At 64.3% G+C, this 115,107-nt stretch carries 102 protein-coding genes, 1 tRNA gene and 2 pseudogenes (1 of these 105 only partly in view); 60 read left to right on the forward strand and 45 right to left on the reverse strand.

Annotated elements, in window-relative coordinates; genetic code table 11:
* Positions 1-393, reverse strand: a 393-nt coding sequence (locus tag KFO72_RS42465; protein ID WP_412101769.1) for a hypothetical protein, incomplete at its 3' end; no start/stop codon positions are given.
* 37 nt (positions 394-430) lie between these two features.
* Between KFO72_RS42465 and KFO72_RS09685 the strand changes: the two genes are divergently transcribed.
* The 11 genes from KFO72_RS09685 (at position 431) to KFO72_RS09735 (ending at position 9,014) form a co-directional block, all read left to right on the forward strand.
* Positions 431-1,159, forward strand: a complete 729-nt coding sequence (locus KFO72_RS09685) for a YebC/PmpR family DNA-binding transcriptional regulator (RefSeq protein WP_036003723.1) — start codon at positions 431-433, stop codon at positions 1,157-1,159.
* 274 nt (positions 1,160-1,433) lie between these two features.
* The gene (purD, locus tag KFO72_RS09690) at positions 1,434-2,717 is read left to right on the forward strand and encodes a phosphoribosylamine--glycine ligase (RefSeq protein ID WP_054930016.1); all 1,284 of its coding nucleotides are present in this window, start codon (positions 1,434-1,436) and stop codon (positions 2,715-2,717) included.
* A 279-nt stretch (positions 2,718-2,996) separates the two neighbouring features.
* A complete protein-coding gene (gene hemF / locus KFO72_RS09695) occupies positions 2,997-3,929 on the forward strand; it encodes an oxygen-dependent coproporphyrinogen oxidase (protein ID WP_054930015.1) in 933 nt (310 codons plus the stop codon).
* A 51-nt stretch (positions 3,930-3,980) separates the two neighbouring features.
* Positions 3,981-4,721, forward strand: a complete 741-nt coding sequence (locus tag KFO72_RS09700; RefSeq protein ID WP_082670328.1) for a nicotinate-nucleotide adenylyltransferase — start codon at positions 3,981-3,983, stop codon at positions 4,719-4,721.
* 2 nt (positions 4,722-4,723) lie between these two features.
* Positions 4,724-5,182, forward strand: coding sequence for a ribosome silencing factor (rsfS, locus tag KFO72_RS09705; RefSeq protein ID WP_054930013.1), 459 nt, complete (start codon positions 4,724-4,726; stop codon positions 5,180-5,182).
* Between the two features lie 70 nt (positions 5,183-5,252).
* Complete coding sequence (gene rlmH, locus KFO72_RS09710; RefSeq protein ID WP_007583432.1) at positions 5,253-5,723, forward strand: 23S rRNA (pseudouridine(1915)-N(3))-methyltransferase RlmH; 471 nt, start codon at positions 5,253-5,255, stop codon at positions 5,721-5,723.
* Between the two features lie 160 nt (positions 5,724-5,883).
* Positions 5,884-6,510, forward strand: coding sequence for a Maf family protein (locus KFO72_RS09715; protein ID WP_036003708.1), 627 nt, complete (start codon positions 5,884-5,886; stop codon positions 6,508-6,510).
* A gap of 9 nt (positions 6,511-6,519) precedes the next feature.
* On the forward strand, positions 6,520-7,989 hold the full coding sequence (gene rng / locus KFO72_RS09720; RefSeq protein ID WP_054930010.1) for a ribonuclease G: 1,470 nt from the start codon (positions 6,520-6,522) through the stop codon (positions 7,987-7,989).
* A 75-nt stretch (positions 7,990-8,064) separates the two neighbouring features.
* Positions 8,065-8,253: a hypothetical protein gene (locus KFO72_RS09725; RefSeq protein WP_225031964.1), complete on the forward strand. Its 189-nt coding sequence runs from the start codon at positions 8,065-8,067 to the stop codon at positions 8,251-8,253.
* A gap of 163 nt (positions 8,254-8,416) precedes the next feature.
* On the forward strand, positions 8,417-8,587 hold the full coding sequence (locus tag KFO72_RS09730) for a hypothetical protein (protein ID WP_167352343.1): 171 nt from the start codon (positions 8,417-8,419) through the stop codon (positions 8,585-8,587).
* A 130-nt stretch (positions 8,588-8,717) separates the two neighbouring features.
* Complete coding sequence (locus KFO72_RS09735; RefSeq protein ID WP_054930008.1) at positions 8,718-9,014, forward strand: hypothetical protein; 297 nt, start codon at positions 8,718-8,720, stop codon at positions 9,012-9,014.
* A 17-nt stretch (positions 9,015-9,031) separates the two neighbouring features.
* Here the strand turns inward: KFO72_RS09735 and KFO72_RS09740 are convergent, their stop codons facing one another.
* From KFO72_RS09740 to msbA, 3 genes are all read right to left on the reverse strand, one after another.
* Complete coding sequence (locus tag KFO72_RS09740; protein ID WP_054930007.1) at positions 9,032-10,306, reverse strand: O-antigen ligase family protein; 1,275 nt, start codon at positions 10,304-10,306, stop codon at positions 9,032-9,034.
* A gap of 262 nt (positions 10,307-10,568) precedes the next feature.
* Complete coding sequence (locus tag KFO72_RS09745; RefSeq protein ID WP_224100311.1) at positions 10,569-11,543, reverse strand: glycosyltransferase family 4 protein; 975 nt, start codon at positions 11,541-11,543, stop codon at positions 10,569-10,571.
* Between the two features lie 108 nt (positions 11,544-11,651).
* Complete coding sequence (msbA, locus tag KFO72_RS09750; protein WP_060600155.1) at positions 11,652-13,445, reverse strand: lipid A export permease/ATP-binding protein MsbA; 1,794 nt, start codon at positions 13,443-13,445, stop codon at positions 11,652-11,654.
* A gap of 319 nt (positions 13,446-13,764) precedes the next feature.
* Here msbA and KFO72_RS09755 point away from each other — a divergent pair, with 319 nt between their 5' ends.
* Complete coding sequence (locus KFO72_RS09755; protein ID WP_054930005.1) at positions 13,765-14,532, forward strand: glycosyltransferase family 2 protein; 768 nt, start codon at positions 13,765-13,767, stop codon at positions 14,530-14,532.
* 69 nt (positions 14,533-14,601) lie between these two features.
* On the opposite strand, the gene dnaE is transcribed toward KFO72_RS09755, so the two are convergent.
* Complete coding sequence (gene dnaE / locus KFO72_RS09760) at positions 14,602-18,171, reverse strand: DNA polymerase III subunit alpha (protein ID WP_225031965.1); 3,570 nt, start codon at positions 18,169-18,171, stop codon at positions 14,602-14,604.
* 284 nt (positions 18,172-18,455) lie between these two features.
* Here dnaE and KFO72_RS09765 point away from each other — a divergent pair, with 284 nt between their 5' ends.
* Positions 18,456-19,331 (forward strand): sulfurtransferase, encoded by an 876-nt coding sequence (locus KFO72_RS09765; RefSeq protein WP_225031966.1) that lies wholly within the window; start codon positions 18,456-18,458, stop codon positions 19,329-19,331.
* Between the two features lie 83 nt (positions 19,332-19,414).
* Positions 19,415-20,308, forward strand: a complete 894-nt coding sequence (gluQRS, locus tag KFO72_RS09770) for a tRNA glutamyl-Q(34) synthetase GluQRS (protein ID WP_225031967.1) — start codon at positions 19,415-19,417, stop codon at positions 20,306-20,308.
* 104 nt (positions 20,309-20,412) lie between these two features.
* Here the strand turns inward: gluQRS and KFO72_RS09775 are convergent, their stop codons facing one another.
* The 6 genes and pseudogenes from KFO72_RS09775 to purT form a co-directional block, all read right to left on the reverse strand.
* Positions 20,413-21,870 carry a DEAD/DEAH box helicase gene (locus tag KFO72_RS09775; protein ID WP_060600149.1) on the reverse strand — a complete coding sequence of 486 codons (1,458 nt, stop codon included), beginning with the start codon at positions 21,868-21,870 and terminating at the stop codon, positions 20,413-20,415.
* 449 nt (positions 21,871-22,319) lie between these two features.
* Positions 22,320-23,756 carry an aldehyde dehydrogenase family protein gene (locus tag KFO72_RS09780; protein WP_054930038.1) on the reverse strand — a complete coding sequence of 479 codons (1,437 nt, stop codon included), beginning with the start codon at positions 23,754-23,756 and terminating at the stop codon, positions 22,320-22,322.
* 101 nt (positions 23,757-23,857) lie between these two features.
* Positions 23,858-25,510, reverse strand: coding sequence for an acetolactate synthase large subunit (locus KFO72_RS09785; protein ID WP_054930001.1), 1,653 nt, complete (start codon positions 25,508-25,510; stop codon positions 23,858-23,860).
* Between the two features lie 249 nt (positions 25,511-25,759).
* A pseudogene (locus tag KFO72_RS09790) lies at positions 25,760-26,133 on the reverse strand (MliC family protein).
* Positions 26,134-26,195: 62 nt separating this feature from the next.
* Positions 26,196-26,360: a DUF6726 family protein gene (locus KFO72_RS09795; protein ID WP_318248436.1), complete on the reverse strand. Its 165-nt coding sequence runs from the start codon at positions 26,358-26,360 to the stop codon at positions 26,196-26,198.
* 112 nt (positions 26,361-26,472) lie between these two features.
* The gene (gene purT / locus KFO72_RS09800; RefSeq protein ID WP_054929999.1) at positions 26,473-27,687 is read right to left on the reverse strand and encodes a formate-dependent phosphoribosylglycinamide formyltransferase; all 1,215 of its coding nucleotides are present in this window, start codon (positions 27,685-27,687) and stop codon (positions 26,473-26,475) included.
* A gap of 369 nt (positions 27,688-28,056) precedes the next feature.
* Between purT and KFO72_RS09805 the strand changes: the two genes are divergently transcribed.
* Entirely contained in the window at positions 28,057-28,665 is a 609-nt protein-coding gene (locus KFO72_RS09805) for an META domain-containing protein (protein WP_225031968.1), read from the forward strand.
* A gap of 135 nt (positions 28,666-28,800) precedes the next feature.
* Positions 28,801-32,865: a DNA translocase FtsK gene (locus tag KFO72_RS42260; RefSeq protein WP_318248435.1), complete on the forward strand. Its 4,065-nt coding sequence runs from the start codon at positions 28,801-28,803 to the stop codon at positions 32,863-32,865.
* 86 nt (positions 32,866-32,951) lie between these two features.
* Here the strand turns inward: KFO72_RS42260 and KFO72_RS09815 are convergent, their stop codons facing one another.
* Positions 32,952-34,109 (reverse strand): lactonase family protein, encoded by a 1,158-nt coding sequence (locus KFO72_RS09815; protein ID WP_412101770.1) that lies wholly within the window; start codon positions 34,107-34,109, stop codon positions 32,952-32,954.
* Positions 34,110-34,483: 374 nt separating this feature from the next.
* Between KFO72_RS09815 and KFO72_RS09820 the strand changes: the two genes are divergently transcribed.
* Positions 34,484-34,639: a DUF3096 domain-containing protein gene (locus tag KFO72_RS09820; RefSeq protein ID WP_007583393.1), complete on the forward strand. Its 156-nt coding sequence runs from the start codon at positions 34,484-34,486 to the stop codon at positions 34,637-34,639.
* Positions 34,640-34,833: 194 nt separating this feature from the next.
* Here the strand turns inward: KFO72_RS09820 and KFO72_RS09825 are convergent, their stop codons facing one another.
* The gene (locus tag KFO72_RS09825) at positions 34,834-35,079 is read right to left on the reverse strand and encodes a hypothetical protein (protein WP_036003661.1); all 246 of its coding nucleotides are present in this window, start codon (positions 35,077-35,079) and stop codon (positions 34,834-34,836) included.
* Positions 35,080-35,322: 243 nt separating this feature from the next.
* Between KFO72_RS09825 and KFO72_RS09830 the strand changes: the two are divergent.
* Both KFO72_RS09830 and KFO72_RS09835 read left to right on the forward strand, forming a co-directional pair.
* Positions 35,323-37,363: pseudogene (locus KFO72_RS09830) on the forward strand (glycoside hydrolase family 15 protein); the annotation flags it as partial.
* Positions 37,364-37,655: 292 nt separating this feature from the next.
* Entirely contained in the window at positions 37,656-38,939 is a 1,284-nt protein-coding gene (locus KFO72_RS09835; RefSeq protein ID WP_054929995.1) for a polyhydroxyalkanoate depolymerase, read from the forward strand.
* Positions 38,940-39,060: 121 nt separating this feature from the next.
* Here the strand turns inward: KFO72_RS09835 and KFO72_RS09840 are convergent, their stop codons facing one another.
* Positions 39,061-39,693, reverse strand: coding sequence for a TetR family transcriptional regulator (locus KFO72_RS09840; RefSeq protein WP_007583389.1), 633 nt, complete (start codon positions 39,691-39,693; stop codon positions 39,061-39,063).
* Between the two features lie 345 nt (positions 39,694-40,038).
* Between KFO72_RS09840 and rsxB the strand changes: the two genes are divergently transcribed.
* The 3 genes from rsxB (at position 40,039) to KFO72_RS09855 (ending at position 42,130) form a co-directional block, all read left to right on the forward strand.
* Entirely contained in the window at positions 40,039-40,917 is an 879-nt protein-coding gene (gene rsxB, locus KFO72_RS09845) for an electron transport complex subunit RsxB (RefSeq protein WP_176056949.1), read from the forward strand.
* Positions 40,918-40,926: 9 nt separating this feature from the next.
* Positions 40,927-41,571, forward strand: coding sequence for an endonuclease III (gene nth / locus KFO72_RS09850; protein ID WP_054929993.1), 645 nt, complete (start codon positions 40,927-40,929; stop codon positions 41,569-41,571).
* Positions 41,572-41,695: 124 nt separating this feature from the next.
* Positions 41,696-42,130, forward strand: coding sequence for a DUF1841 family protein (locus KFO72_RS09855; RefSeq protein WP_036003650.1), 435 nt, complete (start codon positions 41,696-41,698; stop codon positions 42,128-42,130).
* Positions 42,131-42,233: 103 nt separating this feature from the next.
* Here the strand turns inward: KFO72_RS09855 and KFO72_RS09860 are convergent, their stop codons facing one another.
* Positions 42,234-42,617: a c-type cytochrome gene (locus KFO72_RS09860; RefSeq protein ID WP_036003647.1), complete on the reverse strand. Its 384-nt coding sequence runs from the start codon at positions 42,615-42,617 to the stop codon at positions 42,234-42,236.
* A 111-nt stretch (positions 42,618-42,728) separates the two neighbouring features.
* A complete protein-coding gene (locus KFO72_RS09865) occupies positions 42,729-43,109 on the reverse strand; it encodes a c-type cytochrome (RefSeq protein ID WP_007583383.1) in 381 nt (126 codons plus the stop codon).
* 374 nt (positions 43,110-43,483) lie between these two features.
* Between KFO72_RS09865 and KFO72_RS09870 the strand changes: the two genes are divergently transcribed.
* From KFO72_RS09870 to KFO72_RS09890, 5 genes are all read left to right on the forward strand, one after another.
* On the forward strand, positions 43,484-44,326 hold the full coding sequence (locus KFO72_RS09870) for an AAA family ATPase (RefSeq protein WP_225031971.1): 843 nt from the start codon (positions 43,484-43,486) through the stop codon (positions 44,324-44,326).
* Between the two features lie 41 nt (positions 44,327-44,367).
* Positions 44,368-45,543 carry a vWA domain-containing protein gene (locus KFO72_RS09875; protein ID WP_060600138.1) on the forward strand — a complete coding sequence of 392 codons (1,176 nt, stop codon included), beginning with the start codon at positions 44,368-44,370 and terminating at the stop codon, positions 45,541-45,543.
* Positions 45,544-45,663: 120 nt separating this feature from the next.
* A complete protein-coding gene (locus KFO72_RS09880; RefSeq protein ID WP_054929990.1) occupies positions 45,664-46,875 on the forward strand; it encodes a benzoate/H(+) symporter BenE family transporter in 1,212 nt (403 codons plus the stop codon).
* Positions 46,876-47,156: 281 nt separating this feature from the next.
* Entirely contained in the window at positions 47,157-48,110 is a 954-nt protein-coding gene (tal, locus tag KFO72_RS09885) for a transaldolase (protein WP_225031972.1), read from the forward strand.
* A gap of 292 nt (positions 48,111-48,402) precedes the next feature.
* On the forward strand, positions 48,403-48,837 hold the full coding sequence (locus KFO72_RS09890; protein ID WP_060600134.1) for a VOC family protein: 435 nt from the start codon (positions 48,403-48,405) through the stop codon (positions 48,835-48,837).
* Between the two features lie 4 nt (positions 48,838-48,841).
* Here KFO72_RS09890 and KFO72_RS09895 read toward each other — a convergent pair whose 3' ends face one another.
* From KFO72_RS09895 to KFO72_RS09920, 6 genes are all read right to left on the reverse strand, one after another.
* Positions 48,842-50,044 (reverse strand): FUSC family protein, encoded by a 1,203-nt coding sequence (locus KFO72_RS09895; protein WP_225031973.1) that lies wholly within the window; start codon positions 50,042-50,044, stop codon positions 48,842-48,844.
* Between the two features lie 178 nt (positions 50,045-50,222).
* The gene (mctP, locus tag KFO72_RS09900; protein ID WP_054930035.1) at positions 50,223-51,773 is read right to left on the reverse strand and encodes a monocarboxylate uptake permease MctP; all 1,551 of its coding nucleotides are present in this window, start codon (positions 51,771-51,773) and stop codon (positions 50,223-50,225) included.
* Positions 51,773-51,997, reverse strand: coding sequence for a DUF3311 domain-containing protein (locus KFO72_RS09905; RefSeq protein ID WP_054929986.1), 225 nt, complete (start codon positions 51,995-51,997; stop codon positions 51,773-51,775). Before KFO72_RS09905 ends, mctP begins: the two co-directional genes overlap by 1 nt.
* Positions 51,998-52,321: 324 nt before the next feature.
* Positions 52,322-53,239: a spermidine synthase gene (locus KFO72_RS09910; protein ID WP_225031974.1), complete on the reverse strand. Its 918-nt coding sequence runs from the start codon at positions 53,237-53,239 to the stop codon at positions 52,322-52,324.
* Complete coding sequence (locus tag KFO72_RS09915) at positions 53,236-53,709, reverse strand: DNA-deoxyinosine glycosylase (protein ID WP_054929984.1); 474 nt, start codon at positions 53,707-53,709, stop codon at positions 53,236-53,238. Before KFO72_RS09915 ends, KFO72_RS09910 begins: the two co-directional genes overlap by 4 nt.
* Entirely contained in the window at positions 53,709-54,386 is a 678-nt protein-coding gene (locus tag KFO72_RS09920; RefSeq protein WP_225031975.1) for a chorismate--pyruvate lyase family protein, read from the reverse strand. Before KFO72_RS09920 ends, KFO72_RS09915 begins: the two co-directional genes overlap by 1 nt.
* A 196-nt stretch (positions 54,387-54,582) precedes the next feature.
* Here KFO72_RS09920 and KFO72_RS09925 point away from each other — a divergent pair, with 196 nt between their 5' ends.
* Entirely contained in the window at positions 54,583-54,849 is a 267-nt protein-coding gene (locus KFO72_RS09925) for a hypothetical protein (protein WP_054929983.1), read from the forward strand.
* Between the two features lie 91 nt (positions 54,850-54,940).
* Here the strand turns inward: KFO72_RS09925 and htpG are convergent, their stop codons facing one another.
* The gene (htpG, locus tag KFO72_RS09930; protein ID WP_225031976.1) at positions 54,941-56,833 is read right to left on the reverse strand and encodes a molecular chaperone HtpG; all 1,893 of its coding nucleotides are present in this window, start codon (positions 56,831-56,833) and stop codon (positions 54,941-54,943) included.
* A gap of 158 nt (positions 56,834-56,991) precedes the next feature.
* Positions 56,992-58,452, reverse strand: a complete 1,461-nt coding sequence (locus tag KFO72_RS09935) for a PLP-dependent aminotransferase family protein (RefSeq protein ID WP_176053727.1) — start codon at positions 58,450-58,452, stop codon at positions 56,992-56,994.
* Between the two features lie 390 nt (positions 58,453-58,842).
* Here KFO72_RS09935 and KFO72_RS09940 point away from each other — a divergent pair, with 390 nt between their 5' ends.
* The 7 genes from KFO72_RS09940 to KFO72_RS09970 all read left to right on the forward strand — a co-directional run bounded on the left by KFO72_RS09940 (position 58,843) and on the right by KFO72_RS09970 (position 67,731).
* Entirely contained in the window at positions 58,843-59,523 is a 681-nt protein-coding gene (locus KFO72_RS09940; RefSeq protein ID WP_224100832.1) for a VOC family protein, read from the forward strand.
* A gap of 25 nt (positions 59,524-59,548) precedes the next feature.
* Positions 59,549-60,454, forward strand: a complete 906-nt coding sequence (locus KFO72_RS09945) for a DMT family transporter (RefSeq protein WP_054929980.1) — start codon at positions 59,549-59,551, stop codon at positions 60,452-60,454.
* 64 nt (positions 60,455-60,518) lie between these two features.
* Positions 60,519-61,715: a PLP-dependent aminotransferase family protein gene (locus KFO72_RS09950; RefSeq protein WP_054929979.1), complete on the forward strand. Its 1,197-nt coding sequence runs from the start codon at positions 60,519-60,521 to the stop codon at positions 61,713-61,715.
* A gap of 121 nt (positions 61,716-61,836) precedes the next feature.
* The gene (locus tag KFO72_RS09955; RefSeq protein ID WP_054929978.1) at positions 61,837-62,301 is read left to right on the forward strand and encodes a RidA family protein; all 465 of its coding nucleotides are present in this window, start codon (positions 61,837-61,839) and stop codon (positions 62,299-62,301) included.
* A 222-nt stretch (positions 62,302-62,523) separates the two neighbouring features.
* A complete protein-coding gene (locus KFO72_RS09960) occupies positions 62,524-63,414 on the forward strand; it encodes a PhzF family phenazine biosynthesis protein (RefSeq protein WP_060600124.1) in 891 nt (296 codons plus the stop codon).
* 528 nt (positions 63,415-63,942) lie between these two features.
* Positions 63,943-66,309 (forward strand): EAL domain-containing protein, encoded by a 2,367-nt coding sequence (locus KFO72_RS09965; RefSeq protein WP_054929976.1) that lies wholly within the window; start codon positions 63,943-63,945, stop codon positions 66,307-66,309.
* Positions 66,310-66,495: 186 nt separating this feature from the next.
* Positions 66,496-67,731 (forward strand): chromate transporter, encoded by a 1,236-nt coding sequence (locus tag KFO72_RS09970; RefSeq protein WP_374727067.1) that lies wholly within the window; start codon positions 66,496-66,498, stop codon positions 67,729-67,731.
* Between the two features lie 204 nt (positions 67,732-67,935).
* On the opposite strand, the gene KFO72_RS09975 is transcribed toward KFO72_RS09970, so the two are convergent.
* The 5 genes from KFO72_RS09975 to KFO72_RS09995 all read right to left on the reverse strand — a co-directional run bounded on the left by KFO72_RS09975 (position 67,936) and on the right by KFO72_RS09995 (position 75,836).
* On the reverse strand, positions 67,936-68,394 hold the full coding sequence (locus tag KFO72_RS09975; RefSeq protein WP_054929974.1) for a CopD family protein: 459 nt from the start codon (positions 68,392-68,394) through the stop codon (positions 67,936-67,938).
* A gap of 190 nt (positions 68,395-68,584) precedes the next feature.
* A complete protein-coding gene (parC, locus tag KFO72_RS09980) occupies positions 68,585-70,906 on the reverse strand; it encodes a DNA topoisomerase IV subunit A (RefSeq protein ID WP_054929973.1) in 2,322 nt (773 codons plus the stop codon).
* An 85-nt stretch (positions 70,907-70,991) separates the two neighbouring features.
* Positions 70,992-72,977, reverse strand: coding sequence for a DNA topoisomerase IV subunit B (locus tag KFO72_RS09985; protein WP_054929972.1), 1,986 nt, complete (start codon positions 72,975-72,977; stop codon positions 70,992-70,994).
* A gap of 309 nt (positions 72,978-73,286) precedes the next feature.
* A complete protein-coding gene (locus KFO72_RS09990; protein WP_062915591.1) occupies positions 73,287-75,212 on the reverse strand; it encodes an ATP-binding cassette domain-containing protein in 1,926 nt (641 codons plus the stop codon).
* 222 nt (positions 75,213-75,434) lie between these two features.
* Entirely contained in the window at positions 75,435-75,836 is a 402-nt protein-coding gene (locus KFO72_RS09995) for a DUF4399 domain-containing protein (protein ID WP_054929970.1), read from the reverse strand.
* A 271-nt stretch (positions 75,837-76,107) separates the two neighbouring features.
* Between KFO72_RS09995 and KFO72_RS10000 the strand changes: the two genes are divergently transcribed.
* Positions 76,108-76,290 carry a rubredoxin gene (locus KFO72_RS10000; RefSeq protein WP_007587908.1) on the forward strand — a complete coding sequence of 61 codons (183 nt, stop codon included), beginning with the start codon at positions 76,108-76,110 and terminating at the stop codon, positions 76,288-76,290.
* Positions 76,291-76,386: 96 nt separating this feature from the next.
* Here KFO72_RS10000 and KFO72_RS10005 read toward each other — a convergent pair whose 3' ends face one another.
* Entirely contained in the window at positions 76,387-77,127 is a 741-nt protein-coding gene (locus KFO72_RS10005; protein ID WP_225031985.1) for a class I SAM-dependent DNA methyltransferase, read from the reverse strand.
* Positions 77,128-77,244: 117 nt separating this feature from the next.
* Here KFO72_RS10005 and KFO72_RS10010 point away from each other — a divergent pair.
* Positions 77,245-77,319 (forward strand) — tRNA-Arg (locus tag KFO72_RS10010).
* Between the two features lie 116 nt (positions 77,320-77,435).
* Here KFO72_RS10010 and KFO72_RS42040 read toward each other — a convergent pair.
* Entirely contained in the window at positions 77,436-77,561 is a 126-nt protein-coding gene (locus tag KFO72_RS42040) for a hypothetical protein (protein WP_257722139.1), read from the reverse strand.
* 231 nt (positions 77,562-77,792) lie between these two features.
* Between KFO72_RS42040 and KFO72_RS10015 the strand changes: the two genes are divergently transcribed.
* The 7 genes from KFO72_RS10015 to KFO72_RS10045 all read left to right on the forward strand — a co-directional run bounded on the left by KFO72_RS10015 (position 77,793) and on the right by KFO72_RS10045 (position 83,837).
* Complete coding sequence (locus tag KFO72_RS10015) at positions 77,793-78,062, forward strand: hypothetical protein (RefSeq protein ID WP_054929968.1); 270 nt, start codon at positions 77,793-77,795, stop codon at positions 78,060-78,062.
* 434 nt (positions 78,063-78,496) lie between these two features.
* Positions 78,497-78,820, forward strand: coding sequence for a hypothetical protein (locus KFO72_RS10020; RefSeq protein ID WP_225031977.1), 324 nt, complete (start codon positions 78,497-78,499; stop codon positions 78,818-78,820).
* A 298-nt stretch (positions 78,821-79,118) separates the two neighbouring features.
* A complete protein-coding gene (gene dcm / locus KFO72_RS10025) occupies positions 79,119-80,399 on the forward strand; it encodes a DNA (cytosine-5-)-methyltransferase (protein ID WP_225031978.1) in 1,281 nt (426 codons plus the stop codon).
* Positions 80,399-80,845, forward strand: coding sequence for a very short patch repair endonuclease (locus KFO72_RS10030; RefSeq protein ID WP_036003565.1), 447 nt, complete (start codon positions 80,399-80,401; stop codon positions 80,843-80,845). The genes dcm and KFO72_RS10030 overlap by 1 nt, the downstream gene beginning before the upstream one ends.
* 182 nt (positions 80,846-81,027) lie before the next feature.
* Positions 81,028-81,537, forward strand: coding sequence for a YbhB/YbcL family Raf kinase inhibitor-like protein (locus tag KFO72_RS10035; RefSeq protein ID WP_054930032.1), 510 nt, complete (start codon positions 81,028-81,030; stop codon positions 81,535-81,537).
* Positions 81,538-81,692: 155 nt separating this feature from the next.
* Complete coding sequence (locus tag KFO72_RS10040) at positions 81,693-83,117, forward strand: MFS transporter (RefSeq protein WP_225031979.1); 1,425 nt, start codon at positions 81,693-81,695, stop codon at positions 83,115-83,117.
* Between the two features lie 132 nt (positions 83,118-83,249).
* On the forward strand, positions 83,250-83,837 hold the full coding sequence (locus tag KFO72_RS10045) for a glycine zipper domain-containing protein (protein ID WP_062915595.1): 588 nt from the start codon (positions 83,250-83,252) through the stop codon (positions 83,835-83,837).
* A gap of 118 nt (positions 83,838-83,955) precedes the next feature.
* On the opposite strand, the gene otsA is transcribed toward KFO72_RS10045, so the two are convergent.
* From otsA to KFO72_RS10075, 6 genes are all read right to left on the reverse strand, one after another.
* Positions 83,956-85,377, reverse strand: a complete 1,422-nt coding sequence (otsA, locus tag KFO72_RS10050; RefSeq protein WP_036003556.1) for an alpha,alpha-trehalose-phosphate synthase (UDP-forming) — start codon at positions 85,375-85,377, stop codon at positions 83,956-83,958.
* A 201-nt stretch (positions 85,378-85,578) separates the two neighbouring features.
* Positions 85,579-85,791: a hypothetical protein gene (locus KFO72_RS10055; RefSeq protein WP_036003553.1), complete on the reverse strand. Its 213-nt coding sequence runs from the start codon at positions 85,789-85,791 to the stop codon at positions 85,579-85,581.
* 169 nt (positions 85,792-85,960) lie between these two features.
* The gene (locus KFO72_RS10060; RefSeq protein WP_225031980.1) at positions 85,961-86,182 is read right to left on the reverse strand and encodes a hypothetical protein; all 222 of its coding nucleotides are present in this window, start codon (positions 86,180-86,182) and stop codon (positions 85,961-85,963) included.
* 137 nt (positions 86,183-86,319) lie between these two features.
* Positions 86,320-87,726, reverse strand: coding sequence for a sigma-54-dependent transcriptional regulator (locus KFO72_RS10065; protein ID WP_054929963.1), 1,407 nt, complete (start codon positions 87,724-87,726; stop codon positions 86,320-86,322).
* Positions 87,727-88,041: 315 nt separating this feature from the next.
* Entirely contained in the window at positions 88,042-88,293 is a 252-nt protein-coding gene (locus tag KFO72_RS10070) for a hypothetical protein (protein ID WP_054930030.1), read from the reverse strand.
* A 69-nt stretch (positions 88,294-88,362) separates the two neighbouring features.
* A complete protein-coding gene (locus tag KFO72_RS10075; RefSeq protein WP_054929962.1) occupies positions 88,363-88,680 on the reverse strand; it encodes a DUF883 family protein in 318 nt (105 codons plus the stop codon).
* A gap of 429 nt (positions 88,681-89,109) precedes the next feature.
* Here KFO72_RS10075 and KFO72_RS10080 point away from each other — a divergent pair, with 429 nt between their 5' ends.
* The 3 genes from KFO72_RS10080 to KFO72_RS10090 all read left to right on the forward strand — a co-directional run bounded on the left by KFO72_RS10080 (position 89,110) and on the right by KFO72_RS10090 (position 91,673).
* Positions 89,110-90,165, forward strand: coding sequence for a sigma-54 interaction domain-containing protein (locus KFO72_RS10080; RefSeq protein WP_054929961.1), 1,056 nt, complete (start codon positions 89,110-89,112; stop codon positions 90,163-90,165).
* A gap of 417 nt (positions 90,166-90,582) precedes the next feature.
* Positions 90,583-91,122, forward strand: a complete 540-nt coding sequence (locus tag KFO72_RS10085; RefSeq protein ID WP_374727070.1) for a hypothetical protein — start codon at positions 90,583-90,585, stop codon at positions 91,120-91,122.
* Positions 91,119-91,673, forward strand: a complete 555-nt coding sequence (locus KFO72_RS10090) for a hypothetical protein (protein WP_225031981.1) — start codon at positions 91,119-91,121, stop codon at positions 91,671-91,673. Before KFO72_RS10085 ends, KFO72_RS10090 begins: the two co-directional genes overlap by 4 nt.
* A gap of 93 nt (positions 91,674-91,766) precedes the next feature.
* Here the strand turns inward: KFO72_RS10090 and KFO72_RS10095 are convergent, their stop codons facing one another.
* Positions 91,767-93,110, reverse strand: coding sequence for an AAA-associated domain-containing protein (locus KFO72_RS10095; RefSeq protein ID WP_054929959.1), 1,344 nt, complete (start codon positions 93,108-93,110; stop codon positions 91,767-91,769).
* Positions 93,111-93,132: 22 nt separating this feature from the next.
* The gene (locus KFO72_RS10100; RefSeq protein WP_054929958.1) at positions 93,133-94,887 is read right to left on the reverse strand and encodes an ABC transporter permease; all 1,755 of its coding nucleotides are present in this window, start codon (positions 94,885-94,887) and stop codon (positions 93,133-93,135) included.
* A 718-nt stretch (positions 94,888-95,605) separates the two neighbouring features.
* Here KFO72_RS10100 and KFO72_RS10105 point away from each other — a divergent pair.
* On the forward strand, positions 95,606-97,285 hold the full coding sequence (locus KFO72_RS10105) for a sensor domain-containing diguanylate cyclase (RefSeq protein WP_054930028.1): 1,680 nt from the start codon (positions 95,606-95,608) through the stop codon (positions 97,283-97,285).
* 190 nt (positions 97,286-97,475) lie between these two features.
* Entirely contained in the window at positions 97,476-97,742 is a 267-nt protein-coding gene (locus KFO72_RS10110) for a hypothetical protein (protein WP_054929957.1), read from the forward strand.
* Positions 97,743-97,847: 105 nt separating this feature from the next.
* On the opposite strand, the gene KFO72_RS10115 is transcribed toward KFO72_RS10110, so the two are convergent.
* Together KFO72_RS10115 and KFO72_RS10120 are read right to left on the reverse strand one after the other, a co-directional pair.
* Positions 97,848-99,176, reverse strand: a complete 1,329-nt coding sequence (locus KFO72_RS10115; protein ID WP_054930027.1) for an ATP-binding protein — start codon at positions 99,174-99,176, stop codon at positions 97,848-97,850.
* Positions 99,160-99,885 carry a response regulator gene (locus tag KFO72_RS10120; RefSeq protein WP_007587938.1) on the reverse strand — a complete coding sequence of 242 codons (726 nt, stop codon included), beginning with the start codon at positions 99,883-99,885 and terminating at the stop codon, positions 99,160-99,162. Before KFO72_RS10120 ends, KFO72_RS10115 begins: the two co-directional genes overlap by 17 nt.
* A 223-nt stretch (positions 99,886-100,108) precedes the next feature.
* On the opposite strand from KFO72_RS10120, the gene KFO72_RS10125 reads away from it, so the two are divergent.
* Complete coding sequence (locus KFO72_RS10125; protein WP_060600027.1) at positions 100,109-100,657, forward strand: periplasmic heavy metal sensor; 549 nt, start codon at positions 100,109-100,111, stop codon at positions 100,655-100,657.
* A gap of 128 nt (positions 100,658-100,785) precedes the next feature.
* Here KFO72_RS10125 and KFO72_RS10130 read toward each other — a convergent pair whose 3' ends face one another.
* Complete coding sequence (locus KFO72_RS10130) at positions 100,786-101,493, reverse strand: pirin family protein (protein WP_225031982.1); 708 nt, start codon at positions 101,491-101,493, stop codon at positions 100,786-100,788.
* Between the two features lie 533 nt (positions 101,494-102,026).
* Here KFO72_RS10130 and KFO72_RS10135 point away from each other — a divergent pair.
* The 5 genes from KFO72_RS10135 (at position 102,027) to KFO72_RS10155 (ending at position 107,005) form a co-directional block, all read left to right on the forward strand.
* Entirely contained in the window at positions 102,027-102,803 is a 777-nt protein-coding gene (locus KFO72_RS10135; protein WP_060600025.1) for an ABC transporter substrate-binding protein, read from the forward strand.
* A 298-nt stretch (positions 102,804-103,101) separates the two neighbouring features.
* Positions 103,102-103,791 (forward strand): ABC transporter permease, encoded by a 690-nt coding sequence (locus tag KFO72_RS10140; protein WP_054929953.1) that lies wholly within the window; start codon positions 103,102-103,104, stop codon positions 103,789-103,791.
* On the forward strand, positions 103,788-104,501 hold the full coding sequence (locus KFO72_RS10145) for an ABC transporter permease (protein ID WP_054929952.1): 714 nt from the start codon (positions 103,788-103,790) through the stop codon (positions 104,499-104,501). Before KFO72_RS10140 ends, KFO72_RS10145 begins: the two co-directional genes overlap by 4 nt.
* Before the next feature lie 30 nt (positions 104,502-104,531).
* Positions 104,532-105,317, forward strand: coding sequence for an ABC transporter ATP-binding protein (locus KFO72_RS10150; protein WP_054929951.1), 786 nt, complete (start codon positions 104,532-104,534; stop codon positions 105,315-105,317).
* 578 nt (positions 105,318-105,895) lie between these two features.
* Positions 105,896-107,005: a porin gene (locus KFO72_RS10155; RefSeq protein ID WP_054930025.1), complete on the forward strand. Its 1,110-nt coding sequence runs from the start codon at positions 105,896-105,898 to the stop codon at positions 107,003-107,005.
* Between the two features lie 257 nt (positions 107,006-107,262).
* Here the strand turns inward: KFO72_RS10155 and glnK are convergent, their stop codons facing one another.
* Both glnK and KFO72_RS10165 read right to left on the reverse strand, forming a co-directional pair.
* Positions 107,263-107,601 carry a P-II family nitrogen regulator gene (glnK, locus tag KFO72_RS10160; RefSeq protein ID WP_007587958.1) on the reverse strand — a complete coding sequence of 113 codons (339 nt, stop codon included), beginning with the start codon at positions 107,599-107,601 and terminating at the stop codon, positions 107,263-107,265.
* A gap of 132 nt (positions 107,602-107,733) precedes the next feature.
* Positions 107,734-109,791, reverse strand: coding sequence for an NAD(+) synthase (locus KFO72_RS10165; protein ID WP_054929950.1), 2,058 nt, complete (start codon positions 109,789-109,791; stop codon positions 107,734-107,736).
* Between the two features lie 312 nt (positions 109,792-110,103).
* Between KFO72_RS10165 and KFO72_RS10170 the strand changes: the two genes are divergently transcribed.
* From KFO72_RS10170 to KFO72_RS10180, 3 genes are all read left to right on the forward strand, one after another.
* Positions 110,104-111,276, forward strand: coding sequence for a GNAT family N-acetyltransferase (locus KFO72_RS10170; RefSeq protein WP_060600021.1), 1,173 nt, complete (start codon positions 110,104-110,106; stop codon positions 111,274-111,276).
* 19 nt (positions 111,277-111,295) lie between these two features.
* The gene (locus KFO72_RS10175) at positions 111,296-111,649 is read left to right on the forward strand and encodes a GIY-YIG nuclease family protein (protein ID WP_225031983.1); all 354 of its coding nucleotides are present in this window, start codon (positions 111,296-111,298) and stop codon (positions 111,647-111,649) included.
* Positions 111,650-111,813: 164 nt separating this feature from the next.
* Positions 111,814-112,140, forward strand: coding sequence for an H-NS family nucleoid-associated regulatory protein (locus KFO72_RS10180; protein WP_054929898.1), 327 nt, complete (start codon positions 111,814-111,816; stop codon positions 112,138-112,140).
* Positions 112,141-112,264: 124 nt separating this feature from the next.
* Here the strand turns inward: KFO72_RS10180 and ppa are convergent, their stop codons facing one another.
* The gene (gene ppa, locus KFO72_RS10185) at positions 112,265-112,792 is read right to left on the reverse strand and encodes an inorganic diphosphatase (RefSeq protein WP_054929897.1); all 528 of its coding nucleotides are present in this window, start codon (positions 112,790-112,792) and stop codon (positions 112,265-112,267) included.
* 309 nt (positions 112,793-113,101) lie between these two features.
* Here ppa and KFO72_RS10190 point away from each other — a divergent pair, with 309 nt between their 5' ends.
* A complete protein-coding gene (locus KFO72_RS10190; RefSeq protein ID WP_054929896.1) occupies positions 113,102-114,541 on the forward strand; it encodes an aldehyde dehydrogenase family protein in 1,440 nt (479 codons plus the stop codon).
* A 57-nt stretch (positions 114,542-114,598) separates the two neighbouring features.
* Positions 114,599-115,107: the 5' portion of an SDR family oxidoreductase gene (locus KFO72_RS10195; protein ID WP_062915602.1), read on the forward strand. 250 nt of this gene lie beyond the right edge of the window; the window shows 509 of its 759 coding nt (coding positions 1-509); the start codon lies at positions 114,599-114,601; its stop codon lies beyond the right edge, outside the window.

Genomic DNA, 115,107 nt, shown 5'->3' on the forward strand with positions numbered 1-115,107 from the left:
GCGGCGGCAAAGAAAAGTAGGTGCCGCCCCGCACAGGGGCGACGCATGAAGCACGCTAACAATTCGCGGATGCCAGCGAAAGCAAAAGCAAACCCCGGATGCCAGCGCAAACCAAAACCAAAACCAAAACCAAAAAACCAAACCCGAACCCCATGGCCCCTGCGGCCACCCCCGCCCATGATAAAATCTCGGTCTGCCCACCGAACGGGCAGCACACCCACCACCGGCATTGCGATGGCCGATTCCGTCGATCTTTCGACGCTTGCACAGCGTCATTCCCGACGCGCCGCCGAACAGGCGCGCAAGCCACAGCATTCCAGGGTGCGACCAGACTGACATCGGGGCGCGAGCGCACATCCGCCACGCCCGACAAACGCAACGACAATTGCACAATGCGTGCGCCCCGCTGGCGCGCGCGACGGAGAAAGGTATGGCGGGTCATTCGAAATGGGCCAACATCAAGCATAAGAAAGCAGCGGCCGATGCCAAGAAAGGCAAGGTCTGGACGCGGCTCATCAAGGAAATCCAGGTCGCGGCCCGCATGGGCGGCGGCGATATCGACTCGAACCCGCGCCTGCGGCTCGCCGTCGACAAGGCGTACGACGCCAACATGCCGAAGGACAACATCAACCGCGCGATCCAGCGCGGCGTCGGCGGCGTAGATGGCGCGAACTACGAGGAAATCCGCTACGAAGGCTACGGCATCGGCGGCGCGGCCATCATCGTCGACACGATGACCGACAACCGCACCCGCACCGTCGCGGAAGTGCGCCACGCGTTCTCGAAGTTCGGCGGCAACATGGGCACGGACGGCTCGGTGTCGTTCATGTTCGATCACGTCGGCCAGTTCCTGTTCGCGCCCGGGACGCCGGAAGACAAGCTGATGGAAGCCGCCCTCGAAGCGGGCGCCGACGACGTCGTCACGAACGAAGACGGCAGCATCGAAGTAGTCTGCCCGCCGAACGACTTCCCGAAGGTCAAGTCCGCGCTCGAAGCCGCCGGCTTCAAGGCGGAAGTCGCGGAAGTGACGATGAAGCCGCAAACGGAAGTCGAATTCACGGGCGACGACGCCGTCAAGATGCAAAAGCTGCTCGACGCGCTGGAAAATCTGGACGACGTGCAAGAGGTCTACACGAACGCGGCCATCGCCGACGAGTGAGGCGGCAAGTGAGCGCGCCGCCCCGATCAGGGTTCCCATCCCGGTTCCCTTCAAAGACGGGGCAGTCGCTGCGCTCCTTCCTGCGCTCGCCGCACGGCCGTTCGGGCATTCACACGGGCGCGTCGTTCGCGGCGTATTTCTCTGCTTTTCCCGCCACATGGCCCGGCTTTGTGGCCTGTCTCACAGGCAACGCGTTCGCGTTGTGCGAAGGTAGATATCCACGGCTCGCGCCGCTGCGCGGGCCGTTCACGGTTTTTAGCATTCGGGGAATCACATGAAGTTACTCGTCGTCGGTTCCGGCGGTCGCGAGCATGCGCTCGCATGGAAGCTCGCGCAGTCGCCACGCGTGCAGCTCGTCTATGTCGCGCCTGGCAACGGCGGCACCGCGCAGGACGACCGTCTGCTCAATATCGGCATCACCGATCCGAACGCGCTCGCCGACTTCGTCGAGAAAGAGCAGATCGCGTTCACGCTGGTCGGGCCGGAGCAGCCGCTCGCGGCGGGCATCGTCAACATCTTCCGCGCGCGTGGCCTGAAAATTTTCGGCCCGACGAAGGAAGCGGCGCAGCTCGAAAGCTCGAAGGACTTCGCGAAGGCGTTCATGAAGCGCCACGCTATCCCGACAGCGGAATACGAAACCTTTTCGGACGTGGCTGCCGCGCACGCCTACATCGACGCCAAGGGCGCACCCATCGTCATCAAGGCCGACGGCCTTGCGGCCGGCAAGGGCGTGGTCGTCGCGCAAACGCTCGAAGAAGCGCATCACGCCGTCGACATGATGTTATCGGACAACAAGCTCGGCGATGCCGGCGCGCGCGTCGTGATCGAAGAGTTCCTGGCGGGCGAGGAAGCGAGCTTCATCGTGATGGTGGACGGCATGAACGTGCTGCCGCTGGCGTCGAGCCAGGACCACAAGCGGCTGCTGGACGGCGATCAGGGCCCGAACACGGGCGGCATGGGCGCCTACTCGCCCGCGCCCATCGTCACGCCGCAACTGCACGCACGCGTGATGCGCGAAATCATCCTGCCGACCGTGCGCGGCATGGAGAAGGAAGGCATCCGCTTCACCGGCTTCCTGTACGCCGGCCTGATGATCGACGCGCAAGGCAACCCGAAAACGCTCGAATTCAACTGCCGGATGGGCGACCCGGAAACGCAGCCGATCATGGCGCGCCTGAAGGGCGACTTCTCGAAGGTCGTCGAGCAGGCAATCGCGGGCACGCTGGATACGGTGGAACTGGAATGGGACCGTCGCACGGCGCTCGGCGTCGTGCTCGCCGCGCACAATTATCCGGACGCGCCGCGCAAGGGCGACTTCATCAGCGGCATTCCCGTCGAAACGGCAGACGCGGTGACGTTCCATGCGGGCACGGCGCTGGTGGACGGCAAGCTGACGACGACGGGCGGACGCGTGCTGTGCGTGGTCGGGCTGGCTGACTCGGTGCGCAGCGCGCAGTCGGTTGCGTACGAGGCGATTAACCATATTTCGTTCGACGGCATGCAGTATCGCCGCGACATCGGTTATCGGGCGGCCAACCGCAAGCACGGCCAGAGCTGACGCTTTCCGCGCGAAAGCGCTTTCCGGCGCGGCGTTCGGGCCCCCGTCCCGAACACACGACACGGCCCTTCGGGGCCAGTTGGCCGCGCCGGCGCTACACTTGGATTTGCCGGCAGAGATGCGCGGTTGCGGGCAGCGGAGCGCGCCCGGCCGCTCGCGGACGGCGGCAGCCGCGCAGACGCAAGCCGCCCACTCCCCCGCCGACATCGCAGCACGCCTTATCTGTCCCATCGAGACCCGACCGCGCCAGTGTTCCATACCTGCCGCGCCCCACACACCATGACCGATTCGATTCACGACGCCCACGATACCCAGACGGTCCGCAGCTGGATGCAAGGCCTGCAGACGCGGATCGCCGACGCGCTCGGCGCATTCGACGGCACGCCGCTCGCCACCGACAGCTGGCAGCGCGCGCCCGGTGAAAAGCTGCGTGGCGGCGGCTGCACGCGCATTCTGGAAGACGGCCAGTTCTTCGAGCGCGCGGGCATCGGCTTCTCGGATGTGCAAGGCGACGCGCTGCCCGGCTCGGCCAGCGCGCTGCGTCCACAACTGGCGGGGCGCGGATTCGAGGCGATGGGCGTGTCGCTGGTGCTGCACCCGCGCAACCCGTACTGCCCGACGGTCCACATGAACGTGCGGCTGCTCGTCGCGACGAAAGCAGGCGAAGCGCCCGTGTTCTGGTTCGGCGGCGGCATGGATCTGACGCCCTACTATGGCTTCGAAGAAGACGCGCAGCATTTTCACCGCGTCTGCCGCGATGCGCTGCAACCATACGGCGACGATCTGTACCCGCGCTTCAAGCGCTGGTGCGACGACTATTTTTTCCTGAAGCACCGCAACGAGCCGCGCGGCATCGGCGGGATTTTCTTCGACGACTACGCGGAGCCTGGCTTCGACCAGTCGTTCGCGATGGTCAAGAGCGTCGGCGACGCGTTTCTTGACGCCTATCTGCCCATCGTCGAAAAACGCCGCAACATGCCGTACGGCGAGGCCCAGCGCGACTTCCAGGCCTACCGGCGCGGCCGGTACGTCGAGTTCAACCTCGTCTTCGACCGTGGCACACTGTTCGGGCTGCAAAGCGGCGGCCGCACGGAATCGATCCTGATGTCGATGCCGCCTGTCGTAAACTGGCGCTACAACTGGCAGCCCGAACCGGGCACGCCGGAGGCGCGCCTGACCAGCGACTTTCTCGTTCCGCGCGAGTGGGTCTGACGCGACCCGTCGCGCGCTACCCGCTTTTACTGACAGGCAAAGGAACCGCAACTGAATCCGACCGCTCAATCCGTCGCACCTCAACGGGCATTGCGCCGACGCATCGGCATACTCGGCGGCACGTTCGACCCGATCCACGACGGCCACCTCGCGCTCGCGCGACGTTTCGCCGAGGCGCTCGATCTGACCGAACTCGTGCTGATGCCGGCTGGCCAGCCGTGGCAGAAGGCGGATGTATCGGCGGCCGAAGACCGGCTCGCCATGACGCGCGCGGCCGCTGCATCGTTGACGCTGCCGGGCGTGACCGTCAGCGTCGCCACGGATGAAATCGAGCACGACGGCCCCACTTATACGGTCGAAACGCTGCGGCGCTGGCGCGAGCGCGAAGGCGCGGACGCGTCGATCTCGCTTCTGATCGGCGCCGACCAGCTCGTGCGGCTCGACACGTGGCGCGACTGGCAGCGTCTGTTCGACTATGCGCATATCGCCGCCGCGACACGCCCGGGCTTCGACGTGACGGCCGTGCCGGCTCCCGTCGCGGCAGCCATCGCGCAGCGCGCGGCGCAAGCCGGCACGCTGCGGGCGACACCCGCCGGGCATTTGCTGATCGACACGTCGCTTGCGTTGGACGTGTCGGCCACCGACATCCGCGCGCATCTGCGCGCGTGGTTCGAAAACGATGCGGACGCCTCTGCAAGCGGCGCTGCCGTGCAAGTGCAGTCCGCACCAGATCATGTCCCCACTGCTGTGTGGGACTATATTGTTCAACATCATCTGTACCAACATCGGTAACCATGGATATACGCAAGCTGCAACGCGCGATCGTCGACGGACTCGAAGACGTCAAGGCGCAAGACATCAGGGTGTTCAACACCAGCCACCTCACCGAACTGTTCGACCGCGTGATCGTCGCGAGCGGCACGTCGAACCGCCAGACCAAGGCGCTTGCGTCCAGCGTGCGCGAAAAGGTCAAGGAAGCGGGCGGCGACATCATCAGCACCGAGGGCGAAGACATCGGCGAGTGGGTGCTGGTGGACTGCGGCGATGCCGTCGTGCACATCCTTCAGCCGGCCCTGCGCCAGTACTACAACCTCGAAGAGATCTGGGGCGACAAGCCGGTGCGCGTGAAGCTGTCGACGCCGAACCCGTTCGGCGGCGCCCGTCCGTCAGAGCCGTTCGACGACGAGGACGAAGAGGAAGATGCACCCGTCGCGCGTCCCGCGCGCAAGGCACCTGCCCGCCGCCGCTCGTGAGCGTGCCGCTGTCCATCAAGGGATTCGCGCTTGCCGCTGCGGGCGGTGCCGACCAGGCGCGAGGCTGACGATGAAACTGCATATCGTCGCGGTTGGCCACAAGATGCCCGACTGGATCGCCACGGGCTTCGACGAGTACGCGAAGCGCATGCCGCCCGAGCTGCGCATCGAATTGCGCGAACTCAAGCCGGAGCAGCGTTCGTCTGGCCGCTCGGCCGAAAGCGTGATGGCCGCAGAGCGCCAGAAAATCGAAGCCGCGTTGCCGAAGAACGCGCGCATCGTCGCGCTCGATGAACGCGGCAAGGACTGGACCACGATGCAGCTCGCCAACGCCCTGCCCTCGTGGCAACAGGATGGGCGCGATGTCGCGTTTCTGATCGGCGGTGCAGACGGGCTCGACCCCGAACTGAAGGCGCGCGCGGACATGCTGCTGCGTCTGTCGAGCCTGACGCTGCCGCACGCGATGGTCCGTGTGCTGCTTGCCGAACAACTGTATCGCGCGTGGACCATCACGCAGAATCATCCGTATCATCGGGCCTGAACTCCGGGTCTGAACACACCTTCATCTTCCCGCTGTCCCTCGCCCTGCACAACCTGGCCGAATGGCCAGGTTGAACCGTCTGCGTCATCTGTTACGCTCAACGCTTTCGTTGGCTTGCGCCTTTGCCGAGCCGCGTCTCCCGTTTCTTTAAAGCCGATCCATGTCCAATCAGTCCGCTGTCTTTCCGTTCGTCTATCTCGCGTCGCAAAGCCCGCGCCGCCAGGAGTTGCTCACGCAATTGGGCGTGCGTTTCGAACTGCTGCTGCCGCGCCCCGACGAAGACGCGGAAGCGCTCGAAGCCGAGTTGCCCGGCGAGCGCGCGCACGACTACGTGATGCGCGTGTGCGTCGCGAAGGCGCATGCGGCGCGCGCGCGGCTGGTCGCGGGCGGCCACGCGAATGCGCCCATCCTCGTTGCCGACACAACCGTCACGATCGACGACGCGATTCTCGGCAAGCCGATCGATGCCGACGACGCCGTCGCCATGCTCACTCGGCTCGCGGGCCGCGATCATGAAGTGCTGACATCCGTGGCCGTCGTCGATGCAGACGGCGAACTGCTCGCGCCCGCGCTATCGGTATCGCGCGTGCGCTTTGCTGCAGTGCAAAGCGATGCGCTGCGCCGTTACGCAGCAAGCGGCGAGCCGCTCGGCAAGGCGGGCGCATATGGCATTCAGGGGCGCGCGGCGGAGTTTATCGAGCATATCGACGGGTCCTATTCAGGTATCATGGGTTTGCCATTGTTTGAAACCGCTGCCCTTCTACGTGCGGCGCGCATCGACTTCTAAAACAACACCATGAACGAAGAAATCCTGATTAACGTTACGCCACAGGAGACGCGCGTAGCGTTGGTCCAGCAGGGCGCAGTGCAGGAGCTTCACGTCGAGCGCACGCTGTCACGCGGGCGCGTCGGCAATGTCTATCTCGGCAAGGTGGTGCGGGTGCTGCCGGGCATGCAGTCCGCGTTTATCGATATCGGTCTGGAACGCGCCGCGTTTCTACATGTTGCCGATATCTGGCATCCGCGGCTCGCGGGCGACACGCAACAGCAGGTGCCGCATCAGCCCATCGAGAAGATCGTCTTCGAAGGGCAAACGCTGATGGTCCAGGTCGTCAAGGACCCGATCGGCACGAAAGGCGCGCGGCTGTCCACGCAGGTGAGCATCGCCGGGCGCACGCTCGTCTATCTGCCGCAGGAACCGCATATCGGCATTTCGCAAAAGATCGAAAGCGAAGCCGAGCGCGAAGCTGTGCGTGCGCGTCTGACATCGGTGTTGCCCGTCGACGAGAAAGGCGGCTACATCGTACGCACCATCGCCGAAGACTCGTCGAGCGAAGAGCTTGCCGCTGACGTCGCCTATCTGCGCAAGACATGGGCAACGATACTCTCGCAAGGGCAGCGCATGCCGCCCACGAGCCTGCTCTATCAGGACCTGAATCTCGCGCAGCGCGTGCTGCGCGACTTCGTCAATGACGAGACCACGCGCATTCAGGTGGATTCGCGCGAGACGTATCAGATGCTCGCGGAGTTCGCGGCCGAGTTCACGCCTGCGGTGTCGTCGAAGCTCCATCACTACACGGGCGAGCGTCCGCTCTTCGATCTGTACAACATCGAGACGGAAATCCAGCGCGCGTTGTCGAGGCGTGTCGATCTGAAGTCGGGCGGCTATCTGGTGATCGACCAGACGGAAGCGATGACGACCATAGATGTCAACACGGGCGGCTACGTCGGCGCGCGCAATTTCGACGACACGATCTTCAAGACCAATCTCGAAGCGGCGCATACCATCGCGCGTCAGTTGCGGCTGCGCAATCTGGGCGGCGTGATCATCATCGACTTCATCGATATGGAAAACGTCGAGCATCGCGATCAGGTGCTCAACGAACTCAAGAAGGCACTTTCACGCGACCGCACCCGCGTGACGGTGAACGGGTTCTCGCAGCTCGGGCTCGTCGAGATGACGCGAAAGCGTACGCGTGAGTCGCTTGCGCATGTATTGTGCGAGCCTTGCCCTGTTTGCCAGGGCAAGGGGCAGGTGAAGACGGCGCGTACCGTGTGCTATGACGTGCTGCGGGAAATTCTGCGTGAGTCCCGCCAGTTCAATCCGCGCGAGTTTCGCGTGGTCGCGTCGCAGCAGGTGATCGATCTGTTTCTCGAAGAAGAATCCCAGCATCTGGCCATGCTGATTGATTTCATCGGCAAGCCGGTTTCATTGCAGGTCGAGTCGAATCTGAGTCAGGAGCAGTACGACATCGTGCTGATGTGATTCGCCACCTCTTCCGCGCACCTCTGATGGCACGCCGATTGCTGTCAGAGGATCACACCGCACGCGGGAGGCGACATGCGCTCCGAACAATACGAATACAACGACGACCAGACAGCTCTACCTAACCCTTGCTACGACGGGCTTTACCGCCCGGCGTCTCACGAGAAAAGCACGTTACCGAAGCGCTCGGCGGGGGGCCTGCTGACCTTCGGCCTTGCGTGGCTTTTCGGGCTCGAAGCGCTGCTTTCCGACGACGAAAACTGACTCATCAATGCATCCCGCATCGCGAAGCGATACGAAATTTCAATCACTTCCGAGTAGAGGTTACAGAGATTGATCGGGCGTGACGTCGGGCCATCCGCCGTCCGCCCTGTTCCGGCAAATCAGCTAGACTTTCGATATGCAGTTGCAATAGACGGAGGCAGCCATGGCTGAATCAATGGTTGGCATCGTGGTCGGCATCGTCGTGCTGGCGGTCATAGCGACGCTGCTGTCGCATCAATTGCGGCGCGAGCATCACCTTCATCACATCCGCGACGCAATGTCGGGCCGTTACGACGGGCATCGATGGTGGGAGCGCCTGCGCCACCGGCACTGAATCCCGGCACTGAATCCCTTTTCACCTCGTCTCGAATCGCGCCGCGCGCCGCGGCGCACGACACACGGCAAGCGTCGACGTCGCCCATCATCGTCAGGCCGCCGACGGCGCCGTCCGCACGGAGGCAATCATGCCCGACGAAGCCGCAACCCTGAACTGGCAAAAAGTCGACTATGAAGGCTTCGAGATTCACGTCGCGCCGTCACTGAAAGACGGCAGCGAACGCTACACGTACATCGGCTACGTGTGCCATCCTGGCGCCGACCCGAAAGCGCCCGGCCACACGGTGACATTTCACGCGGATGGAGAAGAATCGTTTAAGACACTCGACGACGCGACCTATGAAGCCGTGCACGTCGGCAAGAGCATTATTGAAGGCACGCATCCGGATCTGTCGGTGCTGTCGCTGGTGACGAGCGGCGTCTGAGCCGGGTCGAATCAGTCTTACCTGCCGAGGCGCTCTTCCGTCTGCGAAGGCGTGCCTCGACGACAACTCAAGAAAATGCCGATGAGGAAGATAAACAGATTCCCTTCGGTAAAGTTGAGCAACAGCGAGTTCGCAAAGCAGCCGATCGTAAAAGCGAATAGATAAGCGAACACGATCGTGCGCGCCGGCTCGCGCAATTCGATCGCGGTCCGACCGATCTGCACGAGCAGAAACACGAATAGCGCAATGCCGACCGCGCCCAACTGAACGCCCATCAGCAGAAATTCATTGTGCGGATTGCCTGCCGTGGCCGCGGCGGCACCCGTGTTGTTGCGCGCGTATGCGTCGAACTCGTCCTGCACCGTGCCCACGCCGTGGCCGATGATCGGGCGCTCAGCCAGTAATTCAAGGCTGCGCCGGTAGAACACGATGCGTACGCCCATCGACGTGTTCTTGTTGGACGTTTCGTATGCGCTGATTTCGTCGTTCGTTTCCGCGAGCCGCGAACCGTGCGAATGCAGCGCCGCGTACACGAGACTGCCCGCAATGGCCACCAGCACGGCGCCGCTCCCCCACCGGACCCACGGCTTCACGCCGCGTAGCGAGGTGAAGTACGTCACGACGTAAATCAGGATGAAAAGAATCGCGATGATCTGGCCCGTGCGCCCCTGCATCATCAGCAGCACGTTGACGATGGCCAGCAGCGCGACGACGTAGAGCGCCACCTTCGCGGCCCGCGCGCGCGACTGCTTCGCGAAGCTCAGCGCCAGGTAAAACAGCAGCGCCATCATGATGCCCGCGGCGATATGGTCCTTGAAGACCCACGCCCTGCGGATCGGATCGGTATTCGAGTGCCACGAGCCAATGGACGTCCAGCCGAAGTAATTCGAGCATGACAGCAGCAGCAAAAGCGTCAGCGCGCTAAAAAGCGCCCACTTCGCGACCGTCGTCCACGCGGTCGTGCGGCAATCGCGGAACGTCAGGATCAGCAGCGGCAAATAGATCAGCTTGCGGTACTTCATCAGGAAGTCCAGCGCGTGCACGCGGTCCGCCGTCGTCCATGCAAGGCTCAGCGTCAGCGCGGCAGCGAGCAGCAGCGCCGCGACGCACACACGGTCGGTGAACAGCGAGCGCCAGTTGCGCCACACTTCGGGCGACAGCAGCGCGCACACCGCAAACAGTGTCGCCGCGATATTGACGCCGGCCGTCGACAACGGCACGGCAAACAGCGCGATGAGCGCGAAACTTCGCGCAAGGATCAGGGGATACGAATCTCTTGTAGCGTGTTGCATGTATGCTTCAACTCTCATTGACGAAATGCGCTCGCGTAGCCTCGGACCAAGGGCTCGCTGCGTCGATGGCCCGGTTTCTTCAGCCGGTGCCTTTAGTTGATCTTGTTGATCCTGCTGATCCTGCCTGTTTCTACCTGTTCTACCCGCTTCTGCCTGCGTCCGTGCCCCGTCGACGGGTCACGCCATCGCCATCATCTCATGGCCGCCATGCGATTTGGTTTCACGCCCGCGCGCCACGCAAGCGGCCGTAAGGCGCGGAAGGTCATCGCGTGGCGCCGCGCAGATAGAACGCGCTGCGGGCATCGAGCGCCGCTGGGGAATACAGTTCCTCGACGGTCCGGCGCGCGGCAGCACCGATCTTCGCGCGCAACGCCGGCTGCGCAACGAGTTCGGCAAGTATCGCCAGCGCTTCTTCGGATGTATCGAACAGATACCCGTTCTCGCCATGCCGCACAACATCGGCGTAGCCGCCGTGCCGGTGGCACACGACGGGCAAACCGCACGCCATCGCCTCGAGCACCACACGGCCGAACGTCTCGACGTGCTCGCCCGTGCGGTAGTAGAAGATATCGAGCTCGTGCAGAAAGTCCGGCGCGGCCATCGCGCCCTCGGGCAACAGACGGATCGCGTCGTCTTGCGGCAATGCCGCCGCCAGCGTCGTCGCGCCTTGCAGCAGCAGCTTGCAGCCGCGCTCAGCAAGGGTCCTGTACACGGCGATGTCGTCGGGATGATGCTTGTCAGCCGTATCTCGGCTCAGACGGCCGATTACCGGTTGCGCGCGAGTGTCACGCACGCGTGGCGCAAAGCGGCCGATATCGATCGGCGACGGCTGGATCTCGCCCTTCACGCCCAACAGCCGGGACTGAAACGCGGAAATCAGCACGAATTCGGTCGCGGGCCAGCGCAACAGCGGCGGCGGCGTCGACGTCAGCGCGAGCAGCTTCGGATGAAACGTATTGAACACGTACACGAGCCGCTCGGGGCGGGCCGCGAAATACGGCCACGCCCGGTTGCGCCAATGGGCACCGACGAACACATACGTGCCGCCGCGCGGCACGCTGCCCTTGAGCGGCGCGAGCCGGCGGATCGGAAAGGCCGCCGACAGTTCCTCGGACGTCCGCGACGACGTGCTCCAGAGCTGCACGTCGCCCCTGCCGTGCAGCAGCTCGTACAGGCGCAGTGCCTCCTGCTCGCTGCCGCCGTTCGGATTGTGAAAGCCGTTGAAGATGTGAATCATGCCAACTGTCTGAGTGGTCGCCGGCTGCATCGCACGCATCGCAGCGGCGGGCGCGCCCGCGTGCGGCACAGGGCCGCGCGGGCGTTCTATCGTGAGGTCACACGGTCGTCACGCCGCATGCTGCTGGAACTGGATGCGATGCAGATGCGCGTACAGTCCGTTCTGCGCGAGCAGTTCGCGATGGCTGCCTCGCTCGACGATGCGTCCCGCGTCGAGCACGAGGATGCGGTCCGCGCGCTCGATGGTCGACAGCCGGTGCGCGATCACGAGCGTCGTGCGGCCCTTCATCAGCGTTTCGAGCGCGGCCTGCACGTGGCGCTCGGATTCGGAATCGAGCGCAGACGTGGCTTCGTCGAGAATCAGGATGGGCGCGTCCTTGTACACCGCGCGTGCGATCGCGAGACGCTGGCGCTGGCCGCCCGACAGCATCATGCCGTTGTCGCCGATCAGCGTCTCGATGCCGTTCGGCATCGCCGCCACCGTGTCCCACAGATTGGCCGCATGCAAGGCCGCCTTCACGCGTTCGGCGTCGGCCGTCTGCCCGTAGGCGACGTTGTTCGCGATCGTATCGTTGAACAGCACGACGTCCTGGCTCACCATCGCGATCTGGCTGCGCAATTCATGAATGTCGTACTCCGGCAACGCGACGCCGTCGACCAGCACCTGCCCGCCGCTCGGATCGAAGAAGCGCGGCAGCAGGTTCACGAGCGTCGTCTTGCCGCTGCCCGATGGGCCGGCCAGCGCGACCATTTCACCGGGCGCGACCTTGAACGACACGCTATCGAGCGTCTGCCGCTGCATCGGTCCGCTCGCGCCGTACCTGAACGACACGTCGCGGAATTCGACCTCGCCCGTCGAACGCTCTAGTTTGCGCCCGCCGCCCGGCGGCTCCGACGGCTCGTCGATCAGTCCGAAGATCAGTTCGGCCGCCGTCATCCCGCGTTGCAACGGCTGATTCACGTCCATCAGATGCTTGAGCGGGGAGATGATCAGCAACATCGACGTGACGAACGCGACAAAGCCACCGACTGTAGTCTGGTCGTGCGACGACTGCACGACGGCAATCGTGATCACGACCGCGAGCGCGATCGATGCCAGAAACTGCGTCAGCGGCTGCGCGAGGCCGCCCGATACCGTCATGCGCATCGAATAGCCGCGCAGCTGCTTGCTCATTTCCGTGAAACGGTCGATCTCGTACCGCTCGCCGTTGTGCACCTTGACGACCTTGTAGCCGCCTACCGTCTCCTCGACGATATAGGACAACTCGTTGGTCAGCGTCTGATGCTCGCGGTTCAGGCGACGCAGCCGGCGGTTGATCTTGCCGACCAGCCAGCCGATGCCCGGCAGCAGCACCGCGACGATCAGCGTCAGGCGCCAGTTCAGGTAGAACAGGTAACCGAGCAGGAACACGACCGTCAGCGAATCGCGCACGAGCGTCACCATCACGCCGATCAGCACGTTCAGGATCTGGTTGACCTCGAAGACGATTGCGTTGATGACCGTGCTGGCCGTCTCGCGCTGAAAGAACGAAACACTGCTGTGTATCATCCGGTTGAACATGGTCAGCCGCAGATCCAGCAGGATGCGGTTCGACACGTAGGACAGCAGATAGCCCGACGCGTACTGCGTGACGCCGCGCAACAGCGCGAGGCCGATGATGGCGAGCGGCACGAACCATTTCGCGCTGTCGCTGCTGTGCGCGCCGAAGCCGTGGTCGAGCAGCGGCTTGAGCAGTGCGGGAATCCCCGCCTCGGTGGCGGCGACGACGCCCATCGTGAGGATGGCGGCGACAACGGTCCAGATGAGCGGCTTCACATACGGCCACAGCCGGCGCAGGACGACGACAGTCGACGTTGCTTCACGGGAGCCGATGGGCTTGCTTAACGTTGGCTTGGCGCTCAAGACTTCCTCTGAGAATGCGGGCGCGCTTCACGGCACCCGTAGGCCGCCCCTGGGGCGGATTGCGAATGCGACATTGTAAACCGTTCGGCATGCCATCCCGACGCGGCTAAATGATTGGAAATCCACGCGTTTGCAGATTTTCACGGCGCGGTGCGGGCGAAACGGGCTGAGGCGCCCGTTCGCCACGGGCCGGCGCCAGGCGCGGGCCGCCATCCCGCTGTGCGCCGCTGTGTATATACTTGCGCAACTTTCGTTGGGCGACGGTACCCCGGCAGCAGGCGGGGCGGACCGTGCGCCGTCTCTCCCGGCATCCATTCGCATGACACAACCCACACTCGGCGTCGCGCTCATCACGAAGAACGCCGCGCTCCGCCTCGACGAATGCCTGCGCGCCGTCGCATTCGCCGACGAGATCGTCGTCGTCGACAGCGGCAGCACCGACCGCACCGTCGAGATCGCCCGCGCACACGGCGCGCGCGTGCTGACACACACCGACTGGCCCGGCTTCGGCCCGCAGAAGAACCGCGCGCTGGATGCGCTCGGCACGGCCTGGGTGCTGTCGATCGACGCCGACGAGATCGTCACGCCGGAACTGGCCGTGTCGATTGCCGGCGTGCTCGCCGCGCCCGCCGCCGATGTCTATGCAGTCGACCGCCTGTCCGCCTTCTGCGGACATTGGGTGCGCCACGGCGGCTGGTATCCCGACTGGATTCCGCGCCTCTTCAAACGCGGCGCCGCGCGCTTCTCCGACGACCTCGTGCACGAGCGGCTCGTGTTCGATTCGCCCGCAAAGCGGCTGGAAGGCAAGCTGATGCACCACTCGTACGAAGACTTCGAGGCGGTGCTGCGCAAGCTCGACGCGTATTCGACGGCGGGCGCGCAACAGCGGCATGCGGCAGGTCAACGCGGCAGCTTCGGCAAGGCCGTCGCACGAGGCGCCTGGGCGTTCGTGCGAACCTATTTCTTGCGGCGTGGATTTCTCGACGGCCGGGCGGGTTTCATGATCGCGATGTTCAATGCGGAAACCGTGTATTACCGGTTTCTGAAGCTTGCGCAACTCGGCCGCGAGGGCGCTTCCGGTCGTTGAGCGCGGACGGTCCGGTTAATCGGATTCGATTCATCGACAACCATCAACACCCGCCGCCCGGCACCGGCATCAATACACGATCTCGATCGCGCTGCCCGAAAACTCGCTGCGCAATGCGGCGAGCAGTTCGTCCGTCGGCCTTACGCGCCATGCATCGCCAAGCCGCACTTCGCCTTCCGCGTTGTCGCTGCGATAGACGATCTGCACGGCAAGGCCGTTCGGCATCGGCGCGGATTGCCGCTGCCCGCGCCCGCCCGAATCGCCGTTGCCGCCGAAGCCGCCACGCCCGCCGCCTCGCGCAGCGGCCGGCGGCGCAGCGACTTCCGCGTCTTCCGGCTTCGCGCGATAGGCTTCGAGCACGGAGCGCAGCACGAGCGCATTCGCGTTGCCGTTCATCTGCACCTTCACTGCTTGCGCGTAACGCGTGCGAGCGCGGCCGAGGTCCATCGGCGTATCGACGGTAAAGCGGATGCCGCCCGTGAACGCGTCATTGCGCGCCTGGCCTTGGACGACGAGCAGTTCGTCTTCCTTGAACAACTGCTTGTGCGCCTCGAATTGCTCGTTGAAGACGGTCACTTCGCACTGGCCCGTGCCGTCGTCGAGCAGTGCAATCAGCATCTTGCCGCGCTGGGTCATCTGCGTACGCAGCGACACGATCACGCCCGCCACCAGCTTGTCACGCCCTTCCTTCAATTCGCCGATCTTCTGACGCACGAAGCGGCGCACTTCGTCCTTGTAGGCATCGAACAGATGGCCCGACAGGTAGAAGCCGAGCGCCGTCTTCTCTTCCTGCAAGCGGCGCTTTTCCGGCCACGCGGGTTCGTCGATCAGTTCATGGCCCTGCGACGGTGCGTCGCCCATATCGAACAGGCCCGCCTGCATCGCGTTGGCGCTCGCCTGATCCGCGGCTTCCATGGCGAGCGACACCGACGCGATCAGTTGGGCGCGGTTCTCGTGCAAGGAATCGAACGCGCCTGCGCGAATCAGCGCTTCGATCGTGCGGCGATTGACGATGCGGCGATCGATCCGGTTGCAGAAATCGAACAGATCGACGAACAAGCCTTCCTCGCGCGCGCGCAGGATTTCTTCAATCGCGTTCTGGCCGCTGCCCTTGATCGCGCCGAGACCGTAGCGGATCGTGCGCGAACGCTTGCCGTCGGCTTCCGCGACAGGCTCGAAGCGGTACGCGGACATGTTGATGTCCGGCGGCAGCACGGCCATCTTGTTCGCGATGCAGTCTTCGAACAGGATCTTGACCTTGTCCGTGTCGTCCATCGCGAGCGACATATTGGCCGCCATGAATTCGGCGGGATGATGCGCCTTGAGCCACGCGGTGTGGTACGCGAGCAGCGCATACGCAGCCGCGTGCGACTTGTTGAAGCCGTAGCCCGCGAACTTCTCCATCAGGTCGAAGGTCTCGTCGGCCTTCTCGCGTGTCAGGCCGTTCTTCGCCGCGCCCTCGGCGAAGATCTCGCGGTGCTTCGCCATTTCCTCGGGCTTCTTCTTGCCCATCGCGCGACGCAGCAGGTCGGCGCCACCCAGCGAATAGCCGCCGATGATCTGCGCCATCTGCATCACCTGCTCCTGGTAGACCATGATGCCGTAGGTCTCTTTCAGAACAGGCTCGACGCGCGGGTCTGGATATTCGACCGTTTCGCGGCCATGCTTACGCGCACAGAAGCTCGGAATCAGGTCCATCGGGCCCGGACGGTACAACGCGACGAGCGCGATGATGTCCTCGAAGCGGTCGGGCTGCGCGTCCTTCAGCATGCCTTGCATGCCGCGGCTTTCCAGCTGGAACACGGCGACCGTGTTCGCTTTCTTGAGGATCGAGAACGACGCCGGGTCGTCGAGCGGCACCTGCGCGAGCGACCAGTTCTCCTTCGACGGATCGAGACGGCGAATATAGCGCTCGGCCCAGTCGAGAATGGTCAGCGTGGTCAGGCCCAAAAAGTCGAACTTCACGAGGCCGACGGCTTCGACGTCGTCCTTGTCATACTGGCTCACGACGCCGCTTTCATCGCCCTGCGTATAGAGCGGACAGAAATCCGTCAGCTTGCCGGGCGCGATCAGCACGCCGCCCGCGTGCATGCCGACGTTACGCGTCAGGCCTTCCACGCGCTGCGCGAGTTCGAGCAGCTGATGCACTTCGTCTTCGTTGTCGAAGCGCTCCTGCAAGAGCGGCTCTTCCTTCATCGCGTCGGCGATGGTGACGTGCTTGCCGGGCTTGAACGGAATCAGCTTCGCGACCCCGTCCGTGAACATGTAGCCGAGATCGAGCACGCGGCCGATATCGCGCACGGCCGCCTTCGCGGCCATCGTGCCGAAGGTGGCGATCTGCGACACGGCGTCCGCGCCGTACTTCTCCTTCACGTACTGGATCACACGATCGCGGCCGTGCTGGCAGAAGTCGATGTCGAAGTCGGGCATCGACACCCGCTCCGGATTCAGAAAACGCTCGAACAGCAGGTTGTAGCGCAGCGGATCGAGGTCGGTAATGCCGAGCGCGTAGGCGACCAGCGAGCCCGCGCCCGAGCCCCGGCCGGGCCCCACGGGCACGCCGTTGTTCTTCGCCCAGTTGATGAAGTCCGCGACGATCAGGAAGTAGCCGGGAAAGCCCATCTTGATGATCGTGCCGCATTCGAAGTCGAGCCGCGCGTAATACGTTTCGCGCTGCGCGTCGCGTTTATCCTGTTCCGGGAACAGTTGCTCCAGACGCTTTTCCAGCCCTTCTTTCGACAGTTGCACCAGGTAGTCGTCGAGCGACATGCCGTCCGGCGTCGGGAACAGCGGCAGCTTCGGCTTGCCGAGTTCGAGCGTCAGATTGCAGCGCTTCGCGATTTCGATGGTGTTGGCCACCGCCGATGGAATGTCGGCGAACATCTCCACCATCTCAGCCTGCGTGCGGAAATACTGGTCTGTCGTGAAGCGCTTCTGGCGACGCGGATTCGCGAGCATGTCGCCTTCCGAAATACACACGCGCGCCTCGTGCGCGGTGAAGTCGTCGGGCGTCATGAACTGCAGCGGATGCGTGGCGACCACGGGCAGCTTCAGCGACGCCGCGAGCGCGACCGCCTGCTGCACATACGCCTGCGCACCGGGCTGGCCGCCGCGCTGCAGTTCGATATAGAAACCGTTCGGAAAGATCGCCGCCCAGCGCTGTGCGTTGCGCCTCGCGGCTTCCTCGTTGCCCGCCGCGAGCGCCATGCCGACGTCGCCATGCTGCGCACCCGACAGCGCGAGCAGCCCTTCGGCGAGCCCGCCTTCGAGCCACGCGGTGTCCACTTCCGCGCGCCCACGATACTGGTTCGTCAGCCACGCCTTCGACAGCAGTTCGCAAAGATTCAGATAGCCGGTCTTGTTCTTGACCAGCAACAGAAGCCGCGAAGGCTTGTCGCGGTCGTCGGGATTCGTGATCCAGACGTCGCAGCCGGCAATGGGTTTGACCCCTTTGCCACGGGCTTCCTGGTAGAAACGGACGAGGCCGAATGCATTGCCGAGATCGGTGAGCGCGAGCGCGCCCTGACCGTCTTTGGCAGCGGAAGCGACGACGTCGTCGATACGCACGATGCCATCGGCAATCGAGAATTCGGAGTGAACGCGGAGATGGACGAAGCGGGGATCTGACATGGGCGACATTGTAACCCCGCCCTCCTGAAATTTTTCGGCCAAAGCGCGTCCGAACGCCCCCGTTGGCCACCCGGCCAGGCGGGCTCGCGCGCCGGCCTTTGTCAATGGCCGTGAGCGCTTGCGCGGGTCGGCCGTGCGGCTATTTCGACGCAGGTCAATATGCCGTCCGGCGGATTGCGGGCCGACTGCCAGGATGAGGGATAATACGCGTTCGAATCCATTTTTCTGCCGTACGCGTGCTGCGCCCGCCCTTGATGCGCGCGCCGCGCATGGCGCTTTGTCGCTGGACCAGCATGAATATCCTGAATCTTTCGTCCTACCAGTTCGTGACGCTCGACAAAACCGTCGAATGGCGGCCGCTCGTCACCGCGCGCTGCAACGAACTCGGCCTGCGCGGCACCATCCTGCTCGCGCCGGAGGGCATCAACCTGTTTATCGCCGGTAACATTCCGCAAGTACGCGAATTCATCGACTACGTTCGCCACGACCCGCTGTTCGAAGGCAAGTTCGCCGAACTGCAATTCAAGGAAAGCCTGTCCGAGAAGCAGCCGTTTCGCCGTATGCTCGTCAAGCTCAAGCGCGAAATCATCACGATGAAAAAACCGGCTATCCAGCCGGAACTGGGCCGCGCGCCGGCCGTCGACGCCCGCACGCTGAAGGCATGGCTCGACCGCGGCCACGACGACGCGGGGCGCCCCGTCGTGATGCTCGACACGCGTAACGCATTTGAAGTCGATGTCGGCACGTTCGATAACGCGCTCGACTATCGGATCACGAAATTCAGCGAGTTCCCTGAAGTGATCGAGCAGCACCGCGCGGACCTCGAAGGCAAGACGGTCGTGTCGTTCTGCACGGGCGGCATCCGCTGCGAGAAGGCGGCCATCCACATGAAGGAAGTCGGCATCGACAACGTCTATCAGCTCGAAGGCGGCATCCTGAAGTATTTCGAGGAAGTGGGCGGCGCGCACTACAACGGCGAATGTTTCGTGTTCGACTATCGCACCGCGCTCGACCCGAACCTTCAGCCGACGGCGACCACCCAATGCTTCGGCTGCCGCGCCGTCGTCACGCCGGAAGACCAGAAGTCGCCGTTCTACGTGCCGGGCAAGACCTGCGCATCCTGCCATCCGGAAGCGCAGCGGCAGGTCGGTGCGGCGCAAGCGGCGTAATCGCGGCGCGCGCATCGCGTCATCGTTACTCGCATGAACCCGTTGCGCATAGGCGGCGCCGCTGCCGCTCGCCATACCCTCGCATGACGACCGTTACCGAAGCACCCTATCGCGGCCGTTTCGCGCCGTCGCCGACAGGCCCGCTGCACTTCGGCTCGCTGGTCAGCGCGCTGGCAAGCTGGCTCGACGCCCGCGCGCATCGCGGCGCGTGGCTCGTGCGCGTCGAGGACATCGACGGCCCGCGCACCGTTCCCGGCGCGGCGGAAGATATCCTCGATACCCTCGCCCGCTTCGGCATGGTGGCCGACGAGCCGCCCGTCTGGCAAAGCCGGCGCATGCCGCTCTACCAGCACGCGTTCGAGCGCCTGCAAGCCACGGGGCTCGTCTATCCGTGCGGCTGCACACGCAAGGAAATCGCCGATTCGCTCGTACGCGCGCACGCGCGGCATACGACCCTCGCCTATCCAGGCACCTGCCGCAACGGCCTGAACGGCAAGCCCGCGCGTGCATGGCGCCTGCGGGTGCCGGACGGCGACGCCGCCATCGTGACCTTCGACGACGGCTGGCAAGGCCGGCAAACCCAGAATCTCGCCACCGAAGTCGGCGATTTCGTCCTGCGCCGCGCGGACGATCAATGGGCCTATCAACTGGCCGTGGTGGTCGACGACGCGGATCAACGCATCACGCACATCGTCCGCGGCGCGGACCTGCTCGACTCGACCGCGCGGCAGATCTACCTGCAACAGTGTCTGGGCGTGCCGACGCCCTCTTATCTCCATGTCCCCGTCGTGACGAATGCCGACGGCGAAAAACTCAGCAAGCAGACGGGCGCATTGCCGCTGAGCGCCACCGACCCGCTCGTCGCGTTGACCGACGCAGCGCTGCATCTCGGCCTGAAGCTGACACAAACAGCGAAGTCGCTGGATTCGTTCTACGCGGAAGCGATCGCCGCCTGGTCGGAGCGCGTCAAACGCTGACGCCTTCCCAGCACTGGCCACAAAAAAGAAACGGCGCCCGCAAGGGCGCCGTTTCCGTTTGAGATCATCGCTATTCGCGCAAGCACGCGAACAGCGGCACGACGTCAGTTCGAGGGCGTCGTCTTGCGCGGCATGCCGAAGCCACCCAGCAGCGCGGCGAGCGGCTGCTTCGACGCAGGCTTCTGCGGCGCAGCGGGCGCTTCGTCGCGCTTCGCGGCAGCCGAGACCGCCGAAGGCGACGGCTCATACGGCTTCAGAAAGAAATCGTCGACAGGTTGCTGACGATGGTGCGTCCCGTGCGCCGGACGCTCGTGCGCGCCCGTCGTACGGCGGCGGCTGCCGCGATCGTCGCGTTCGCGTCGCGCGCCGCGCTCGTCGTGATGATGACGCACAGGCGTATCGACGGTCAGGCGCTGCACGTCGAGCGGCCGCTTGATCAGCTTCTCGATGTCGGCAAGCTGCTTGCGCTCGTTCGGGCTGAACAGCGACAGCGCGTCGCCCGATGCGCCCGCACGGCCCGTCCGGCCGATCCGGTGCACGTAGTCTTCTGCGTTGAACGGCAGATCGAAGTTGATCACGGCGGGCAACTCGGCAATATCGAGACCGCGCGCCGCCACGTCCGTTGCAACCAGCGCCTCGATCTCGCCGCGCTTGAACGCGTCGAGCGCCTGCATCCGTTCGCTCTGCGTGCGGTCGCCGTGAATCGCGGTGGCAATCACGCCGTCGCGCTCCAGCTGACGCGCGAGACGGCTCGCGCCGATCTTGCTGTTGCAGAACACGATCACCTGCTTGAGGCCGCGATCGCGGATCAGTTTCACGACGGCGCCCGTCTTGTCGCCCTCGGCCACTTCGTAGACGATCTGCGTAACGTTGGTCGCCGTCGAGTTGCTGCGCGCCACTTCGATCGTCTGCGGATTTCGCAGATACGTGGCCGCCAGCTTCTTGATTTCCGGCGAGAACGTCGCCGAGAACAGCAGCGTCTGACGTTCGGCGGGAAGCAGGTTCAGGATGCGCTGCAAGTCGGGCAGAAAGCCCATGTCGAGCATCCGGTCGGCTTCGTCGAGCACGAGAATCTGCACCTGGCCGAGATTGGCTGTCTTCTGCTGCACGTGATCGAGCAGCCGTCCCGGCGTCGCGATCAGGATTTCGACGCCGCGCCGCAGTTCCGCGGACTGCGGATTCATGTCGACGCCGCCGAACACGACGGCGCTGCGCAGCGACGTGTGTTTGGCGTACGCCTGCACGTTGGCGGCGACCTGGTCGGCGAGTTCGCGCGTCGGCGTGAGGATCAGCGCGCGGACCGGGTGGCGGGCCGGCGAGGCGCTCGTGCTGGCGAGCGGCAACAGACGCTGGATGATCGGCAGCGAGAAACCGGCCGTCTTGCCCGTCCCGGTCTGCGCGGCGCCCATCACGTCCCGGCCGCCCAGTACGACTGGGATCGCCTCGGCCTGGATCGGCGTCGGCGTCGTGTAGCCCTGTTCCGCGATGGCTTTGAGAATGTCGGCATGCAGGCCGAACTGGTCGAAGGTCGCGTTGGTAGGCGTGGTTGCTGTGTCGGACATGGTGGCTTTCGCTAAAAATGCGCCTGCGCTTTGCCGCTTGCGCGTTGCCAAAGGCGGCCGCGGGGGCGTCCGCTCAGATTGTTTCTGCAGCTTCTTCTGCAGCGGCCGCGGCCGCGGAGGGCATCAGGACATCAGGATGAAGGCGGAGCCACGGCGTTCCGCACAAGGCCCGAACTCGCGCCGCAAACGTCGGCGGGTGTCGGCAAGCATGCGGCCGGCTCCGGCCGGCGGAAACATCCGCCGGAAAGGGCGGTATTGTAGCACTTCGGCACTAATACCCATGGCGCGTGCGCGGAGTTTCTGCTTGTCGCGCCCGCGCCGTCATGAATACGGCATGTTTCAAGCAGGGACGGACCACGGCCGACGCGGGCAGCGTAGACGGGCAACGAGTCAATCTGGTGACAGCGCGCCGACCTGCGCCCGACGCCGCCCGGCTCACGTTGGCCCGTTTACCACGTTTCACGCATGACCATCAGCCGCAGCTCCGTCATGTCCTCGATCGCGTAGCGGATGCCCTCGCGCCCAAGCCCCGAGTCTTTCACGCCGCCATACGGCATATTGTCGACGCGGAACGACGGCACATCGTTGATGACCACGCCGCCCACTTCGAGTTCATCCCAGGCCTGATGCGCGTGCGCGAGCGAATCCGTGAAAATGCCCGCCTGCAGGCCGAAGTCGCTGTCGTTGACGGTCGCGAGCGCCGTTTTGAAGTCGTCGAACTTTTCGAGGATCGCCACCGGCCCGAACGCTTCCTTGCGATACAGATCGGTGTCGCGCCCGACGTTTTCCAGCAACGTCGCCTCGAACATCGCGCCGTCCACCTTGCCGCCCGCGACGATCTGCGCGCCCGCCTTCACCGCGCTTTCCATCCAGCCCGCGAGGCGCCGCGACTCCGACTCCGAAATCATCGGCCCGACGAAAGTCTTTTCGTCCTTCGGATCGCCCATCTTCAGCGACTTCGTCTTCGCGATCAGCTTTTCGCGCAGCGCGTCGTACAGCGACGCATGCGCGAGAATCCGCTGCACGCCGATGCAGCTTTGCCCCGACTGGTAGAACGCGCCAAACGCGAGCCGGTCCACCACGTAATCGAGCTTGTCGCGCTGGTCGCCATCGACGATCGCGGCGGCGTTGCCGCCCAGCTCCAGAATCACCTTCTTCTTGCCGGCCTTCGCCTTGAGTTCCCAGCCGACGGCGGGCGAGCCGGTAAACGAGAGCAGCTTGAAGCGTTCATCGGTGGTGAAGAGATCGGCGCCGTCGCGATGGGCGGGCAGGACCGAAAACGCGCCTTTCGGCAGGTCGGTTTCCGCCAGCACTTCGCCGATGATCAGCGCGCCGATGGGCGTGCGGCTCGCAGGCTTGAGCACGAACGGCACGCCCGCCGCCAGCGCGGGCGCGACCTTGTGCGCGGCCAGATTCAACGGGAAATTGAATGGCGAGATGAACGAGCACGGCCCGATCGGCACCCGCTTCACATAAGCGTGATAGCCCTTGGCGCGCGGCGAGATTTCCAGATTGACGATTTCGCCGTCGATGCGCACCGACTCTTCCGCCGCGACCTTGAACGTATCGATCAGCCGCGTGACCTCGCCGCGCGAATCGTTGATCGGCTTGCCCGCTTCGATGCATAGCGCCATCGCCATCTCGTCGAAGCGCTCGCGAAAGCGTTTCACGCAATGTTCGAGCACGGCCTGACGCTTGAACGGCGGGAACGCGCGCATCGCGGGCATCGAGTCGGCGGCGAGACCGATCGCCCGGTCGATGGCCTGCGCGTCGGCGAGCGCCACGCGCGTCGCCACTTCGCCGCTGAACTTGTCGGTGACTTCGAGATCGGTGTTCGCGGCGACCGCGACGTTGGCGAGGTAGTACGGGTAGCTCTTCTGCAACATGACTCGTTCTCCTTGATTGCAATCGGCTTGCGCAGCGAACACGGGCAGCAAGGACCATTCCGCAGCGGCCGCGCCGCGCGCCGACGAAGACGGCGCAATGCTCAAAGCTGCGCCGAAAGCCGCTTGATCTCGCGGTTGAGCACGCGCTCGTTATCGGAGTAATCGATCGGCACGTCGATCACATGCACACCCGGCGTCGCGAAGCATTCACGCACGAGCGGCGCGAGTTCCGCCGCCGACGCGACGCGATGCCCCTGCGCGCCATAGCTCTTCGCGTAATCGACGAAGTCGGGGTTGCTCAGCGTCATTCCGTAGTCCGGAAAGTTCATGTTCTCCTGCTTCCAGCGGATCATGCCGAACGCGTCGTCGCGCACGATCAGCACGACAAGATCGAGCTTCATCCGCACGGCCGTCTCCAGTTCCTGCGAGTTCATCATGAAGCCGCCGTCGCCGCACACGGCCATCACCTTGCGCTCGGGATGAACGATCTTGGTCGCGATCGCCGACGGCAGCCCCGCGCCCATCGACGCGAGCGCGTTGTCGAGCAGCAGCGAGTTCGGCTCGTGCGCACGGTAATAGCGCGCGAACCAGATCTTGTACATGCCATTGTCGAGACAGATGATGCCGTCGACGGGCATCGTCTCGTACACGTCATGGACGACGCGCACCGGGTACATCGGAAAGCGGTCGTCGTGCTGGCCCTTCGCAAGATGCGCTTCGAAATGCTCCTTGATCTCCTTGAAACGCGCGAAATCCCAATGCTCGCCCTTGCCTTGCAGCGCTTCTTTCAACTGCCAGACAGCGTTGGCGATATCGCCGACCACTTCGATCTGCGGGAAGTAGACGGTGTCCACTTCCGCGCCGAGAAAGTTGACGTGGATCACGGTCCTCTCGCCCGCGTCGGCGCCGCGCATGAAGAACGGCGGCTTTTCGATCACGTCGTGACCGACGTTGATGATGCAGTCGGCGTGATCGATCGCGCGGTGCACGAAGTCGCCGTCCGACAGCGTCGCGTTGCCGAGCCACAGCGGATGCGATTCGTCGATCACGCCCTTGCCCATTTGCGTCGTGAAGAACGGGATGCCGATCTGGTCGACGAATTCGCGCAGCATCTTGCGCGTGGTCTTGCGGTTGCCGCCCGCGCCGATCATCAGCAGCGGATGCTTCGCCTCGACGATCGCCTTCACCGCGTGCGCAACCGCCTTTTCCTCGGCAACGGGACGCCGGCTGTAGCTCTTTGGAATCGGTTTGCCGTCGCCCTCTTCATGCGCGACGTCTTCGGGCAGTTCGAGATGGGTCGCGCCGGGCCGCTCTTCCTCGGCCTGACGGAACGCCTCGCGAACCGACGCGGGAATGTTGGCAACCGACACGATCTGCCGCGTGTACTTGGTGAGGGGCTCCATCATCCGCACCACGTCGACGATCTGGAAATGGCCCTGCTTGCTCGATTTGATCGGCTTCTGGCCGGTGACCATCAGCATCGGCATGGCGCCGAGCTGCGCATATGCGGCGGCCGTCACGAAGTTGGTCGCGCCGGGCCCGAGGGTCGCGAGACACACGCCCGTGCGCCCCGTCAGACGGCCGTAGGTCGCGGCCATGAAGCCCGCTGCCTGTTCATGGCGGGTCAGCACGAGCTTGATTCTGGAGCGGCGCAGCGATTCGAGGAGATCGAGATTTTCTTCGCCGGGAATGCCGAACACGTACTCGACGCCTTCAGCCTCCAGCGATTTGACGAACAGATCCGATGCTTTCATGGGGAGTCTCGCTTGACGAACGAACGCAGACCGGGCCGCTGCGACGTATGCAGCGGCACGCGGACAAGGATGATCGGAGACGATGACAGCCGCGCCGATGCATCGAGACGGGGCGCGGCCTGTGCGTGGCACACAGCTTACTACCGGAGGCGAAAACGTGTTGCTTCACGCGCAGGCGGTGGGGATGCGCGGCGAGCGGCGAGCCGCGTGACCAGCGAGAGAGACTGGAACTGCGAAACGGCAAGAAAATCAGCGGACGATCGTCACGCAGTCGGACAGCAACGGCGGCGCGTCCTCGCCCTGCATCGCGTCATAGAGGGTGGCCTGCGGGCCCTTGGTCCACCACGTGTAGCTGCCCGCCTGATACTTCGCGCCGGAGCCGGACAGCACGTTGACGAACAGCATCTGCCGGCCTTTCACCGGCAGCACCGCGAAGCTCTGACCGTTGGTTGCGTTCAGAGATAGGTGACTTGCAGGATGCGCCCCGTCGCGCAGGTGTACTTCTGGATCACGCGGTGCGAAGTGCGGATATCGGGCAACGGCGACAACCCGGCGGCGCGGGCCACGCCCGACGCCGCGACGAACGCCAGCACGCCCACTGATGCAACCCACCGTCTGCTCATTGAATGCCTCGCTTCGTGACGCTCTTTTGTTATGACTACGCGACCCGGCCGAAGTTTGCGGCTCATGGATCGATCACGTCGGCGCATGCGTCGGTCGGCGCGGCGGCCACGTGGCCGACCACGGGAACGATCTTGAGTCCCGCCGAGGCGATGCGGCACGGCGCAGCGGCCAGCCCGCAGCCGCTCAACGCGGCCATCAACCCAATCGACGCTGCCAGCGACGCGATACGCCGCGCGACCTTGCTGCCTGACTGTCTAGCTTTCACACGCACTCCGCTCCTGGTCCGCCCCGCGATCTACCCGCCTCGAGCGGCGACGTGCGAATCGCCATCCGTTCTCTCACTTCGCCGACACCGGCTTGACAGCGGCAGCCGCCTGCTTGGCGCGCTGCAGCGCTTCACCGATATCGCTGCCCGTTGCGAGCGCCACGCCCATGCGGCGCTTGACGAAGCTCTCGGGCTTGCCGAACAGGCGCAGGTCCGCGCCCGGCACGGCGAGCGCCTGCGCGACGCCTTCGAAGGCGATGCCCGTTTCGTCCAACCCGCCGTAGATCACGGCCGACGCGCCCGGCGCGCGCAAGGTCGTATCAACCGGCAAGCCGAGAATGGCGCGCGCGTGCAACTCGAACTCGGAGAAACGCTGCGACGCGAGCGTCACGAGCCCGGTGTCGTGCGGACGCGGGCTGACCTCCGAGAACCATACGTCATCGCCGCGCACGAAAAGTTCCACGCCGAACAGGCCCCGGCCGCCGAGCGACGTCGTCACCTTGTCGGCGATGTCGCGCGAGCGTTCGAGCGCGCGCGGGCTCATCGGCTGCGGTTGCCACGATTCGACGTAGTCGCCCGCAACCTGCACGTGGCCGATCGGCTCGCAGAAACTGGTGGCCGTCTGCTGCGTGGCGGAGTCGATCGCGCGCACGGTCAGCTGCGTGATCTCGTATTCGAAGTTGATGAACCCTTCGACGATCACGCGCCCGTGATTCACGCGCCCGCCCGCCATCGCGTATTGCCATGCCGGCTCGACATCGGAGTCGCTGCGCAGCACTGACTGCCCTTTGCCTGACGACGACATGACCGGCTTCACGACGCACGGATAACCGACCTTCGCGATGCCCGCCTTCAGTTCGTCGATCGAATCGGCGAACGCGTACGGCGACGTGGGCAGGCCGAGTTCCTCGGCGGCGAGGCGGCGGATGCCTTCGCGGTTCATGGTCAGTTGCGTCGCGCGCGCGGTCGGGATCACTTCGGCGACGCCTTCCGTTTCGATGGCGGCCAGTGCGTCGGTGGCGATGGCCTCGATTTCCGGCACGATCAGATGCGGGCGCTCTTTTTCGACGAGCGCGCGCAACGCCTTCGCGTCAGTCATGTCGATCACGTGCGAACGGTGCGCGACCTGATGCCCCGGCGCGTTCGCGTAGCGGTCGACCGCGATCACTTCGACGCCGAGCCGTTGCAACGCGATGATCACTTCCTTGCCCAGTTCGCCCGCGCCGAGCAGCATGACGCGCGTAGCCGAGGTCGAAAGAGGTGTGCCGATGCGTTGGCCGATCATCATGGGAGCTCCAGAGAATTTGTGACAAAAAGCGGGTGGAATGAATGACTGCGCCGATGTTAACATGCGCGGCCCCTGCGGCTGCGCCCGCCGCGTGCCGATAACCCGTGTGGGGAGCGCGTCGCGGGCGACCTTGCCGGGCGTGCTGTCAGGCGGCCGGGGCGGCGGCGGTCCATGCCGGTGAAACCGTCGCGCAACGGACTGCAACCGCGCGGGGCGAACGGCGTGGTCGCGGCAACCCTGCGTTTTTGCCGATGCCGCCTGTACCCGCCTATACCGCCTATACCTTTTGTTCACCCGCGTTTGCGCTCGCATGCGGCAAGCGTAGTGCGATACCCTTACGCCTTCGCCAGTTTAGAGAGGAACGACGATATGCAGCCCACGTCTGCCACGCAACGCGACGCACGCTCGAGCGCCACCCCCGACGCATCGTCGCATGCACCTGACACGGCTGCGCGCGTGTCGCTGCGCCGGCGCGCGGGTCATGCGCTGGCCGTCGTGTCGATGGCCGCGTCACTGTCCCTGCTCGTCGCCGCCTGCTCGATGCCGAAACATCCCGACACGGAAGCCCCGCCGCCCGATCCGTTCAACCCCGCGGCCACGCAACTGCTCGACAACACCGAATGGCAACTCAGCGGCTGGAAGCTCGCGTCGGGCAGCACGCGCGAGGTGCCGGACGGCGCGAGCGGCGAACCCATCACGCTCCAACTGTCGACGCAAACAGGCCAGCGCCGCGCCAGCGGCTTCTCCGGCTGCAACCGCTATACGGGCACGTACATGCTGAAGGACGGCAAGCTGAGCTTCGGGCCGCTCGCGGGCACGCGCATGGCATGCGCGACGCCGGGCGGCAAGATCGAAGGCGCGTATCTCGCCGCGCTCTCGCATGTCGAGCGCTCGGGCGTCGACATGCGCAAGCCGCAACAACTTGAGCTGATCCTCGACAACGGCGACACGCTCGTGTTCGCGCGGCGCGGTCAATGACCGCGTGGCCGGCGAACGTCAACTGTATCGGGACGCCGCGCGCCGCGCGGCATTCGCTCGCGGATACGGCCCGCTTTGTCCAGTTAAACTCGATGGATCGCGCGCTCGCGCATCCGTCATTCGTTGATGTCTAGCATGCAAACGGTAGTTTTCGGCTGGTTCGGCGCTTCCGCCGTCTGGTTTCTTCCCCTGTTGTGGCGTCTCGTGAAGTCCGTGCTGCCGGGCGGCGCGGGCCTGCGCGGTCCCGGCACGATCCGGCTGTGGCTCGGCTTCGTCTGCGTGCTGATCACGAGCTGCACGCTGGAGGCGTCGCTCGTCAACGTGCAGGGGCTCGACGGCTTCGGGCATGGGCTGTCGGCGGGTCTCACGCATCTGATGGGGCGCGTCGCGACGCCGCTCGTGATGCTCGGCCTGTTCGCGGTTTCGCTGCCGTGGCTCATCGGTTTCAGATGGCCGTCGTTCTTCGCCTGGGCCAACGAGGCATTCGGTCTTGGCCTGTCGCGTAGCGCGCGCGAAGACGAACCGCGCGGCCACGCCTCGCGTGCCGTCGAGTCGGCGCCGTCCCATAGCAGCGCGCCGATCAATACGATGGCGCCAAAAGCCAATGGGCGTTATGCGCGGCCGACCGTGTGGCGGCCGCCTTCCACGACGCGCGCCGCGAGCGCTACGAGCGCCGCCGTCGCGGCGGGCGAAGCGATGGGCATGCCGGGTGGCTCGACTGTGGGTAGCGGCAGTGTCTTACGCAACGCCGGCGGCCATGCGGCGGGCGGTGCGCAAGCAAGCCCCGCCTCCGCCCAACGGCCGGGCGCACCCAGGCCGTGGACGCCCGCCGAACCGGTCGCGCCCTCCGGCTGGCTCAACACCGACACGCCGCGCGCGCATTCGCGCGACACGGTGGCTCCGCTGATGGAAGCCGCGCGCGTCGCGGCCACGCCGCCGACTGTCTTCGGCAGCACGGCGGCCCTGCAATCGTCGAAAGCCGCGGCGGCCAATGCCGGGGCGCGCGGCCCGTCGGTGAATCCCGCCGTCGCGTCGGCGCGCTCGGCGGCCTTGCGCGGCGCGACGCTCGCGCAGAGCCGTCAGACGGCATCGGTCGGCGCGGCAACGCCCGCCGCGCCGACGCGGCGAGCCGTCGCGCCGTCCGCTTCGCCCGGCACGCGCCGCGACACGCCGAATCTCAAAGTGCCCGCCTACACGCGCGCCAACCCACCCGCCCAAGCCGTCGCGCCCGCGTCGAGCGTGCAGGAAACCCTGCGCAGCATCGAGGAAAACGCGGCGCGCTGGACGACCCTCGCGGGTGCCAGTCTCGCCCGGCGCACGGCGAGCGATCCGGCGAAGGTCGTCGACACGCGCAGCATGCCGGTCCCGGCCGATGGAGTGCATGCGCAGACGCCGTCCGCTAGCGGCACGGCGGTCGAGGCTTCCATGGGTTCCGCAAGCGCGGTGGGCGTGTCGGGCGTATCGGGCGTATCGGGCGTATCGGGCGTATCGGGCGTATCGGGCGTATCGGGCGCGGCGGCCGTCGCTGCCGTCGATCAGGCCGTGTCCGCGCTCGAAGCTGCCATTGCCACGCACACGACGCCCGCTGCGGAAACAGTTGCGCCTTCGGAATCAGCAAACGCAGCCGAGCGCAACGAAGAGGCGGCTCAAGCGGTTGTGGCCGCGCCATCCGTGACGCCGTCGGCTGTTGAGCAATCGCAGGTCGCGGGGGCAGAGCCGCCAGCGCAAACCGCCGCCGCCGAGCAAACGGATTCGGCTCGCGTGGAGCCCGAGATTGCGCCCGCTCAGCCGAGCGCAATTGCCAGCGATGTGACGGCAAGCGCAATTCCCGCCGAACCGCACACGCAGACTCACGCCGCGCCGGAGAATGAACAGGCCGTTGCAACGGCTGTGTCCGAGCCAGTTGAACCGCAACGGCAGGCCGTTGCCGAACAGATCGTGACACAAGCGAACGTGGCGGCCGCTGGCCCGACCTCCACGCCGTCCGAACCGGCGACCAGCATCGCATCATCCGGGCAACCGGCGGCGCCTTCGACGCTGGCATCGACGCCCGCCGTCGAATCCGCGCCCGCCGATCCAATCGCAACGCCCCCACAGCTCGCTTCGACGCAGTTCGACGCGCACGAAACGGCAGCGAGCCAGCCGGAATGGCCAGCGCCAACCGCCGTCGTGCAGCAGCCAGCGACTGTCGCTCACGCCGTCGAGTCCGCAACCGCCGCTGAAGCTCCCGTTGCGCCGTCAACATACATCGCGAGCGACACTGCCTCGCCCGCAGCGGACGAGCCCGAGTTCGCCGAACAGACTGAGACCGCCCCTACCCCGCTTGCGCCATGGGATGCGATCACGCAATCCGTGTCGCTCATGCGCGTGGCTTCGGCAACCGGTCCATCGGGACAACAGGCGCATCATGCATCGGTGTCGAACGCGCCTGCATACGGCGAAGCTGATACGCCGCCTGAACCTGTCGACGCGTCGACCGCGCTCGACGGCACATCGAACGAGACAGCACCGGAAGCAGCTTCGAACATCGTGCGCTTCCCGGGCCCGTCCCTCGTTGCGCCAGCGTCTGAACAGAACGCGGCCGACGAATTCGAGCCAGACCTGACGCAAGACGAGCCCGTCGACGCGCAACAGGCGCCGCCTGCCGCCACCCCGCCCCGCCCTGCCGTGCGCGGCCACAGCGGTCCCGCTTTCGAGTTTTACGCGCCTGCCGCCTCGCACATCGAACTGCCGGCGCTCGATCTGCTCGCGCCCGCCTCGTCCGACGCCGAGCCCGTCAGCGAAGAAAAGCTCGCCGAAACGGGCGCCCTGATCGAACAGCGCCTGCAGGAATTCAAGGTGCCCGTGACGGTGGTCGGCGCATCGGCGGGACCCGTCATCACGCGCTTCGAAGTCGAGCCGGCGCTCGGCGTGCGCGGCAGCCAGATCGTCGGGCTGATGAAGGATCTGTCGCGGGGTCTCGGTCTCACGTCGATCCGCGTCGTCGAGACGATTCCCGGCAAGACCTGCATGGGTCTCGAACTGCCGAATGCCAAGCGTCAGACGATCCGTCTCTCCGAAATTCTCGAAGCCAACGTCTATCAGAAGTCCGCGTCGAATCTGACGCTGGCGATGGGCAAGGACATCACCGGCCACCCGGTCGTCACCGATCTCGCGAAGGCGCCGCACATGCTGGTCGCCGGGACGACGGGCTCGGGCAAGTCGGTGGCGATCAACGCGATGATCGTCTCGCTGCTGTACAAGGCGACGCCCGAAGATGTGCGAATGATCATGATCGATCCGAAGATGCTGGAGCTTTCCGTGTACGAAGGCATTCCGCATCTGCTCGCGCCTGTCGTGACGGACATGAAACTCGCGGCGAACGCGCTCAACTGGTGCGTCGGCGAGATGGAGAAGCGCTACCGGCTGATGTCGGCCGTCGGCGTGCGCAACCTGCAAGGCTTCAACCAGAAGATCCGCGACGCTGCCGCGAAAGAGAAGAAAATCGGCAATCCGTTCTCGCTGACGCCCGACGCGCCCGAGCCGCTGTCGCCGCTGCCGCTGATCGTCGTCGTGATCGACGAACTGGCCGACCTGATGATGGTCGCGGGCAAGAAGATCGAAGAACTGATCGCGCGGCTCGCGCAAAAGGCCCGCGCGGCGGGCATCCATCTGATTCTCGCGACGCAGCGCCCATCCGTCGACGTGATCACGGGTCTCATCAAGGCGAACATCCCGACGCGCGTCGCGTTCCAGGTGTCGTCGAAGATCGACTCGCGCACGATTCTCGACCAGATGGGCGCCGAGTCGCTGCTCGGCCAGGGCGACATGCTGTTCCTGCCGCCCGGCACCGGCTATCCGCAGCGCGTGCACGGCGCGTTCGTCGCCGACGAGGAAGTGCATCGGATCGTCGAGCATCTGAAGCAGTTCGGCGAACCGGAATACATCGAAGGGATTCTCGACGGCCCGGCGACAGATGGCGGCGGCGCGCAGGACCTCTTCGGCGAAACGCCGGATGCGGAAGCCGATCCGCTGTACGACGAAGCCGTCGCGTTCGTCGTGCGCACGCGCCGCGCGTCGATCTCGGCCGTGCAGCGGCAGTTGCGCATCGGCTATAACCGCGCGGCGCGGCTCGTCGAACAGATGGAGACGGCAGGCCTCGTGTCGGCGATGGGCATCAACGGCAGCCGCGAAGTGCTCGCGCCAGGGCCGGCGGAATGAGCCGCTTCCAGAATGGAACAGCGCCGCTGCGAGAACGACAATAGCCGAACGCAGCGGCGACACCCGCCTCTTTCACACTGCCGTCATCACGACGGCGACACCCACTTGAAGTCGACAGGCGATCCGATCTCGATGCGTTTCGGGTTCGCTTCCAGCAGCCCGCTTTGCGGATCGCGACGGAACACGTACGCCGTATCGCTGTTCTGATTGCCGACGATCAGCCATTGTCCCGTCGGGTCGATGGAGAACTCTCGCGGAGATTTTCCAAGACTCGACTGCCGGCCGACTTCCCGTATATGGCCGTTGCCGGGATCCACCGCATAGATGACGATTTCATTCGCATCGCCGCGATTGCTGGCGTACAGAAAGCGTCCGTCCGGCGACAGATGGATCGCGGCTGCGCCTACCTGCCCCTTGAAGCCGGGTTTCGCCATCGGCACGACCTGCAGTTGCGTGAGCTTGCCGTCGTCGTAGTGAAATGCCGTGACGGTCGCCGTCAGCTCGCTCGTCAGATACGCGTATTTGCCGTCGGCGCTGAACACCAGATGGCGCGGGCCCGAGCCGGGCTTCACGTCGGTATAGCGCTTGTCCGTCGGGCCGAACAGGCCGCGGCTGCCGTCGGGCGTGTAGCGGTATGCGTAGAGCTTGTCGGTGCCGAGATCCTGCGCAAACAGATAGTTGCCGTCGGGCGAGAACACGGTCGAATGCACGTGCGCGTTGTCCTGGCGTCCTTTCACGGGACCGCCGCCTTCATGATGCACGGTCAGCACCGACGCGCCGACCTGGCCGTCCGCCTGCAACGGAAACACCGCGAAGCTGCCGCCCGGGTTCGCGGCGACCGAGTAGTTGGCCGTCGTCAGATATTTGCCGTCCGGCGAGATGCTCAGATAGCACGGATCGTTGCCGTCCGACGACACGCGGTTCAGGAACGTTAATTGCCCGCTTTTCGCATCGAAGCCGAACGCGCTGATGCCGCCGCGCTGCCCGGCGGGGCCGTTGTCGCCCGGCTGCTCGTTGACGGAATAGACGTAGCGGCCGTCGCGCGACGCGATCACGTACGACGGGTTGTCAGTCTTCGCAGACGCCACCTGTGTCGCGTCGCCCGACTTCGTGTCGAAGCGATAGACATAGATGCCTTCGCTCTTCGGACCGGTGTACGTGCCGACGATCAGATCGTAGACGCCGTCGGCGGGTGCGGCGGTCGTGCCTTGAGCGAAAGACTGCGTGGCGGCAATCGATACCATCAGTGTCAAACCTCTTATGATCGAACGGGCGGACAAGCGCGGATTCACGCGCAAACTGAAAGACTGTGGCACGGCACACGCTACTGCTCGGGTACGACGCTGCATGACGACCTCCTGGCGAGACGGGTTATTCGGTTCGTGTGTGTCGCTGGTCTGCCGCGCGGCTCGATCGGAGCGTGCCGTTGTCGTAACGGCTGCATGACGATTGCAGCGTGCGCGTCGTGCGCCCTCGTGGCCCCGCCGCCGCTGATCGTCGATGTCGTATTTGGGGCAAGTATAAGAGCGTTGCCCGCGCCAGCACAGTCTGATCCGCGAGCCCAGGCTATCCGACAGGTTGTCTCTTTCCGTCGTCAATTCCAACAAAAGGAGTCGCCATGAACATCCATCTCACGCTCGGCCCGCTCGTCGCGCTGATCGCCGGCATTCTCATTCTGATCGTGCCGCGTTTGCTCAACTTCATCGTCGCGCTTTATCTGATCATCATTGGGCTGATCGGGCTGTTCGGCGTCGGCGGCACGGCGCACTTCTGACGCGCGTGCACGGACGCGTCCACGCAGGCGCGCTGCGCATTGCATTGGTGTTGAACGCGCCGCGTGACGGCGCTTCGGGCATGTCAGACGCTCACGAACCCACGCGCAGCGCCGCGCGGGCCGCTTGTCGCGGTCCGCGCGGCGCTGCGCGTGTTTGACTGGAAGCGTGCTCGTTCGGGATAACGCGCGTCGCGTCAGCCGTTCGACAGTTGATCGAGACGCAAGCGCCCCTGCAAGGACAGGCCACCGACGGCATAATGACCGTCGGCTTCGCTATAGCGCTTGAAACAGGCGCGTTCGATCAGAAATGCTGCGGCGGTTTCCATCCCGTTGCGCGAGATGCCGAGCGTGCGGAAGTCGAGTGGAAGAAGCGAATCGTCAGGCAACTGACTCGCGGCGGAGAGAATCGTGATGCAGTCGGATTTCGACGGGTTCAGCATGGCTTATCCTCGAAAACGGCGCCGTGGCTGCATGCTGCAACACCGGCCGCCGGTGGGCTGCGATTCATCAGAACTCACGTTTGAATCCGATTGTAAGCATCAAAAAATTGGATTGGCAATACGCCCGGATGCTCGCACGCGTATGCACCAGAATGCACCGCGCAAGCCCGGTAACTACGACGCTCGCGCACCGTTTCGCGCGCGCAGGAACGTACTAATTACACGGTGACCGACGGCTTTACCATGTCTGCCTCTATCGAAGACTATGCACTCATCGGCGACGGTCACACGGCCGCGCTGGTTTCGCGCGATGGTTCCGTCGACTGGCTGTGCTGGCCACGTTTCGACTCGGGCGCTTGCTTCGCCGCGCTGCTCGGCACGAGAGACAACGGCCGCTGGCTGATTGCGCCAGCACTGGACGATCAAGCCGAAGATGCCGCTGATGCCCCGTCTGCGTCGCAGGAAGAAACGCGCGAGGAAGGGCGCGCAGAACCCTGCAGCAAGCCGGTGCCGCGCCAGGCAGACAAGCCGGGCGCCGCGCGCACGGCGACGCGCGAAGGCGCGACTGAAGCGGCTGAAGCGGCCCAAGCGGAAGCACGCGACGCATCGGCCGCCCTCGACGCAGGCAACCCCGGCATCAAAATGGGTTTCGCGCGCGCCACGCGCCGCCGCTATCGCGGCGAAACGTTGATCCTCGAAACCGACTTCGAGACACCCGACGGCGCCGTCACGCTGATCGACTTCATGCCGCCCGGCAACGGCTGGTCGGAGATGGTCCGGATCGTCGTCGGCAAGCGCGGCACTGTGAAGATGCGCATGGAACTCGTGCTGCGCTTCGACTATGGCTTCTCGATTCCCTGGGTCAGCCGCCTCGCGCGCGAAAGCGGCATCAAGGCGATCGCCGGACCTGACACGGTCGCGCTGCGCACGCCTGTCGATCTGCGCGGCGAGAACATGAAGACAGTCGCCGAGTTCACCGTCTCGGAAGGTGAACGCGTGCCGTTTTCGCTGACTTACTCCGCGTCGCACCTGAACATTCCGCCCGCGCGCGATCCGCACTCGGCCCTCGCCCGCACTGAGAACTACTGGCTGGAGTGGTCGTCGCGCGGCACCGTCGAGGGCAAGTACGCGAGCGCCATCCGCCGCTCGCTGCTGACGCTGAAAGCGCTCGCCTACGAGCCGACGGGCGGCATCGTCGCTGCGCCGACCACGTCGCTGCCAGAGAAGATCGGCGGCACGCGGAACTGGGACTACCGCTACGTGTGGCTGCGCGACGCAACCATCACGCTGCTCGCGATGATGCGCGGCGGCTACTACGAAGAGGCGCGCGCGTGGCGCTCGTGGCTGGGGCGCGTGATGGCGGGCTCCCCCGAGCAGTTGCAGATCATGTACGGCCTCGCGGGCGAGCGGCGGCTGCCCGAGTTCGAAATCGACTGGCTGCCGGGTTATGAGAACTCGAAGCCCGTGCGTATCGGTAACAACGCGGTCGGGCAATTGCAACTGGACGTTTACGGCGAAGTGATGAACGCGCTGCATCTGGCGCGTGTCGGCGGTTTGCAGGCGGACGAAACCGCGTGGAACGTGCAGTGCGAGATGCTGCGCCACCTCGAAACGATCTGGCAGGAACGCGACGAAGGCATCTGGGAAACGCGCGGCGGCCGTCAGCATTTCACGTTCTCGAAGGTGATGGCCTGGGTCGCATTCGATCGCGCGATCAAATCGGCGGAAAAATTCGATCTGCCCGCGCCGCTCGAACACTGGTACGCGGTGCGTGCGCAGATTCACTCGGACGTCTGCGCGAAAAGCTGGAATGCGCAGCTGAACGCGTTCACGCAGACCTACGGCGGCGACGAACTCGATGCGAGCGTGCTGCTGCTGCCGCTGCTCGGTTTTTTGCCGCCCTCGGACCCGCGCATCGCCGGCACCGTCAACGCGATCGAGAAAAACCTGATGCACGACGGCTTCGTGATGCGCTATCGCACCACCGAGTTCGACGACGGCCTGCCGCCCGGCGAAGGGACGTTTCTCGCCTGCAGCTTCTGGATGGTCGACAACCTCGCGCTGCAGGGGCGCATCGACGACGCGCGCGCCATGTACGAGCGGCTGCTGTCGCTCGCGAACGACGTCGGGCTGCTCGCGGAGGAATACGATCCCGTCGGCGGACGGCTTGTCGGGAATTTCCCACAGGGGTTTTCCCATGTGGCCCTCGTTCACACCGGACTGAATCTGATGAAACACGAGCAGGAGATGGCACATGCGACTGGCCAGCCGCCGCATGACGGCGAGAGCGGACAAGCTGCTGCGCCGCCCTCTGGCACGCCTGATGCTGATATCTCGGCACCTCCCGTCGCCTAAAGAAAACGGGCGAATTGTCGATGACGTGGATATGACATCCGTGAGTGTGCTAACGCACTGTTGTTGCATTGCACAAATCGTATGCCTTCTATATCATCACCCGAACCAGACGGCCGATAATCGTCACCACCAACAATTCCACACGTAACCAGAACCGGCCCGCCTCGTCGCTGCGCGTTCAGACACGCTGCCCTGCGCGAACCGTTATAGCTGGAGCACCCATGCTCTATCAAATTCACGAATTCCAGCGGGCATTGTTGAGCCCGCTCACCGCCTGGGCTCAGGCTGCCTCGAAATCGTTTGCGAATCCGGCCAGTCCGCTCGCCTATGTGCCGGGCGCCACCCGCCTGTCCGCTGGCTACGAACTGCTGTACCGGCTCGGCAAGGATTACGAGAAGCCCGAGTTCAACCTGCACCAGATCGTCAAGGACGGCCACAACATTCCCATCGTCGAGCAGACGATCGTCGAAAAGCCGTTTTGCCGGCTGATGCGCTTCAAGCGCTATTCGGACGACAGCGATGCCGTGACGCAGCTGAAGGAAGAACCCGTCGTGCTGGTGTGCGCGCCGCTGTCGGGCCACCATTCCACGCTCCTGCGCGACACCGTCAAGACGTTGCTGCAGGATCACAAGGTGTACATCACGGACTGGATCGACGCGCGCATGGTGCCGATCGAAGACGGTACGTTCGATCTCGACGATTACATCGCCTACATCCAGGAATTCATCCGCCACATCGGCGCGAAGAATCTGCACGTGATCTCGGTGTGCCAGCCAACCGTCCCGGTGCTCGCGGCCATTTCGCTGATGGCGAGCCGAGGCGAGGACACGCCGCGCACCATGACGATGATGGGCGGCCCGATCGACGCGCGTAAGAGCCCCACGGCCGTCAATTCGCTGGCGACGCAGCATTCGATCGAATGGTTCGAGAACAACGTCATTTACAACGTGCCGCCGAACTATCCGGGCTTCGGCCGCAAGGTGTATCCGGGCTTTTTGCAGCACACGGGCTTTGTCGCGATGAATCCGGAACGTCACGCGGCTTCGCACTGGGACTTCTACCAGAGCCTGCTGCGCGGCGACGAAGAAGATGCGGAAGCACACCGCCGTTTCTACGACGAATACAACGCGGTGCTCGACATGGCCGCGGAATACTATCTGCAGACCATCCGCGTCGTGTTCCAGGAGTTCAGCCTCGCCGAAGGCACGTGGGAAGTGAACGGCGAACTGGTGCGCCCGCAGGACATCAGGAAGACCGCGCTCTTCACCATCGAAGGCGAACTCGACGACATCTCCGGCAGCGGCCAGACGCGCGCCGCGCATGAGCTGTGCACGGGCATCCCGGAGAAGGACCGCCGTCACTTCACGGCGGAAAAGTGCGGCCACTACGGCATTTTTTCGGGCCGTCGCTGGCGCACCATTATCTATCCGCAGCTGCGCGACTTCATCCTGGAGCACACGCCGAAAGCGCCCACGCGCAAGACGGAAGAGCGCGTCGAGGCATAGGCGCACGGCGGCGCAAGCCGCGTGCGGCGGGCGCAGCCAAATGTTGCGCCTGCATCCAACGCATTCCAGCGGATACGAAAACGGCCTCTTGCGAGGCCGTTTGTCCGTCAGGCGATCACGCTTAGCGGCGCATCAGATACGCGAGCAGGATTTCGGTGTTCATCTGGATCACTTCGCTGCGCTCGGCGGCCGCGCTGAAGTCGCGGCCCAGTGTGGCTTCGAGCGTGAAGCGGTTCGACACGATGTAGTAGCCCATCCCCGACAGCGTCACATAGAAGCGCAGCGGATCGACGTTCGTGCGGAACAGCCCGGCGCGCTGGCCGCGCTCGAGTATCGAGCCCAGTGTGGCAACGATCGGCGAGATCATTTCGCGAATGCGCGTGGACTTCTGCATATAGCGCGCCTCGTGCAGATTCTCGTTGTTCACGAGTCTCAGCAATTCGGGGTGATCGCGATAGTAATCCCACACGAAATGCGCGAGCCGCGTGACGGCCTCGACAGGCGCGACGCCTGCGAGATCGAGCGTGCGCTCGGCTTCCGTGAGCGCGCTGAACGCGTGTTCGAGGACTGCCGTGAAAAGCTGCTCCTTGCTACCGAAGTAGTAGTAGAGCATGCGTTCATTGGTCTCCGCGCGGCGGGCGATCTGGTCGACGCGTGCGCCGAACAACCCACCATTCGCGAACTCTTCGGCCGCCGCGAGCAGAATGCGGCGACGGGTGCCTTCAGGATCTCTTTTGATTTTCGGCTGATTCATGGTGGCATGTGCTTCGTGAGCCGCGTTATCCGGATCGCTCGCCGTCCAATTGCCTGGCCTTGCAACGGCGGCGCTGCGCGGGGCTGGTTGGTGGGATCACCGTCCTGCGGTCTTACAAAAAAGCGCTTCGATTATGGCACATGCTTCGGTAATAACAACTGGGGAAATCGGCGATAATACGCATTTGACCGATCGCACGGTCACCTTGGCGGCCCGGCACTCCACGCGGTTTGCGCAATGTCTGCGAATCCTGCCTGGCGCGCACCAGGGTGCGGTTCAAACCGCATCCATTCGATCACACGCATTCGCCACGCCGGTGAACGGCAACAGCATGTCCCCCACGTCTTGACCGTGACAGAATCCAGAACATTCGCGGATCTCATCGAAGATCTGCTGCCCCAGACGCAATGCACGAAGTGCGGCTATCCCGACTGCCGCGCTTACGCCGAAGCCATCGCGCGAGACGAGGCCAGCTACAACCAGTGCCCGCCCGGCGGCGCGGAAGGCGTCGCGCGGCTCGCGAAGCTGCTCGGCAAGCCGGTGATTCCCCTGAATCTGGACCATGGCGTCGAGCGGGCGCGGCCAGTCGCGTTCATCGACGAAAACCTGTGCATCGGCTGCACGCTGTGCATGCAGGCTTGCCCCGTCGATGCAATCGTCGGCGCACCGAAGCAGATGCACACGATGGTCGCCGAACTGTGCACGGGCTGCGACCTGTGCGTGCCGCCCTGCCCCGTCGACTGCATCGAGATGATCCCCGTCACGGGCGACAAGACAGGCTGGGATGCGTGGAGTCAGCCACAGGCCGACGCCGCGCGCATGCGACACGACCGTCGCCGCGCCCGCCTCGCTGCGGAGCGCGAAGCGGCCGAGGCGCGCGCGGCGGCCAAACGCGCGGCGGCGGTATCGGCCAGTTCGCCGGTTCCGGCGGCGCCCGCCGCTGGCCCCGCCCCGACAGAGGCAACAGTCGAAACAGCCGCCGCGCCCGTCGCCGACGCCGAAGCCAGGAAACGCGCGATCATCCAGGCCGCGCTCGAACGCGCGCGCGCGAAGAAAGCGGAAAACGCCGCGCAAGGTCTCGGCCCGAGGAACACGACCCATATCAGCGCGGAAACGCAAGCGCAGATCGATGAAGCCGAGGCCCGCCGTCGCCGGTTGGGCATGACTGACGACAGTTCCGAATCCGTTCCCACGCAAGACGTCGATCAACCCAAAAAGTCCTGACCCAGCCGCATGAACGCGACCAAACGACGGGCGATCTACGAGACGCTCCAGAGCCTGAACCCGCATCCGACGACCGAACTGGAATACTCGACGCCGTTCGAGTTGCTGATCGCCGTGATGTTGTCGGCGCAAGCAACGGACGTCTCGGTGAACAAGGCGATGCGCCGGATGTTCCCCGTCGCGAATACGCCGCAGAAGGTGTTCGACCTCGGCGAGGAAGGCGTCGCCGACTACATCAAGACGATCGGCCTGTATCGCACGAAGGCGAAGAACGTGATCGCCACGTGCCGCATCCTGCTCGACCAGTACGGCGGCGAAGTGCCCGACGCGCGCGAAGCGCTGGAGAGCCTGCCGGGCGTCGGCCGGAAGACGGCGAACGTCGTGCTCAACACGGCGTTCGGCCAGCCGACCATCGCCGTCGATACCCACATCTTTCGGGTTGCCAACCGAACCGGGCTCGCGCCAGGCAAGGACGTGCGCGCCGTCGAACTGGCGCTGGAAAAATTCACGCCCGCCGAGTTCCTGCAAGACGCGCATCACTGGCTGATTCTGCACGGACGCTATGTGTGCAAGGCGCGCCGGCCGGAATGCTGGCATTGCGTCATCGAGCCGCTGTGCGAATTCAAGCCGAAGACGCCGCCGCCCGATCTGTGAAGCGCAGCGGCGCGTCCGGGCGTCGGGTCATCCGTCTGCGCGCGCTGCAGGCGCGGCGTAAAATGCAAGCCTGCCAGGCGCAAACAGCCTGCCCCACTCGCTTGTCACCGTCCGAAGTCCATCGATGTTCAATCCCAGCCGCGACGAAGTCCGCCGTTTTTTCACCGACACCTGGCGCAAGCAGCGCGCGGGTGAAATCCTGACGCCGCTCGAAGCGATCGCCGCCGACTGGATCATCGAGCATCCCGAGTATCACGCCGAACTCAAGGACGCCGAAGCCGCCTCGGCGCAGGACTATTCCCCCGAACGCGGGCAGACCAATCCGTTCCTGCATCTGTCCATGCATCTGGCGATCAGCGAGCAACTGTCGATCGATCAGCCGCCCGGCATTCGCGCCGCGCACGACCGGCTCGCCGCGCGCCTCGGCTCCACGCACGACGCGCAGCACGCGATCATGGAGTGTCTGGGCGAAACGATCTGGGAAGCGCAGCGCACCAACACGCCCCCCGATACGGACGCCTATCTGCAGCGCATCGAGCGCCGCGCGTCGCGCGACTGACCGACGGCGCGACGTTTCGCGCCAGCCAGAATCCGCCGCAGGAAAACAAACACCCCGCCGTGGCGGGGTGTTGGTCGTGAGCCGTCAGCGAGCGTGCAGCAGCTTACTTCTTCTGCACGAGGTCGCCGTCCAGCGATTCGATGTAGGCGGCGATGTCCTTCATGTCGCCCGGCGACAGGCTTTGCACCTGCGCCTGCATGATCGCGTTGTTACGGCCGAGATGCGGGTTGCCCGTGCCCATCTGATACTGGCGCAGCGCCCAGTAGACGTAATCCGCGTGCTGACCGGCGAGCTTCGGATATTCGGGCGTCACGGGCTTGTTCAGGTTCGGGCCGTGGCAGGCCGCGCAGTTGTGGCTCTCGGAGAGCGCCTTGCCGTTGGCGACATCCGCCGCGTGCGCGTTCGATGCGACGACAAAACCGGCCAGCGCAAGCGTCGCGCATGCAGCCTTGACCACCGTATGAAGTGCGTGGGGATGCTTCTTCATGGATTCTCCTGTGTCGACGGACGTTTGCGCTTTAGCGCCTACCGCCGTCCCATGCAAACTGGTTGCGCCGCGAACTGAATGAGCCGATGACGCGCTGGCGCGCACCGCCATTTATTTGTCGGGATTATTCTTCGAAGAGGCCGTCTGCACCGAGTAATACGCGGCGATGTCGGCGATGTCCTGGTCGGTCAGCGTCACGGCGATTGCGTGCATTGTGTCGAAATGGCGGTCGCCCTTTTTGTACGCATGCAGCGCGTTTTCGAGGTAGGTCCGGTTCTGGCCGCCCAGCATCGGCACCCGGTACACCTCGGGATAAGCCGTGCGGTAGTCGGGAATACCGTGACAGCCGATACACATCGCGACCTTGCCCTGGCCCGCCTTGGCGTCGCCCACGATATCCGCTGCCTGCGCAGTTGCCGCCAAAGTTGCCGCAAAACCCGCGGCCACCGACATGGCAGCGACCACGACATGTTTGCCAACGAATTTGTTCATAGCTCTTTTAACCTGGCTTGAGGGGGAACGGGCGCCCAAAAAGGCTACGGCCTGCGCCGTTTTACTTGTCTGGGTTGCCACGCAGGCCAAAAAAATCGGCCCAATTGTACCGCGACGCCGCGCCGGGCGTCCACCGGACCGGACCCGCGCCCTGCCCCGGCAGAGCGCCGCGCCACAAGGCATCGCGCGAAATGCCGAAATGGGACAGCCACAACGGCCATCCGTCCGGGCGCGGCGGATTGCCGCATGCGGAAATCCGCCTCTTGCGCGCGCCGCGCATACCGTCCGATGCGGCTGACACCTTACGCGCGCCCCGCGGAGCGCAACAGGGCTTCTGACTTATACTGGAATTTTTCCCGAACGAGCGTCCTGTCATGCGTTTCGAAGGCTCATCGCAATACGTCGCCACCGACGACCTCAAGCTCGCGGTCAATGCCGCGATGACGCTCAAGCGGCCGCTGCTGATCAAAGGCGAGCCGGGCACGGGCAAGACGATGCTCGCAGAGGAAGTCGCGGCGGCCCTCGACATGCCGCTGTTGCAATGGCACATCAAGTCCACCACGAAGGCACAGCAGGGTCTGTACGAATACGACGCCGTATCGCGCCTGCGCGATTCGCAACTCGGCGACGAGCGGGTGAAAGACATTCGCAACTACATCGTCAAGGGTGTGCTGTGGCAGGCGTTCGAGTCGGACGAGCAATCGGTGCTGCTGATCGACGAAATCGACAAGGCCGACATCGAGTTTCCGAACGACCTGCTGCGCGAACTCGACCGCATGGAGTTCTACGTGTACGAGACGCGCGAACTCGTCAAGGCGAAGCACCGGCCGCTCGTCATCATCACGTCGAACAACGAGAAGGAACTGCCCGATGCATTCCTGCGCCGCTGCTTCTTCCACTACATCAAGTTCCCCGATCCGTCGACGATGCAGCAGATCGTCGAAGTCCACTATCCGGGCATCAAGCAGGAACTGCTGCGCGCCGCGATGGAAAGCTTCTTCGAGTTGCGCAACGTATCGGGCCTGAAGAAGAAGCCGTCCACCTCCGAACTGCTCGACTGGCTCAAGCTCCCGCTCGCCGAAGACATTCCGCCCGAAGCGCTGCGCTCGAAGGATCAGAAGCAGATCGTGCCGCCGCTGCATGGCGCGCTGCTGAAGAACGAACAGGACGTGAGCCTGTTCGAGCGGCTCGTATTCATGAATCGCAATAACCGCTGATTGCGCCGTCAAGACAGGCGAATACGGACGGAGACACCGGCATGCTGATCGACTTTTTCTACACGCTGCGCGCCGCAAAGCTGCCCGTTTCCGTGAAGGAATACCTGACGCTGCTCGAAGCGTTGAAGGAAAGCGTCATCCAGCCGTCGCTGGACGAGTTCTACTACCTCGCGCGCATGACGCTCGTCAAAGACGAGCAGTATTTCGACAAGTTCGATCAGGCGTTCGGCGCCTATTTCAACGGCGTCGCGCAGAAGGCCGATCTCGCGCTGGACGTGCCGCTCGACTGGCTGAAAAAGAAGCTGCAACGCGATCTCAGCCCGGAAGAGAAAGCGCAGATCGAAAAGATGGGCGGCCTCGACAAGCTGATGGAGCGCCTCAAGGAACTGCTCGACGAACAGAAAGGCCGTCACGAAGGCGGCAACAAATGGATCGGCACGGGCGGCACGTCGCCGTTCGGCAACGGCGGCTACAACCCGGAAGGCATCCGGATCGGCGGCGAGTCGTCGGGCAGCCGGACGGCCACCAAGGTGTGGGATCAGCGCGCCTACCGCGACTACGACGATCAGGTCGAAATCGGCACGCGCAACATCAAGGTCGCGCTGCGCCGCCTGCGGCGTTTCGCACGCGAAGGCGCCGCCGAAGAACTCGATCTGCCCGACACGATCCGCAGCACGGCCGCAAACGCCGGCTGGCTCGACCTCAAGATGGTCCCGGAGCGGCACAACAACGTGAAGGTGCTGATGCTGCTCGATGTGGGCGGGTCGATGGACGATCACATCAAGCGCACGGAAGAGCTGTTCTCGGCGGCCAAAGCCGAGTTCAAGCACCTCGAGTTCTACTACTTCCACAACTGCGTCTACGATTTCCTGTGGAAGAACAACCGCCGCCGTCATGTCGAGCGGATCGCGACGTGGGACGTGTTGCACAAGTTCACGCCCGACTACAAGCTGATCTTCGTCGGCGATGCGACGATGAGCCCTTACGAAGTCCTCCAGGCGGGCGGTTCGGTCGAATACAACAACGCCGAAGCGGGCGCCGTGTGGCTGCGGCGGCTCGCCGACCATTTCCCGCATCATGCGTGGCTGAACCCGGAACCGGAAGGCTTGTGGGAATACCGGCAGTCGGTTTCGGTTATCCGTGAGGTGCTCGGCCACCGGATGTATCCGCTCACGCTCGCCGGCCTCGAAACGGCGATGCGCATGCTAAGCAAGTAAGATCCCGGCTTTGCCTGTCTGTCCGACGAGCCGCGGCACATTGCCGGCGGCCGCAGCGGCATTGCGCATGCGCCCCGGCAGGCACCACGACACCAATTACGCTACATAGAGACACGCAGGATGACCTCTTCTTCCCCCGACTTCTCGCGTGCTGCGCGCACGCCGCTGCGGCCACTCGCCGATACGTCCCTGTCCGCGCTCGTCGCCGGTTTCGTCGCGATGATGACGGGCTACACCAGTTCGCTCGTGCTGATGTTCCAGGCAGGCCGCGCCGCGCATCTGACCGATGCGCAGATTTCTTCATGGATCTGGGCGCTGTCGATGGGCATGGCGCTGTGCACGATCGGGCTGTCGCTGCGGTTTCGCGCGCCCATCGTGGTCGCGTGGTCGACGCCGGGCGCGGCGCTGCTCGTTTCGTCGCTGCCGCACGTCGCCTATCCGGAAGCGATTGGCGCGTTCGTCGTGTGTGCGCTGCTGTTGACGCTGATCGGCCTCACCGGCTGGTTCGACACGCTGATGAAGCGGATTCCGGCGGGCATTGCAGCCGCGCTGCTGGCGGGCATCCTGTTCGAGATCGGCATCGAGATTTTCCGCGCTGCGCAATTCCAGACCGGGCTCGTGCTGGCGATGTTCTTTACCTATCTCGTCATCAAGCGTTGTGTGCCGCGCTATGCGATTCCAGCGACGCTCATCGTCGGCACGGCCGTTGCAGGCGCGCTCGGTCTACTCGATTTCAGCCGCTTTCAAGTCGCGTTCGCCGTGCCTGTGTTGACGCTGCCTGCGTTTTCACTGTCGGCGGTGATCAGCATCGGCATTCCGCTGTTCGTCGTGGCGATGGCGTCGCAGAACGTGCCGGGCATCGCCGTGCTGCGCGCGGACGGCTATCAGACGCCTTCGGCGCCGCTGATCGCGACGACGGGCGCCGCTTCGCTGCTGCTCGCGCCGTTCGGCTCGCACGGCGTGAACCTCGCGGCGATCACCGCGGCCATCTGCACGGGACGCGAAGCGCACGAAGACGCGAACAAGCGCTACATGGCGGCTGTCTGGTGCGGCGTGTTCTATCTGATCGCAGGCATTTTCGGCGCGACGATCGCCGCGCTGTTCGGCTCGCTGCCGAAGGCGCTGGTCGTGTCGGTGGCGGCGCTCGCGCTATTCGGCTCGATCATGAGCGGCCTCACCAACGCGATGCAGGACGCACGCCAGCGCGAAGCCGCGCTCGTCACGTTCATGGTGACGGCATCCGGTCTCACGCTGCTGTCGATCGGCTCGGCTTTCTGGGGACTGGTCGCGGGGCTGGTGACGCACGGCGTGCTGAACGCGCGGCGCGGCTGACGAAGGCAACGGGTGAGCGGCAAAACGAAAGGCGGAAAGCGCCTGGCGACATGGCGCGAACGGACGGAGGGGGTCCCTGTCAAACCACCATCATCCGATCCGCCATAGAATAGAAGTATCGGGCGGCGTTCCACGGTAACATCCCCGGTTTCAGACGTGGACATCGCAGATGACGCGCCGGCGCGGGCGCTTCCGTGGCAACGCGCGACGGACGGCGGCCTCGGGCCGCGTCATCATTTCCTGGACCATGGCGCGCGTGCGCCTCGAAGCGAAGGCTCGACATGACTACTGCACTCGATCAACTCAAGCAATACACCACGGTCGTCGCGGACACCGGCGACTTCCAGCAACTCGCGCAATACAAGCCGCAGGACGCCACGACGAACCCGTCGCTGGTCCTGAAGGCCGTGCAGAAGGACGAGTACAAGCCGCTGCTCGAAAAGACCGTGCGCGATCACGCGTCGAAGCCGGTCGGTGCGATCATCGACAACCTGCTGATCGCTTTCGGCACCGAAATCCTCAAGATCGTGCCGGGCCGCGTGTCGACGGAAGTCGACGCCCGCCTGTCGTTCGACACGAAGGCGTCGATCGAGAAAGGACATGAACTGATCAAGATGTACGAGGCGAAGGGTATCGGCCGCGAGCGCGTGCTGATTAAGCTCGCGTCGACGTGGGAAGGCATCCGCGCCGCTGAATTGCTGCAGAAGGACGGCATCCGCTGCAACATGACGCTGCTGTTCTCGCTGGCACAGGCCGTTGCGTGCGCGGAAGCGGGCGCGCAACTGATTTCGCCGTTCGTCGGCCGTATCTACGACTGGTACAAGAAGAACGCCGGCAGCAACTGGGACGAAGCGCGCGATGGCGGCGCAAACGATCCGGGCGTGCAGTCGGTGCGCCGCATCTATGCGTACTACAAGAAGTTTGGCTACAAGACGGAAGTGATGGGCGCGAGCTTCCGCACCACCAGCCAGATTCTCGAACTGGCCGGCTGCGATCTGCTGACCATCAGCCCCGACCTGCTGCAAAAGCTGCAGGAGAGCACCGACAAGGTCGAGCGCAAGCTGTCGCCGGAAGCCAGCAAGAATGCCGACATCGCCCGCGTGCCGACGGACGAAGCGTCGTTCCGTTTCCTCGTCAACGACGAGGCGATGGCCACCGAAAAGCTCTCCGAAGGTATCCGGGTGTTCGCTGCAGATGCGATCAAGCTGGAGAAGGTGATCGAAGGTCTGCGTTAAGACCGGTTCACCTCATTCACCGCGCAAGCAAGGCGCGCGTGGCCCGCAAGGCCCCGCGCGCTTTTTTGTTGCCGCTCGTTTTGCGCCGCGCCTCTCTACCGCTTCGCGCGCATTGTTTTCCCAATATGTAAGCGTGCTTTCTGCGCTTCGGCAGGTTTTACTTCGGTCAACACAGTTTCACATTCGCCGCTGTAACGGCGACTACAATCGTTGGCACGCGTGCGTTCGGTCGCACTCCGTCACTGCGCGTTCGCGCGAAACGACGTCCCAAATCAATTGACGGGAGACAACGATGCAAGTCCAGCCCTACCTGTTTTTCAATGGCCGTTGCGAAGAGGCGCTGAAGTTCTACGGCGAGAAGCTCGGCGCGCAAGTGCTGTTCCAGATGCGTTTCAGGGACGCGCCGCCGAACCCGCAGCAACCCATTCGTCCCGGCACCGAAGACAAGATCATGCACGCGTCGGTCAAGATCGGTGCGACGGAGTTGATGGCGTCGGACGGCAACTGCGATGAGACGTCCGGCACGCACACGGGCTATGGCCTGTCGATCACCGTCGACGATCCGTCGCAAGGCGAAAAGACCTTCAACGCGATCGGCGAAGGCGGCAACATCGTGATGCCGTGGCAGGCGACATTCTGGAGCACGGGCTTCGGCATGGTCGTCGACAAGTTCGGCGTGATGTGGATGGTCACCAATCCGCACGAAGGCGACAAGCATCCGAGCTGATTCGTCATTGACGTCCGGGCGCATCGCTCGCGCCGCGTTCGATGTTCCAGTTCGTCTCGCTCGCCGCGAGCAACGCGCGCAAGCGGTCCACCTGTTCGGCAAAGCGCTGAGCGAGCCAATACGGCCCCTGTAAATCAGGGGCCATGTCTTCGCATGGCGACCGCGCGCCCTGCTCCGCTTCCGGCCTGGACGACCAGGTCGCCGCGTCCGGCATCCGAAACTGCGTCGCACCCGCGAAGCGCAATGCACGTGCGGTGGCGAGCAGTGTCAGGCGCACCGCGTTCGCCTCTGCGCCGCACCGCTGCGCGAACGCATCGCGCCGCTCCGGATGCGCGAGCGTGCCCGTCGACAGCATTTCCAGTGCGCTGAGCATCGAACGATGCAAGCGCTGGATCTCGTCGAGCCGCGCAATAGGCAGGTCGATCTCCTTCGCGACCGACGGCATCAGCGAACGCAACTGCACGAGCCGCTTGCCCATGCGGATGAACGTGGCGATCTGCTCGTCGCTGCCGACGGGCACGCCCGTCGTCATCCGCGTGTAGATGCGCGCGCATTCGCGCAGGTTGTCGGCGAGCAGATAGCGCCATGAGTAGGTCGCGTGCAACGGCAGCGCGAACGAAAACGCCAGCGCAATGACGATGCCGATCAGCACGTTCAGTGTGCGCCAGAGACCCGTGTCGATCATGTTGTCGCCGTGTCCTGCGACGATGCACATCGTGATCGCCGTCAACAGCGCCACGTAACCCGCGCTGCCGATCGCAAACCATGCGCAGACGGCGGCGATCACCGACATCAGCACGTAGGTGAGCGTCAGCGAATCGAACAGGTTCTGCTGCAGGATCAGCGCAAGCCCGAGCGTTGCGCCGAGCAGCGTGCCCGCCGCGCGCTCCGCCGCCTTCTTGCGTATGTTGCCGTGATGCTGCAGCCCGCCGATCACCACCAGCAGCGTCACCGACGACCAGATGCCGTGCGGAATATCGATGCCCGTCGTCGCGAGGATCGACACGAGCATCGCGAGGCCGACGCGCAGGCTATGAAAAAACTTGGCGTGCCGATAGCGGTAATACGGCGAGGTGACCGCGCGTGCGAGCCGGCCGATGCGCGTGCGGCGCGGTGCGAGCCGCGCGGCGACGGCGTCGTTGGGTCCCGGCGGCGTGCCGGTGACCGGCTTGCGCGGCGGCTTCGGTTGCGGGTCGGAGAGAGCCATCCGTCATCCCAGGTTGCGGTTGCGCGGCAAAGGCAGCGAACACACGAGCTTAAACGATGTCGCGCGAGCACAGCACAGCCATACGGCCGTTCGCGTCCGCAGATGCAGCGCGCCGCGCCAGAAAAAAAGCCCGCAGCATGCGCTGCGGGCTTTTTTCCGGCAATCAGCCGACGCGAGATCAGGCTTCGTGCACGTCCAGATAATCTTCCGGACGCGTGCGGTCTTCAGCATGCTTCATGCCGCTTGCACGCACCACGAGGCTGGCGACGATCGACACCACGAGGTTGACGATCAGCGACCACACAGCCGCATAACCCGGAATTGCCAGGCCGCCGATATGGATCGTGTAGATCGAGCCCGCGAGCTTCAGCGAAATCGCCATCCACGTGCCGACGGCAATCCCCACCGCCCAGCCGAGCAGCAGGCCGCGATAGTCGAGCACGCGGGTGTAGAGACCGAGCACGATGGCGGGCAGCGTCTGGATGATCCAGATACCGCCGAGCAGTTGCAGCTGGATCGCATACGTCAGCGGCAGGCCGAGAATGAACGCGACGGCGCCGACCTTCACGATCAGCGACACGAGCTTGGCGATGTTGGTCTCCTGCTCGTGCGTCATGTTGCGGTTCACGAACTCCTTGTGGATATTGCGCGTGTACAGGTTCGCCGCTGCAATCGACATGATCGCGGCGGGCACCAGCGCGCCGATGCCGATCGCCGCGAACGCGACGCCGACGAACCACGACGGGAAGAAGTGCAGGAACAGCGCGGGCACCGCGAAGTTCGGGCCAAATGCCTTGAAGTACGGCGCGAACTCCGGCATGTCCTTCACGCCCGAGGCGAGTGCCATGAAGCCGAGCAGCGCGAGCAGACCGAGCACCAGCGAATACGCGGGCAGCATCGCCATGTTGCGGCGGATCGTGTTGCCCGACGACGACGACAGAACGGCCGTGATCGAGTGCGGGTAGAGGAACAGCGCGAGCGCCGAGCCCATCGCCAACGTCGCGTACGCACTATAGCCGTTCAGGCTCGACACGTCCGGCGCCTTCAGCAGCAGCTTGGCGGGCGGCACCGCGCCGAAGATATGACCGAAGCCGCCCAGTTGCGGCGGAATCACGATGATCGCGGCGGCGATCGTGATGTAGATCAGCACGTCCTTGACGACAGCGATCATGGCCGGCGCGCGCAAACCCGACGTGTACGTGTACGCGGCGAGAATCGCGAAGGCGATGATCAGCGGCAGATCGCCGACGAAGCCCTTCGTGTCGAAACCGAGCGCGCCGATCACCACTTCGATGCCGACCAGCTGCAGCGCGATGTACGGCATCGTCGCGACGATGCCCGTCACGGCGACGGCAAGCGCGAGCATGCGGCTACCGTAGCGTGCGCTGACGAAGTCGGCGGACGTGACGTAGCCCTGACGCTTCGAGATGCTCCACAGCTTCGGGAACACGACGAACGCGAACGGATAGATCAGGATCGTATAAGGCAGCGCGAAGAAGCCCGTCGCGCCCGCGCCGAACACGAGTGCCGGGACGGCGATAAAGGTGTAGGCGGTGTACAGGTCGCCGCCCAGCAGGAACCATGTGACGATGGTGCCGAAGCGCCGGCCGCCGAGGCCCCACTCTTCCAGATGCGCGAGATCGCCCTTACGCCAGTGCGCGGCGATGAAGCCGAGAATCGTGACGCCGATAAAAAACAGAACGAAGACGAAGGTTGCGGTGGCGTTCATCATGCACCTCCCTTCGAGCGGGTTTTGGTCTTGAAGTACACGACGGCCGTAATCACCGCGCTGATCAGCACCCACAGGAGCTGATACCAGTAGAAGAACGGGAAGTCGAACAGCACGGGTTCGATCTTGTTGTAGGACGGCACCCAGATCATCGCGATCCAGGGTAACAGCAACAGCCACAGCCAGTGCTTGCTGGCCTTGTTGGCGTCGGCGTCGTGAGCCATGACGTCTCCTCTTACCTATTATTGAATTGTGTCCCGCGTCTGGCGGGCAGATGGACCCGGCTGCGGATAACAGACTGGGCGCCCCGAAAGCCCCGAAAGAGTATCGGAGTGGCGAACGACCGGTCAAGCAGGGCTGACCCTAAACGCAACGGTGTTGTCAATAGACGAAACGTCGCAGAGTGCGAGATCGGATACGAAAGCGGACATCTCCGCTGCTTCGTTGAGACGCGCGGCGCGATGCCGGCTGAATGAACGTCGAGCCCGCCGTGCCGAGCGGGGCACGGCGGTTGCGCAAGCGCCGGCGTTGCACCAGCGCGGGGATTGTCAGATCGCGAAGGTGTCGCTCTGGCCCGTCGATTCCTGCAGGCCCTTGACCCACTTGCGCGCGGGCAAGGCGAGCTTTGCCTCGATCAGCTTCGCGCGCTCCTGCAACTGCTTGAACGGCACGTCGATCGCCGGGCCCGAGAATGCGATGGCGATGCGGTTGCCGTCGTGCACTTCGGGCAGCGCGATCACGCGTCCATCGAAGGCTTCGTTCAGGCGCTTCATGTTGCGCACGAAGCTCGGATGATCGCCGAACAGGTTGATCGTGGCGACGCCCGCTTGCGTCAGGCACGCGCGCGCGGCGCGATAGAAGGCGACGCTGTCGAGCACCGGGCCGCGCGCCGTCGCGTCGTACAGATCGATCTGCAATGCGCCAATCGTGCCGTGGTTCGCGCGGTCGTTGACGAATTCCCATGCGTCGGTTTCGCGCACGGTGAGGCGCGCGTCGTCGGCGGGCAGGCTGAACATCGTGCGCGCTGCGATCACGACGGCGGGATTCAATTCGACGGCTTCAACCTGCGCGCGCTTCAGGAAGCGGTGCGCGAACTTCGTCAGCGAGCCGGTGCCGAGGCCGAGCTGCACGATGCGGTTCGGCGTTTCGAGGAACAGCAGCCACGCCATCATCTGCTGCGCGTATTCGAGTTCGATGTGATCGGGCTTCGACAGACGCATCGCGCCTTGCACCCACTCCGTACCGAAGTGCAGATAGCGCACGCCACCCTCTTCCGAGAACGTGACGGGCGCGAAGCGCGGTTTGCGCGGTGCTTCGATCAGCGACGCTTTCGCGACGTCGCTGAAGTCGTCCTCATCGCGCGATGCGCGGTTTTTTGCGCGCGAAATGCGTTGCGCGGGTGCAGCGGACTGCTTGTTGCGGAAAGCACGCGCCTCGGCCGAAGCGCGCTTGATCAGTTTCGTCATGTGAGGATCTCGCGCCACAAGCGCAATTTTTGGTCGAACGAGAGCATAGCATTGGCGGGGCTGGAGGACGGGAGCACCAGCGTCTGGTAGCCCGCCTCGGCGATCACAGGTGCAAAGCGCCCCGCCGTCTTGCCGTTGAAGCAGACCTTCTTCAACTGCGGCGCGTACTCGCGAAACGATGCAAAGTCGTTCGGGGTCGCGTTGCGGATCGCCACATCGAGACTGCCTTCGCGTGTGCATGCGGCCAGTACGTCCCACACGCCGATGCCGTGCTTCAGCACGTGCTCAAGCCGCGTCGGGTAATCGAATTCGTGCAGCGGCTCTCCGATCACCGCGCCGAGCAAACGCCAGAACTGGTTGCGCGGATGCGCGTAATACTGCGTTGCCGCCAGCGACGCCTCGCCGGGAAAGCTTCCGAGTATCAGCGTATGCGTGCTCTCGGCGACGACGGGTGGAAAGCCGCGCAGCATCAGCGCACCTCGCCTTGCTTGCCGACGCGCTTTGCATTGACGTCGGCCCGCGATGCCGTGTGATCGAGCGCTTGTCCATGATCGCGCGGCACGGGATGCGCCGCCGCATGCTTGTGACCGCGCATCGCGAGACACGTCCACAGCGCGGGCAGCATCACTTCCGTAACCATCAACGGCTCGCCGTAGCGCTCGAATACGGAACGTCGCGCGAGCAACGCGTGAACGGGTGCGTCATCGGTTTCCCGCGAAGCAAGACGATACAACGGATGCCGCGCCGTCAAGCGCCGGCCGACCAGCGACGAGCGCGACACACTGCTGTCGCTATACAACAGTTCCGCGAGCGGCCGCGTGCGCAGACGGCGCATCGCCTGCCACACGCCCGTGCTCGCAGCCAGCGGCACGATGCTGTGCGCGGCGACGAACGGCTTTCCATCGACCGATAGCACCACTTCACGCACCCACACGGGCGTGCGCGGCGCGATGGCGAGCGCGGTGTATTCGTCGTCGAAGGGCAAATCGACGGCCTCGCGCGTCACGCGCACCGCGACCGGGCCGAGGGTGCGCAAGTGCGCCGTCAGCGAACCGCCGCGTGTGAGCCAGTCTTTTTGATCGGGCGAGAAACCGGGAAGGGGGGCAACGCGCCAATGCGCGTCGGCTGCATCGAAACGGATAGGCATGGCCCGCATTATAGGGCGCGCGGCGTATCCGCTCCTTTCGGCTCGAAATCTCCTGACTCACGCGCAGACGATTCCCGTATGCAGTTCAGAACGGACTGCTACCCGTGCGAAAAGCCGCCGTTGAAGATAACGGCGAGTCGATCCATCCCGTCGATGGCAATCGCTCACTCATCCCACTTGCACCTCGGAGGTTCGTATGACCGCTCATGACAAAGCCACTTCGGATCGTATTGCCCATCTCGCCGCGCTAGTTCTGAAGCGAAAGCCCGTATCGGAGACAGAAAAGGAACTCGCAGGTTCTGCGCTCGCTCAGCATCACACCAGTAAACACACGAGCGCGCGGATCGGCAAGGTGGCCGGACACGTACTCGGCGATTCGCACGCATGCGCGGAAGCCAGAGAACTGGCGGGCTCGGTGCTCTCTCAGGTACGCAAGCTCGGCGGCGGCTCGCCCGAGCGTTGAGTTCGCCCGGCGCGAAAACCGCGAGCAAAAAAAATGCGCTGCCGAAGCAGCGCATTTTCATCATCAAAAGTGAGCTAGCCAGCCACGCCGATCACCGCGCCAACAACAACGCATTCGTCCGCTTCACGAAACTCGCCGGATCTTCCAGCGAACCGCCTTCCGCGAGCAGCGCCTGATCGAACAACAGATGGCACCAGTCATCGAAATGCGCATTGTCCGCGCTGAGGTTCTTGACCAGCGCGTGCTCCGGATTGACCTCGAGAATGGGATGGAACGCCGGCGCGTTCTGCCCTGCCGCCTTCAGCATGCGCTGCAGATAGCCGCTCATATCGCCTTCATCGGCGACGAGGCAAGACGGCGAATCCGTCAGGCGGAACGTCAGACGCACATCTTTCGCCTTGTCCTTGAGCGCTTCCTTCATGCGCTCGACAAGCGGCTTCAGTTCTTCGCCGACCTTTTCCTGCGCCTGCTTCTCTTCATCGTTCAGCTGGCCCAGATCGAGATCGCCACGCGCGACGCTTTGCAGCGGCTTGCCGTCGAACTCGTTGAGGAACGACAGCATCCATTCGTCGACGCGGTCTGTCAGCAGCAGCACTTCGACGCCCTTCTTGCGGAACACCTCGAGGTGCGGGCTGTTCTTCGCGGCCTGATACGTATCGGCCGTGACATAGTAGATCTTCGACTGCTCGGGCTTCATGCGCGCAACGTAGCCCGCGAGAGACACCGTCTGCGCGGACGAGTCTTCATGCGTCGACGCAAAACGCGCGAGCTTTGCAATGCGCTCCTTGTTCGCGAAGTCCTCGCCGATGCCTTCCTTCAGCACCTGGCCGAACTCCTTCCAGAACGTCGCGTACTTTTCCTTTTCGGCGGCTTCTTCCGAGTTCGCCAGCTCTTCGAGCATCGACAGCGCGCGCTTGGTCACGCCTTCGCGGATCGCCTTGACGTCGCGGCTTTCCTGCAGCAGTTCGCGCGACACGTTCAACGGCAGATCCGCCGAATCGACCACGCCCTTCACGAAACGCAGATACGCGGGCAGCAGTTGCTCGGCGTCGTCCATGATGAACACGCGCTTCACGTACAGCTTCAGGCCGCCGCGATGATCGCGGTTCCACATGTCGAACGGCGCGTGCGACGGCACATACAGCAACTGCGTGTACTCGCTGCGGCCTTCCACGCGGTTATGCGTCCACGTCAGCGGGTCCTGGTGGTCGTGCGACAGGTGCTGGTAGAACTGCTTGTACTGCTCGTCGGTGATGTCGCTCTTCGCGCGCGTCCACAGCGCGCTCGCCTGATTGACGGTCTCGTCTTCGTCCTTCGCGACCATCTCGCTCTTTTCGGCGTCCCACTCTTCCTTCTGCATCAGGATGGGCAGCGCGACGTGATCCGAGTACTTCTGGATGATCGACTTGAGCTTGTACGACGACAGCAGCTCGTCTTCGTCGGCGCGCAGATGCAGCGTGATCGTCGTGCCGCGCTGCGCGCGCTCGATCGTATCGACCGAGAAATCGCCCTCGCCCGCGCTCGTCCAGCGCACGCCTTCCGACGCCGGCAAACCGGCGCGGCGCGTCTCCACCGTGATCTTGTCCGCGACGATGAAGCCCGAATAGAACCCAACGCCGAACTGGCCGATCAGCGCCGCGTCCTTCTGCTGGTCTCCCGACAGCTTGCCGAAGAATTCCTTGGTGCCCGAGCGCGCGATCGTGCCGAGGTTCGCGATCGCTTCGTCGCGGCTCATGCCGATGCCGTTGTCGTCGATGCTGATGGTGCGCGCCGCCTTGTCGAACGACACGCGGATGCGCAGGTTCGGATCGTTCTCGTACAGCGCGCTGTTTTCGATCGCTTCGAAACGCAGCTTGTCCGCCGCGTCCGACGCGTTCGAGATCAGTTCGCGCAGGAAAATTTCCTTGTTGCTGTACAGCGAATGGATCATCAGGTGCAGAAGCTGTTTCACTTCTGCCTGAAAGCTCATGGTTTCTTGTGCCATGGTCAGTGTTCCCCTTCTATTGCAGGTTGATTCGTGGATTCGAAGCTGAATGTGTCTGGAAGCGCGGCGCGCTTTCGGACGTTGCCGGGTCAAATGGGGGCAGGCGACGCCAATTCAAGGGGCTTCATGCGGCCCCCATGTGGCCCTTCATGCGTCCCTCAAGAAGCCCGCCGCGCGACGCCGTCCAGATAACGGCACAGGAATGCGGGCAGCGCCGGGTCGCCGCAGTTCGCGACGTTAAAGCGCATCCACGTGGTTGGCGACTGCTGCGGCGAAAACAGGCTTCCCGGTGTCAGCAAAAAGCCTTCCTCGTGGCCGGCGGCCGCCAGCGCGTCGGCATCGACGCCGGTATCCGCCCACACGAACATGCCCGCCGCGGGCGTCTGGAACATGCGCAAGCCCGTCTTTTCGAGCATGCGCACGGATTTGTCGCGCACCCCGTCGAGCCGCGCGCGCAGCCGCTCGACATGCCGCCGGTAGTGCCCTTCCGTCAGAATCTTGTACAGCACGCGCTCGTTCAGTTCGGGCGTCGTCATGCCGACCAGCATCTTCTGGTCGGTGACGGCCTTGGCGACGTCCAGCGACGAAGCGATGAAACCGACCCGCAGATTTGCCGCGAGCGTCTTCGAGAAGCTGCCGAGATAGATCACGCGCTTCAACTGGTCGAGGCTCGCGAGCCGCGTCGCGGGAAAGCCCGGCGGGCATAGATCGCCGTAGATATCGTCTTCGACGACGATGAAGTCGTACGCCTCCGCGAGCCGCAGGATGCGGAACGCCTGCGCCGCCGTCAGCGACGTGCCCGTCGGGTTTTGCAGCACGGAGTTGAGCACGAGCATTTTCGGCCGCCACGTCTGCACCAGCGTTTCCAACGCGTCGAGGTCGGGGCCTTCCGGCGTGTAAGGCATGCCGACCAGCCGCGCGCCCTGCGACGCGAAGCGCCCGAACATCTGGAACCATGCCGGATCGCCGACGATCACGGCATCGCCCGGCTGCACGTAGAGCCGCGCGATCAGGTCGATGGCCTGTGTGATGCCCGACACGAGCACGATCTGCTCCGGCGACGCGCCGATCTCGAGTTCCTCCAGCCGCGTCTGCAACTGCTGGCGCAGCGGCAGGAAGCCTTGCGGCGTGCCGAAGCCGAGCATCTGGGCGCCGCTTTGCCGGCCGAGCGTGCGCAGCGCGCCCGTGATCAGCTCGCCGTCGAGCCAGCGCGACGGCAGGTAGCCGAGGCCGGGGCCGCGCTCGGGACGCGTCGAGGTGTGCAGCATGTTGCGCAACAGCCAGACAACGTCGATCGTGCTTGGCGCGGGCGCCGCGTCGGGCGCGGCGGCGCGGCGCTCGACGGGCAGCGGCCCGGCCGCCAGCCGCTCGCGCACGTAAAAGCCCGAGCCGCGCCGCGAATCCAGATACCCCTGCGCGACCAGCCGCTCGTACGCCTCGACGACCGTGAAGCGCGACACGCCTTTGTCGAGCGCGAGCTTGCGGATCGACGGCATGCGCATGCCGGGGCGGAACACGCGCTCCTCGATGCGGCGGCGCGCCCACTGGACGAGCTGATCGACGAGCGTCAGCGCCGAAGCGTCGTGAGGAGCGGGAATCAGGTCGAGCGGGACGGACATGGCGATCTCCAGCGGGTGCTGCAAGGGCAACGTCGGAAGCGGGGCGCAGCGGGCTATACCCGTTGCGAGGACAGATGTCTATAAGACGCGCGGACAACTGTACCGAACAGTATCGAAGCGATTGTACCGTTACTGTGCCGGTCACTGTCGGTACATTTGAATCGACGCTCAGCTTTTTCCGACCGGTTTTTTCCCGTTTTCGACCCGTTCTTGCCTCATTTGCGCGCTCCATCCGACGCAGCGCAAAGCCCGCTGTACCGGCCGTGCCGCACTGCGCATGGTCCGGCCGCAAGCCAAACGGTATCCTTTCGGATTAGCCTGGCCGCCGGCACGCGACAGACAGTTGCCTGCCGCTGCGGCCTTCAGCAGAACGACCGTCCACTTGCAGCCATGACCGCACACACGCTACGCATCGATCACCTCGTTGTTTCCGCCCGCACCCTCGACGAAGGCACGCAATACGTCGCCGACACGCTCGGCATCGCGCCGTCGGGCGGCGGCGCGCATCCGTCGATGCGTACGCACAACCGCTTGCTCAACCTGTGGGGCGGCGCGTATCTGGAAGTGATCGCGATCGATCCCGACGCGGCGCCATCCGCGGACGCCCGTCCCCGGCTCTTCGCGCTCGACGATCCCGCCGTGCAGGCTCGCCTCGCGAAGGGTCCGTATCTGTCGCACTGGGTCGCGCGCGTCGATCGGCCGAAGAATCTGGCGCTGTGGCAACAGCAGTATCCGGAGCGCATTTCGACCGTCGTGCCGATGACGCGCGGCGATTTCACCTGGAGCCTGACGGTCGCCGACGACGGCGCATTCCCGTGCTGGCAAGGCGTGGGCGACGGTGTCGTGCCGTCGCTGATCCAGTGGGACACGCCGCGCCATCCGTCGGACCTGCTGCCGGAAACGGGCCTCGCGTTGAAGGCGCTGAAAGGCTGGCATCGGCAGGCGGACATCGTCGCGCAGCAGCTGCAATGGCTCGGCGCTACCCCTTTGATCGTGCTGGAAAGCACGGACGGCGCGCCCGCGTTGGCGGCTGAAATCGAAACCCCGAGCGGACTGCGTACGCTCGAATAACCCCAAACATAGAGAGACAGAAGCAATGAAGCGCGAAACCCAAGGCATGTTGCTCGGCCTGATCGGCGTGGTGATTTTCAGTCTGACGCTGCCGATGACCCGCATCGTCGTCGCCGAATTCAGCCCGCTGCTGAACGGCCTGGGGCGCGCGCTCGCCGCCGCCGTTCCCGCCGCCGTGCTGCTCGCCGTCCGCCGCGAAAAGCTGCCGACGTGGCCGCAACTGAAAAGCCTGGCTGTCGTGTCGCTGGGCGTGATCGTCGCGTTTCCGGTGTTTTCCGCGTGGGCGATGAAGAGTGTGCCCGCTTCGCACGGCGCAGTGGTCAATGGCCTGCAGCCGTTGTGCGTCGCCATCTACGCGGCGTGGCTGTCGCACGAGCGTCCGTCGAAGGCGTTCTGGGCGAGCGCCGTCGCGGGCAGCGCAATCGTCATCGCGTTCGCCTTGCAGGCGGGCGGCGGCGCGTTGCAGGCGGGCGACCTGCTGATGCTGGTCGCCGTCGGTATCGGCGCGCTCGGCTACGCGGAAGGCGCGCGCCTCGCGCGGCAGATCGGCGGCTGGCAGGTGATCTGCTGGGCGCTCGTCGTGTCCGCGCCGTTCCTGCTGATTCCCGTCGCGTGGCTCGGCTGGGAACAGCACGTCACGCATCCCGGCCCCGTCGCGCTGCAAACATGGCTCGCGTTCGGCTATGTCACGGTGTTCTCGCAGTTCATCGGCTTTTTCGCGTGGTACGCGGGGCTCGCCATGGGCGGGACGGCGCGCGTCGGCCAGGTGCAACTGCTGCAGATCTTCTTCACGATGGCGTTCTCCGCGCTCTTTTTCGGCGAGAACGTCGCGCCCATCACGTGGATTTTCGCGGCGGCCGTGATCGCCACCGTGATGCTGGGCCGCAAGGCCGCCGTGCATACGGCCGTGCGGCCGGTTCGCGCGGCCTGACGAGTTCGCGCGATAATCCTTCTTTTGACCGACCACCTGTTCCCGCTACACCGACGAGGAGACCATGAATCAAAGCGACCTCAATGCCCCGACCTGGCAATTGTCCGAACGCGCTCGCAAGCTGACCAGCTCGGCGATTCGCGAAATCCTGAAGGTCACCGAGCGGCCCGAGGTCATTTCGTTCGCGGGCGGTCTGCCGTCGCCGGCCACGTTCCCGGCCGAAGAAATGCGCGCGGCCTCCGACCGCATCCTGCGCGATTCGCCCGCCGCCGCGCTCCAGTACAGCGCGACGGAAGGCTATCTGCCGCTGCGCGAATGGGTTGCGCAACGCTATTCGGTGAACGGCGCGCAGATCCGTCCTTCGCAGGTGCTGATCACGACGGGCTCGCAACAGGCGCTCGATCTGCTCGGCAAGGTGCTGGTCTGCCCGGAAAGCCCGGTGCTGGTCGAAACGCCGACCTATCTCGGCGCGCTGCAATCGTTCTCGATGTACGAGCCGCACTACGTTCAGGTGCCGACGGACGATAACGGCCTGATCCCCGAAAGCCTCACGCCCGAGCTGACCAGGGGCGCGCGCCTGCTGTACGCGCAACCGAACTTCCAGAATCCGACGGGCCGCCGCCTGCCCATCGAGCGCCGCCGCGCGCTGGCCGAATTCGCGAAGTCGGCGCCCTTCCCCGTCATCGAAGACGATCCCTACGGTGCGCTCGATTACCGCGGCGAGCCGCTGCCGACCATGCTGTCGATGGCGCCCGATCACATCGTCCACCTGGGCTCGTTCTCGAAGGTGCTGGCGCCGGGTCTGCGCATCGGCTACATCATTGCGCCCGAGGAACTGCACTTCAAGCTCGTGCAGGCCAAGCAGGCCACCGATCTCCACACGCCGAGCTTCACGCAGCGCATCGTGCATGAAGTCGTGAAAGACGGCTTCCTCGATACCCACGTGCCGAAGATTCGCGCGCTCTATCGCGACCAGTGCGAAGCGATGCTCGGCTCGCTCGAACGCTACATGCCTGAAGGCGTGACGTGGAACCGGCCGGAAGGCGGCATGTTCATCTGGGTGACGCTGCCGAAGCACATCGATTCGATGAAGCTGCTCGAAGAAGCCGTCGCGCAGAACGTCGCGTTCGTGCCGGGCGGTCCGTTCTTCGCGAACGAAGCACAGCACAACACGCTGCGTCTGTCGTTCGTGACCGTGCCGCCCGCGAAAATCGACGAAGGCGTCGCGCGTCTCGCCGAACTCATCCGCGCGCGTGTCTGAACACCCACGGTAAGATGCGCCATCGCGCGCCTCTCCCGGCGCGAGCGCGCGGCCAGCAGCGAATCGCCATCGGTCGCGCGCACGCTTCACGACTCTTTCCATTCATCGACGAGGACCCGTCATGGCTCAATCGAATGTGTATGACAAGCTGAAGGAACTGGGCATCGAACTGCCCGTCGCGGGCGCGCCCGCTGCCGCGTATGTGATGAGCGCGCAAAGCGGCAACACGGTGTACCTGTCGGGTCACATCGCGAAGAAGGACGGCAAGGTGTGGGCCGGCAAGCTCGGCGACAACGTCAGCACAGAAGAAGGCAAGACGGCCGCACGTTCGGTCGCGATCGATCTGCTCGCCACCTTGCACGCGCATGTCGGCGACCTGAACCGCGTGACGCGCATCGTCAAGGTGATGAGCCTCGTCAACTCGACGCTCGATTTCACCGAGCAGCACATCGTCACGAATGGCGCGTCGGAGCTGATCGCCGACGTGTTCGGCGAGCGCGGCAAGCACGCGCGTTCGGCATTCGGCGTCGCGCAGATTCCGCTTGGCGCATGCGTCGAGATCGAACTGATCGCCGAGGTCCAATAAGCGGCGCGGAACCACGCGTGAGGCGTTCGTCGTTGCGAACGCCTTTGTCGCCGCGAACCCGCCCCGACGCTAACGCGCCGTCGATGATGTGAAAGCGTCATCGGCGGCGTTTTTTATCGACGTTCGACTTCGCATTCGCATCGACGTTGTGCCGTCACAACACGACACGCGAACATCGCACTGCGCACAAACCCCAGGTCATACACCGAAAAGAGACACACGATGCAAGAGCACACCGTCCGTTTCAAACAGGTGGACGTATTCACGTCCGTGCCGTTCAAAGGCAATCCGCTCGCGGTGGTTTTCGATGCGGACACACTCGACACCGAACAGATGCAGGCCATTGCGCGCTGGACGAATCTGTCGGAGACGACGTTCCTGTTAAAGCCGACCGACCCGTCGGCCGATTACCGGGTGCGTATCTTCACGACGGGAGGCGAGTTGCCGTTCGCCGGTCACCCGACGCTCGGCAGCGCGCACGCGTGGCGCGAAGCGGGCAACCAGCCGAAGCAGCCGGGCCGCCTCGTCCAGCAATGCGCGGCGGGCCTGATCGAACTGACGGAAGACGATAGCGCGCGCAACGTGTGGGCATTCGCTGCACCGCCGGCGCGCGTGACGCCGCTCGCGCAAAGCGAGTACGCCGCCCTCGCCGACGCGTTGCGCAGCGATGCAATCGATTACACGGCGCAACCGTGCGGTGTCGACAATGGTCCGAAATGGCTCGTGGTCCGTATGAAATCGGCGAGCGCATGTCTCGCGCTCGACCCCGATGCGGCAGCGCTGCGGCGTGTTGCGCAAACGGCGGGCGCGTCCGGCCTCGCGGCTTACGGTCCCCATGAAGCAGATGGCCCGGCGACCTTCGAGCTGCGCTGCCTGCTATTGGGCGGCAACCTCGGCGTAGGGGAAGACCCTGTCACGGGCAGCGCAAACGCCGCCGTCGCGGGACTGCTCACCGCGCAGAACACGCGGCCCGGCAATCAGTACACGGTGCGTCAAGGCACCGCGATCGGCCGCGCCGGCGATGTTCACGTGCGCTATGACGACGCAGCGGGCAAGACGTGGATAGGCGGCGCATCGGTGACGATCATCGACGGCACATTCCGTTTGCCGTGAATCTGCACACGCAATGAACGGGAATGGGCGGCGACTGAATTGACATTTGCGCGTCACCTGCATGTTCTAAAAATCCACCAGATGCGCACCGATAACATGCCCCAATCCAACGCCAATGCGGCCATTCATGCACACTGCATGAATGGCCGCATTGGCATGATGGCTGTCGAACTATCATTGCGGCATTCGACCATCCTTTCCGCGGTTTCGACAAAATCTTTCAAACGCCCGCCTGATGCGCCTGTTCGGGCTACGCACGCGACCGCGCGAACGTTGCCCGTATGCCCGCCAGGGACAGCGTATACCCGATGCGCCAGCCCTTCCTTAATTATTGCCCATTCAGTAATATCAAATCGTAACCGATGACCGATGGGTGGTCTGGCTCGCCACCGCGCCCCTGCACCCACGCCGCCACTGCGGCGTGTCAATTGTCAAAGCAGCCGGTTGCTTTAACATTCGCGCAGTCAACCTGAACGCAAACACCGCAACACAAGTACAGCCGCAAGGCACAGGGTCACGGTCCAGCCGATGAATCAGTTCCGCCACGCTTCCGCCCGCGACGTCAGGCACCGCCTCGATCCGGCGGGAACACGCCGACGCGCGCTGCTCGCGATTCCCGCGCTCGGCGTGCTGGTGCTCGTGCTGCTGTGGACGGTTATCTTCGCGCGGCTGTCGGTTGAGAAGGAAACGACGTATCGCGAAGCGATGGCCTCGGCCGCGATTCTGTCGGCGGCACTCGAACAGCACACGGTGAAGGCGATTCACCAGGTCGATCAGATCACGCGCTTCGTCAAATTCGAATTCGAAAAAACGCCGGGGCATTTCGATCTCGGCAGCACGGTCGAAAAAGGCGTCGTGCAAAGCGAAACGCTCGTGCAGGTTTCGCTGATCGACGAGCACGGCAAGCTCATCGCGAACACGGCCGACCCCAATCCAAAACCGATCGACCTGTCGGACCGCGAACACTTCAAGGTGCACGAGCACGAGAACGATGACCAGCTGTTCATCAGCAAGCCCGTGCTCGGCCGCGTCTCGGGCCATTGGACCTTGCAGATGACGCGCCGCCTGAATCACCCCGATGGTTCGTTCGCGGGCGTCGTGGTGGTGTCGGAAGACCCGAGCTATTTCACCAGCGACTTCTACAACAACGCAGCGATCGGACGCGAAGGCGTGATCGCCGTGATCTCCGACAGTGGCGCCGTGCTCGCGCGCCGCACAGGCAACGCCGACCATGCGCAAGGGGTGTTCACGGCGACGGGCGTCTATCCGACCTCGGAGCATGTGTCGGGCACCTACGTCGATTCGATCGACAACGTCACGCGCATCGTGTCCTACCGGCATATCGACGGCTACCCGCTCGGCGTGCTGGTCGGCCTGTCGCAAGCCGAAGAGTTCGCCGACTACAACCACACACGCAACGTCTATCTGCTGATGGCGAGTTTTATCTCGCTCGCGATGCTCGGCTTCTTCGCCGTCGCCACGGGGCTGATCGGCAAGCTGCTCGGGCGCGAGCGCGAGATGACGCATCTCGTCGAGTTCGATCTGCTGACGGGTCTGCGCAACCGCTATTCGACGTTGCAGAGCCTGCGTCACGACGTAACGCAGCCCGCCAACCTCGGGCATCTCGCGATTCTCTTCATCGACCTCGACAACTTCAAGACCGTCAACGATACGCTCGGCCACAACGCCGGCGACATCGTGCTGCAGATGACGGCCGCGCGTCTCGCGGATGCCGTTGCCGACGCGGGCGCGTTGTCGCGTATCGGCGGCGACGAGTTTGTCGTCGTGATCAAGGGCGAAGATGTCGAAAAGCGCTCGGTGACGCTCGCGGAAGCAATCGCCGACGTGTTCGCGAAACCGTTCGAAGTGCGCGGCAGTTCGTTCGTCTTGCACGCGAGCATCGGCATCGCGCTCTACTCGGTTGCGAACGAAAGCGAAATCGACCTGCTGAAGAAAGCCGACCTCGCGATGTACAGCGCGAAGGACGCGGGCAAGAACTGCTATCAGTTCTACTCGCCGCATCTGTCGCATCGCGCGGACCATCTGATGAAGTGGGAACAGCAGTTACGCGTCGCCCTCGCCGACCAGCAACTGTTCCTCGCCTATCAGCCGAAGATCGATCTCGCGCGCCGCTGCATCACGGGCTTCGAGGCGCTCGTGCGCTGGAATCATCCGCAGCACGGCCTGATTCCGGCGAACGAGTTCATCCCCGTGGCGGAATCGACGGGTCTGATCGTGCCCATCGGCGATTTCGTGATCCGCACCGCGTGCCGGCAACTCGCGCAATGGCAGCAACAGGGTTACGACACGCTGTCACTCGCTGTGAACATTTCGGCCGTACAGTTCTGGCGCGGCGATCTGTTCGAGACGATCTCGCAGGCCATCGAGGAAACGGGTATCGCCGCGCGGCGTCTCGAACTCGAAATCACCGAGACGGCGATGATGGAGTATCCCGATCTCGTCTCCGAAAAAATCTTCGCGTTGAAGCGGCTCGGCGTGCGCATCGCGCTCGACGACTTCGGCACGGGCTATTCGTCGCTGTCGTATCTGAACCGCTTCTCGGTCGACACGCTGAAGGTCGACCGCTCTTTCGTGCAGGCCATTCCCGGCGACCGCAGCGTGTGCGTGATGGTGACGGCCATCGTCAATCTCGCGCGCTCGCTGGGATTGACGGTGGTGGTCGAAGGCACGGAAACGGAAGAACAGATTGCGTGGCTCGCGGCGTTGGGGCACATCGAAGCGCAGGGTTTTCTGTTCTCGCGGCCCGTGCCCGCCGATGCCATTCCCGCGCTGCTCGAACGTTTCGGCGTCTGCGGCACCGCGCTTCATGCGCACGCACGCGACGTCGACAACAGCGACGCCGCCAGCACCAGCACGAGCAACGAATCGGCCTGAGGGGAGCGGTTCGCTTGGGCGCGGCTTTGCTGCTGCAAGGACGGCCACGAGACACTGCGCCGGCAGCCGAGAAGCGGTATCGACACATATCGGGCGAACGCGCCCGACCTCGCATGACCTCAGCGTGCGCTGCCGCGGCCATCGTGGGCGCGTGCGAGATAAGAAACCAGCCCAACAGGTGTTCACATGCGTCCAGCTCAGCACATGACGGCGCTCGATGCGTCGACGGGAGACGAAGTCACGCGATGCCACGAGCGCGAGCCGCTCTGGACGCTCTTTCGCGTCGTGTTTGGATTGTCCGCGCTGTCGTGGGGCGGACTCGCGCTGATGGCGCAACTGGAGAACCACTACGTTGAGCGCGAGGAGCGTCTCACGCGTCTCGCGTTCTCCGACATCGTCGCGCTCGCGTGGATGGTGCCGGGGCCCGTCGGCTGCAACGTCGCGGTGCAACTCGGCCATGTGCTGCGCGGTCGCGCGGGCGCGTGGGTGGCGGGCGTCGCTAGCGTCCTGCCCTTCTTCATGCTGATGACGGCTTTCGCGATCTTCTACCGCACGCCGATCGTGCGCGAAGTCGCCTCGCAGACGCTGCTCAATCATTTCAGCGTCGTGCTCGCGACGCTGATCGGTGTCACCTGGTACAAGCAAACCCGCGCGCTCGTACGCGGGCGTCTCGAATGGACGGCGGCCGTGCTCGGCAGCATCGCGCTGGTCGGCGCGCACACGCCCGCCGCCTATATCGGCATTCTTGGCGCGGCGTTCATGTCGGGCTGGGTGCGCAGCGACGCGCGCGGCGCGCGCCTCTCGACCACGCTCAGCGCGGGTGACTGGCGCCTGCTGATCGGCCTGTGCGTGCTGCTGCTGATTTTCGCGGTGCCGCTTCCGCATCGCTATGAACTTGCGCTGTTGTGGCCGCGTCTCGCAGGTGCGGGATTGACGCTGTTCGGCGGCGGCTTCTCGGCGTTGCCCGTGTTGAAGACGCTATTCGTCACGCCCATTGTCGGGGTGACAGACAACGACTTCACGCTGGCGTTTTCGCTATCGCCCTTGTCGCCGGGACCGCTTCTGAACGTGGTGCCGTTCTTCGGCTATCTGGTCGAAGGATGGCGCGGCGCGCTGATCGCGACGATCGCGCTGTTCGTGCCGTCGGGCTGCCTTGTCGTGCTCGCTCAACGCCACCTGCATCAATTGAAGACGAACCCGCGTTTCGAGCACGGCATGCGCGTGCTGCGCGCGGTAACGACTGCGTTTCTGGCCGTCGCGGTGCTGCGGATCGTGCGCAACGTGCCGTTCGAGCCGGCGTATCTCGTGACGGCGGTGTTCTCGGGCGTGTGTTTCGCAAAGCTGAAGCTGCCCGTGTATGCGGTGTATGGGACGGTCGCTGTCGCATGCGGCGTGTGGCTGTTCGTCGGGCACATGAGGTAACGCCGTCTGCTTTCCCCGACTGTGACGCGTCGCACTGGAACAATACGTGACGTTAATTTGGATACCGTACTGATATTTTCAGAAACCGCATTGGCAGTTTTATGATTCGAGATGCCGGTAAGTGGCCGCGCCCATCTGCCGCGCACCAAACAAAAAGCGCCGCGAAAGCGGCGCTCATGCGGGGCTGCCGACGCGTCGCCGCCTTCAGAACCCGCGCGACAATGCTGCTACGCCGATGGTCACGACACCCAGGACCAGATTGACGACGACCAGACGCCGCACGGTCGCGACGGCACGCGCACCATCGGGCCATTTCTGCGCCTGCACCGCGCGACGGATGCGGGGAAACACTGCGAAGCGGATATGTCCGAAAATCAGCATCATCACAATGCCGATCCCGGCCATCGCGTGAAGTTGCCATGTGGCGTGGCCGCCGCCAAACTGCATCAGCAGGAAACCGCCCGTCAGCAGAATGACGAGCACTGACACGCCGACCCAGTTGAAGAACCGGCCAAACACCGATTCCCACAGCGGCAACCGCAATTGCGGCGAGAGATCCTCAAGTGCAGGACGCAGGCAGAAATGCGCGAATACCATACCGCCGATCCACACGGCGACACCCAGCAGATGCAAAAAGAGCGCGAGTTCGATCGCCTTGTTCATATTTGTTTTCCTTTGCCGATGTAGCGCGCTGCCGTTATGTCCTGTCGAAACACGCGGCATTGACATGCGCCAATGACCGCGTTCGACTCGTGACATGATGCGCAGTTCATTCGCTGCGCTATTTTCTTCGTTGTTTTTCGTGTCGCGCCGTGAGACACCCCGCTCACGGCGATTGCCTGCATCGCCTGCTCTATGCGCCCAACACCGGGCGCAGCGACGTCACTTCTTTCAGCTTCGTATCCGGCGCGCGGCCCTTGCGAGCACGCTTGCCAACATTCGGAGCAAGCGCGGCGCCCGACAATTGTTCTTCCGCTGGCTTGTTGCGGTACATGCCTTCCAGCACGACGCCCGCGTTGTTGATCGCGAGCGCCTGCGTCAGCGCTTCGTTCGGATCGAGCGCCATCAGGATCACGCCACGTCCGCCGCCCGAAAGCGTCTTCATCTCGTCGAGGCCGAACACCAGCAGACGCCCGCCGCCCGACAGACACGCCACTTGCGTCGCGTCGGGCAGCATCGGCATCGGCGCGAGCGGCGTCGCGCCCTCGTCGATCGTCATGAAGGCCTTGCCCGCCTTCACGCGGCTCACCATATCGCCGACCTTCGCGATGAAGCCGAAACCATTCGACGACGCCAGCAACAGCGCCTGTTCCGCCGACGCCGCATAGTAATGCATCAGATGCGTGCCCGATTCCAGTTCGATCAGCGACGTGACGGGAACGCCGTCGCCGCGTCCCCCCGGCAACTGGCCGACCGCGACGGAATACACGCGGCCGTTGCTGCCCCACGCGATCAGCGTGTCGGGTGTGCGGCACTGGAAAGCGGCGTAGAGACCGTCGCCCGCCTTGAAGGTGAAGCCGGCGGGATCGAGCCCGTGGCCCTTCAACGCGCGCACCCAGCCCTTTTGCGACACGACCACCGTCACCGGTTCGTCGACGACGCGCGCTTCGAACGTTGCGCGCTTTTCCTGCTGGATCAGCGTGCGGCGATCGTCGCCATATTGCTTCGCGTCGGCTTCGATTTCCTTGATGATCAGGCGCTTCATCGCCGATTCGCTGCCGAGCAGTTCTTCGAGCTTGGCCTTCTCGTCTCGCAGTTCGGACAATTCCTTCTCGATCTTGATCTTTTCCAGGCGCGCCAACTGACGCAGCCGGATTTCAAGAATGTCTTCCGCCTGACGATCGGACAGGCCGAACGCTTCGATGAGCGCCGCCTTGGGTTCTTCAGATTCGCGAATGATGCGGATGACTTCGTCGATATTCAAAAAGACGATCATCCGGCCTTCGAGGATGTGAATCCGGTCGTTGACCTTGCCGAGACGATGCCGCGTGCGGCGCGTGACGGTCGCGAAACGGAAGCCGACCCATTCGCGCAGGATCTCGCCAAGTCCCTTCTGACGCGGACGGCCGTCCGCGCCGACCATCACCAGGTTCAACGTCGCATTCGACTCGAGGCTCGTATGCGCAAGCAACGTGGTGACGAACTCGGCTTGATCGATGGTGCGCGACTTCGGCTCGAATACGAGACGCACGGGCGCATCCTTGCCCGACTCGTCGCGCACGGCGTCGAGCAAACCGAGAAGCGTCTGTTTCGTCTGCAACTGTTCCGGGGTCAGCGACTTCTTGCCAAGCTTGATCTTAGGATTCGTCTGTTCTTCGATCTCTTCGAGCACCTTCTGGCCGGAGGTATTCGGCGGCAACTCGGTAATGACGAGCTGCCACTGCCCGCGTGCGAGATCTTCGATCTTCCAGCGCGCGCGGACCTTGAGACTGCCACGGCCCGTTTCATACGCCTGCGAGATTTCCGTTTCGCTCGAAATGATCTGGCCGCCGCCCGGGAAATCCGGACCGGGCACATGCTGCATCAACTCGGCGTGCGTGATGTGCGGATGGCGGATCATCGCGACGGCGGCCGCCGCGACTTCGCGCAGGTTGTGCGACGGGATTTCCGTCGCCAGGCCTACCGCGATGCCCGACGCGCCGTTCAGCAGCACGAACGGCAGACGCGCGGGCAGCAGCTTCGGCTCTTCGAACGAGCCGTCGTAATTCGGCATGAAATCGACGGTGCCCTGACCGATTTCGTCGAGCAACAGTTTCGCGATCGGCGTCAGGCGCGCTTCCGTGTAGCGCATCGCCGCCGCGCCGTCGCCATCGCGCGAGCCGAAGTTGCCCTGCCCGTCGATCAGCGGATAGCGCATCGAGAAGTTTTGCGCGAGGCGCACGAGCGCGTCGTACGCCGACTGATCGCCGTGCGGGTGATACTTACCGAGCACGTCGCCGACCACGCGCGCGGACTTCACCGGCTTCGCGTTGTCGGCGAGACCCATCTCGTTCATCGCGTACAGGATGCGGCGCTGCACGGGCTTCTGGCCGTCGCAGACGTCGGGCAGCGCGCGGCCCTTCACCACGCTCACCGCGTATTCGAGGTACGCGCTTTCAGCGTAATCGCCCAGCGTCAGCACATCGCCTTCGGGCGCGGCCGGCTCGGTGAAAAGATCGGGAGTGTTGTCGTCCATCTAGATTCCGTGTCCTTGTTCGGCGGCGCGCGCTCCGTGCTTCCCATGCGTTGCATGGGTTCGCTGGCACGAAGCGCGGCGGCGCTCAGATATCCGCTTCGACCTGGTTGCCCTTGTCCTCGAGCCAGCTGCGGCGCGACGCCGCTTCGCCCTTGCCCATCAGCATCGTCATTCGCGCGACGGTCGCGTCGAAGTCGAGCTGGCCGAGCGCGACGGGCGACAGGCGCCGCGTGTCCGGGTTCATCGTCGTGTCCCACAGCTGCTCGGCGCTCATTTCACCCAGGCCCTTGAAGCGGCTGATCGACCACTGCGAGTCGCGCACGCCGTCCTTGCGCAGCTTGTCGAGAATCGCTTCGAGTTCGCCTTCATCCAGCGCGTACAGCTTCTGCGCGGGCTTCTTGCCGCGCGCGGGCGCATCGACCCGGAACAGCGGCGGACGAGCGACATGCACGTGACCGCGCTCGATCAGTTGCGGGAAGTGCTTGAAGAACAACGTAAGCAGCAGCACCTGGATGTGCGATCCGTCGACGTCCGCATCGGACAAGATGCAGATCTTGCCGTAGCGCAAATTGGACAGATCGACCTTGTCGTCCGGGTTGTGCGGATCGACCCCGATCGCCACGGAAATGTCGTGCACTTCGTTGTTGGCGAACAGACGATCGCGCTCGGTTTCCCAGGTGTTCAGCACCTTGCCGCGCAACGGCAGGATGGCCTGATACTCCTTGTCGCGGCCCATCTTCGCGGAGCCGCCCGCAGAATCGCCCTCGACGAGGAACAGTTCATTGCGGCCGATTTCCGTCGATTCGCAGTCGGTCAGCTTGCCAGGCAGCACGGCGACACCCGAACTCTTGCGCTTTTCGACCTTCTGGCCGGCGCGCGTGCGCGCCTGCGCCTGCTTGATGACGAGGTCGGCGAGCTTCTTGCCGTGCTCGACGTGCTGGTTGAGCCACAGTTCGAGCGCGGGCCGCGCGAACGACGACACCAGCTTCACGGCATCGCGGCTATTCAGACGTTCTTTGATTTGCCCCTGGAACTGCGGATCGAGCACCTTCGCGGACAGCACGAACGACACGCGGGCAAACACGTCTTCAGCCAGCAGCTTCACGCCCTTCGGCTGCAGGTTGTGCAGTTCGACGAAGCTCTTCACGGCCTGAAACAGACCGTCGCGCAAGCCTGCTTCGTGCGTGCCGCCAGCGGGCGTCGGAATCAGATTGACGTAGGACTCGCGCGTGAGCGGCCCTTCTTCGCTCCACGCCACGACCCACGCCGCGCCCTCGCCTTCGGCGAAGGTCTCTTCATTGGACCGCGAGCTTTCCGCGTAGCGCTCGCCTTCGAAGAGGGGGATCAGCAGGTCGCTGCCCGCCATGCCTTCCATCAGATAGCCGCGCAGGCCGTCTTCGTATTTCCAGCTTTGGCGTTCGCCCGTCTTTTCGTTGACGAGTACGACTTCGACGCCTGGCAGCAGCACGGCCTTCGAGCGTAACAGGCGCTGCAACTCGCCGAGCGGCAGGTTCGGTGAATCGAAATATTTCGCATCGGCCCATGCGGTGACGCGCGTGCCGGACTTCTTCTCGCCCTTCGCCGCGGCGCGCACCTGCAGTTGCTTGACGACGTCGCCATGCGAGAAGCTCAGTTCGGCGACCTTGCCGTCGCGCCATACGGTGACGTCGAGGCGCGTGGACAGCGCGTTCGTCACCGAGACGCCGACGCCATGCAGGCCGCCCGAGAAGGTGTACGCGCCGCCTGCCGCCTTGTCGAACTTGCCGCCTGCGTGCAGGCGCGTGAAAACGATTTCGACGACGGGCACGCCCTCTTCGGGATGCATACCGAACGGAATGCCGCGCCCGTCGTCTTCGACGGACACGGAATGGTCGGCATGCAGCGTGACGGTGATCTGACGGCCGTAGCCGCCAAGCGCTTCGTCGGATGCGTTGTCGATGACTTCCTGGATGATGTGCAGCGGGTTTTCGGTGCGCGTGTACATGCCGGGCCGCTGCTTGACCGGCTCCAGGCCCTTGAGCACCTTGATCGATGCTTCGCTATACGCGGCGTTAGGCTTTTTCGTTGACATGGCTTGCTCGGGTCCGTCGGTTCATCGTTGTCCACATGTCCTGTGGACAGGTGCGTGGACAATGCGTTGAGTTTTCAAAAAAAGCGAAACGAAACAACGGAGTGTGTGCGCTGCGCGACTTGCGTGCAGCAGTTACGGTTTGCCTTGTCTGCTTTCCGCGGCCCTCCTGCGAGCCCGGTTTCGGGCAATGCGCTGGAACGACCGTGGGAAGCAGGTTCGCGGGTATTTTACTGATTTCGATGCGCGGGGCAATTTAGATGAAGGGCGTAGGACGGTTAGCAAGAAAGCGCTCTATCCCCAGTGGACGTGCTACTTCCGCTTACTCTCCAACTCATCCCACCGTTCAATCGCCACGAGCAGTTCCTCGTCGATGGCCGCGTAGCGCTCGGTCAGCCGCGCGCCCTCCTGTGCGTCCTTCACGAAGATCGAGCCGTCCTCGATCTGCGCGCCGATCGCCTTCTGCTCGGCCTCTAGCGAGGCGATCTTCTCGGGCAGCGCCTCCAGCTCGCGTTGTTCCTTGAATGAAAGCTTCACCGTGCGCTGCGCGTTACGGCCTGCCGCGCTGTCCTTGGCGGCGGCTTCCTTCGGCGCCTCTTTCGGCACGTCTTGTTGCGCGATCTGCTCGGAACGCTCGCGCTGGATCTGCCAGTCGGTAAAGCCGCCGACATATTCGCGCCACTTGCCCTCGCCCTCCGACGCAATCACCGACGTCACCACGTTGTCCAGAAACGCACGGTCATGGCTCACCAGCAGCACTGTGCCGTCGTAGTCCGTCAGCAGCTCTTCGAGCAGTTCGAGCGTCGGGATGTCGAGGTCGTTGGTCGGCTCGTCGAGCACCAGCACGTTCGCCGGACGCGCAAAGAGACGCGCGAGCAGCAGACGGTTGCGCTCGCCGCCCGACAGCGACTTCACAGGCGAACGCGCACGCTCCGGCGCAAACAGGAAGTCGCCGAGATAGCTCATCACGTGCTTCCTCTGGCCATTGATCTCGACCCAGTCGCTGCCGGGGCTGATCGTGTCGCCGAGGCTTTTTTCCAGATCGAGTTGTGCGCGCATCTGGTCGAAGTAAGCGACTTGCAGGTTGGTGCCGATGCGCACCTTGCCTTCGTCCGGCTGCAGTTCGCCGAGAATCATCTTGAGCAGCGTCGTCTTGCCCGCGCCGTTCGGACCGATGAAGCCGATCTTGTCGCCACGCATCACCGTTGCCGAAAAACGGTCGACCACCGTGCGCTCGCCATACCGCTTCGTCACGTCCGTCAGTTCGGCGACGATCTTGCCTGACTTCTCGCCCTGCCCGACGTCGAGCTTCACGTTGCCTTGCACATTGCGTCGTTCGGCGCGTTCATTGCGCATCTGCACGAGCCGCGCAATGCGCCCGACGCTGCGCGTGCGCCGCGCCTCGACGCCCTTGCGAATCCACACTTCTTCCTGCGCGAGCAGCTTGTCGAACTTCTCGTTTTCGACCCGCTCCACCTCCAGCTGCTGCGCCTTGCGCGTCTGATAGGCGGAGAAATTGCCCGGATACGACAGCAAACGCCCACGATCCAGTTCGACGATGCGCGTGGCGACCCGATCGAGAAACGCGCGGTCGTGCGTAATGAACAGCAAACCGGCGCGCTGCGCGATCAGCAGTTCTTCCAGCCAGCGAATGCCGTCGAAGTCCAGATGGTTGGTCGGCTCGTCCAGCAGCAGCACGTCCGGCTGCACGACGAGCGCCCGCGCCAGCGCGACGCGCTTTTGCATGCCGCCCGACAGCGAGCCGACCCGCGCGTCGCCATCGAGGCCGATCTGCGCGAGCGTCGTGGCGACGCGGGTGCGCCAGTTCCATGCGTCGGTGGCATCGAGCGACGATTGCAGCGCGTTCATGCGCGCAAGCAACGCGTCGTGCTGCGCGCCTTCCGGCGTTTCCGCCAGCTCGTGCGCGACCGTGTTGTATTCGTCGAGCAGCGCGCTCGCGTGCGTGAGGCCCGCCGCGACAGCGTCGAACACCGTCACGTCCGCGTCGAATTCGGGTTCCTGCGGCACATACACGGTGACGAGATCCTGCTGGCGCGTGACGAGACCATCGTCCGGTCTGGCGAGCTCGGCGACGATCTTCAGCAGCGACGACTTGCCCGCGCCGTTGCGGCCGATCAACCCGACGCGCTCGCCGGCTTCGAGAGAGAAATCCGCGTGATCGAGCAGCGCGACGTGGCCGAACGCCAGTTGCGCGCCCGTGATGGTGTAAAGCGACATGGGAAAGGAAGAACCAGCGATGAGTCGGAAGCGCTCATTGTACCGGTCGGCGGCCCGAACACTGACGGGATGCGGCCCGGCAGGATGGCATAGGACGAATGACGCATGCCGCGCACGGCCGGGCGAGAACGCGAACGCCTGTCCCGGCGTCGGCGTTCGCAGCGGCAAACCACTCGATGAAGAGAACCTGTGCGAGAAAAGGGCGCAGCAAGTGCGCCCGCCTCACTTCACGTGAATCGTGATCGTCTTGCTCATCTCCGGGCCATACGAACGGTGCGCGCCGTCGCCGAAATCGAGCGTCAGCGTGTGATCGCCCGGCGGCAGCGTGATCTCCGTCTCCGTCTGGCCCTTGCCGAAATGCAGCGACTTGTCGTTGGCGGGAATGACCTCGCCCTTCGGCAGCGGCTGCCCGTCGATGATCAGATGATGATGCCCCGTGCCTTCCGTCATCGTACCCGCGGGAACGATCTTCATGCCTTCGACGGCAAACTTCACGTGGATGGGATTGCTTACGGTCGCGCCGTCCTTCGGCTCGACGAACGAGACGCCCGCGGCGTGCGCCGCGCCCGACAAGACCAGCATGCCCGCGCACGCTGCACCGGCCAACCATCTGTTATTCAGCATCGTTTTCTCCTTGGCTAAAGCGGCTCGATGGGCACGGCGCACGTCAGCGTTCGCGCACGCCACATCGCACTGAAAGAATACACGTTGGCGCCGGGCTCGCCGGACGTCGAATCGCCGGGATGGACGCTGCTTCGTGTTGATCCGAAACGGTAAACCGCTGGGGCGGCGTGGGGCTTCGGACGAATTCCGGTAATATTGCGGATCGCCGCCAAATGCACTAAAAAGGGGCAGATTGGCGGATTTTGCATTGAATCAATGAAGAGCGTGTGTCGTGAGTGAAGTGATCGAATATAAGAGCTGGGTCTGTCTGATTTGCGGTTGGATCTATAACGAAGAGGAAGGTTTGCCCGAGGAAGGTATCGAAGCGGGTACGCGTTTCGCCGATATCCCCGTGGACTGGCGCTGCCCGCTGTGCGATGTGGGCAAGGCCGAATTTGCAGTCGTGGAGTTCTGATCGGCGGTTCTGTTAGAGAAACGTCGTTCGTCGAGAGCGGTCCGCGGGTCGAACGCCTGCGGACCGCTTTGCTTTTGGCGGCCCGTCCCGTCCCCGTCAGTCGCGCCTTGCCACGACGATCAGTTCGCGGCTCGCGCGATCGATGGGCGATCGGGACCAGTCGCCGAACCATTCCAGGCCGCTGAAACCCGCTTTGGAGAGCGCGCCGCTGAGCGTGGCCTGCGTGTGAAAGCGTAGCTCGCTGGACGCGACGACCGTGTCGGCGTCTCGCAGGAAGTGATAGTGAGTGTCGAAGCGAACGCGTTCCTGCCGCACTTCGATGAGTTGCTGCCAGATTTCGACGGCGCCGTAGCGCGGGTCGTCGATCACGCGGCGCGACAGTTCCGGCGTCCACGCCGCCCAGGGCGACACGGATGGATTACGGCTTTCGAAAGCGAGTCGGCCGCCGGGGCGCAACGCGGCTCGTGCGGCGTCCAAAACGGCGTCGAAGCTCGCGTCGTCGAGGAAAACCTGCGCGACGTGGCCTGTCATCACGGCGAGATCGGCGGACTTCGCGCCCAGTTGCGCCGCGTCGCCTTCGATCCACTCCACCTGGTCGCCGCCCGGCCGTCGGCGTGCGACGTCGAGCATCGCCGGCGACGGATCGACGCCTGTCACCCGATGGCCGAGCCGGGCCAGCTCACAGCCGAGCAGCCCCGTGCCGCAGCCGATATCGACGACGTGCGTAGCGTCCGTGCGGGCGGCCAGGTCAAGATAAAAGCGGGTGTCGGCGGAGAACGGGTTGAGCGCGTCGTAGAGCGCGACGAGCCGCGGATCGGTGTAATGAGATTCGGCCATCCGCCGATGGTAGCCGTGTGGCGCGCCAGCCGCCACCGCGCTGGCGCGCGCGATGCCTGCTTCGAAAGCCGCTTTGGTCAACGGGCGATTTGCTATACTCTGCGCTCGTCGGCGGCCCTCCCCGTAGTTCAATGGATAGAACAAGTGCCTCCTAAGCGCTAGATACAGGTTCGATTCCTGTCGGGGGGACCACATCGGCGACGGACGACGCTATAAAAAAACCCGCAACAGCTCGCGCTTTGCGGGTTTTTTGTTTGCTACAGCCTCATTGCAATACAACGCGGCCCACAGCCAGAAGGATCAGCCGCTCACCGATGGCGGCGCACCACCACCTGAACCCTGGCCAGTTGCTGGTCGCGCTGATCGAAAAATTTGGCCAGCGCGAACAGTGACGCAGCGGCAAACGGCCAGAGCACAAAGAAGGTAGCGAGCATGATCGACTCCAGAGCGAAAACGTTTGAATCGAGTGTACCCCCGCGTTCAACAAAGAAAACCATCGGAATCGCCAAAACACAGTTCGCTTTTTTGAAAGGGAATCGAGCCTGGGCCCGCGAGGCCCGGCCAGACGAGCTTTTCCCGCACCAGCCGGGTCCGGCCGACCTCGCCCGGCCGTGACAAAATCACGCATTTCGCGCAACACACGCCAGCACATCGAAGGACAATTCATGGACATCAACAAGCAACTCGCCGCTCTCACCACTTCCGAACTGCAAACGGCGGGCGCCAGCCAGGCGACGGCCATCGCCGTCAGCGTGCTGCTGCGTCATTTGAACTCGCCGGAGCTGTCGAAGCTGCTGAGCACCGCCTTCGAGAATCACCAGGCCGTCATGCTGCAAACACCGTGGCCGGACCAGATGCTGCAATCGTTCGAAGCGACGCGCCGTTTTCTCGAAGGCGCGGCCAAGCCGGCGCCGAGCCCCGATCAACCTGCCTGACGCAGCACGCGTCGCGCGACGCAAAAAAGCCACACGAAGCAACGCCACGGCACACGCCAGAAGGCCGCCCCGCATGGCTTGCGCGCGAGGGTCGCGAGCCAGTGTGCGCTCTCCCACCTAACGCACCATTTGTCTGCGGACGGACTCGCGACGCCCTCTTATCATCTCGTCACTCCCCGGATACGTCAGTAGGTTGACCAATGCCCTACCCGTACAACCTTGCAGTCGCCGCCGGCCTGATGATCGTCGTGCTCGCCTGCAGCCTGGCGCTCGCGCTGACATGAATCGACCGGCTCGCGGGCCTCGAACCCGCGGCCGATCGCCCGCTGCCCGGACCGGTATCGCGCAGTTCCCATCCGCATAAGGCCCGGCGCGGCACAAAATATTTTCGAGCCGACCCTAAAGTTTTCCGAAACCCTGCCGTAGTGCGGGGCATGGACCATTACCTCACTTCGTCGGCGGGATCGTTCAAATCGACTCTGATCGATCAGGACATCGCGCACATTGCCCGCGTCATGCGGCCTTCGATGCATGGAGACCTGGGTGGGGCGATCCTCCCCGCCACCTACTGGCGCAAACGCCTGTTAGAACTGCTCGACGCCGACCATCTGACCAATTCGCAACTCTGCTCGATCGACAATCTGCTGTTGCAGCTCGACGAACTATGCGCGAAAGATCTGGCGCCGCTGCCCGTCACGACCACGCGGCCCGCTGCGTCGCGTGACGCGAACCGTCATCGCGTGCGCCGCAAGCGCTGAGCAAACCCGAAGCACCCGGAGGCGGCGCCATGCCGCGCGGTTCAGGACGCGCCGCACATTTAACATTCATTGACCCGCCGCGCGTCCTTCCACGATGCTGCAGCCAGCAGCGCGAACACCCGGCGACACGGCGACAGGATGATCTGGCGCGTCGCCGGGGCTGCCTTTCCCCCCGGCACTCTCGTGCCCAGTCGAGCCCAGTCGACCCAGGAAAATTTGCCCACGGAACACGCCGGAATCGCAAATTAGGGACATTCGTAGGTCATAATGTCCGCAAAAATTCCCAGCAAGGATTCCTGTGACTCAGGCTTCACCGCTTGACCTGTTGAAGCAGGCGCGCACCCGCTTCACACAAAAAGAAATCGCCGCGCATGTCGGCAAGGACATCAAGACGGTGCGCCGCTGGGAAAAGGGCGAAACGCCCTGCCCCGCGATGCTCGAACCGGCGTTGCACGCCATGCTGTATCCCGCCACGGCACGAAACGCCGGCGCGCACGCAGGCAACGGAACTGGCACGCGCATCATCGATCTGTTTGCCGGCATCGGCGGCATCCGGATGGGCTTCGAGGCGCATGGCGGCCAATGCGTGTTCACCAGCGAGTGGAACGACTTCTCGCAGAAAACGTATCAGGAGAATTTCCGCGACGGCACCGCGCAGCACGCGCTGATCGGCGACATCGTCACGTTTCCCGCCGAGGCCGTCCCCGAGCACGACATTCTGCTCGGCGGCTTTCCGTGTCAGCCGTTTTCGATCGCGGGCGTCAGCAAGAAGAATGCGCTAGGGCGTCCGCACGGTTTCGAATGCACGACGCAGGGCACGCTGTTCTTCGATGTCGCGCGCATCATTGCCACGCGCCGCCCGGCCGCGTTCCTGCTCGAAAACGTGAAGAACCTGCTGTCACACGACAAAGGCCGCACGTTCGACGTGATCCTTCAGACGCTGCGCGACGAACTCGGCTACGAGGTGCATTACCGCGTGATCGACGGTGCGCATTTCACGCCGCAGCATCGCGAGCGGATCATCATCGTCGGGTTTCGCGGCAAGACATCGTTCTCCTGGGACGATCTGCGCCTGCCGGAAGAAGGTCCGCGGCTCGCGTCGATCCTGCATAGGACGGACGGCAGCGAGCCCGTCCTGCCGTGGGACGGCGACCGTTTCTTCGATCACGCCGGGCGTCAAACGCAGCCCAAATACACGCTGACGCCCAAGCTCTGGACCTACCTGCAGAATTACGCGGAAAAGCATCGCGCGGCGGGCAACGGCTTCGGTTATGGCATGGCGTATCCGCAAAGTGTGACGCGCACGCTGTCGGCGCGTTATCACAAGGATGGCTCGGAGATTCTCGTCTATCAGGGCGAGAAAAAGCGCCCGCGCCGTCTGACGCCGCGCGAGTGCGCGCGGCTGATGGGCTTTCCCGACACGTACCGCATCCCCGTCAGCGACACCCAGGCGTACCGCCAGTTCGGCAATAGCGTCGTGGTGCCCGTGATGCGCGAAGTCGCGCGCATCATGCTGCCGCATGTGCGCGCGCTCACGCACGCGGCGCAGGAACAAAGCGCGGCGGAGCTTGCGCACTGATGGTCGATATCGTCGATGCGGCCACGCGCAGCCGGATGATGTCCGGTATTCGCGGCCGCAACACGAAACCTGAAATCCTGATCCGCAGCCTGCTGCATCGGCGCGGCTTCCGCTTCCGGCTCGATGCGCGCGATCTGGCCGGACGGCCGGACATCGTCTTGCCGCGCTATCGCGCGGTGATCTTCGTGCATGGCTGCTTCTGGCACGGCCACGATTGCCATCTCTTCAAATGGCCGCAGACGCGTCCGGAGTTCTGGCGCGACAAGATCGGCCGCAACCGCGCCAACGATGCAAAGGCGCAAGCCGCGCTGCTCGAAGCCGGCTGGCGCGTCGCGACGGTGTGGGAATGCGCCTTGCGCGGAGCGAACCGGGACATCGAGGGCGTGCTGCAACGGCTGATCGACTGGCTGCACGGCGATGCGCCGCTGCATGAAGAGCGCGCATAACGAACGCGCATGAAGTTGCGTCTTCAGTTGCGTCTTCAGTTGCGTCTTCAAGCGATGCGGCGAATTTTGCAAGATGCCGGTGCTACACTCGATTAGCTGACCGGGAGTCTCCAGGCTATCTTCCGAGCGGTCTCTGCACGGCTCCCGCCCATCCTGGAACCATCCACCGAAGGAGGCGCATGATGGCTGATTTTCGAATCTGGTCGGACGACTTCCCCGCCAACGGCTTCATGTCGAAGGCCCAGGAGATGAACGACAAATCGTTCGGCGTCTCGGGTGAGGGCGAGAACGCGTCGCCCGCGCTGCAATGGGACGCCCCGCCCGCCGACACGCAAAGCCTGGCGCTGACCGTCTACGATCCCGACGCGCCCACGGGCAGCGGTTTCTGGCACTGGGTCGTCGTCAACATTCCCGCCGACACACGCTCGCTGCCGCGCAACGCAGGCAAAGCCGACGGCAGCCTGTTGCCAGCGGGTGCGCTGCAGTTTCGCAACGACTACGGCACGGTGGGGTTTGGCGGCGCAGCGCCCACGCGCGGCGACAAGCCGCATCGCTTCATCTTCCGCGTTCACGCGCTGAAGGTGGCGACCCTGCCGCTCACCGCCGACACGACGAACGCCGTCGCGCGCTACATGACGCACCTGAACGAAATCGATTCGGCCACGTACACGGGCCTGTACGAACTGAAGTAAGGGCGGCGTTCCGCTCTCCACGGCCCGCCGTGGCAGCCGCGCGATGCGCGTGCCGTGCCGCAGGCCGCAGCGGTTGCCCGTTGTCGCGCAAGCTGTCGCGACAACGGGAAGCACGCTTCTGGACTCGCCCGCCCGCCGCTCATCACAACAACACAATGCAAGCTTCTTCGTCGACCAACCGCCATCCATCGGGCGCGTCCCACCCTGCTGCCTCTCCCGAACCCGAACTCGGGCTGCCGATCCCGCAACGCTACTGGGCGATTCTCGTCGTCGCGCTGGGCATCACGCTCGCCGTGCTCGACAGCGCGATTGCCAACGTCGCGCTGCCGACCATCGCGCGAAACCTGCGCGCGAGCGCCGCGAGCTCGATCTGGGTGGTCAACGCCTATCAGCTGTCGGTGACGATCTCGCTGCTGCCGCTGTCGTCGCTGGGCGATCGCATCGGCTACCGGCGCGTCTATATGGGCGGGCTGGCGCTGTTCACGATCGCCTCGCTCGGCTGCGCGCTCGCCACGTCGCTGCCGACGCTCGCGCTCGCCCGCGTGATCCAGGGCTTCGGCGCGGCGGGCATCATGAGCGTCAACACCGCGCTCGTGCGGATGATCTATCCGCCCGCGCACCTCGGGCGCGGCGTCGCGATCAACGCGATGGTAGTGGCCATCTCGTCCGCGGTCGGGCCGACGGTGGCATCCGCGGTACTTGCCGTCGCGGCATGGCCGTGGCTCTTCGCGATCAACGTGCCGATCGGCGTCGCCGCGATCGCCGTGGGCTGGCGTGCGCTGCCGCACAACGAAGGCCATCCGTCGCCGTACGACTATCCGGGCGCCGTGATGAACGCGTTCGTGTTCGGGCTACTGATCTTCGCCGTCGACGGCTTCGGTCACGGCGAGCGCAACGGCTTCGTCGCCGCCGAATTGATCGGCGCGATCGTGATCGGCTACTTCTTCGTGCGGCGGCAACTCACGCAGCCCGCGCCGCTCTTGCCTGTCGACCTGCTGCGCATTCCCATCTTCGCGTTATCGGTGGGCACGTCGGTGTGCTCGTTCTGCGCGCAAATGCTGGCGTTCGTGTCGCTGCCGTTCCTGCTGCAAAACAATCTGGGCCTGTCCCAGGTCGAGACAGGGCTGCTGATGACGCCGTGGCCGCTCGTGATCGTCGGCGCGGCGCCGCTCTCGGGCGTGCTGTCGGACCGTCTGTCGGCGGGCTGGCTCGGCGGCCTCGGACTCGCGACGCTGGCGCTCGGCCTGTTGCTGCTCGCGACGCTCGGCGCGCACCCCACGGCGTTCGATATCGTGTGGCGCATGGCGCTGTGCGGCCTCGGCTTCGGCATGTTCCAGTCGCCGAACAACCGGACCATGCTGTCGGCGGCGCCGCGCCATCGCAGCGGCGGCGCGAGCGGCATGCTCGGCACCGCGCGCCTGACGGGGCAAACGCTCGGCTCGGCGCTGGTCGCCTTGATCTTCGGCATCGCGCCGCAGCACGGCCCGGTGCTCTCGCTTTACGTGGCGGCGTGCTTCGCGGGCGCGGGCGCGCTCGTCAGCACGATGCGTGTCCGGCACAGCGCGCCGGCTTCCGCGTAACGCATCCCTTCCAACGCCCCGCTTTCCGCCTATTCTTGTAGACGAAGCCTTCAACCGCCGACGTGCGTCGCGACGTCCGGTGCGGGTTTCGCTCTGGCCTTCGAACCTGGCCTTTGAACGATAGGGGGCACCATGTCACTCATCGTCGCTGGGCGTTTCACCACTTTCCCCGCCGCCGAAGACGCCGCCCAAACGCTCTTCGACAACGGCTTTCCCGGTGAAGACGTCACGCTGTTTTTCGTCAATCCGCGCGGCCAGCACGCGCGCCATCCGCTCGACGAACACGCCGCCGCACCCACGATCTCATCCGCGCCGCCGCCGACGCTCCATCGCCATCACCGCGCGATGAGCATCGGCGCCGTCGCGGGCGCCGTGATCGGCGTCGCCGTGTTCACCGCGTTTTCGGCGTCGATGCCCGTCGTCGTGATCGCGGCAGGTGTGGGCGCATATCTCGGCCTGGTGGTCGGCAAGATGGTGCATGCGCAGAGCGGTCCGCACGAGCATCACGACGTCGTGCATCACGAGATGCGCAATTCGGGCGTGCTCGTCGCCGTGCATGTGAGCCCGGAGAACCAGATGGAAGCGGCGCGCATTCTGCGCGAAGCGGGCGGCGCCGATATCGAGCGCGCCACGGGCCACTGGCAGCGCGGCAGATGGGCGGATTTCGATCCGCGCCAGACGCCCGTGCCGCTCACCGACCTGAACCAGCAGCAGGCGTGACGCGTTCGACAGTTCGCGCGAGGCCTTGCACGAAACGAAAACGGCAGCCTGCAAGGGCTGCCGCTCGTGAACCTGCGCGTCCCGCGAGGCCGCGCAATCTGACTCATCTCACGTTGTCTCAGACGGTCACGTCCGCGCGCTTGACGGCCTTCTCCGTCACCGACGAAGCGGTCGCGACGTTGCGCAGATCGGCAAGGAACGTATCGCGCCATACCGACAGATTGTTCTCGCGCAGCGGCGCCATCATGTCCGCGTGACGCGCCTGGCGTTCGGCGAGCGGCATCGACAGCGCGCGCTCCAATGCCTCGGCCATCTGCGACAGATCGAACGGATTGACGACCAGCGCACCGGGCAACTGCTCGGCCGCACCCGCGAATTGCGAGAGCACCAGCACGCCGGGATCGGCCGGGTCCTGCGAAGCAACGTATTCCTTCGCGACGAGGTTCATCCCGTCGCGCAGCGGCGTCACATAGCCGACCTGCGACTGGCGGAACAGCGCCATCAGCAGATTGCGCTCGTACTTGCGGTTCAGATACTGGATAGGCGTCCAGTCCAGTTGCGCGAAGCGGCCATTGATACGCCCCGCCTCGCCTTCCAGCGTCTGCCGGATGCGCTGATAGGTCTGCACGTCGGCGCGCGTCGGCGGCGCGATCTGCACGAGCGACACGCGGCCATGCCAGCCGGGCGCGCTCTGCAACAGCCGCTCGAACGCCTGGAAGCGCTCGACCAGCCCTTTCGAATAATCGAGCCGGTCCACGCTCATGATCAGCTTGCGGCCGCGCATGCCGTCGCGCAGGCTGCGCACCGGCTTGCGGTCTGTGAACTGCTCCGCGGCTTTGGCGATCGCATCGGGATAAATGCCGATCGGGTACGCCGCTACTTTCAGGAAACGGCCGTACGCATGAATCATGTTCTCGTCGCTCGACGTGCCGTGATGGCCGCGCTCGATATAGTCGACGAACGATTGCCGGTCCGCGTCCGTCTGGAAGCCGACCACGTCATAGCTGCACATGCACTTCACGAGTTCTTCGTGCGGCGGCACGGTGCGCATCACTTCCGGCACGGGAAACGGAATATGCAGGAAGAAGCCGATCGGATTCTTCACGCCGAGATCGCGCAGGCAGCGTGCGAACGGCAACAGGTGATAGTCGTGAACCCAGATGATGTCGTCGGGCTTGAGCAGTTCCTTCAACTGCTTCGCGAGCGTCACGTTCACCCGCAGATAGCCGGCATATTCCTGCCGGTCGTAGCGCGACAGATCATTGCGGTAGTGGAAGGTCGGCCAAAGCGTCGCATTCGAAAAACCGCGGTAGTACTGGTCGTAGTCGCGCTTGGTCAGCCCCACGGTAGCGTAGGTCACATTGCCCTGTTTCTCGATGACGGGCGGCGACGATTCGGCGACGGTCTCGCCGCTCCAGCCGAACCACACGCCTCCCGTTTCCTTCAGGGCGTCCAGCACTCCGATTGCGAGACCGCCCGCTGCGGGGCGTCCTTCCTGAGTCGGCGCGACGCGGTTTGAAACGACGATCAATCTGCTCATTGCGGCTCCACCTCATTCAGTTGACTGTACATGCGGTGATACTCCACCTTACGGCACGCAAGTCCCATGCCGTCGCTCGCGAAAAGACGGAATAAAAATGTATGTAAATGTGACAGACGAGCAAAAAGAAACTGCGCGCGGGCGCACGCGCAGTAGATTTTTCGCTCGACGATTCGGCCGGACCCGGCCGGAAAACGGACTTCAGGCGTCCTGCTCGGAGCCCAGGTCGCGCTGATATTCCAGCCCTTCCTGACGCGTGCCGCCCTGGTTGTGATCCCCGTCTGGCGGCGCTCCGGGCGCCGCGCGGTTCTGCTGCGCCGGGTCCGGTCCAACGGGTGGATTGCCCGTGCCGCCGGCGGGGCGCTGGTCGCGCTTCGAATGGCGCGCGGAGCGCCGCAATGCGGGATGTCTCATGATGGACGCCTCCAGGGGAAGGCCAGTGCCCGGACGGGGTTTGCCCGGGCCGCATCACACTAGTCTAGGCCGATGAACGTAAATTGCCGGTAAAAAGTTCGGCGGTTTTGTAACGCGTACAGGGCGCGGGCCCGTCGATTGCAAAAGGCGCCATGTCGAAATGAAAAGGTCAGAATTCGGGCAGCAGCGTCATGCGCGCGCTCGTATGCGGGGTTTGGGATGGCTGCGACGGCGGGTCGCCGATAGCGGGGGTATCGGGGTCGGTGGGTTCGCGCGTCGGATCGGGCACCGTATCGGGCTGATTGGGCTCGGGCGGCGTGCCCGGCGTAGTGGGTTCGGGACGGTGCGCGTGGATGTCGAGGACAGCGTGGACGGCGTCATGGTCCGGCATGGTTGGGCTCCCTGTTTTCGTTCGATATCGCCAGCGCTTCGCGCGCAAGCGACCGTTGAACCAAACCAGCAAGGCATGTGCCCTCGTGCCGCTGTCCGCTGTCCCCGCAGCAGCGGCTGACATCCCGTTACCTCATGTCACGCGTCCGCCTTGCCGAGCGCCTGCGGCTCGTCGCTGATGTCGTCGCCGTCGGCACGTCCGGCATCGTTGCCGTATTCGACGAGCCGGTTATATAGCGTTTTCAGGCTGATGCCGAGAATCTCGGCGGCACGCGTCTTCACGCCGCCGCACTGTTCGAGCGTCGCCAGAATCAGCTGACGGTCGGCCTCGGCGAGCGACGTACCGAACGGAATCGTGATCGCCGTGCCCGCGGTCGGCTTCGACAGCGAAATCTGCAGCGGCACGGTGGCCGTGCTGTCCGAATCCGTGCCCGACATGATGTGCGCGCGCTGCACGTAGTTCTTCAGTTCGCGCACGTTGCCCGGCCACGGGTAAGACAGCAGCATCTCCTTGACGGCGGGCGGGAAGTGCTTCCTGGTGGCGTGCTGCTCGTTGAGATCGTCGAGGAACGCCTGCGCGAGCAGTTCGACATCCTTGCCGCGCTCGCGCAGCGGCGGCAGGCTGATCGGGAACACGTTCAAACGGTGATACAGATCGAGGCGCAGCTTGCCTTCGAGCACGGCCTGCTCCGGATCGCGGTTCGTCGCGGCGATCAGGCGGACGTCGGTTTCGATTTCCTTCGTCGTACCGACGCGCATGAACATGCCCGTCTCGAGCACGCGCAGCAGTTTCACCTGCAATTCGATCGGCATTTCGGTGATTTCGTCGAGGAACAGCGTGCCGCCGTTCGCCCGTTCGAAATAGCCCTTGTGCTGACGGTCGGCACCCGTGAACGCGCCGCGCTCATGACCGAACATCTCAGATTCGATCAGATTCGGCGAGATTGCGCCGCAATTGACCGCGAGAAACGCGTGCTTACGGCGCAGGCTCAACTGATGCAGCGTCTGCGCGGCGACTTCCTTGCCTGTGCCCGATTCGCCGACCAGCATCACGGAAGCGGCCGTGGGCGCGACCCGGCTGATCTGGTCGTACACCTGCTGCATGATGGGGGAGTTGCCGAGCATCAGGCCGAAGCGGCCCATGCGGCGCAACTCGCCGCGCAGCGTGCCGATTTCGGCCTTCAGGTCGCCCGCGCGCGGCAGGCGGCTCAAGATGGCCTTCACGCGCTGCATGTTGATCGGTTTCACGAGGTAATCGGCGGCGCCCATCTTGAGCGCGCTCACCGCCGACTCTACCGTCGCATGCCCCGTGATCACGACGAACTCGACGCCAGAGCGCGGATCGAGATCCTCGAACAGATCGACGCCCGAGCCATCGGGCAGCTTCAGATCGGTGAACACGACGTCAGGCGTTTGCCGCACCAGCTGGATGCGGGCCTCGCGCAGATCGCCCGCTGTGGCCGTCGTCAGCCCGTCTTCAGCGATGATGGCCGCCAGCGCCTCGCGGGTACTCGGATCGTCATCGACAATCAATACATGTGGCATCGCGTATGGAAAGCTCGTAAGTGCTGGTCATGAATACGCGCAGCCTGCGCTTCGCCGGAATTGGCGAACGACAAAAGCGCCCGCGCGCTGCGATCTTCAAGCATACGCTCGCATCGCAACGACGAACGCCTCAGCCGGGAAAACTTTCCGAATTAACGCGGCCGCGCAACAATTACTGCAAATTTTGCTATTAGAAGCACTTATTGTTGTTATTTTTGCTCATTATAAAGCCTCAGATGGAAAAAGCATCAACCCGCATACGCGGCAGGCACGGTCGTGTTAAATCGCCTTTCCGCCGTGCGGGTCGGTGCCCGTCTAGCTGCGCGGAAACGGCCAGGCGTCGCCGTGATCCGCACCGTTGCCATTGCGCAGATGCGTCGCCGGCGCGACCTGCGCGCCGGGCGCGGGTTGCGCCGGCTCGGTCACGGTGCCGCCCTCGCCTTCCCAGCGCGTCAGATCACGCGCGAGCGGCGGCTGCGCGGCGCGCTGCTTTTGCACCCAGCGCCATGCCAGGACGCTGCCCACGGCGAACAGGGCGCCGAATATGCCGATTCTGGGTCGTGCCATGTTGAACTCCTTGTTGTCGTGAATGGAGACGACGGCCGCCACGCCGCCGCCATGCCGGAATGGCGCCGCTCAGCGCGCGGCAAGCACGCCGAGCACGAAGCCGACGCCGGCAGCGATGCCCAGCGCCTGCCACGGATTCTGGCGCACGTATCGCTCGGTCTGGACGGTGGCGCTGCGATAGCGCCGCTGGGCCGAGGTCTGCGCGTCGGCAAGCGCGTTCTGCACGGAATCGACATGCGTGCGCAGCCGCTCACGCAGCGCCTCCAGGCCTTCGCCCGGCACGGCTGCCGCAAGCCGCAGCATTTCTTCCGAATCAGTCAACAGCACGTTGAGATCCTGGACAAGTTTCTGTCGCCCCAACGCGAGCTGTTCAGTGGTTTCCGTCATTGCAATCTCCTGTTCCGGCGCGGGGGCCGGATTTGTCTCATCTGTCGATGAACCGCTCCGGCGTCATGCGCCATGTCCCGAGCGTCGCAACGGCCGTTCCCGGCATCCTCGTGCGATGCACAGCTTCCCATCGAGTTCCGCAAAACAGGGCGTCCCCTGGACAGGACGCAGGCAGATACGATGCGGGCAAAGTTCCCGAGGCACTTTGCCGCCGAGCAAATCTTTCCGCATCACGTCACGATCGTACGTTAACGTTTGCGAACTGCCAGCGAACGGCAGACCTGCATGCGCCTTGCCGGAAATGGCGCCTGAGTGGTTAAATTGCCTTTTGTGAGATAGTGGACCACTCTTACAAGGCCATCCACGCTCTCGATACTGGCCTGCGCCATTCACGACACCCACCCGAAATTGCACAGGACACCCTTGCCTATGTCGTCAACCGATCTGGACTCGCCCGCCACCGAAGCCGATGGCGGCGGTGCGTCTCCGGCGAAGCAACGCGCGGCGGAAAACGTCCCGGGACTGAAGTCGTACGGCACGCTGTACGGCTCATCGCCCGTCATGCTGGATCTCTACGAACAGATCGACCGCGTGGCCGCGACCGATGCGACCGCGCTTATCATCGGCGAATCGGGTACGGGCAAGGAGTTGATCGCCCGCACGATTCACGACCATAGCGCGCGCAAGAGCGGCGCGTTCGTCGCCGTCAACTGCGGCGCGATACCCGACGAACTGATCGAAGCCGAACTGTTCGGCCATGAAAAAGGCAGCTTCACGGGCGCGGTCCAGGGCCGCATCGGCTACTTCGAGCACGCGAACGGCGGCACGCTGTTTCTCGACGAAGTCACCGAAATGGCGCCCGTGCGGCAGGTGAAGCTGCTGCGCGCGCTGGAGACGGGCACGTTCTATCGCGTCGGCGGCACCGAGCTGATTCGCGGCGACGTGCGCGTGATCGCCGCGACCAATCGCGACCCCGCCGTGGCGGTGAAGGAAAACGGCCTGCGCGAAGACCTGATGTACCGGCTCGCGGTGTTCCCGCTGCGCGCGCCGCCGCTGCGCGAGCGCGAAGGCGACCGCGAACTGCTGGCGGTGCATTTCCTCGATGAGCTCAACCGCCAGGAAGGCACGAACAAGGTGTTCAGCAAGCGTTCGATGGAAACGCTGCGCACCTGGTCGTGGCCCGGCAACGTGCGCGAACTGAAGAACGCCGTGTATCGCGCGTTCATTCTGGCCGAGAAGGCGGTGGAACTGCCGCATCCGCATCTGATGTCGCGCGTGAAGAAACCCGTGACGGTCGGCGATTCGATGAGCGTGTGGATCGGCACCCCGCTCGCCGATGCGCAGAAGCAGATCATTCTCGGCACGCTCAAGTATTGCGGCGGCGACAAGCGGCGCGCGGCAAAAGCGCTCGGCGTGAGTCTCAAGACGCTGTACAACCGGCTCAGCGCCTACGGCGACGAAGAGTCGAATCACGACGACAACTGACTGACAGCGACGCGCGCAGCTTGCTGCGTGCGCATCGTTCTTGCGGTTCTGGCGTTCGTGCGGCTTCCGAACGCCCTTCTTCGCGGCATCTTCTCCACTCGCATCCGCGGCTCCTGATCAGGCCGCGTCTCTCGTCGCATTTCTCCTCGCGCCAGCCGCGCTCCATGCCTTGCTCAGGCATGCCAACTGCTGACCAGGCCAAACAGAAAGACCTCGGCCACGCAGCATCTTTTGCAATTGCTTGCATTTTCCCTATGCCAATTACAAAACGCATCCTGCACAATGCCGCAGCGAAAAAATCAGATGTATCTGCCTTCGCGCTGGCGCGCTCCACGCGCCGAAGGCACGAGCAGGAGCGATGACGAAGAAATGCAAAAAGCAATGCACCGTGACAAACACGCCACGCCGCCCAGCGCCATGCGGCGATCCGTCTTCCCGAGCGCCACGCTGATTGCAGCTCTGGCCGTCGCCGTCACTACGACATTGAGCGGATGCTCATCGCTCTATTCGGAAGGTGCCACGGCGGGCGCCGGTATCGCGGGCGCGGCCATCGCCGCGAAAGTGACGGACAACGCCGCCGTCGCCACGGGTATCGGCCTTGGCGCCGTTGCCGCGGCGCGCGCAGGCGTGCAGTACTCCGAACGCGTGATCCATCGCAACACCCAGGACAGCATCGCCGTGGTGGCCGGCCCGCTCGCGGTCGGTGCCGTCGCGCCGTGGAGCATCACGCATTCGGTGCCGCTTGAAGAAGACGAGCATGGCCGCGTGACGGTCAGCCGCACGATCAGCGCGGGCGAACTGGACTGCAAGGAAATCGTCTTCTCCGTCGATAAGGCCGCGACCAAAAACGTGCCCGCGTCGAGCGCGTTCTATGTCGCGTCGATCTGCCGCGACGGCACGGCGTGGAAGTGGGCGTCGGCCGAGCCCGCGACCGAACGTTGGGGCTCGCTGCAATGAGCGCGCGCCCGTCAACGGGAAGCCTGCGGGCGGCGACGGCTGTGCGGCTCGCGCTGGTCGGCGCGTTGTGCATCGGGGCGGGTGCGATCGTCAGCGGCTGCAGTTCGGCTTCCGTCGGCGCAGCGGCAGGCGCGGGCGCCGGCGCGGCGACGGGCATCTTCACCGCCAATCCCGCCGTGGGCATCGGCGTGGGCATTGCCGTACAGGCCGCCACCGACGAAGCTGTCGCGCACTACATGCGCGTGATGCACTCGGATCAGCAGAACGTGATCGCCGCGCTGGCGGGCGCGATGCCCGTCGGCGAGACACGCGACTGGAGCGTCAAGCACACGCTGCCCATCGAGAACGGCCACGGCCAGGTGCGCGTGACGCGCGCGTTCGCGTCGTCGCTGGCGATCTGCAAGGAGTTCGTGTTCTCGGTCATCGACGGCGACAAGCCCGACGCGAAGGTCGGCTGGTACATGGCAAGCGCCTGCCAGCAGGACAACAAGGGTTACTGGAAATGGGCGTCGGCGGAACCGGCTGTCGAGCGCTGGGGCAATCTGCAGTAACGCGGCTCGCAGCGCGGAGCATCGGAACCAAAACAAAAGGGGAGCCGCGTGGCTCCCCCTTCTTCTTACGCTCACGCTATTTGCGCGCTGCCGTCAGGACTCCACGTCCTCGAGGCTGAAAATTTCCGTCTGGTCGTTGTACGAGAAGATCTCGGCATAACGGCCCCAGTTGATGACGGCGTCGAGCGTTTCCTCGGCGGCGCTGTCCGACAGGAAATCTTCCAGTTCCTGCTCGAAGCGCACGCGCGGCGCGCGGTGTCCCGGCCGCTCGTTCAGCACTTTCTTGATCCGCGCCGCGAGCGGCACGTGCCGCAGCAGATGCTCGGCGAACATCATCTTGCGCTCCTGCGTGCCGAACTCGGCGAACACGCGCGCAGGCGGCGTCAGGAAAATATCGCCCTCACGCACGTCAGCGAAGCCGAGGTGTTGCAGCACTTCGGCGATCGGGAACAGATCGTCCACCTCCAGATGCAGCGAGCGCGCGATTTCCGGCATGTCCGCACGGCCGTGATACGGCGCGGCCGCCAGCGTTTCGATCAGACCCGCCATCAGGTTGGTCGACACATGCGGCAGCCAGCTATGCAGCTCCAGCCCCTTCTTCGTCGATTCGTCCTTTTGACGCGCCGTCATCTTCGCGTAGATGTCGTCGACGAGGCGCCGGAACGCCGGGTCGAGACGGTTGCGCGGATGCTTGAACGGCACCTTGATCTCGGCGATCACGCGACCCGGATTCGACGACAGCACGAGGATGCGGTCGCACATGAACACGGCTTCCTCGATGTTGTGCGTGACGATCAGCACCGACTTGATCGGCATGCGCCCTTGCGTCCACAGATCGAGCAGGTCGGTGCGCAGCGTTTCGGCCGTCAGCACGTCGAGCGCGGAGAACGGCTCGTCCATCAGCAGCAGCGTCGGATCGACGACCAGCGCACGTGCAAAGCCGACGCGCTGGCGCATGCCGCCCGACAGCTCGCGCGGATACGCGTTCTCGAAGCCGTCGAGGCCGATCAGATCGATCGCGGCCAGCGCGCGTTCGCGGCGCGCGCGTGCGCCGACGCCGAGCGCCTCGAGCCCCGCTTCCACGTTCTGCAGCACGGTCAGCCACGGGAACAGCGCGAAGGTCTGGAACACCATCGCGACGCCTTCGGCAGGCCCCTTGAGCGGCTTGCCCATGTAGGTGACTTCGCCGCCCGTCGGCTCGATCAGGCCGGCGATGATACGCAGCAGCGTCGACTTGCCCGAGCCCGAGCGGCCGAGCAGTCCGACAATCTCGCCTTCGCGCAGCGACAGATTGGCGTCGTCGAGAACCAGCAGTTCGCCTTGTGTCTTGTTGAACCCACGGCACACGTCCTTGACGCGCAGGATTTCTTCACCGAGGCGCGGCGGCATCGGCGGCGTCTGGATCGGCGCGGCAGTTACGGTCTTCGGATTTTGCATCGCGTTTTGCCTTCAATGAATCTCAATCGAGCCGCAGGCGGCTTTCGGCGTAGGCGTACAACGGACGCCACAACACGCGATTGAAGAGGGACACGAACAGGGACATCACCGCGATGCCCAGAATGATCTTCGGATAGTCGCCCGCTGCCGTGTACTGCGCGATATACGCGCCGAGCCCGTGCGCAGCCAGCTTCGTATCGCCCCACTGCACGGCTTCCGCAACGATGCTTGCGTTCCACGCGCCGCCCGAGGCGGTGATCGCGCCCGTCACGTAGTACGGGAAGACGCCCGGCAGCATGACCTGGCGCCACCATTGCCAGCCGCGGATGCGGAAATTCTTCGCGGCTTCCTTATAGTCGTTCGGATAGGCGCTCGCGCCCGCAATCACGTTGAACAGGATATACCACTGCGTGCCGAGCACGATCAGCGGCGACAGCCAGATGTCCGGGTTCAGATTGAACTTGACGATCACGATCACGAAGACGGGGAACAGCAGGTTCGCCGGAAACGCCGCGAGGAACTGCGCGAGCGGCTGGATCTTCTCGGCGAGCGACGGGCGCAGCCCGATCAACACGCCGATGGGCAGCCACACCACCGAAGCGAGCGCGATCAGCAGCGTCACACGCAGCAGCGTGATGAGGCCGAGCACGAACACATGGCCCACTTCATCGAGCGTCACGCCCGTGCGTACATACGCAACCACGCGATACACGACGAAGGCCGTCGCCAGCACGACGATCACGGCCCACACGATGTCGCCCGTTCTGGACGGCTTGAGCACAGCCGGCTTCGCGAACTTCACGGGCCCGACGCTGGGCAAGCGGATCGGCACGCGCGCGGCCTTCGCGAACATCCAGCCGATGGGGACGAGCAGGCGGTGAATCAGCCGGGTGCGGCGGATCAGGTCGAGCAGCCACGATTCCGGCGCGTCGCCGGAACTCGTGTTCTCCATGCGGAACTTGTCGGACCACGCGACGAGCGGCCGGAACAGGAACTGGTCGTACGCGAGAATCACGACCGTCATCGTCAGGATCACCCAGCCGATCGCGTGCAGGTTCTTCCCGGCAATCGCCGCCGCCAGATACGCGCCGATGCCCGGCAGCGTGATGGTGTGATTGCCGACCGTAATGGCCTCGGAGGCGACCACGAAGAACCAGCCGCCCGACATCGACATCATCATGTTCCAGATCAGGCCCGGCATCGAGAACGGCACTTCGAGCTTCCAGAAGCGCTGCCAGGATGTCAGATGGAAGCCCTTCGACACTTCGTCGAGGTCGCGCGGCACGGTGCGCAGCGACTGATAGAAGCTAAAGGTCATGTTCCACGCCTGGCTCGTGAAGATCGCGAAGATCGCGGCCAGTTCGGCGCCCAGCACGCGCGACGGAAAGAGCGCAAGGAAGAACGTCACCGTGAACGAGATGTACCCCAGCACGGGCACCGACTGCAGGATGTCGAGGATCGGTACCAGCACCTGGCCCGCGCGCCGGCTCTTCGCGGCAAGCGTGCCGTAGACCAGCGTGAAGGTCAGCGACGCGACCATCGCGGCGAGCATGCGCAGCGTGGTACGCATCGCGTACTCGGGCAGGTTCGCCGGGTCGAGCGAGATCGGCTCGCTTTGCAGCGTCGAAATGGGCGCCATCGTCTCGTGAAAGCCGACCACGGCCATTGCGATCAGGCAGATGATGAGCGGAAACGCGATGAAATCCCAACGATTGGGCAGCACCCGCCACGCCGACGCGTTGGCGGTGCGGTTCAGGGTGAAGCTGAACAGATCCATCAGGCGGCCCTCCCTTCGCGGCGGGATGCAAGCATGCCGCCAGCCATGATGGCTACGCGCGCGCCGGCATGGCTGGCGGCGGCGCGACGGTCCGAGGATCGATCCGGAAAGCGGAAATCAGGCATGGCAAAACGCTAATGCGCGGTAAATCGTTGGCGTTCAATACGCATTGGCCGGCGACGGATACGTCGCGCGGCGCCCCGTGCGGGCCTGCACTTACGGCCGGCGCAATCGTGTTGCGCGGGCCGCCGCCGGCAGGCCAGCGAGCTTTCCTCATTTTGGACGGCACGACACTACTACAACCTGTGTGACAGAAACAACCGTTGACATTCAAATGTCACGCCGAATGGTTGGCGGAACGGATCTGTAAGCGGCAAGCCGCGTGCATCAACAGGCCGGCTTGCGCATGCTTCGGGCGAACCGTCGCGTGCGAGCCACAATCCGATGGCCATGCCGCTATTCAGAAAGTCCCGCTGGAGGCCGTTAATAACCCACACGGGACTTTCGCGCGCGCAAATCCTGGCTAGCGCCGGGCCGTGCGGCGGTTAAAATCGGGATGCGGCGAAACCTGCTGGCCGACGGCGACGAGGACGGCGGCGCGGCGCATTTATCCTGGCTCCGTGCGGCGCACGGCGGCGATCAGCGGGAACGGCCCAGCGCCAGCGCGTTGCAACGAAAGACGTTGTTGCATGAATCAGTCAGACGGATCAGAGGGTCGATGAAAAGGACAACCTTGCGCCAGGCATTGGGACCGGCCAGCTTCGTGCTGGTCGTGCTCGCATGCTGGCTCGCCTCCGGCCTGGTCGCGGACCGGATGGTACAGCAAGAACTGGATACCGCCTTGCGCCAGCAGCGGCAGATGTCCGCCTCGATCGTCTACAACATGGCTGAAGTGATTGCTAGCGACCTGGCGATGTCGCGGGCCATACCCGCCACCATGGCCGAACTCGGCGTGATCCAGCAGGCGCTGACGCACTCGCAGAATTATGCCGCGTCGGGCGTCGACCTGGAACCCGCCCATCGCGAAGAACTGTTGAAGTCGCCCGAACTGGCGGGCATCAACGGCTTCCTGCGCGACGCCCAGGGCTTCTCGGGCCTCGACATCATCTGGCTGGTCAACGCCAACGGGCTGTGCGTCGCGGCGAGCAACGCGCAAAACGCGCATTCGTTCGTCGGGCTCGACATGCGCTCGCGCAGCTACCTGACCAACGCCCTGCTCGGCGCCTTCGGCGAAGCCTACGGCGTAGGCCGCATGAGCGGCGAGCCGGGCATCTTCATCTCGGCGCCCGTCTATGACGACGGCCTGCTGGTCGGCGCGATCGTCGCCAAGGTCGGCATCGCGCGGCTGCGCCACTGGGTCGCGCACGCCGGCACCTTCGTCACCGACGACAACGGCGTGGTCATCATGGCGCACAACGCGGCGCTCGAAGGCCAGGCCATGCCGAACTCGCGCGTCACTCAGATGAACGCGGCCGAGCGCATGAACACCTATCATCGCGACCAGTTCGCAACCATCCAGATCCAGCCCGTCAAGAGCCAGGTCCGCGGCGACGCGCCGTGGGTGCCGACCGCGATCGCCGATCAACTATTCGACATGCCGGGCCAGCCGATCCCGACGCTCTACCAGTCGCGCGGCGGGTTGAACTCGGGGCTGTCGGCGCACCTCGTCGATCCGCTCATCGCGTGGCCCGAGCTGATGCGCAATCACAAGCGCGATCATCTGCTGGTGTTCCTGACGCTCGCGGGCACGGTGGCGCTCGCCTGGGTCATCACCGTGTCGTATCTGCGCGAGCGGCGCCATCACCGCGCCACCCGCGTGCTGGCCGAGCAGCTGCAGTCGGCGAACACGCTGTTGTCCGCGGAAGCGCGTCATGACGCGCTCACGGGCGCGCTGTCGCGGCGCTATTTCCTCGATCTGCTGCGTCATGAAATCGACCGCGCGCGCACGACGGGCGAGCCGCTGTGCATGGCAATCGCCGATCTCGACCACTTCAAGCAGATCAACGACCGCTTCGGCCACGCGGCGGGCGACCGCGCGCTCGAACACTTCGTCGACACCTGCCGCACCGAGCTGCGCGGCAGCGACGCGATCGGCCGGCTGGGCGGCGAGGAATTCGGCATTCTGCTGCCGACAACACCGCTCGGCACCGGCCTCGAAGTGGTCGAGCGGTTGCGCGTCCGTTTGAAGGCGACGCCGTCGGCGAAGCTGCCGCAGTCGGTCGGCCTGAGCGTGAGCATCGGCATCACGGAACTGTCGGCGGAAGATCTGCCCGAGCGCATCATCAGCCGCGCCGATCAGGCGCTCTATGCCGCGAAACAGGGCGGACGCGACCGCAGCGAGGCCGTGCCGCCCGACGATACCGCGCCGCCCGCGCGCACGCCCGCCAATGCCTGGTGAAGCCAGTCAGCCCGATAACGCCCGATAACGCCCGATGAAGGCCGGTAAGCACGCGCAACGTTCGCTGACCGGTCAGCGATGCACGCTGCATCGCGCACGGCGATGCCGCCGGGCAAGTGGAGCTTAAGCAGGTATCATCGACTTTCATCCGAAAGTTGTGATCACCGCTCTACGCTCCCCCGGAGTTCGCATGAAGGGAAATCTGGTCATCGTCTGCCGCGATCAGGACGCTGACGCCTTCGATCATCTGCTCGCAGAGTACGGCGCGTTTCAGACGCGCCTGTCGTCGACCGCGTGGTATCTGAAGCTGGATGTGGCGCCCGAAGTGATACAGGAAGAAATTCTCTCGCGGCTCGGCAAGTACACGACGCACTACATCTTCGAGGCGGACACGGTGACGTGGAACACCGTGGACAGCGAAGCCGCCGCCGCGCTCAACACGCTCTTCACCGAATAGGCATGCTGCCTGTTTGATCCAACGGCGAAGACGGGGCACCTGCCATCACGCTGCCCCGAGCCCGTTTCCGAATGCCGCGCAGCCGAAGCGCGCGGCCCATCGCACTCACCAGACGATTTCCGACGCGGCCACCGTGCGCGACACCGTTTCCAGCGGGAACGTCATCTGCACGCGCAGGCCTCGCCCGCCGTCTGGCGCATCGTTGTTGCCGATCTGCCATTCGCCGCCCGCACGCCGCACGAGCCGCTCGACGATTGCAAGGCCCAACCCGCTATGGCCATTGCCGCCGCGCGCCGGATCGAGCCGCACGAACGGCCGGCTCGCGTTGATCAGATCCTGTGCGGCGATGCCGCTGCCGTTGTCCGTGACCGCCAGCGTGAAACCCTGCGACGTGCGCGCCGTCGCCACGATGACGGGCGGCGCGCCGTACGCATGCGCGTTGTCGAGCAAGTTGGACAGGATGCGATCGAGCGTGGCGGCGGGCAGCATGAAGCCCGGACCGGCGCGCAGATCCGTTTGCACCGTCGGCGCGCCGCCCGACACTGCGCGATAGCTGCGCACCACGCGCTCGCACTGCGAATCGACTTCGACGGGTTCGCTGCGGTCGCCGCCGTCGTGCGCGAACACCAGAAACTGCTCGACGATATGCGTCATCGAATCGACGTCGCGCACCACGCCGTCGCGCGTCTTCGCATCGTCCATCATCTCGGCGCGCAGCCGCAGACGCGCAAGCGGCGTCTTCAGGTCATGCGCGACGCCCGCCAACATGACCGCGCGATCGTGCTCGGTACGCGCGACCTCCTGCACCATCTGGTTGAAGCCGTGCGTCAGCTGCCGCAATTCACGCGGGCCGCGCTCGCGCACGGGCGGCACGGGCAGGCCGCGCCCGAAGCGCGTCACCGCCTGCGCGAGCGAGCGCAGCGGCTGCTGCAGCTGCCACGCGGCAAAGAGCGCCGCCATCACGCCAGCCGAGAAAATGATGCCGAGCCACAGGACCATCCGGTCGAGCGAGCGCGGCGGCCGCAACGGCTGCACGGGCACGACGATCCAGCTTGGGTCGCTCGCCGCGCGGACCCACAGCGCGGGCGGCTTGCCCGGCGTGCCGACGCGCACCTGCGTCGAGGTGGGCAGACGGTCGCGCACGTCGTCGACGAAACGGTCGAGCGGCGCGGGCAAATTCGACACGTCGGGCGGCACGTCGGCGCTCGCAGGATCGACGAGGCGCACGCGCGAGGGCAGCGGCTGATCCGGCTCGCGCCTGACGTGGTCGCGCACCGCGTCGACGAGGAACACGGCTTCTTCGACGGCGTAGCGCGTCTGCGACTGGTTACGCTCGAAGCGCACTAGCAGATACCACGCGAAATGCGACACCAGCAACACACAGACGACGAGCAGCGCGAGCCGCCCGAACAACGAATCAATTGGACGCCGCATGTTGCTCGCCATCGGGGACGAACACGTATCCGCGCCCGCGCACGGTCTGAATGAAGCGCGGCACCGACGGATCGGTTTCGAGAATGCGGCGCAGGCGCCACACCTGCACGTCGATGCCACGGTCGGTGCCATCGTATTCGGGACCGTGCAGCAGTTCGAGCAGGCGCTCGCGCGTGAGCGTGCGCATCGGGTGATTGACGAAGATCTTCAGGAGCGCGAATTCGCTGCCCGACAACGTGAGCGGCTTGCCTTCCTGATGCAGCGTGCGCGACTGGAAGTCCAGCGTGAAGCGGCCGAACGAGAACGGCTCGCGCTGTTCGGGCGCGGCCGCCGACGGCAGCGTCTTGCGGCGGCGCAACACCGCCTGCACGCGCGCCAGCAGTTCGCGCGGGTTGAACGGCTTGCCGAGGTAGTCGTCAGCGCCGAGTTCCAGGCCGACGATGCGGTCCACGTCGTCCGCACGCGCCGTCAGCATGATGACGGGGATGTCGTCGCCTGACGCGCGCAGCTTGCGCAACGCCGTGAGGCCGTCGACACCGGGCATCATCAGGTCGAGCACGATCAGGTCGGGCCGTTCGCGCTCGATGCGGCGCTCCAGTGAACTGGCGTCGTGCAGCACCGACACTTCGATGCCTTGCCGGGCCAGATAGTCGCGCAGCAGATCGCGCAGTTCGACGTCGTCATCGACGACAAGAATTTGAGTAGCCATGGCTTGGAGTGTAACGCGCGCCCCGCTGCGTTTCCGCCCCTACTGACCCCGAAAGGGTTACCGGGTGTTACCGCGAAAGGCACACGTAATGTCACGTAACTTCCGCAAGCATACGCGTAACACGGCCTCCATTCGATCCCTCTACGCTGTGCCTTACCGAATGCGCGCTGGTCCACTTTCGAGACGGGCGGCATCGTCGGCCAGTTGATCAAGGAGCACAGTAATGTCCAAAAAAACATCACGCTTTCTCGCCGTTGCCGCTGCATCGCTCGCACTGAGTCTCGGGTCCGCCTTCGCCGCGCAGCCGCAAGGCGGCCCCGGCGGTCCCGGCATGGGTCACGGCGGTCCGGGCTGGCACCACGGCGGCTTCATGAAGGAACTGAACCAGTTGCACGGGCAACTGAAACTGAACGCGGATCAGGAAAAGGCATGGCAAGCCGCGCTCGACACGATGAAGCAAAGCCATGAGGCCGAGCGCGCGAACCACGAGCAGATGCGCCAGCAGTTCAAGCAGATGCAGCAGCAACCGATTCTCGACCTGAACGCGATGCACGCCGCGCATCAGCAGATCGAGCAGAAGGACGCGCAACTGCGCGAGCAGACGTCGACGGCATGGCTGAACTTCTATAACGGCCTGAACGACCAGCAGAAGACCACCGTCAGCACCGCGCTCAAGCAGCACTTCGCGAAGATGGAGCAGCGTCATCAGAAGATGCGCGAGCGTTGGGAAAAGCATCAGGGCGACGCTGCGGCGTCGGCGGTGAAACCTTGAGGCGGGTTAGCCGCGTTGCCTGATAGACGCGCAACACAACGCCACGGAAGGCAGCTTCCGTGGCGTTGTTTCATGGGCCTCCGGCAGCACGGGCAGCACGGACGGCATGAACGAAAGCCCCGCCTCGCTCAACGCAGCTGACCGAGGTCGAACAGCAGCACTTCCGCGCCCTCGCCGTTTTCGACCGTGACGCTCGAGGTATCGGTGATCATCGCGGCGTCGCCCGCCTTCAATGCCTCGCCATTGACCGTGACGGTGCCGCGCGCAACGTGCACATACGCCTGACGCCCCGCTGCGAGCGCAAGCTCGTCACGTTCCGCGCCGTCGAAGAGACCGGCGTAGATCGACGCATCGGCGTGGATCGTCACCGCGCCGTCGCGGCCGTCCGGCGCCGCCACGACGCGCAGCCGCCCGCGCTTGTCCGCATCGGTGAAGCGCTTTTCCTCGTAGCCCGGCGCGTCGCCCGCGCGTTTCGGGATGATCCAGATCTGCAGCAGATGCAGCGGGTCTTCCTGCGATCCGTTGAACTCGCTGTGCATCACGCCCGTGCCCGCGCTCATGCGCTGCACGTCGCCGGGGCGGATCGTCGAGCCGTTGCCGAGGCTGTCGCGGTGCGACAGCGCGCCGTCGAGCACATAGGTGACGATCTCCATGTCGCGATGCCCGTGCGTGCCGAAACCCTGCCCCGCAGCAATCCGGTCCTCGTTGATGACGCGCAGCGGACCGAAGTGCATGTGCTCGGGATCGTGGTAATCGGCAAACGAGAAGCTGTGTTTGGCGTTCAGCCAGCCGTGGTTGGCGTGGCCGCGCTCGTCGGAACGACGAATCCTGATCATCTGAATCTCCATGAAAATTGCCGATGACAGGAATGTATGGGCTGCGCCCGCGAGGCACAATCCGCGCCGCCGCACCGGATCGTTTCATAAATGATGGCAATACCCGAAAGCCGCGTGATGCACGCTGCATCGGCCACCGCGGCGCGGCAAGGATGCGCGGCCGCCCGCCGTGACCGCGTGTCGCGCGTGCATGTCTCTGGCGGCAAAGGGCTTTTTCGATGCCGCAAGCACTGGCGTGGCTCGCCGGTTCGGGTAAAATACCGCGCTTTTTGGAATGGGTCGACGCGCGTGCCGCGTCCGGACGGCGCACCCGGCAACGCGGGTCCGGCCGGAACGCAAGGTCACGGGCGCATGGCGCACGAAGCGGACCGGGCAAGGGCGGCGTCGGGCGATGTGGAACAGGCCTGCGGGCCCAAACAATCCGCCGCCGGAACGGGCAGCCTATTTTTGTCCGCCTAGAATGGCGACGGCCGGCCGCACACGGGCTGCGTCACCGCAAGCAGGCACGCGGCGACCGGGAAGTCAGGAGAAACATGAAGAAGTACGCACTGTGCGTGGCGCTCGCCGTGATGGCTTCGGGTGCCATGGCAAAAGAATGGAAAACCGTGCGTATCGGGGTCGACGCCAGCTATCCGCCGTTCGAATCCGTGGCGCCGAGCGGCCAGATGGTCGGTTTCGACGTCGATCTGACCCGTGCGCTGTGCGCGAAGATGAACGTCAAATGCGTATGGATTGCGCAGGATCTCGACGGCATCATTCCGGCGCTAAAGGGCAAGAAGTTCGACATCATCGTGTCGTCGCTGACCGTGACCGACAAGCGCCGCGAGCAGATCGACTTCTCCGACAGGCTGTTCGACGCGCCCGCGCGGATGATCGCGAAGAAGGGCTCGCCGCTGCTGCCGACGGTTGAATCCCTGAAAGGCAAGCACGTCGGCGTCGAGCAGGGCTCGACGCAGGAAGCGTACGCGAACGCGTACTGGGAGCCGAAAGGCGTGACGATCGTGCCTTACCCGAACCAGGATCAGGTCTACGCGGATCTGGCAACCGGGCGTCTCGACGCCGCGCTGCAGGACGAGTTGCAGGCCGACGCGGGCTTCCTGAAAACGCCGCGCGGCAAGGATTTCGCGTGGGCGGGCCCGGAAGTGAAGGACCCGAAGACGCTCGGCGAAGGGACGGCCATCGGCGTGCGCAAGGAAGACGGCGAGTTGAAGGCGAAGCTGAACAAGGCGCTTGCCGAGCTTCACCAGGACGGTACGTTCACGAAGCTCGAAAAGCAGTATTTCGACGTCGATATTTACCAGAGCCGGTAACAGGCACTGAAAATCCGCTGCATCGCCTCAGATGCGGCGCAAGCTCGGGGCTGGCCCGGATGGGCCAGTCTGCAGGCTTCGTAATAAAGTCGGACCGAGAGCAACAACGCAGTAGAACAAGGCAGGAAAACGCGCTGCCGGCCAGCCAGGTAGTACCGGCCAGGCAGTCATGATTCGCACAGCGGCATGCTGTGCGCCGCACGGGGAACATCGAAGGCATCCGCCTTCGGACGAACCGCAGCAGCGTACGGAGTGCCGCGTCTTTCGCGGCGCCCGGGAGCGTCGTCAAGGACCCACTATGTTCTTTCAAGGCTACGGCCCGCTCATCTTTGCCGGCACGGTGCAAACCGTGAAGCTGGCAATCCTGTCGCTCGCATTCGCGTTCGTGCTCGGCCTGCTCGGCGCGGCCGCGAAGCTGTCGAAGAACAGGATCACACAGGGCGCCGGCACGGTCTACACGACGCTGATTCGCGGCGTCCCCGATCTCGTGCTCATGCTGCTGCTCTTCTACAGCATCCAGATCTGGCTGAACAACCTCACCGACATGCTCGGCTGGGATCAGATCGACATCGATCCATTCGTCGCCGGCGTCGCCGTGCTCGGCTTCATCTACGGCGCGTATTTCACCGAGACGTTCCGCGGCGCGTTTCTCGCCGTGCCGCGTGGCCAGCTTGAAGCGGGCGCCGCGTACGGCATGACGGGCTGGCAGGTATTCACGCGGATCATGTTCCCGCAGATGATGCGCTTCGCGCTGCCGGGCATCGGCAATAACTGGCAGGTGATGGTCAAGGCGACGGCGCTCGTGTCGATCATCGGCCTCGCGGACGTCGTCAAGGCGGCACAGGATGCCGGCAAGGGCACGCTGCGGTTCTTCTTCTTCACGCTGATGGCGGGCGCCATCTATCTGCTCATCACGACGGTCTCGAACTTCGTGCTGATGTACCTCGAAAAACGCTACTCGACTGGCGTGCGCAAGGCGGAACTATGATCGAGCTGATCCACGAATACTGGCGCAACTATCTGTATACGGACGGCTACCGCTTCACGGGCGTTGCAATCACGTTGTGGCTGCTGGTCGTATCCATTGGCCTTGGCTTCTGTCTGTCGGTGCCGCTCGCCGTCGCGCGCGTGTCGAAGAAGAAGTGGCTGTCGAGCCTGGTCTGGCTGTATACGTATATCTTCCGTGGCACACCGTTGTACGTGCAACTGTTGCTCTGCTACACGGGCCTGTATAGCCTGGAGATCATCCGCTCGAATGAGCTCACCAACGCGTTCTTCCGCGACGGCATGCACTGCACGCTACTCGCGTTCACACTGAACACCTGTGCGTACACGACGGAGATTTTCGCGGGCGCGATCAAGGCGACGCCGTACGGCGAGATCGAGGCCGCGCGCGCGTACGGCATGTCGCAGTTCACGCTGTATCGCCGTGTGATTCTGCCGTCGGCGCTGCGCCGCGCACTGCCGTACTACAGCAACGAAGTGATCCTCATGCTGCACGCCACCACGGTCGCCTTCACCGCGACGGTGCCCGACATCCTGAAGATCGCGCGCGACGTCAACTCGGCAACGTATCGTTCGTTCGACGCGTTCGGCATCGCCGCCCTGCTCTACCTGATCATCTCTTTTGGGCTCGTCTGGCTGTTCCGCCGCGCCGAGCGCCGCTGGCTCGCTTATCTGCGCCCGCAAGGCAAGTAAGGCGCCGACCATAGCAAGTCAAGGACCCCGATGAACACTCCCGCTACACCGCAAATGCTTTTCGTCGACAACCTGCACAAGCAGTACGGCGACAACGAAGTTCTCAAGGGCGTCACGCTGCGCGCGAACCGCGGCGACGTCATCAGCGTGATCGGCTCGTCCGGCTCGGGCAAGAGCACGATGCTCCGCTGCATCAACTTTCTCGAGCAGCCCAACGCCGGGCGCATCTTCGTCGAAGGCAAGGAGATCCGCACGCTGAAGGACAAGCACGGCGCGTTGCGCGTGTCGGACCCCAAGCAGTTGCAGAAGATGCGCACCAGGCTTTCCATGGTGTTCCAGCACTTCAACCTGTGGACGCACATGACGGTGCTCGAGAACATCATCGAAGCGCCGCTGCATGTGCTCGGCATTCCGCGTAAGGAAGCCGAGGATCGCGCCCGCACGTATCTGGAGAAAGTCGGTCTCGCGCCGCGTCTCGAGAAGCAGTATCCGTCGCATCTCTCGGGCGGCCAGCAGCAGCGCGTGGCGATCGCCCGCGCGCTGACGATGAACCCCGACGTGATGCTGTTCGACGAGCCCACGTCGGCACTGGACCCGGAACTCGTCGGCGAAGTGCTGAAGGTCATGCAGACGCTCGCCGAGGAAGGCCGCACGATGATCGTCGTCACCCACGAAATGGCCTTCGCGCGCAACGTGTCGAATCACGTGATGTTCCTGCATCAAGGACGCGTCGAAGAAGAAGGCCGCCCTGACGAAGTGTTCAGGAACACGAAGAGTGAGCGTCTGAAGCAGTTCCTCTCGGGAAGCCTGAAATAAGGCTGCAATGTAGTTTATGTAGTATTACAGGGCGCTTACCGGGCGCCCTTTTTCATTACTGCGCGGCGTCGCCCTCGCCTTCCTGCAAGCCCTAAAGCTTCGTCATCCCAACATCTGCGCGAATGGTCGCTAAAACGCGCCTACTCCCGACGATTCTCTCCGTCAATAGTGGCAATCCTTGACGCAAGTCATTAACAACGGTGTGTCCCTTGCGCGACAAGGCGTAGACGGGCCTTCGCAGCGCTCTGCCCGCCACTTGTCCCATATTGGTATTGCAATTTAGAGACATCTTTACCGAGCATCACTAATTTATTCGCCAACCGAAGGGTATTTTGCTAAATTAGTAACGAAAGTAGCAAAACAAAGTTCAAGAAAAGTAGTTTCACTTCAAAACGAACGAACAGGAGATACCGGTCGCGAGGGATCGGCATGACGATCAGACAGCCAGAAAGGCTGCACGTCGACATCAGAACCGGTCACCGCGCATCTCCCTGGAAAAGATTCCTGCTCGGCGCTGCTGGCGTCCGGGCACCACTCGCAGTACTGGCTTTACTTTTTGACAGGGTATGGAGGAGAAGATGAAGAAAGCTTTGGCTGCCGCAGCGCTGCTGACTTTCGGCGTTGCCGCACACGCACAGAGCAGCGTGACGCTGTACGGGCGTCTGGACGCTGGTCTGGAGTACATGTCGGGTGTGCCGACGAACCCGAACGCAGCGGGTGTCGCACAGAGCAGTTCGCACCGCTTCCGCGCAGAAAGCGGCGACTGGGGTACCAGCCTGTGGGGCTTGAAGGGTGCTGAAGATCTGGGCGGCGGCTACAAGGCCGTGTTCCAGTTGGAAGGCTCGTTCAACACGATGACGGGTGCTGGCCCGGGCGGCGGCGGTCTCTTCAATCGTTGGGCAACCGTCGGCTTCGCAAGCGACCAGTACGGTACGTTCACGATGGGCCGCATGCTGTTCATCTCGAACGGCGTGTGGGACTTCGATCCCTTCGGTCAGTCGAACTGGTCGTCGGCATCGTTGGTGCGTGGCCGCAACTGGCCGCAATCGAGCAACAACGTAGCCTACCAGTCGCCGAAGATCGCTGGCCTTGACTTCTACGGCCAATACGCGCTGTCGAATGCGACGAACTGGAACGGTAACGGCACGACCGCTCAAGGTCGCGAAGCCGGTGCGCAAGTCACGTACACGTCGTCGCTCTTCCAGGTTCGCGGTATCTATGACGAAATCCGCAACCCGGCAAACGGTGGCCTGAACGACTCGTACAACTTCTCACGCGAGTACACGGCTGCATTCAACGTGTTCCTCGGCCAGTTCAAGATTCAGGGCGCGTACCAGGCAATTCGCACGTCGGGCATCACGGCAGCAACGCCGGGCACGCCGACCACGCTCGATCACGAATGGGGTGGCGTGACGTGGCAAGCAACGCCGGCAGCAGCGCTGATCGGCGCGGTCTACCACGTGAACGGCAACAATGGCGCGGGCAACGCGACGATCTACACGCTGGGTGGCTCGTACAACCTGTCCAAGCGCACGCTGTTCGACCTCCAGGTCGCAACGGTCCAGAACAGCAAGACGGCTAACTACGGCCTGAACGCCAACCCGGCGGGCAACACCGTGGCTTCCGACAACCCGCTGATCGGCCACAGCCAGACGGGCGTGTACGCAGGTATCCAGCACTCGTTCTAATCGAACGGTGCAAACAGAACAGCTGTAACAGAAACGGTTTTCACGCTGCTGCGAGAGGCGCGTATCGGTGCGATGTCCGAAAGGGTGTCGCACCTTTTTTTATTTCTGCGCGATAAAGCGCAAGCGCGTTATCCATGTCGCGCGGGCATGTCGCTCAGGCACTTCGCTCGTGCAGAAAAGCACCGGCGCGGTGCAACGCCGATGCTTCTTTTTCGAGAATCATTTTCTAACGACGGGCGCAACGCCCGCACTGAAGCTCAGACAGCCGCTTCGTTCTCCTCGCCCGTACGAATGCGGATCACACGCTCCACGTCAGCGACGAAAATCTTGCCGTCGCCGATCTTGCCCGTGCGCGCCGCGCCGATGATCGCATCGATCACCTGATCGCATTGATCGTTTGCGACGACGACTTCGATCTTCACTTTCGGCAGGAAATCGACGACGTATTCGGCGCCGCGATACAGCTCGGTATGTCCTTTCTGGCGGCCAAAGCCTTTGACTTCGGTAACGGTCAGCCCGGTCAGGCCGACTTCGGCGAGCGCTTCGCGGACTTCGTCGAGCTTGAAGGGTTTGATGACGGCGGTAATGCGTTTCATGGCGGGCCTCGTCTCGGTTCGGAAAAAGGAAGGTTCGGATGCGTTGATTCTACGCCGCAGCGCACACGTTGCCAGCACCGGCCATGGCAACGCGTGCAGTAAGCCGCGCTCAACGGCAGATAAAGACTGATTTCAGGCGGCTTTGTCCGGAACGGTTGCGAGGTCATCGGTCCAGACGGCCGCTTCCGAATCGCTCGGCGCGCGCCAGTCGCCGCGCGGCGACAGCGAACCACCCGAGCCGACCTTCGGCGAATTCGGCACGCAACTGCGTTTGAACTGGCTCGTCTTGAAGAAGCGCCACAGGAAGATGCCGAGATTGCGCTTGATCGCGGCAATATCGTATTCGTTGCGCTCCACATGCGCGCCTTCCGGCCAACCGCCCTGCTCTTTGTCGCGCCACGCGTGCAGCGCGAGAAACGCGACTTTCGACGGCGAAAAGCCGTAACGCAGGATGTAGAACAGATTGAAGTCCTGCAGTTCGTATGGCCCGATGAACGACTCCGTCTTCTGCTCGATCGCGCCGGCCGATTTGCCCGGCACGAGCTCAGGGCTGATTTCCGTGGCAAGCACGTTGAGCAGCGTGTCCGAGCCGCTCTTGCCGACGGCGCCCGTCTCCGCGACCCAACGCACCAGATGCGTGATCAGCGTCTTCGGCACGCTCGCGTTCACGCTGTAGTGCGACATGTGATCGCCTACGCCGTATGTGCACCAGCCGAGTGCCAGCTCGCTCAGATCGCCCGTGCCGATCACGATGCCGTTGTGAAAATTGGCGAGACGGAACAGATGGTTCGTGCGCTCGCCCGCCTGCACGTTCTCGAAGGTGATGTCGTACTTCGCCTCGCCCGCCGAATAGGGATGGCCGAGGTCGTTCAGCATCTGCTCGCAGCTTGGCCGGATATCGATTTCCATCGCCGTGCAGCCGACCACGCTCATCAGTTCGCGCGCCTGCTTGAGCGTGCGGTCGCTGGTGGCGAAGCCCGGCATCGTCACGCCGATGATGTTGGTGCGCGGCAGCTTCAGACGGTCCATCGCCTTCGCGCAGACGAGCAGCGCATGCGTCGAGTCGAGCCCGCCCGACACGCCGATCACCACCTTCTGGATATTCGACGCCGACAGCCGCTGCACGAGCGCCTGTACCTGAATGTTGTAGACCTCGTTGCAACGCTCGTCGCGGCGGCGCGAATCGGCGGGCACGTACGGAAAGCGCTCGACCTTGCGCGCAAGCGGCAGCGCCTGTGCCGCGTCGTGCCCGATCGCGAAGCGCACGATCTGGAACTTCGCCGCTTCATCTTTGTGCCGCTGCACCGACATGCCGAAGGTGGTCTGCCGCATGCGTTCGTGCGAAAGCCGTTCGAGATCGACGTCGGCGAAAATCATGTGCGAGTCGTCGAGAAAGCGTTCGGACTCGGCGAGCATCTCGCCGTTCTCGTAGATCAGCGCCTGGCCGTCCCAGGCCATATCCGTCGACGATTCGCCGCGTCCCGCCGACGTGTACAGATACGCCGCGAGACAGCGCGCCGACTGCTGGCCGACGAGCTGATGCCGGTAGCCCGACTTGCCGACCACGACGTTCGACGCCGACAGGTTCACCAGCACGGTCGCGCCCGCGAGCGCCGCGAACGACGACGGCGGAATGGGCACCCACACGTCCTCGCAGATCTCGACGTGGAAGCGGAAGTCCGGCACGTCGGTCAGTTCGAACAGCAGCGACGCGCCGAACGGCACGCGCTGGCCGAGCAGTTCGATATCGCGCGCGACGGCGCTGTCGGCGGGTGTGTACTGGCGCGCCTCGTAGAACTCGCCGTAGTTCGGCAGATACGTCTTCGGCACCGCCCCCAGCACGACACCGCGCGCGACGACGATCGCGCAGTTGTACAGGCTGTGGTCCACCTGCAGCGGCATGCCGACGATCAACGCAATGGGCAGCGTCTTCGACGCGTCGACGATCTTTGCCAGCGCGGTCTTGCATGCATCGAGCAGCGCGCGCTGATGGAAGAGGTCGTCGCAGGTATAGGCGGGCAGGCCGAGCTCGGGGAACGCGACGAGCGCCGCGCCTTTTGCTGCGGCCTCGCGCGCTAGCGCTAGCGTCTCGTCGGCATTGAAGGCCGGATCGGCGACGCGGCAGCGCGGCACGCCCACCGCGACACGTGCAAAACGGTGCGAATACAGGTTGAAGAAGTTGCCTTTCATGTCCGGGATTCCTAATGCGCGCGAACGGTGAGAAACGCTCGCGCGCGAAACAGCTGCTATCGATCAGCGTAGATGATAAGCCGTAAGCGCATTCAAGGTCTCGATCGCGTGTGCCGGCAGGCCACGCCGCGCACTACGGGCGCGCATTTGCTTTAACATGGCCGTTCGCCGCGCTGCCCACGGGCCTGCGCCCGGTACCGTTGCATCCGGGCGCAAGCAAAAAAAGGCGCGCGACATTCGCCTATCAGCCTTATCCGATCCTGACGCGCCGCGAATCTGCGGAAGAGCACGGATCGCCAACGGTCGAACAGATTGAACCAGGAACGTTTTGATTACCGCGCAGGCATTCTCGCTTCGCCGCTCGAAGTCGATGCCGCCGAATGGAATGCACTGCTCAACCAGCAGGCGCAACCCACTCCATTCCTGCGCCACGAATTCCTGAGCGCACTACACGCGACGCGATGCGCCGTCGCGGATACGGGTTGGGCGCCGCAATTCGTCACGCTGACCGATCCGCGCACGGACAAGCTGGCAGCAGCTGCGCCCGTCTACGCAAAAGGACACTCGTACGGCGAGTACGTGTTCGACTGGGCGTGGGCCGACGCGTACAAGCGCAATGGCCTGCCCTACTATCCGAAGCTGCTGTGCGCGGTACCCTTCACGCCTGTGCAGGGCACGCGCCTGATTGCCGCCGACGCGCACGCGCTGCGCCATCTCGCCGCGACGCTCGTGGCGTTCGCGGAACAGGCCGACGTGTCGTCGCTGCATGTGCTGTTTCCGACCGAAAGCGAAGCGCAAGCGCTGACCGATCTCGGCATGATGCTGCGCGAGGGCGTGCAGTTTCACTGGCTCAACGACGGCTATCGCAACTTCGACGACTTCCTCTCGACCCTCGAACAGAAGAAGCGCAAGAACATCCGCGCCGAGCGGCGCAAGGTGCGCGACGCGGGCGTCACGTTCCGGCGCCTGCTCGGCGAAGACATCCGCGACGCCGACTGGCGCTTCTTCAGCAAGTGTTATCGGCAGACGTACCGCGAACACTTTTCGAGTCCGTATCTGAATCTCGACTTCTTCCGGATGATCGGCGCGTCGATGCCGGAAAATCTGATGATGGTGATCGCGGAGTACGAAGGCAAGCCGATCGCGAGCTCGCTCGTCGTCTACCAGCGTGACGGCGCGAACGCGGGCGGCACGCTGTATGGCCGCTACTGGGGCGCGCTCGAACACGTCCCCTGCCTGCACTTCGAAACCGCGTACTATCAGCCGCTGGAGTTCTGCATCGAGCAGAAGCTGGGCGTGTTCGAAGGCGGCGCGCAGGGCGAGCACAAGATGGCGCGCGGCTTCATGCCCACCGTCACGCGCTCGACGCACTGGCTCGCGCATCCCGCGTTTTCGGACGCTGTCGGGCACTTTCTCGACAACGAAAAGAATCATATTCACGCGTATGTCGACGAACTGCGCGAACACAATCCGTTCAAGGAATAACGAGGAACAGGCGCGCGCCATGCCGTGGTTTCTGTATCTGATCGAATGCTCGGACGGCAGCGTCTACACGGGCATCGCCACCGACGTCCAGGCCCGTTTCGACAAGCATTGCAGCGGCACGGGCGCGCGCTATACGCGCTCGCGCAAGCCGGTGCGGCTGCTGGCGTCGTTCGAACTGGCCGACCGTTCGAGCGCGTTGCGCGCCGAATACCGCGTCAAGCAACTTGCGGCAGCGCGGAAATGGGAACTGGCGTCCGGTACGCGGACGCTCGAATCCGTGCTGCCTGCTGTGATCGAGGAAGTCGCGGCTGACGATCCGGCGGCTGACGATCCGGCGCCCGGCGATCCGGCGGCCGGCGACCCGGAGACCTGACGCGGCGTGGCTTGTCCGTCGCGTGCAACAGTGTTTTCAGGATAAGCGTCTGGACGCCGTTTCGACTCGAACAGATACTTTCGTCATTGCAACGGCGCCGCGCATCCGAAACCCGGCGACGCCTCGACACCCGACGCGATACCCAGACCTCTTGAGGTGAAAAAATGGACGAAAGAAAGCGTGACAGCATGATTGCGTATTTGCGCCGCCGCATGGCGAAGGTAGGCATCAAGGTGGCCGACCTGGCCGCGGCGCTTGCCGAGGAACGCCGGCGTCAGCAATCGGTGCGTTATCGCAGCCCGTTTGGCGAAACGTGGGACGGCAACGGCGCGATGCCCCAGTGGCTCAGCAACGCCGTCAGCGCCGGGCAATCGCCGGAACACTTTGCGGTCGACAAGCCGGCCAAAAAGGTCAAGCAGGAACGCCCGTCGGTGGACTGGCGCAACGACCCGTTTGCGGGTAGCCGCCTCGCGACCATCAGCCCGCGCTAACGCGCCGGGTCGCCCGGTCCACCCGCGAGTTTCGCGGGTCCACCCGGTGCCCGGACCGTAGCGTGCAAAAAAAGACGCTCCCGAAGGAGCGTCTTTTTGCATTCAGGCTCGAAAAACGCGCGACTTACTTCTTGTAGTTCGCGGCGCCTTCCGTGATTTCCTTGTGCGCGGCGTCGATGCCCGCCCAGCCTTCCACCTTGACCCACTTGCCCTTTTCGAGCGCCTTGTATTGCTCGAAGAAGTGCTTGATCTGGTCCTTCAGATATTGCGGCACGTCGTCGATCGACTTCAGGTCCGCCGTCATCGGGCAGATCTTGTCGTGCGGCACGGCGATCAGCTTCGCGTCGACGCCCGACTCGTCCGTCATCTGCAGCATGCCCAGCGCGCGTGCGCGCACCACCGAGCCCGCCAGCAGCGGGAACGGCGTGATCACCAGCACGTCGACGGGGTCGCCGTCACCCGACAGCGTCTGCGGAATGAAGCCGTAGTTCGCGGGATAACGCATGCCCGTGCCGATGAAACGATCGACGACGAGCAGGCCCAGATCCTTGTCGGCCTCGTACTTCACCGGATCGCTTTGCGCCGGGATTTCGATGATGACGTTGAAGTCTTGCGGGAGGTCTTTACCAGGGGGAACGTGATTGAAGCTCATGGCGCTCTCTGATCAGGAAGAAATGGGAATAAGGCGCACGGCGCGCACTGCATCCCCATACGGGACGCAGCGCCGCAACCCGGACACGGCGGAATGCGCCATTATAGCCAATCGGCCGATGACACCCGCGTGGCGATCGGCGCGATAATCATCGAACGCGTGTGACCGTACCGGGCAGCCGCGCATCTGGCCGGCCGCTGTGCGCCGCCAAACCCTGCGCGACGCAACCGCCCTCGCCTGTCTTTTTCGTCATTTCTTCGTTGTTTCTTTCGTTGTCCGCCTGACCGCCCAACCGGGCAAGGAGCATGTGTGGAAGAAGCGAAACACTTCATCGGCGGTGAATGGACCGCGTCGTCGAACGGGGAGACGATCCCCGTCATCGATCCCTCCGACGGCCAGCCGTTTGCCACGCTAGCGCGCGGCACAGCCGCCGACATCGACACCGCAATCCAGTCCGCGCGCCGCGCCTACGAAGGCGCATGGGGCGCCGTGAGCGCCGCCGAGCGCGGACGCCTGCTGTACCGGCTGTCGATGCTCGTCGCCGCCTGCCACGAGGAACTGGCGCAACTCGAAGCGCGCGACACGGGCAAGCCGCTCAAGCAGGCGCGCGGCGACGCGGCCGCGCTGGCGCGCTACTTCGAGTTCTACGCGGGTGCCGCCGACAAGCTGCACGGCGAAACGCTGCCCTATCAGAACGGCTACACGGTCTTCACGATCCGCGAGCCGCATGGCGTGACGGGTCATATCGTGCCGTGGAACTATCCGATGCAGATCTTCGGGCGCAGCGTCGGCGCGGCGCTCGCGGCGGGCAATGCGTGCGTCGTGAAGCCCGCCGAAGATGCGTGTCTGTCCGTGCTGCGCGTCGCCGAGCTGGCGGCCGAGGCCGGCCTGCCTGCAGGCGCGCTCAATATCGTCACCGGCTTCGGCCATGAAGCGGGCGCCGCGCTCGCGCGCCATGCCGGCATCGACCACATCTCGTTCACCGGCTCGCCCGACACGGGCAAGCTCGTCACGCAGATGGCCGCCGAAAACCACGTGCCCGTCACGCTCGAACTGGGCGGCAAGTCGCCGCAAATCGTCTTCGCGGACGCCGATCTCGACGCCGCGCTGCCCACGCTCGTCAACGCGATCGTGCAGAACGCCGGGCAAACCTGCTCGGCGGGCAGCCGCGTGCTGATCGAGCGGAGCATTTACGAGCCGCTGCTCGACCGCCTCGCCACCGCGTTCAATGCATTGCGCGTCGGTCCGGCGCATGCGGACCTCGATTGCGGGCCGCTGATCAGCGCGAAACAGCAACGCCGCGTATGGGATTTCCTCTCCGACGCGCAGCATGACGGCATTCCGATGGCAGCGCACGGCGAAGTGATTGCGGAGGCGCCGGAAACCGGCTTCTATCAGGCGCCGACCTTGTTGCGCGACGTGCCGCCCGCGCATCGGCTCGCGCACGAAGAGGTGTTCGGCCCCGTACTCGCCGCGCTGCCCTTCGCCGACGAAGACGAGGCGCTCACGCTTGCCAACGGCACGCCCTACGGACTCGTCGCAGGCGTCTGGACGCGCGATGGCGGCCGGCAGATGCGGATCGCGCGCCGCGTGCGCTCGGGGCAGGTCTTCATCAACAACTATGGCGCGGGTGGCGGCGTCGAATTGCCGTTCGGCGGCGTCAAGCATTCGGGACACGGCCGCGAGAAGGGCTTCGAAGCGCTGTACGGCTTCACGGTGCTGAAGACCGTCGCGATCCGGCACGGCTGAGGCACGGCTCACTCACGACAACCCAGCGTTTTTGCACCTACAACAACAGGAGACATCATGCGGTTGACCGGCAAAACGGCCATCGTCACGGGCGGCGGCTCGGGCTTCGGCGAAGGCATCGCGAAGACCTATGCGCGCGAAGGCGCGAACGTCGTCGTCAACGACCTGAACGGCGCGGCGGCCGAACGCGTCGCCAGCGAAATCGCACTGGCGGGCGGCAAGGCCATCGCCGTCGCGGGCGACGTGACGCGGGCAAGCGACTGGAGCGCGCTGCGCGCCGCCGCGATCGAGGACTTCGGCAGCGTGCAGATCGTCGTCAACAATGCAGGCACCACGCATCGCAACAAGCCCGTGCTCGACGTCACGGAAGACGAGTTCGACCGCGTGTACGCCGTCAACGTGAAGAGCATCTACTGGAGCGTGCATGAGTTCGTGCCGTACTTCCGCGAGCAAGGCGGCGGCGTGTTCGTCAATATCGCGTCGACGGCGGGCGTGCGGCCGCGCCCGGGACTCGTCTGGTACAACGGCAGCAAGGGCGCGGTGATCGTCGCGAGCAAGGCGCTGGC

This window comes from Paraburkholderia sp. XV (assembly GCF_020177535.1).
GTDB lineage: Bacteria > Pseudomonadota > Gammaproteobacteria > Burkholderiales > Burkholderiaceae > Paraburkholderia > Paraburkholderia caribensis.

Bases quoted from the DNA above. Each gene is read 5' to 3' on its own strand.
- KFO72_RS09685 (WP_036003723.1), top strand. From the start codon at position 431: ATGGCGGGTCATTCGAAATGGGCCAACATCAAGCATAAGAAAGCAGCG.
- purD (WP_054930016.1), top strand. From the start codon at position 1,434: ATGAAGTTACTCGTCGTCGGTTCCGGCGGTCGCGAGCATGCGCTCGCA.
- hemF (WP_054930015.1), top strand. From the start codon at position 2,997: ATGACCGATTCGATTCACGACGCCCACGATACCCAGACGGTCCGCAGC.
- rsfS (WP_054930013.1), top strand. From the start codon at position 4,724: ATGGATATACGCAAGCTGCAACGCGCGATCGTCGACGGACTCGAAGAC.
- rlmH (WP_007583432.1), top strand. From the start codon at position 5,253: ATGAAACTGCATATCGTCGCGGTTGGCCACAAGATGCCCGACTGGATC.
- KFO72_RS09715 (WP_036003708.1), top strand. From the start codon at position 5,884: ATGTCCAATCAGTCCGCTGTCTTTCCGTTCGTCTATCTCGCGTCGCAA.
- rng (WP_054930010.1), top strand. From the start codon at position 6,520: ATGAACGAAGAAATCCTGATTAACGTTACGCCACAGGAGACGCGCGTA.
- KFO72_RS09725 (WP_225031964.1), top strand. From the start codon at position 8,065: ATGCGCTCCGAACAATACGAATACAACGACGACCAGACAGCTCTACCT.
- KFO72_RS09730 (WP_167352343.1), top strand. From the start codon at position 8,417: ATGGCTGAATCAATGGTTGGCATCGTGGTCGGCATCGTCGTGCTGGCG.
- KFO72_RS09735 (WP_054930008.1), top strand. From the start codon at position 8,718: ATGCCCGACGAAGCCGCAACCCTGAACTGGCAAAAAGTCGACTATGAA.
- KFO72_RS09740 (WP_054930007.1), bottom strand. From the start codon at position 10,306: ATGCAACACGCTACAAGAGATTCGTATCCCCTGATCCTTGCGCGAAGT.
- KFO72_RS09745 (WP_224100311.1), bottom strand. From the start codon at position 11,543: ATGATTCACATCTTCAACGGCTTTCACAATCCGAACGGCGGCAGCGAG.
- KFO72_RS09755 (WP_054930005.1), top strand. From the start codon at position 13,765: ATGACACAACCCACACTCGGCGTCGCGCTCATCACGAAGAACGCCGCG.
- dnaE (WP_225031965.1), bottom strand. From the start codon at position 18,171: ATGTCGCCCATGTCAGATCCCCGCTTCGTCCATCTCCGCGTTCACTCC.
- KFO72_RS09765 (WP_225031966.1), top strand. From the start codon at position 18,456: ATGAATATCCTGAATCTTTCGTCCTACCAGTTCGTGACGCTCGACAAA.
- gluQRS (WP_225031967.1), top strand. From the start codon at position 19,415: ATGACGACCGTTACCGAAGCACCCTATCGCGGCCGTTTCGCGCCGTCG.
- KFO72_RS09775 (WP_060600149.1), bottom strand. From the start codon at position 21,870: ATGTCCGACACAGCAACCACGCCTACCAACGCGACCTTCGACCAGTTC.
- KFO72_RS09780 (WP_054930038.1), bottom strand. From the start codon at position 23,756: ATGTTGCAGAAGAGCTACCCGTACTACCTCGCCAACGTCGCGGTCGCC.
- KFO72_RS09785 (WP_054930001.1), bottom strand. From the start codon at position 25,510: ATGAAAGCATCGGATCTGTTCGTCAAATCGCTGGAGGCTGAAGGCGTC.
- purT (WP_054929999.1), bottom strand. From the start codon at position 27,687: ATGATGATCGGCCAACGCATCGGCACACCTCTTTCGACCTCGGCTACG.
- KFO72_RS09805 (WP_225031968.1), top strand. From the start codon at position 28,057: ATGCAGCCCACGTCTGCCACGCAACGCGACGCACGCTCGAGCGCCACC.
- KFO72_RS42260 (WP_318248435.1), top strand. From the start codon at position 28,801: ATGCAAACGGTAGTTTTCGGCTGGTTCGGCGCTTCCGCCGTCTGGTTT.
- KFO72_RS09815 (WP_412101770.1), bottom strand. From the start codon at position 34,109: ATGGTATCGATTGCCGCCACGCAGTCTTTCGCTCAAGGCACGACCGCC.
- KFO72_RS09820 (WP_007583393.1), top strand. From the start codon at position 34,484: ATGAACATCCATCTCACGCTCGGCCCGCTCGTCGCGCTGATCGCCGGC.
- KFO72_RS09825 (WP_036003661.1), bottom strand. From the start codon at position 35,079: ATGCTGAACCCGTCGAAATCCGACTGCATCACGATTCTCTCCGCCGCG.
- KFO72_RS09835 (WP_054929995.1), top strand. From the start codon at position 37,656: ATGCTCTATCAAATTCACGAATTCCAGCGGGCATTGTTGAGCCCGCTC.
- KFO72_RS09840 (WP_007583389.1), bottom strand. From the start codon at position 39,693: ATGAATCAGCCGAAAATCAAAAGAGATCCTGAAGGCACCCGTCGCCGC.
- nth (WP_054929993.1), top strand. From the start codon at position 40,927: ATGAACGCGACCAAACGACGGGCGATCTACGAGACGCTCCAGAGCCTG.
- KFO72_RS09855 (WP_036003650.1), top strand. From the start codon at position 41,696: ATGTTCAATCCCAGCCGCGACGAAGTCCGCCGTTTTTTCACCGACACC.
- KFO72_RS09860 (WP_036003647.1), bottom strand. From the start codon at position 42,617: ATGAAGAAGCATCCCCACGCACTTCATACGGTGGTCAAGGCTGCATGC.
- KFO72_RS09865 (WP_007583383.1), bottom strand. From the start codon at position 43,109: ATGAACAAATTCGTTGGCAAACATGTCGTGGTCGCTGCCATGTCGGTG.
- KFO72_RS09870 (WP_225031971.1), top strand. From the start codon at position 43,484: ATGCGTTTCGAAGGCTCATCGCAATACGTCGCCACCGACGACCTCAAG.
- KFO72_RS09875 (WP_060600138.1), top strand. From the start codon at position 44,368: ATGCTGATCGACTTTTTCTACACGCTGCGCGCCGCAAAGCTGCCCGTT.
- KFO72_RS09880 (WP_054929990.1), top strand. From the start codon at position 45,664: ATGACCTCTTCTTCCCCCGACTTCTCGCGTGCTGCGCGCACGCCGCTG.
- tal (WP_225031972.1), top strand. From the start codon at position 47,157: ATGACTACTGCACTCGATCAACTCAAGCAATACACCACGGTCGTCGCG.
- KFO72_RS09890 (WP_060600134.1), top strand. From the start codon at position 48,403: ATGCAAGTCCAGCCCTACCTGTTTTTCAATGGCCGTTGCGAAGAGGCG.
- KFO72_RS09895 (WP_225031973.1), bottom strand. From the start codon at position 50,044: ATGGCTCTCTCCGACCCGCAACCGAAGCCGCCGCGCAAGCCGGTCACC.
- mctP (WP_054930035.1), bottom strand. From the start codon at position 51,773: ATGAACGCCACCGCAACCTTCGTCTTCGTTCTGTTTTTTATCGGCGTC.
- KFO72_RS09905 (WP_054929986.1), bottom strand. From the start codon at position 51,997: ATGGCTCACGACGCCGACGCCAACAAGGCCAGCAAGCACTGGCTGTGG.
- KFO72_RS09910 (WP_225031974.1), bottom strand. From the start codon at position 53,239: ATGACGAAACTGATCAAGCGCGCTTCGGCCGAGGCGCGTGCTTTCCGC.
- KFO72_RS09915 (WP_054929984.1), bottom strand. From the start codon at position 53,709: ATGCTGCGCGGCTTTCCACCCGTCGTCGCCGAGAGCACGCATACGCTG.
- KFO72_RS09920 (WP_225031975.1), bottom strand. From the start codon at position 54,386: ATGCCTATCCGTTTCGATGCAGCCGACGCGCATTGGCGCGTTGCCCCC.
- KFO72_RS09925 (WP_054929983.1), top strand. From the start codon at position 54,583: ATGACCGCTCATGACAAAGCCACTTCGGATCGTATTGCCCATCTCGCC.
- htpG (WP_225031976.1), bottom strand. From the start codon at position 56,833: ATGGCACAAGAAACCATGAGCTTTCAGGCAGAAGTGAAACAGCTTCTG.
- KFO72_RS09935 (WP_176053727.1), bottom strand. From the start codon at position 58,452: ATGTCCGTCCCGCTCGACCTGATTCCCGCTCCTCACGACGCTTCGGCG.
- KFO72_RS09940 (WP_224100832.1), top strand. From the start codon at position 58,843: ATGACCGCACACACGCTACGCATCGATCACCTCGTTGTTTCCGCCCGC.
- KFO72_RS09945 (WP_054929980.1), top strand. From the start codon at position 59,549: ATGAAGCGCGAAACCCAAGGCATGTTGCTCGGCCTGATCGGCGTGGTG.
- KFO72_RS09950 (WP_054929979.1), top strand. From the start codon at position 60,519: ATGAATCAAAGCGACCTCAATGCCCCGACCTGGCAATTGTCCGAACGC.
- KFO72_RS09955 (WP_054929978.1), top strand. From the start codon at position 61,837: ATGGCTCAATCGAATGTGTATGACAAGCTGAAGGAACTGGGCATCGAA.
- KFO72_RS09960 (WP_060600124.1), top strand. From the start codon at position 62,524: ATGCAAGAGCACACCGTCCGTTTCAAACAGGTGGACGTATTCACGTCC.
- KFO72_RS09965 (WP_054929976.1), top strand. From the start codon at position 63,943: ATGAATCAGTTCCGCCACGCTTCCGCCCGCGACGTCAGGCACCGCCTC.
- KFO72_RS09970 (WP_374727067.1), top strand. From the start codon at position 66,496: ATGCGTCCAGCTCAGCACATGACGGCGCTCGATGCGTCGACGGGAGAC.
- KFO72_RS09975 (WP_054929974.1), bottom strand. From the start codon at position 68,394: ATGAACAAGGCGATCGAACTCGCGCTCTTTTTGCATCTGCTGGGTGTC.
- parC (WP_054929973.1), bottom strand. From the start codon at position 70,906: ATGGACGACAACACTCCCGATCTTTTCACCGAGCCGGCCGCGCCCGAA.
- KFO72_RS09985 (WP_054929972.1), bottom strand. From the start codon at position 72,977: ATGTCAACGAAAAAGCCTAACGCCGCGTATAGCGAAGCATCGATCAAG.
- KFO72_RS09990 (WP_062915591.1), bottom strand. From the start codon at position 75,212: ATGTCGCTTTACACCATCACGGGCGCGCAACTGGCGTTCGGCCACGTC.
- KFO72_RS09995 (WP_054929970.1), bottom strand. From the start codon at position 75,836: ATGCTGAATAACAGATGGTTGGCCGGTGCAGCGTGCGCGGGCATGCTG.
- KFO72_RS10005 (WP_225031985.1), bottom strand. From the start codon at position 77,127: ATGGCCGAATCTCATTACACCGATCCGCGGCTCGTCGCGCTCTACGAC.
- KFO72_RS42040 (WP_257722139.1), bottom strand. From the start codon at position 77,561: ATGCTCGCTACCTTCTTTGTGCTCTGGCCGTTTGCCGCTGCGTCACTG.
- KFO72_RS10015 (WP_054929968.1), top strand. From the start codon at position 77,793: ATGGACATCAACAAGCAACTCGCCGCTCTCACCACTTCCGAACTGCAA.
- KFO72_RS10020 (WP_225031977.1), top strand. From the start codon at position 78,497: ATGGACCATTACCTCACTTCGTCGGCGGGATCGTTCAAATCGACTCTG.
- KFO72_RS10030 (WP_036003565.1), top strand. From the start codon at position 80,399: ATGGTCGATATCGTCGATGCGGCCACGCGCAGCCGGATGATGTCCGGT.
- KFO72_RS10035 (WP_054930032.1), top strand. From the start codon at position 81,028: ATGGCTGATTTTCGAATCTGGTCGGACGACTTCCCCGCCAACGGCTTC.
- KFO72_RS10040 (WP_225031979.1), top strand. From the start codon at position 81,693: ATGCAAGCTTCTTCGTCGACCAACCGCCATCCATCGGGCGCGTCCCAC.
- KFO72_RS10045 (WP_062915595.1), top strand. From the start codon at position 83,250: ATGTCACTCATCGTCGCTGGGCGTTTCACCACTTTCCCCGCCGCCGAA.
- otsA (WP_036003556.1), bottom strand. From the start codon at position 85,377: ATGAGCAGATTGATCGTCGTTTCAAACCGCGTCGCGCCGACTCAGGAA.
- KFO72_RS10055 (WP_036003553.1), bottom strand. From the start codon at position 85,791: ATGAGACATCCCGCATTGCGGCGCTCCGCGCGCCATTCGAAGCGCGAC.
- KFO72_RS10060 (WP_225031980.1), bottom strand. From the start codon at position 86,182: ATGCCGGACCATGACGCCGTCCACGCTGTCCTCGACATCCACGCGCAC.
- KFO72_RS10065 (WP_054929963.1), bottom strand. From the start codon at position 87,726: ATGCCACATGTATTGATTGTCGATGACGATCCGAGTACCCGCGAGGCG.
- KFO72_RS10070 (WP_054930030.1), bottom strand. From the start codon at position 88,293: ATGGCACGACCCAGAATCGGCATATTCGGCGCCCTGTTCGCCGTGGGC.
- KFO72_RS10075 (WP_054929962.1), bottom strand. From the start codon at position 88,680: ATGACGGAAACCACTGAACAGCTCGCGTTGGGGCGACAGAAACTTGTC.
- KFO72_RS10080 (WP_054929961.1), top strand. From the start codon at position 89,110: ATGTCGTCAACCGATCTGGACTCGCCCGCCACCGAAGCCGATGGCGGC.
- KFO72_RS10085 (WP_374727070.1), top strand. From the start codon at position 90,583: ATGCGGCGATCCGTCTTCCCGAGCGCCACGCTGATTGCAGCTCTGGCC.
- KFO72_RS10090 (WP_225031981.1), top strand. From the start codon at position 91,119: ATGAGCGCGCGCCCGTCAACGGGAAGCCTGCGGGCGGCGACGGCTGTG.
- KFO72_RS10095 (WP_054929959.1), bottom strand. From the start codon at position 93,110: ATGCAAAATCCGAAGACCGTAACTGCCGCGCCGATCCAGACGCCGCCG.
- KFO72_RS10100 (WP_054929958.1), bottom strand. From the start codon at position 94,887: ATGGATCTGTTCAGCTTCACCCTGAACCGCACCGCCAACGCGTCGGCG.
- KFO72_RS10105 (WP_054930028.1), top strand. From the start codon at position 95,606: ATGAAAAGGACAACCTTGCGCCAGGCATTGGGACCGGCCAGCTTCGTG.
- KFO72_RS10110 (WP_054929957.1), top strand. From the start codon at position 97,476: ATGAAGGGAAATCTGGTCATCGTCTGCCGCGATCAGGACGCTGACGCC.
- KFO72_RS10115 (WP_054930027.1), bottom strand. From the start codon at position 99,176: ATGCGGCGTCCAATTGATTCGTTGTTCGGGCGGCTCGCGCTGCTCGTC.
- KFO72_RS10120 (WP_007587938.1), bottom strand. From the start codon at position 99,885: ATGGCTACTCAAATTCTTGTCGTCGATGACGACGTCGAACTGCGCGAT.
- KFO72_RS10125 (WP_060600027.1), top strand. From the start codon at position 100,109: ATGTCCAAAAAAACATCACGCTTTCTCGCCGTTGCCGCTGCATCGCTC.
- KFO72_RS10130 (WP_225031982.1), bottom strand. From the start codon at position 101,493: ATGATCAGGATTCGTCGTTCCGACGAGCGCGGCCACGCCAACCACGGC.
- KFO72_RS10135 (WP_060600025.1), top strand. From the start codon at position 102,027: ATGAAGAAGTACGCACTGTGCGTGGCGCTCGCCGTGATGGCTTCGGGT.
- KFO72_RS10140 (WP_054929953.1), top strand. From the start codon at position 103,102: ATGTTCTTTCAAGGCTACGGCCCGCTCATCTTTGCCGGCACGGTGCAA.
- KFO72_RS10145 (WP_054929952.1), top strand. From the start codon at position 103,788: ATGATCGAGCTGATCCACGAATACTGGCGCAACTATCTGTATACGGAC.
- KFO72_RS10150 (WP_054929951.1), top strand. From the start codon at position 104,532: ATGAACACTCCCGCTACACCGCAAATGCTTTTCGTCGACAACCTGCAC.
- KFO72_RS10155 (WP_054930025.1), top strand. From the start codon at position 105,896: ATGAAGAAAGCTTTGGCTGCCGCAGCGCTGCTGACTTTCGGCGTTGCC.
- glnK (WP_007587958.1), bottom strand. From the start codon at position 107,601: ATGAAACGCATTACCGCCGTCATCAAACCCTTCAAGCTCGACGAAGTC.
- KFO72_RS10165 (WP_054929950.1), bottom strand. From the start codon at position 109,791: ATGAAAGGCAACTTCTTCAACCTGTATTCGCACCGTTTTGCACGTGTC.
- KFO72_RS10175 (WP_225031983.1), top strand. From the start codon at position 111,296: ATGCCGTGGTTTCTGTATCTGATCGAATGCTCGGACGGCAGCGTCTAC.
- KFO72_RS10180 (WP_054929898.1), top strand. From the start codon at position 111,814: ATGGACGAAAGAAAGCGTGACAGCATGATTGCGTATTTGCGCCGCCGC.
- ppa (WP_054929897.1), bottom strand. From the start codon at position 112,792: ATGAGCTTCAATCACGTTCCCCCTGGTAAAGACCTCCCGCAAGACTTC.